This is a genomic window from Ktedonobacteraceae bacterium (genome assembly GCA_035653615.1).
In the GTDB taxonomy this organism is placed as follows: Bacteria; Chloroflexota; Ktedonobacteria; order Ktedonobacterales; family Ktedonobacteraceae; genus DASRBN01.
Genome location: DASRBN010000019.1, coordinates 57,672 through 173,014, shown reverse-complemented (window position 1 = coordinate 173,014; position 115,343 = coordinate 57,672). Strand labels below are relative to the sequence as shown.

Sequence of the window (115,343 nt, the reverse complement as noted above, 5' to 3'; positions counted from 1 at the left end):
CGCACCCTCACAGCGCAATTCACCAGTGCCTCCATACATAAAACAACAGCGCCCCTTTACAGGGACGCTGTTCGTATTTGCCGGTAGCGGTAGGAGCGGGCTTGAATTATTGACCCCCACCTGAAAGGACTTTCACAAGCACATTCGCGATAGGCGTGCCCAATCCTGTGACAGCATCCCATCCTGTATGCGTGTTATAGCCCTGGATGGTCACCTGCTGGCCATTGCTTCCAGCGCCGGTGAAAGTGTTGTCCCCAACGGTAATATCGTGGAAGCAGGCTGCATAGAGGGATGGATTCCTGGCAATAGAGTAGAGTTTGGGATTGATGAAACCCAAACGCCCGTGCGCCGCCTGGTCAGCGATGGTGGTGAGAGCGGCCCACTGCGGAGAACCGGCGCTGGTACCACCAAAGATGAAGAACAGGTTTTTGCCCTGGCCGGACTCGCTCCAGGCCCCTAGCACGCCGCCATTTACGTCGCCATTGTAGGCCACATCCGGCACGCCGCGCCCCTTATTGCTGAAGAAGCCGCCCTGATAACCGGGACGAGCATAAATGGTGCTGAAGCCGCCGCCGCTGGCACCAAATGAATCGTTCCAGGCCGCCTCACCCTGGTACTTCCCGCTCTGGGGGTTGGCGTTCAGGTAGGTACCGCCGACGCTCGTCACCAGCGGATCGCTGGCCGGAGTAGATGCGCTGAGGAAGTAGGTGCTGCCGTCGCACGTCAGTTGAGCCGCGCCCTGGTCGCCGGAAGAGGCGAAAACCGTAATACCTTTCTGCCTTGCTTCCTCGTAAAGCGCGTGCTCCTGCGCCAGCAGGTTAGGATCGGCGCAGGTCTCCGCCTCACCGAAGCTCTGAGAAAGCACATCGCCCAGATTGTGATCGACAGCATACTTCGTGACATTGAACAGGTCCTGGTCCTGGTTGCTCAGGGCGAGTACCAGGTCAATCGTGGCATCCGGAGCCACGGCATGCGACCATTCAACATCAAGAGTGATTTCAGCCGACCAACCGACCTGGTTAGGATCGTTAGGATTCCACGGCGTCAGTCCATAGGGAGCAATGATATTCAAGGTTGGGTTATGCAGACCGAAGACGCTGTCGAACAGGTGCAGGTCATGCACGATGGTTGGACTCTGGAAGGCATCGATTATCACGATGGTTCTTCCCTGACCGTTCAAACCTTTATCCAGCAGCGGCTGGATGGCGTATGCGTTGCGAATCTGGTTCGGTCCATAGCAGCGTACAGGCGCTCCGGGAGCCTGGCAATTGAATTTGACATCACCATTGCCTAGTTGAGCACCGGCGCTCAGATATTTCGGGCTGACATTGACCGCGTGAGGCCGAATCGTCCCAGGGTTAGCGGCGTGTGCGTCAGCGCTGCTGCCATGGAAATAGAGCGCACCGGCAAAAAGGCCGAGCAGCATGACAAGGGCAATTCCTGCGCCCGCCATGCGGTTTGAATATTTGAAGCTCTTCATTTCGAAATATTTCCCCATTTCTTGAGTTTGAAGATGCGCGTTCAATAGCCTTTGCCATCGAACGATACGAGGACACTGTATTCCGAGGACAATTTACTACAAAGGAACGACAGCATGGGAAAGGTTCCAGCTAAGGAGTGCCAATGCTTCAATCAATACTGAAGCAAAGAACCTGGCAATCTCCCATTTCTGTATGCCAGTACCGCAAATATCTCCTTTCTAGTCCGGTCACTTATTGTTACCATTATCCTCCGCGCCTTGCCCGGAAATGGCCACAGCCTGATTATGCAGGAGAACAGGCGAAATTACCATGGAAGAAAGGTTAAGAACAGATTAAGATTGGGAAATTTCCGTTACACTTTGAAGTAGCCGAAATGTCGCACGCGCCATTGATTGTCTTGACAGTGCATAGCCGACTGATGTATCATCCTGAAGTGAGGTTTTTGTCGCTTTCACGTGCAACTCCGGGCGGTTGCTGAAATTGGTAGACAGGACGGACTTAGGATCCGTTGGCGCAAGTCATGAGAGTTCGAGTCTCTCACCGCCCACCTGTGGAACTGTCATTTTCGGATTCGGCGTCTGTGTCGCGTGATCCTTAAGGAATAAGCAGTAGAAGGAATAAGCGGGAGTGGCTCAGCGGTAGAGCATCTCCTTGCCAAGGAGAAGGTCGCGGGTTCGATCCCCGTCTCCCGCTCCAGATGTTCGGGCTGAGGGCAGGGTGGTGTATAGTGCATTTGACGTTTTCAGGTTCGGTAGCTCTCCTGTGCCCACAGGAAACGGTAGGCGCCAGACCCATCCCGATCAGGCATCTCTCAGCATACTTCTGAGCGTACCGGCCTGTTGAGGATCGAAATGGAGATTGAGAAAACGGACACCTGCCCGGTTGAGGATTTGAAAATGACGGATGTGCGCTTAAGAACATTATCATCACATTTGTGTTGGAGGAAACGTGAAGGTCTCGGTTGAAAAATTGCCTTCCAGTGAGGCTCTCGTTGCAGTTGATTTTTCCTGGGAAGAGGTACAGAAGGCCTCAGACAAGGCATATCGTAAATTGGTACAAAAGGTTGATGTACCGGGCTTTCGCCGTGGCAAGGCCCCGCGTTCGATATTGGAGCGCAGGCTCGGCAAAGAATCTATCTATCAAGAAGGTCTCGACGATCTGATGACCGAGACGTACCGCAACGCGCTCAAAGAGTACGATCTCACTCCTCTCGCGCAGCCGGAGGTGGATGCCCCAGAGTTTGAAATCGGCGAACCATACCATTTCACCATCAAAGTCCCTATTCTCAGCCCCGTCGAACTGGGTGATTACCGTTCGCTGCACTTTGAACGCGAGGAAGCCATCGTGACATCGGAAGAGGTTGAGCAAGAACTGGAGTCGATGCGCGACCAGCAAGCGCAATGGATAGAAGTCCAGCGCCCGGCGCAAATTGGTGACCGCGTCACGGTAGACCTCAAGCTGACCGTCGAGGACGCGACGATTTCTGATTTGAAGGACAATCCTTTTGAACTCACCGGCGAGCGGCATGGCCTCTTCAGCGGCATGGATGAACATATTGTTGGCATGTCCGCGGGCGAGAGCAAGACCTTTACCACCACCATTCCCGCGGACTACGCCAATGAGAAAATCGCCGGAAAAGAAGCCAGTTTCGCGGTGACGGTGCATAAGGTAGAATTTAAAGAGGCACCTGAACTCGACGACGCGCTGGCCGCGAAGGTCAGCAACGGCAAGTACGAGACGTTGGAAGACTTGCGCAAAGCCATCAGCGACAGCCAGCTAGAAACCAAGAAGCGCCGTATTCGTGATGAGCTGCGCGAACGCGTCGTCGATGCAGTTATCGAGCAGGCCCAGGTAACGGTTCATCACGTCCTCGTACATGAAGAGGCCGAAGAGATGATGCACCAGCTCTCACACCTGCTGGAGCAGCAGCGCATGTCTATGGATCAGTACCTGATGCTGATGCGCAAATCGCGCCAGGAATACCTGGAGGAGCTTGAACCGGAGGCCGAAAAGCGTGTCAAGCGGCAACTGGTGCTCGAGGCCGTAGCGGAGAAGGAAGAGATCGAAGTCACTCCAGAAGAAGTGGAATCGCTCTTCCGCGCTTATGCTCAGATCGGGCAAAATCTGCCGCAGTCCGAGGAGCAGATTCGCGCCATTGCGAGCAGCCTGCGCCGCGAGAAAGCGATCACGAAACTCGTCGCATTGACGACCGACCCCGATCCCGACGAGGAAATAGAAGAACAGGCCGAAGAGGAGGCCAGCATAGCCAACGCCGAGGCAGCGGCCCTCACAGGCGAGAAGGATGTCGAAGATATCATTGACGAGGACGAGGCTCAAGCCAGTGAAGCAGCAATCACTCCAGAGCCGACCGAAACCGAAGCACAATAGCAAATCATCGTAGAGCAGGTTTTGACTGAGGGAGAGGAAACAGACGTGGCAAACTCGAAGAGTATGCGAACAACCTATCGTTGTTCATTTTGTGGCAAGAGCCAGGACCAGGTGCAGCGGCTCATCGCCGGCCCTGGCGGCGTCTATATTTGTGATGAGTGCATCGATCTCTGCCGTGAAATTATCGAGGAAGAGCAAGCCACTGTAGCCAAGCCCCGCCTGCAAAGCGGCAAAATACCCACACCGAAGAAGATTTACGAGCAATTGAGCCATTACGTGATTGGACAGGAGCGCGCGAAAAAGGCGCTGTCCGTGGCCGTCTATAATCACTATAAACGTATCGGCGTCGGGATGCAGGTGGACGATGTGGAACTGGGTAAGAGCAATATTCTCCTCATCGGCCCTACGGGATGCGGTAAGACCCTGCTGGCGCAGACGCTGGCAAAAATACTGGATGTGCCTTTCTGCATTGCCGACGCCACCGCGCTCACTGAGGCCGGTTATGTGGGCGAAGATGTCGAAAATATCTTGCTACGCCTCATCCAGGCCGCGGACTTCGATGTGGCACGCGCCGAACGCGGTATTGTCTATGTCGATGAGATCGACAAAATCGCGCGCAAGTCCGATAACCCATCCATCACACGCGATGTCTCCGGCGAAGGCGTACAGCAGGCTTTGCTCAAGATTATCGAGGGCACGGTCGCCAATGTGCCCCCGCAGGGAGGGCGCAAGCACCCGCACCAGGATTTTATTCAGATCAATACCTCTAATATCCTTTTTATTTGTGGCGGAGCCTTCGAAGGGTTGGAGAAAATCATCGAGCAGCGCCTGGGTAGCAATAAGAGCATGGGCTTCAGATCATCCGCGCCGGTTGAAAAGGGCGAGAAATCCGTATTGTCGCAGCTGATCCCCGACGATTTGCTCAAGTATGGCCTGATCCCGGAGTTTGTCGGGCGCCTGCCCGTCGCCGTCTCGCTGGACAGCCTCGATAAAGACGCGCTGATTCGCATTTTGACCGAACCCAAAAATGCTATCGTGAAACAATATCAAAAGTTTTTACAACTTGATCGTGTCGAACTTGTTTTCACCAGTGATGCCCTCGATGCCGCTGCCGAAGGCGCCTTGAAGCAGCGTACCGGAGCGCGCGGCCTGCGTAGTATCATTGAAGATGTGTTGCTAGACGTGATGTACGAAATCCCATCACGCGCTGATGTGAAAAAAGTCATTATCAACGGTGATGTGATAAACGCCCATCATAAACCATTGCTTATCACACGCACGGAAAGGGCCACTGCTTATGATGAGTCTGCATAATGCAGGCTCATTCGATTTTTTCGATCAGAATTTTTCAGGTGACTTGCATATCATAAAAATCGTCAGAAATTAGTGGGAAATCTCTCTATACTTAGGAAGTAGGCGGCAAGTCGTGAGCGAACAAGAACACCAGGATACACATGTAGATGACCAGGAGACGTATCCTCTGGTGGCGTTGAAAAATATGGTTGTTTTCCCCCGCACTCGTATGACGCTGTCAGTGGCGCGCGAAAAATCGGTATGCGCCGTTGAAGAGGCGATGATGCGCCCGGACCACCTGCTGATCGCCGCGGCACAGCGCAATCCCGATATCGATGATCCCCAACCCAAAGATATTTATCCCATGGGCACGTTGGTCGAGCTGACCGGCGTGCATCGCCAGCCGGACGGCAGCGTGCAGATACTCTTAAGCGGCATGCGCCGCGTCATCATTGATGAGTTTTTCGATCTGGAGCCTTTTTTTCAGGTCAGCATCAAAGTGCAGCAGGAGCCACACGTGCGCGGCCCGCAGGCCGATGCCCTGGTACGTTCCGCCACCAGCCTTTTTGAGCGCTACGCGCAGCTCAACCGCCGCTTCTCCGTCGAAGATATCAACTCTATTGTAGCCCTCAAGACCCCTGCCCGCCTCTCAGACATGCTCGCCGCGCACCTTGTCTCCGATCCTCTACAGAAGCAAGACCTGCTGGAAACCCTCGACCCCCTGGAACGGCTCGAGAAGATCTGTGTGATTATGGGCAATGAAATCGAGATTCTTGAGCTCGAATCGACCATCCGCAGCCGCGTGCGTTCGCAGGTGGATCGCACGCAGAAAGAATTTTACCTGCGCGAGCAGCTGCGGGCCATCCAGGAAGAGTTAGGCATCGAGACATCCAGCGAGGCGCATGACCTGCGCGCAAGGCTGCACGAAAAGAACCTGCCGCCCGATGTCGCGGTCAAGGTGCGCAAAGAGATTGATCGTCTCGAAAATACGCCCCCTCAGTCGGCAGAGATTGCCGTACTGCGCTCCTATATCGACTGGATACTGGCCCTGCCATGGACGGAGCGCACCGAGGACAGCTTCAGTATCGAGGCGACGCGCCGTATCCTGGACGAGGATCATTACGGGCTGGAGGGCATCAAAGAGCGCATCATCGATTTCCTGGCGGTACGCCAGCTGCGCCTGAAGCGCGCCAGCGCGGGCGGCCTCGCCAACAGCGAGAGCCAGGGCCAGATACTTTGTTTCATCGGCCCGCCGGGAGTCGGCAAAACATCCCTGGGACGCTCGATAGCGCGCGCGCTCGGTCGTAAATTCGCGCGTATCTCGCTGGGCGGCGTCCATGATGAAGCCGAAATACGCGGGCATCGCCGCACCTATGTCGGCGCTCTGCCGGGTCGCATCATTCAATCTATGAAGACGGTCGGTGTGCGCAATCCGGTTTTCCTGCTCGATGAGATAGACAAGCTCTCTTCTGAATACAAGGGAGACCCGGCGGCGGCTCTGCTGGAAGTTCTCGATCCTGAGCAGAACAGCATGTTTACCGATCATTACCTGGAAGTGCCTTTCGATCTTTCCGAGGTCTTCTTCATCTGCACCGGCAACGTGAAATACCAGATTCCCCGTCCGCTGGCCGACCGCATGGATATCATCGACCTGCCCGGCTACATGCTGGAGGAGAAAGTCAATATCGGCCAGCGCCACCTCTTGCCCAAGGTGCTGGCGGAACATGGTCTTGCTCCCGACCAGTTGAAGATTCCGCAGTCCGTGATGCAGCAAATCGTAACCGGATACACGCGCGAGGCAGGCGTGCGCAACCTCGAGCGGCAACTGGCAACCATCTGCCGCAAAACCGCGCGCCGCATCATCGAGAAACCCGACACACATGTACGCCTGACCGCCCACAGCCTGGAGCAATATCTGGGCATGCCGCGCTACAGCGATAGTCCGGTCAACTCCAATACGCAGGTAGGCGTGGCGATGGGCCTGGCCGTCACAGAATTGGGCGGCATCCTGTTGCCCGTGGAGGTGGCCACCATGGTTGGCAAAGGCGATCTGATTATCACCGGCCAGCTGGGGGACGTGATGCGCGAATCCGCCGTGGCCGCGCTTTCCTACATCCGCTCCCGCGCCGATGAACTGCAGATCGATCCAAATTTCCAGGACACGACCGACCTGCACATTCACATGCCGGAGAATGCTCTGCCCAAGGATGGCCCATCCGCCGGTATCACCATCGCCACGGCGCTCATCTCGGCCATGACCGGGCGTCCTATACGCGGCGGCATCGCCATGACCGGTGAAATTACGCTACGCGGGCGCGTGCTGGGTATCGGTGGTCTGAAAGAAAAAGTGCTGGCAGCCCACTCCGCCAATATCTACCACATCTTGATCCCGGGAGAAAATAAGAAAGACCTGGCCGATATTCCGGCCAAAGTGCGCCAGCGCATCAACTTCACGCTGGTCGATTCGATGGACCAGGTGATCGAAGCCGCCCTACTCGATGCCCCGCCCGGCATCGAGAATCACAGGCAGCATGAAGAGAAACTGGCGCCAGGCGCCATACCTCTTTACCTGGAAGATCGCAAGCCGACTCCGCGCGAACAACCGGTGCCGCGGCCCGCCACTCCCGACGAAGAGAACGACGAGGCAGACGACCACAAACGCGAGCCGTTTCTGCCGCCCCCTAACCACCACGACTCGTACCCTCAGATACAGGCGCACGATAAAAAGCAGGACAGGCAGAGATTTTCTTGAACACGAATCATCTTTCTCTCCATTATCCTGATGGAAGTGCCGCATAGCGGAAGGCTTGCTGGCGAGACAATAGAGCCACACCCCTGAATGGGCGTTAAAATTGCCTCCCGTGCTAAGCTATGTTATACTTTCCATCGGAAAAAAAGCGGAAAGGAAATCACAAATGTCACAAAATTCAGATACATCGAGCATGCAGAATCCCTTTATCATCGGCGAGCGCCTCTACCTGCGCCCCCTGGAACCGGCGCAGGATAACCACCTGTACTCGACCTGGATGAACGATGAAGAGATCAGGCAATATTTCTCCATTTATCCCACCAGCGATACACGCGGCAAAGAGCGCCTGGAACAACTCTACAAGGATGGCAAGCACATCATCTTCGGTGTCGCCCTCAAAAGCGATAACCGCCTGATAGGGCTGGTGGGCCTGAAAGATATCAATTATATCAACCAGACCGCTGAATTTTATGTGATTATCGGCGACCGCGGCATCCAGGGGAAAGGGTATGGAACCGAGGCCACACGGCTGATGTTCCGCTATGGCTTTATGGAACTGAATCTCAACCGCATCCAGACACAGGATATGGAGGGCAATATCGGCGGCTGGCGCGCCGACGAGAAGGCGGGCATGAAGTACGAGGGGACGCTGCGCCAGGCCATCCTGCGTTTCGGCAAATATCACGATGTGCGGGTCTACAGCATCCTGCGCAGCGAATACTTAGAGAGCATTGAATCTTAAATGACCACCAGCATTACAGAAATTACTGACCGCGAAGAATGGGACGATTTTTTAATTCGCCAGCCCCGCGGCCACCTGCTGCAATCGTTTGAATGGGGCGAGCTCAATCGCTACCTGGGTGGTCGCGTCTACCGCCTGGGAGCATTAGAAAACTGGCGCATGGTGGGCGCGATGCAATTAACCGTCTCGCCGGTTCCCATTCCCACGCCTGGCTTGCGCTTCAACTGGCTCTATTGCTCGCGCGGCCCCACCGTCGAAAGCCCGGATTCGCCCGCGTTGAAGGCGCTGATCGAATTCACGCAACAGATCGCGCGTAAAGAACGCGCCGTCGTGCTGCGCCTGGAACCCAACATCGCCGACGACGACCCCAATATGGAAACGTGGATCGCCGCCTATCGCGCACTGGGCTTTGTGACCACCCCATACGCGATACATGGCAGGCGCAGCTGGGTGCTGGATATTCGACCATCCGCCGAAGAACTGCTGGCCAATTTCAAAATGACCTGGCGGCAGAATGTGCGCAGCGCCGAGCGCAAGGGCGTGATTATCCGCGAAGCAACAAGCGACGCCGATTTCGATGCCTACTATGACCTGCTCAAAATGACCAGCGAGCGCGACGCTTTCTTTATTCACAGCAAAGACTATCACAAGGAAATTTATCGCCAGTTCGCATCCAAAGGCGATGTCGTCCTTTACCTGGCCGAACACGAGGGCGAGGCCATCGCCGCCAAGATGCTGATTCGCTTCGGTGACTGGTGCTGGGACATGTTTGGCGCTTCATCCAACAATAAGCGCAACCTCAAACCCACCTACCTGTTGCAGTATCGCTGCATCCAGTGGGCGAAAGAGAAAGGTTGCAGCTACTTCGATTTCCGCACCATCCCTGAAGTGCTGGAGCCGGGCGAAGAGATGTGGGGCGTCTACGAATACAAGAAGGGATTCGGTGGCTTCTCCCGCCTGAACATGCCCACGCAGGATTACGTCTACCGCCCGCTCATTTACAATGCCTGGCGCAAACTGGTTGAGGTGAGACGCGCCCGCCGCCATAAAGAACGCCAGAAAGTAGAGCTGGAGCGCGCTGCCAGAGGGAAGGGTCAGGGAACGTAGGGGCCGATTGATCGCGCCCGCCGCCGATGTTGAACTTTCACGATCAAAACCGGTCATCCCAGTGGTTCAGGCCGTGTCATGCTGAGCGCAGCGAAGAATCTCAGCGCGACGAGCCCAGATTCTTCCCCATTCGCTCCGCTCAGGGCTTGCGGCTTCTGCGCTCAGCATGACACGGCTGGGGTGCTTAGCGATTTTGATGGTAAAAATTCATCATCGGCCCCGTACAGCCCCACAAATATCATAAAATATGCACGTTGAGAGGAACTTTATGGAAGCACGAATCATCACCGATTGCCGGCAATGGAACGATTTCGTCGCGGCATCGGCCTGTTGTAATATCACCCAATCCTATGAATGGGGCGAACTGGCTCCCCACCTGGGGGCAGAGGCGCTGCGTGTTGGCGTCGTAGACGAAGATGGACAGATGTGTGCCGCCATGCTCATCCTGATTACGAAGGCTCCCATCCTGCGCCGCACCTATTTCTATTCACCGCGCGGACCCGTCATCGACGACCCCGATTCACCGGCCATGACTGTGCTGCTCAATTTTGTAAAGGCCGAGGCGCGGCGGCGCGGCGCGTTTATGCTCAAGATCGAACCCAGCGTTCTCGACGGCGATAAGCGCTGGCTCTCAGCGCTGAAGAAACGCGGCTTCCGTACCAATCCCTACGCGGTACACATTCGCAACGAATGGGTGCTGGACATCCGACCAGCTGAAAAGGATATCCTGGCGGGGATGAAGGAAAAATGGCGCTATAACGTGCGACTGGCCGGGCGCAAGGGCGTGACCGTGCGGCGCGGCCAGGGCAAGGACGACCTCGACACCTTCTATGCTCTGTACCAGACGACCAGCGAGCGCGACGCTTTCTTCATTCACAACAAAGACCACTATGAAGACGTGATGCGACTGTATAGCGAGGGCGACCGCGCCGCGCTCTTCCTGGCCGAATACGAGGGGAAGGCGATTGCCGGTACCATCGTGCTGCGCCTGGGACGCTGGAGCTGGTACATGTATGGCGCGTCCGCCAACGAGTATCGCAACCTGATGCCCAACCACCTGTTGCAATGGACCGGCATGCAGTGGGCCAAAGCGCATGGTTGCTGGTACTACAATTTCCGCGGCATCCCCGAAGTGCTGGAGGAAGGCCAGGAACTCTACGGCGTCTATGTCTTCAAGCGCGGCTTCGGCGGCTACGCCATGCGCTCGCTTGAAACGCACGACCTGGTTTACCAGCCCTTGATTTATGGCATTTATATGCGTATGCTGGAGGTGAAGCGCAGAAGGGATGCGAAACGGACACCCGCAAGACGCGATTTATCGTGAAAGGGAACCAGCATTATGGACAATTTTCGCTCTTATGACCCGCGAGAGCCACAGCAGCAGCAGGCTCAATGGCAGGCGCCGCCATCACAGCAATCGCAGCAAGAATGGCAGGCGCCGCTCTATTCCGCGCCCCCGCAATATGGTCAATACCCAGGACAGGTACCGCTGATGGCTATGGAGCCGCAGAAAAGCTGGCTTACCACTGTGCTGCTATGCCAATTTTTAGGCCACCTCGGCATACATCGCTTCTACACCGGGCGTATTGTTAGTGGCATCTTTCAACTGCTCACCCTGGGCGGCTTCGGCATCTGGACCTTGATCGATCTGATCATGATCGTCAGCGGCGATTTCAAAGATCAGTATAACCGCCCGCTCTATCATCCACCGGTGATGGGAGGAACCAGAAACTGGACCACTACGGCCTTTTTATGCCTGTTTCTTGGATGGCTTGGCATCCATCGCTTCTACACAGGACACGTCATCAGCGGCATCTTCCAGCTGCTCACCTTCGGCGGCTTCGGCATCTGGACGCTTATTGACCTGATCCTGATCTACACGGATAGCTTCAAAGATGATATGGGCCTGCCTCTAACCAGGATGCAGCGCGTAGGGGCAAATGTCTATATGTACCCTGGCCAGGTTAAGGGGTGAAAGAGAATTCACGCTCTCTTTCTCCGGCTCATAGATTGTATCCAGAATACCAGCCCCACTCCTAGCACGCTGACGGCCAGCGAGAGCAACGCGAGGGGCAGCGCGGCATCCACACCTGTCCCGCTCAATTGCACGTACAGGTAGACGGGCAGGGTGTAGGGATGATAGGCCAGCACAACCGTGGCCCCGAATTCGCCCAGCGCGCGCAGCCAGCCCAGGAGCAATCCCGCGATGATGCCGTTCCGCGCCACAGGCAAATTCACGCGCCAGAAGATCTCCCAGGAGCCTTTGCCTAATGTCGCCGCCACCTGCTCGAGGGCCGGGTCTACCGCCTCGAACGCCGAACGGGCCGCGATGATGACGAATGGCGAGGCAACAAAGATTTGCGCCAGCACAATACCCGCGAACGATGTATCAAGCTCCAATCCTGCGTTCGCAAATGGCCCGCCGATAGGTCCATAGGGGCCGTAAAGCAGCAGCAGCATGATACCGCTCACAACAGGGGGAAATACGAGCGGCAGGTAGACCAGCATCGTCAGTAAAGCCCTGCCTGGAAACGGCCTACGCGCCAGGATGTAGGCGAGCGGTACGCCAGACAGCGTAGTGATGCCTATCGCCAGGCTCGCGGAAAGCAGCGAGGTGATCAGCGATGAAATCGCCTGCGGGTCCGCAAGCTGCCCCGGCACATAAGACCAGGGCAGCGTGAATAAGAAGTAGACCAGCGGGCTGACCAGGTAGAGCAACAACAGCGCTCCCAGCAGCGCCAGAGAACCGGAGCCTGCGCCGCGTTTTCTCAGTAGATACTGCATGGCGACCTCACGAGTGCAATATCGATTGTAGCTGGCCGGGCACAGCTGATGCGTCGCCGGAGACGGTGGGCGTTACCAGCGTCAGGCCATCTCCCGTCAGAATCGACTCGCCTTGCTGCGAAAAGAGGAAGTTCACGAAGGCAATCGCGCCTGCCATGTTTTTGCTCGTATTGGGAATGGTGATGGTATACACAGTAGCAGAGCCTTTCGTCACGGTGCCGGTTTTCGGGTCGGTATAGCTGGCCTGGGCATAGTAACTGTTCTGGCCGGGATCGCCCAGATTGATCTGGTCCGGCAGCGTGATATAGGGAATGTTCGCTTCTTTGGCCTCGTTGAGGTAGAAGAAACCCGCGTCGAGCTGGCCTGAACCCAGGCGCGCCACCAGTTCCTCTTCGGGGAAGATCTGGCCGGTATTTTCGGCGGAACCCAGAATCTTCTGCACTAAGGTAGGCTGGTTGTAATACTTCTCGGCCAGTTCCATCACAATAATAGTGCGCACGCCCTTCGGATCGAGAGCGGGATCGGTTCGCCCCAGGCGAAAGCCGGGTTCTTCCAGCACCTGGTACCACGGCTTGCTGCCATTTGCTGCCGCCTGCAAGTCGCTTGCAAATTTGCTGCTGGGGTTATAGCCGATCACAATCGAAGTGCGCGCAAAAGGAGCATACCAGGAGACATAATTTCCATTCGTGGCCCCCATCAAACTTTTATCGACAGTGGCAGACGCGCTAATGAAGATATCCGGCGCGCGCAGTTTGCCCTTGATCTCGTTGGCCAGCGCTGTCGAGCCTTTGCCCTCGCCCTGGTAGGGATAGCCCGTGGCCTGCGTGAAGGCCGGGCCAACCTTTTTCTCCATCAGGTTGACCAGCGAACCGGCATAGAGTACGGATACCTTGCTTTTAGACGCTCCCGTAGGAGTTGCCGAACCGCTGCCGCTGGAACTGCCGCAGGCCGTTAAGAGTAGAGTAAGGAGAAATAAAAGCCCGCACAACCCGACCGCCAATCTGAAGGGATGTCTGGGTGTAAAAGCACGTTGTCCTGGAAACATAGAGGCCTCCTTGTAGTATTCGGAAGGATATGGGATACAAACGGGCCAATAACTGAGAACTCAATCTATGAGTATTCAATCATTGTTTATATTGTAAGGAAGGAATATGGCGCTGTCAAGGATATTGATGGCATACCCGTTGCTTCTCGCTCGCTCTTTTGTTACAATGTGTCCACTAAATATGAGATAATAGAGTGTATTCATGGGTATGGTCAGAGGAAAGGTACGGAAGCAACCGGTGTCAAAAGTATATGCAATCGCTAACCAGAAGGGAGGAGTGGGAAAAACTACTACCGCTATCAATCTCGCCACCTATTTAGCGGCCGCGGGCCGCCGTGTCTTGCTGGTAGATATGGACCCACAGGCCAATACAACCAGCGGTATCGGCGTGTCCAAGAACCTGCGCCCGCAAACAATCTATGACTTGCTGGTGCAGGAGGACGACGAGCTTACCATCTTCGATGTCCTGGTGCCCACTCAACGGCGCGAGCTGGTTGTCGCGCCCTGCACGGTAGACCTGGCCGCGGCGGAGCTTGAACTGGTGGGAGCCCTGGCGCGCGAGAGCCGCCTGCGGCAAATATTGGAACCTATCCGCGACCGCTGCGATTACATTCTGATCGATTGCCCGCCATCGCTCGGCCTGCTGACCGTGAACGCGCTGGTTGCCGCCGATGGCCTGATTATTCCTATTCAATGCGAATACCTGGCGCTGGAAGGCCTGACCCAACTGCTCAATACCATCCAGATCGTCAAGTCCAAACTCAACCCTGACCTCTTCATCGCGGGCGTGGTACTGACCATGTTTGACCCGCGCACGCGGCTGGCCGGGGAGATTGTACGCGAGGTGCGGAATCACTTCCCCAAGGAGGCGTTCCAGACGATTATCAGCCGCAACGTTCGTTTGAGCGAAGCGCCAAGTTTTGGGCAGTCTATTCTTGATTATGATCCCTCCTCTCCAGGAGCGGTCGCCTATCGTACATTGGCGGAGGAGGTAATAGCTCGTGGCTAAGCAGAAATTCGGCCTGGGACGGGGACTGGATGCCTTGATTTCGGGCGCTTCAGAGGTCATGGCGGCTCAGCAGCCCTCGCGCGTGAATGAACAGAATATCTTGCTGGTTCCCATCGATAGTGTTATGCCCAATCCACGCCAGCCGCGTAAGGTCTTTCGCGAGGATGATCCCAGGCTGCTCGAATTGAGCGCCTCGATTAAAGAACATGGACTGCTGCAGCCCCTGGTCGTGACGCGCCTGGATGGAAATGCGACTTCCAATACCGCGCCCGGAAATGCGGCGGAGCAAGCGGATAGCTGGTTCGGGGCCGCGCCGGTGGATAATCGCGCGCCTGCTCAAAAAGATAAAGCCGGCGTTGTGCAGTATCAGATCATTGCCGGTGAGAGGCGCTGGCGCGCTGCCCGGCTGGCAGGCCTGACAAAGATACCGGTCGTGGTCAAAGAGGTCACACCGCTGGAAATGCTCGAACTGGCCCTGATCGAGAATATCCAACGAGCCGACCTGAATCCGATTGAGGAAGCGCTGGCCTATTCTGCCTTGATTGCCGAATTTGGTCTGACGCAGGAAATGGTTGCGCGGCAGGTCGGCAAGGATCGCTCAACCATCACCAACGCGCTGCGCCTGCTGCAACTGGCGCCGAAAGTGCGGGAAGCGCTGGTCAACCAGCTCGAAAATTTCACGGAGGGACACGCGCGCGCGCTGATCGGCATTACACGCGAGGAAGACCAGGTTGCGGCCATGCAGAAAATCATCGCGCTGAAACTGAATGTACGGCAGGCCGAAGAACTGGCGGCCCGCATCAAGGCGGTGGAACGCGACGACGCAGCGCGGGAGGATATCGTCGTGCGTACTTCAAGACGCGCGCCTGATATAGAAGCATTGGAAGCAGAGTTTCGCAATGCGTTGATGGTCAAGGTCGATCTGAAGCGCAACACGAAGGGCAGGGGGACACTAGTCCTACACTTCAATAACGAGGAAGAGCTTGAGCGTTTATATAGCCAACTGGTGAAACACGAAGACTAAGTCATCTAGATAAAAGGATAACATATGGCAACGCTTGAGAACCCCTACGAAAAGGTACGCACCAAGATGGTGGCCGCCCGGCTGGAGTTCATGAAACAGCTGGCAAGATTCAGTAAAGATGAACTACCGAAGCAGCCGGCTCCAGATGAGTGGTCGCCCATCCAGCTGGCTCATCACCTCTATATCGCCGATGGCCTGGTACTGGAGCAGATGCAGCTCGTACAGACCGAGGATAATCCCATGATCGTAGCGACAGAAGACGAAACGCCGCGCCTGACACGTGCTTCGGAGCCTCCCGCCTCTCTGGATGCCGTGCTGGCGGGCATGGCAGCTCGGCGCGAGGAGATTTTCGAGTATCTTGCCGCTTTGCCCGCGGACGCGTGGGAGCGCCCATTCCGCCATCCCAAGTGGGGCGAGCGCAAGTTTTATCAACTGGTGAATGTCCTGCCGCTCCACGACCAGATGCACGCGCAACAACTGGCCGACATCAAAGGGGGAGCATAAAAAACAGAACGAATAAGACAAACGCGCGTGCGCGTTTGTCTTATTCGTTCTGTTTTTTATGCTCCCAATTCTCTCCTCAATTCTTCCAGGTAGGCATACATGAAAGCTGTGCGCTGCCGTGCCATGGCGCGGCCTGTCTCCGTTGACATGCTATCGGCGAGCTTGAGCAACTTGGTGAAAAAGTGGTCGAGCATGTAAAGCCGGTCGTCGGGCTGGCGCTGTTCCGCGAAGGGATCGTCCCACTGATAGGAGCGCGTTTGAGGAGTACGCCGCATGGTCGCGGTAATCGCCCAGCGCAGGATGCCGATGGCTCCCAGGGCATCCAGCCGGTCGGCATCGCGCACCACGCGCGCCTCTACTGTACGCGGCTCGATACCCTGGCTGTAACTGTGTGCCATGATTGCGTGCAGGATGGCGTCTTTCTGTTCGGATGTTATAGGATAGGCTGAGAGCAATTCAGAGGCCAGTGCTTCTGAAAGTTCAGCGTGATGGCGTGTTGTATCGCGCGCAAGGCGGCCAATATCGTGCAATAGCGCAGCTGTACCGGCAATGAAACGGTCCGCGTGTTCCTGTTCCGCGATGTGTGTGGCAAGTTGATACACCCTGCTTACATGTTCCCAGTTATGAGCGGGATCGTCAAACCCGGCAAAACGTCGCTGCACCTCGCTGTAAATTTCTGCTTCAATCTCTGCTTCTTTCATGAGTGTCTCCATAGGTACTAAATTGTCATCTCCTTTCGCCCGCCTGTGCCATGACTCCATTACCAGATAATACGATTACAGGCTGCGCTAGCCGGCAAAATCTTCCCTTTTTCTCATCATCCTTGAAAAATCACCCAGGTGGGTGATGTCTTATAGCGCCCGCTTGCTCATACTAGACAATAGAAATCATAGCACAAGATGCTATTAAAAGCACAACGTTACCAGTTCTGCCTTTCACTACGCTGGAAGGCCTGATGGGAGTCTTTCATGCAACATACTCAAAATGCTGATAGATCGTCTGCAACCGTGGCAACGAAGACGCCGCTCGCGAATACCGCGGTTATAGACACACATATTGAGACGCCAACACGCCCGGAAGTGGGTACGCTTCAGATAAATGAACGCCGCGACCGTTCAAAAGCGGAGTTGCGCACAGGTTTGATCAGCGTACTGGTGGTTGATGATCACGCCTTGATGCGCGAGGGGCTGCGTTCACTGCTGGCATTGGAACAGGACATGAAGATAGCAGGTGAGGCAGTCGATGGGTACGACGCGCTGCGAAAGATACGCAAGCTGCGCCCCGACGTGGTATTGATGGATATCAGCATGCCCGTTGTAGATGGCCTGGCCGTGACGCGGCAGATCACGCAGGAAATTCCCTCACTGGCCGTGATTATTCTGACCATGCATCGCCAGCAGCAGCAAATGTTGCAGGCGATGAAAAACGGCGCGCGCGGGTACTTGCTCAAGAGCGTCTCATCACAAGAACTCGCGGAAGCCATCCGCAAGGTACACTCGGGCAGCATATGTATCGAGCCGGAACTGGCGGGCGCTATTGTCCACGATTATCGCCGTCTATCCAACGCGCTGCCGGGCAGTTCATCGATCACGGCACTTACAGAGAAAGAGCTTGAAATCATCCGCTACGTGGCGGCAGGTATGAGCAACAGGGAGATCGCGGACCGGCTGGCCTATTCAGAGAAGACGGTGAAAAACTACCTCTCGGTTATCTTCCAGAAATTAGGCATACGCGATCGCACGCAAGCAGCCATTTTTGCGCTGCGACAGGGATTGATTCCTGAAGAAGAATAGCACCCGTGCATCCCGTCATTCTGAGCGCAGCGAAGAATCTGCATCCGTACATCCCGTCATTCTGCACTTCGCTCAGAATCTGCATCCGTGCATCCCGTCATTCTGAGCGCAACGAAGAATGACAGGGCCGATTGTCCTGCGTTTATATTCTCAATACTGTACTAATTTACTGATCTGTTGGAGCGACCAGGCTGCATTCTGGCAGGCATTCGCGCAATCCGTATCGCCCATGCGCTGGCATTCTTCGCTGCAGTGCTGCGTTACCTGGGCGCAGGCCGATGTGACATAGCCATAGAGGGGATTGTTATCCTGTAAGAAGTGGGCGGTTACCTGGCACAGCCGGGCGCAATCGCGCAGCATCGAAGTATGCCCGGATTGTCCATGTTCGCCACTGGCATGCCGCTCATCTTCCACCATCTGCATGCACATATCGTGGCAGGTCTGCAAGTCCTGCACGCACTGTTGAAATTCTACCCGCGCCATTATATTTCCCGTATTTTGTTGCATGATTCTGTATCCTTTCATCTTGTTGTTAGCATATTTATACTTGACCTTATGCCGCTACTCTGCCCGGAGCGCCTCGGAACCGGCGCCCGGTAGGATGGGCGTCGTCTCTATAGCCGCTCCTATTTTCGTGTCCGTTGTCTGCGAGGGATAGGTTTTACCTTCGAGCAGGTGTTGGATCGGCAGGTAAAGCGGCTGCGGCAATGCATCCCATGTGAACCAGCCAATCTCAGTCTCTTCATAAGGAGCTTGCAACTTCGGCTCGCCCGCGGCTATGTGGGCATCCATCCAGATTGTGATGTAATGCTTTTTTTCGGCCTCAAAGACGTCATTGGTGATGGTTCTGAATTTGAGATCGCTCAGGGTGACGCCCAATTCTTCCTGCACTTCGCGCATGGCCGTCTGTTCGGGCGTTTCCCCAAATTCCATATGGCCGCCGGGGGCTTTCCAGGCGCCTTTCATAGGGTCCTTGCTGCGCCTCTCCAGCAGTACGCGATCACCGTTGCTGATCAGGACCGAGACACCGACCATTGGCCTCGCTTGCTCATTTTGCTGCTCTGGCATTGCTGTTTCCTCCTCACTTGATCTCAATCGACTGTCATATTCCTACTACGCTATATCACGTTTTGAGAGGGGGAAACGACGCATGATGCCAGGGTATGGGCAGGCCGGCTAGTCCTGCCCTTTGTTCTCCCCGTGAGAGAGTTCGATGGTGATATAGGTGACAGTGTCCCAGGCATTGTGGATGCCGATGAACAGGAGCAGAACCGTCGCCCCACCGACGACGAACATTGCGGATACTGGATTGTATGGGAGTACAATCGCCGCGATAATGAACGCTGTATAGGCGATAAACGGGCCTATGAGGTGCCCCAACCAATCTTCCAGTACCGGTTTATAGTCTGTCTGCCGCAGCGTCCGCCGTAAAACAATCAGCACGTATGCCACTCCCCATAGACCCAGAAGGCCGAGCAAAAGGCTGGCATTCCAGAGCGCCGGCCATGGCGCGCTGAGAACAGCGGTAATGAAGAGCGCGGCACAAAAATGCAACACATTCGGCGTCCCAAACGCTGCGATTGCTCCATCTGACCTCCGCATGCGCGTTCCCGCGATCAATGTAATCACCACGAACATCAATCCCGTGAGCGCCGCGGCAGCGGAGCCAATGATGACGTAAAAGTTTTGCCAGGAATCCAGCGGGGCTATCAAAGCCTCTTGCACGATATATTCCTCCTTCAGAGCGAATCTCTACATTTTTCCCTATTCTATCATGCATTCTTCAATAGCCCTACCTCATCTCAGTTGCTGCTACCCCTCCATCCGCGCAATCCGGTGAGCAAGCACCAGAGACGATCAGCTCGCAAGTAACGGCGGAACATCCATCACATCGCCACATTTTGACGATGTGATGGGTCAAATGAACAGGTGCCGCGACGAGGAATATTGTGATGAGCGGAAACAGCAGATCAGCTATTGTCTGTCCGGTCGGTAGTACAGTCCAACAACACCCGAAGGAAATGCCTTTGTCTCTACAAGCTTCAGCCCGACCCTATCCTGAATGTTCTTAAACAAGGGTTTGCCGCCGCCCAGGACAACGGGATGAACCAGAACCTGGTATTCATCGATCAGGCCGTGATTGGTAAGGGCCTGCACAATGCTGGCGCTGCCGTAGATCACGATATTCTTGCCAGGTGCCTCTTTCAGTTGCGCGACCTCTTGCGGGTTTATTTCCCTAAACAGGGTCGAATTGTTCCACTCCGCCTTTTCCAGCGAGCGCGAAAACACAACTTTGCGCATGGCGTTCAATTTGCGGGCGTATATCTTCTCACCCTCAGAGGCCGAAGGATTATCAGGCACATACGGCCACGCCCCGGCAAAACTTTGATACGTCACGCGTCCCAGGAGCAGCGTGTCCGCCGAGCTTATCAGGTCGTCCTCATATTTTCCCATCTCTTCTTCAACCCTCACCCAATCCATTTCGCCGTTTGGCCCTGCTATAAAGCCATCAAGCGTGACCCACGTTGTCGTGATGATTTTTCGCATACATCCTCTTTTCATTTCGTTGATCCTGAAAGTCAGAACCCGGCCTACACTATCGGCTCGTAGTAAAGAAGAACGTTTCCTGACTGGAATTGCTGTGTCTTGAGCAGCTTCAGCTTCAATCCCTCATGCAGGCCCTTGAATAAGGATTTGCCACTACCCAGGACGACGGGATTCACCATAATACGCAGTTCATCGAGCAAGCCCATTTCTAGCAGGCTCACCGCGAGGTCGGAACTACCGAAGACAGCGATGTCTTTGCCGGGTTGCTGCTTCAATTCCGAAATTTCCTCGGCGACATGCTCTTTCACCAGGCGCGTATTCTGCCAGTCGGCCTTCTCAAGCGTCCTGGAAACCACAATTTTGGGGATCGTATTCATCTTTTCGGCAACGATTGGATCGTCCTCTCTCGCGAAATCGGTGGGCCAGAAACTTGCCATGAGTTCATACGTCGCGCGGCCAAACACCAGCATACCGATATCGTTAAGCTGGTTGATAGCGAAATCGTTGAACTCCTCATCCACATTATGCCAATCGATTGAGTGATCCGGCCCCTCATAGAAACCATCAAGCGTGACCATCATGAATAAAAAGACTTTTCTCATCGTGCTCTCCAATCTTCGGGAACAATTTTCTTTTCTTTGCGAACGATATGATGCTATTCTTTTTGCCCTGCTATTGAACGGTAAAGATAGTATATCCTAGAGGGCAACTGGCAAACGAGGAGATATACAGAGTGCTGAGATAAAAGTACAAGAGCTATGTACGAAACGGTATACCCACTGTAATATCAAGAAAATCAAGTGCAAGGGGGGGAGATCTATGAACGCAGAGCAGCATGAAAGGGAGCGAGCGGCTGCCTGGTAGGCCATTACCAGGCAGCCATTACCACCGGAGTACTGGGCGTGCTGATGGCTATCTGGTTCGCTGCACAGACACCGAGGGCTGGACGACTGCTTCCCCTCGCTCCCCAACCCCCTCCAACTGAGAACCGAGTCCTACCAACAATGTACCGAATTTGCCGACAACTGACCTTACAAAAGGAGACTTCTGCCCGGCATTAGCCTGCAGGCGGATCTGCTCGAAATCGTGACGAATCTGGCTGTGACGCTCCTCGATTGACTTCTCATAGAGGTATGGGTTGAATGACATTGCTCTTTCTCCTCTCTGATACTCGTTTGTTTTTCTCCACTGATTTAAGTATACTCTGATAAGAGGATAGAATCGGTCCTGATAAGCACGTATTTGCGAGCAAAGGGAAAAAGTGATGTACCATCCCACAACGCGTGTCCTGACCGTACTTGAACTGCTGCAGGCACACCGGCAGATGAGCGGGCCAAAGCTCGCTGAACGCCTCGAGGTCGATGTACGCAGCGTGCGCCGCTATATTATGATGCTACAAGACCTCGGCATCCCCATTGAGGCGGAACGCGGGCGCTACGGCAATTATCGCCTGATGCGCGGCTATAAAATGCCCCCCTTGATGTTCAGCGAGGACGAGGCGCTGGCGCTCACGCTAGGACTGCTGGCGGCGAAACGATTGGGCCTGGTTATGGCGGCCCCGGCGGTCGAAGGCGCGCTTGCCAAAATCGATCGCGTGCTGCCCGAGGCTTTGCGTGAGCGGGTGCAAGCCGTGCAGGAAACGCTTATACTCGAAAACGTTGCGCGCTACCGCTCATCGCCGGAAAGCGCAGTGGTACTCACTTTTAGTACGGCTACGCGGCAGCAGAGGCGCGTCTGGATGCGCTACCACTCTGGCCAGGACCAGGAGACCGAGCGCGCCGTCGATTCCTATGGCCTGATCTTCCACTCCGGCATCTGGTACACGGTCGGCTATTGCCACCTGCGGCAAGACCTGCGCGTATTTCGCCTGGACCGGGTGCTCAAGGCAGAACTGCTCGAAGAGAGCTTTACGCGCCCGCCTGATTTCGACAGCCTTGCCCATCTCAGGCGCTCCATGGCCAGTATGCCAGGAACCTGGAGGGTAGAGGTTTTGCTCGAGATGCCGTGGGAGGAGGCTGAACGCGAAGTATCACCAACAATGGCGATGCTGGAACAAGAACCGGATGGCGTGGTCATGAGCTGCTATACGCAAGACCTGGATTGGATGGCCTATTACCTGGTTACACTGCGCTGCCGCTTTAACGTGCGCGAGCCACCCGAACTTCGTGCCGCGCTGCGCAACCTGGCAGCGGAAATTGCGCAACTGGCGGATCGCGACGAGGGCAACTGAAAGCTCTTACTTGACCACCCGGAACCACAGATCGGTTCTTGCCGGCGACTCGAATATCCTGGTTCTCTCCAGCTTCACCTGTTCATCGACGGGCGGCTCGAAAAAGCGCAGACCCTCACCAAAGAGGACGGGCGGCGAATATCGCCATGACGGTCAGCCATGAAGCCATCCAGGGATAGGGTTGCGCCGGTGATTACGTTTGACATAGGGCCTCTATGATGACTTTTTAGCTTTTCTATCGAGCACCCACTGCACCGACGGGCTTATTTCCTTGTCCGTGCGGTGAACGCAGCCTATCCAACAACAAGGCCTGCGCATGCCCTCTTTGAGTTCCGAGCGCACCCGTTCAACGTGCTGCCTTCTGGTTTCTGGTTTTTTCACAGAGATCGTCCAGCATATCCATTCATTGCGCGCAAGAGGCGTCAGATCCTCCCATAGTGCTAGCGCCTCCGCGTCAGAAGCGAGGGCCTGCTGTAAGTCCTCTGGCAATTCGTGAACCACACCACCGGAGATGTCATTGTTGTTCATACTCATATGTTTATCCTACTACAAAATGGCCCTCTCTCGCAAGAATTGAAGACTTCGCGGGCATTTACCACATATATTTCTAATTCTAAAAAGGCCTGCGCTACCCGGAAATAGCTATAGGGAGTATTCTTCATCCCCACGAGCGAGAGGCTCGGAGTCTACCTCTCGCCCATTCAACGAGCGCCTGCTGCTGTCGCCAGCGACAGATGTCGTTATAGACGAGGATGACGCGGGGCGAGGTGGCAACCAGCGTCACTAGCCGGTGGAGAATCGAGGATGAGTTGGAGATGCTGCAACATGTCTGCTCTTTGATGACAGCATCATGAACAACCCTGCTCAATTGGATTTTTTCTCACATCCATAGGGTAGCAGATGGGTATTAAATAAGCATTATGTGAAGTTTAAAAAGTGCTTATATCCGCGGCTCATCGCACTTAGATTCTTCGCTGCGCTCAGAATGACAGGACCTGGCTACTTTTTTTCTTCGCATGGTGCAGATTCTTCGCTGCGCTCAGAATGACAGGACCTGGACTCTTTTTCTTAGCATATTAGTACTGATTTATCCGGTTTATGCATTGACATGTGGGAACATATTTCTTACAATCTATAGCAAAGCTCATACATTTAGCGAGCAGGCAATCCTCACAGTTACCTGTGCCCATTGTCTTTTTCCAGCATACCAATTGCGACGTTCAACAGTAGCGCGTTTTCTATAAGATAGTGCCATATTTACAAGCAGAACACGAAAAAGGGGTGTCAATGATCGAACGTGATGTGCGGAAAGATGCCAATATTCAATACCAGCTCGGACTCACCTATAGCACTTCTCTCGATGGGGATCGACAGGCTAATCTGAAAAAGGCCATTGCCTGCTTCCGGCAAGCGTTAGAAGTTTTTACACGCGAGGCATTTCCCCAGGAATGGGCGGCTATACAGCTAGGGCTGGGGAATGCACATCGTAAGCTGCTCAACACGGAACGGCAGGCGAACCTGTCGCAGGCCATTGATTGCTATGAGGCGGCTCTGCAGGTCTTCACGCGCGAGGCGTTTCCCAGGCAATGGGCGGAGACGCAGCATAACCTCGGCAATGCGTATGCCTCGCTGCATGGCGCGGAACAGCAGGCGACGCTCAGGTATGCTATTGCTTGTTTTCAGGCCGCGCTCGAGGTCTATAGCTACGAAAGGTTTCCGGTGGAGTGGGCCAGGACGCAGCATAACCTCGGCAACGCCTATTATAATTTGCTGGGCGAGGACGAGCAGCAGAATCTCGAAAAGGCTATTGCCTGCTTCGACGCGGCTTTGAGGGTGTATAACCGCGAGAATTTCCCCATCGATTGGGCCAGGACGCAGCACAATCTGGGCAATGCCTACAGCATCGTCTCTCATGAGAGGCTGCAAGAAAACCTGCTCAAAGCTATTGCCAGCTACGAGGCGGCATTGAAGGTGTTCACGCGCGATACGTTGCCCATCGATTGGGCGGTGACGCAGTACAATCGCGGCAACGCTTACCGCGACCTGCTGGCGGGAGACCGCGAGGCGAACCTGCGCAATGCGGCGCTCTGCTACCAGGCCGCGCTGTACATTTTCCGCTCGCAATACATGGAGCCGCAGATCCAGCGCGTGATGAACGACCTCAACAAGGTGCAGAACGTGTTACGGAGTTTAGGATAGAGGGTGTTCGCGAAATAAAGCGGCACGCGCATTGCTCGCGTGCCGCTTTATTTCGCGAACACGTGGATCGCTTCCGGGCCAATTTCCAGCAAAAGCATTTCGCCGGGCATTACTTCGACCTCGCGCCATTGAGTCCTGCTCAGGTAGATTTTCAAGATGGCGCTTTCTGCGATGTCCTGGGCTGATGGCCGGGGCATGCATTGCGGTCGCACAAGCAGGCGCATCGAGGGTCCCTGTACCTGCGCTTCCAGCAGTTCCGCAGGCCATTGTGCGGAGCCGCGCTCTGTCCAGGCAGGCGGCATAGTGGAACCGGGCCAGCGTTGCACCTGAACTTCGTCGTTGAGAATGCAGCCGGTGATTGGGGATGTGGATGTTGGCAATGAAGCTATAGTGGAGGGGAGTGGGAGCCAGGGGGCCGGGGCGATTGAAATGGGATCGGCAAGTTTTGCGGGGGTGGTAGAGGTGCGCAAAGGGGCCGAAGGATTGAAACGCGCTTTGCTGTGCTGCACCGAGGCGATAGAAGCAGGGGCCGATAAATCGGCGCTGGGCGCGATCAATCGGCCCCTACGTGGCTGCACCTCGGGGGCCGATAAATCGGCGCTGGGCGCGATCAATCGGCCCCTACGCGGCTGCGCTGTGGGGGCCGATGAATCGGCGGGCGATGGGTTCAGGAGGAGCGCTTTGGCGGGGGCGTGGGGTTGATCGGGTGGTGGTGCGGCGAGATGGGCGCTGAAGAGGTTGTCCTGGCCGGCGAGACGGGCTACGGTGGATGTGGCGGGTGAGAGAAAGATCTGCTGGACGCTGCCTACCTGGGCGACCTGACCCCGTTGCAGCACTACTACCTGGTCGGCGAGTTGCTGTACTTCGGTGTGGTCGTGGGTGACAAGCACGATGGGTATGGCGAAATGGCGCTGGAATTGTCTCAAGGTGTCGCGAAGGCGCTCGCGTACCGATACGTCGAGGGCGTTGAATGGCTCATCGAGTAATAGCAGGCGGGGTTCGGCCATCAGTGCGCGCGCCAGGGCGATTCGCTGCTGCTGGCCGCCGGAGAGGGTGGCCGGGTAGCGGCGCTCCAATCCCTCTAATTCGAGGGCCGCGAGCAGTTCGTCCAGCCGCGCTTTGTGGGCCGCATCTATCCGGCGGCTGCCGGGCCAGTAGGAGCGGCGGGGCAGCGCGAAGAGGATATTTTCGACGACGTTGAGATGCGGGAAGAGGGCGTAATGCTGCGGCACATACCCTATACGGCGCTCCTGGGGCGGCAGGTCAATGCCCGAAGCGCTGTCGAAAAGCACCTCTCCATCGATGGAGATAGAGCCGCGTTCGGGATGCAGCAGGCCGGCCAGAGCGCGCAAGGTCAGGCTTTTGCCGGCTCCTGAGAAGCCGAAAAGCACGGTGAGATTCAGCGGCACCTGAAAATCGACGGACAGGTGAAAATTGCCCAGGCGATGCTGGAGATTGACTGTTAGCATGTATAAGCCTCTAGGGCGACCGCGAGGGTACATCCCTACCCTGCACGAGCATATCGCGTGCAGGGTAGGGATGTACCCTCGCGGTCGCCCTGGTTCCTATTCTTCCTCAACGACCTCTGATCCTGGTGTCTGGTAGAGTTGCTCCAGGGTTTGCTCGCGCGCGCGTTCAATCCTGGTGAAGCGCTTGCTGAACTGGCCGGTTGCGTAGTTGACGTATTCTTCCATGCTCAACCCGAAAGGCAGTTCAGTGGTATCCTCGTAGCCCTCGTAGAGTTCCGTCACCACACCAAGCGCGGGAACCAGCAGCATGTTCATTTGCTGTTCTACGAATGGCCAGAGCGATTTGTCCTGGGCGACGAGGCGAGAGATGAGAAACACGCCATAGGCCAGGTGCCGCGATTCGTCGCGCTTGATCAAACCCACGCCCTGTTTGAGTCCGGGCATGATGTTGTTGCGATCCAGCATGTTGAAGTACGCGTGATAGCCGGTCTCCGCCAGCACTCCCTCGACAATCATATTATAGGTGATTGAGGCACGCAATTGCGCTGCCGGTGAGGTGTCGGTGAGCAGGGCGTGCATGGCCTGCGGGAGTTCTTCATAGAAGATGCGGCGGTAACTGGGCGTGTGAAACTGGTGCAGATCTCCATGTTCCTGCGCTACCTCGTCCAGGAAACGGCGGAAGAATTCGGTGTGCTTGGCCTCTTCCCACAAAAATGTGGTGAGAAACATTTCCTCTTCCAGGCGTCCCTCTTGCGCTACCACCATTAGCAATGGCAGCAAATCGAGGGTCACGCTCTCCTCACCGGCTTGAAAGAGCGAAGCGAGCTGTAGCAGCGTTTGCTTCTCTTCGTCGGTGCAGCGCTGCCAATCAAGGATGTCTTGCGTAAAATCGATACTGCGCGGGTCCCATATACCTAACTTTTTGGCCTTGTGATACAGGCGCATGGGGAGGATGTCATGGCGCAGGCCGCGTTCGCTGGTTGTCGCGAATGCCTCGTGAACCGTGTAAAACATGAATGTGGCTACCTTCTTTCGGCGTAAGCGTAAAGAGCATGGCGATCACAACAGTACGTGATCATTGTACCCGAAAGAAAGGTAGAGTGCCAGTTCGTCAAAAGCTCTTTGCCCGCAATTCTTGCAGCGAGGCGAGGCGTTCGCGGGCAATAGCGCTATCCGGATTCACTTTGGCAAGATTTTTATAGACGCGGCTGGCCTGCTCGTATTCGCCCACGGATTGGTAGGTTTGCCCAAGCATGTCGTAGGCCTCGTAGTTGTGACGATCAAGCGCGATCAACTGCTGCAGGGCGGCGACGGCTTCCTTCACCTGCTGCGTCTCAAAGTAGTGGCGGGCGATGATTTCCTGGTATTCGGCGGCCTCTTTTGGGCGTCCGATCTGCCAGGCATAGGCAACCACTTCGCGCAGCAGGCCCATGTCGTCGGGCTTCAGTTCAACGGCGCGCCGCAGGTTCATAAAGGCCTCTTCGGTGTTGCCCATCTCGGAATTGATGTTGCCGATACGCTGGAGTGTTTCACCGGCCTCGTCAAACTGGTCATTGCGCAGGTAGATATCGGCCAGCAAGCGCAGTTCAGCGATGCCTTCGTCAAGCAGGCCACGGTTAATATAGATGTCGGCAAGTTCGGCGTGCGCGCGCGGATCCTGCGGGGCGAGCTGCGCCATCTCCTTCAGGACGGTGAGCGCGTTATCCACCTGGCGCTTGCTGCGATACTGGCGGGCCAGCTCAGCATATTCTTGTAGGGCTGCGTTGAGGTCGCTCTGGCGCGCGGAAATCTCGGCCAGCGTCGAGGCAACTTCATCCTGGTAAGAGGTTTTTTGCTTCACGCGGCGCAGGATGGCTTCCATTTTCTCCTGCTTGCCGGCGCGCCCATAGGCTTTCGCCAGCGCCAGGGAGATTTCGACTTCCGGCGCCTGATGTTCTTCACCCTCTTCGCGGGGACGAGCTGCCCACGCGGCAGGATCGATGGAACCTTTCGCCCCGGTGCGCACGACTTGCAGCGCCTGTTCGAGTTGCTGGATAGCAGCTTCGAGCTTGCCCTGTGCGAGCAGGCACCGCGCCGAACTGACACGCGCCATCACTTCAAACGAGCTATCGCGCATCGCCAGCTGATAGGCATCGATTGCCCGGTCGAAATTGCCGGACTGCTGGTGAACCTGTCCAAGCGCGAAACGCACATCGGCATTATTGGGATAAATTTCTGCCGCCGCGTTATACTCGCGCACTACCATATCGTAGTTTTTCAGGCCCTCGCCGCGCAATTGCCAGCGAATGCGGCTCAACACTTCCAGCGTGGTGGCACGCGGCGTGCCAATGCCGGTAATCATGGCGATATGCCAGCGCACCAGGGCGGTGATGTTGCGCGGGTCTACCTGCAAGACGCGCTGGTATTCCGCGACTGCCTGCTGGGAACGCCCCAACTTCTGCAGGGCCAGCGCGTAGTTCAGGCGCGTGGGCACGTTGGTCGGGTTTTCCTGCAAGGCCTGCTCAAGTTCGGTCAGCGCGCGGTCCATATAACCCAGGCGCAAGTAGGACTCCGCGGCCAGCGTGCGCTCGCGCAGTAAATCTTCCCTGTTGCCCTGCGATGCCAGCAGGCTGATCAGGCGCATGCGGTACGTCAGGTTATCCGGCTCCAGTTGCAGGATGCGGCGGTAGGTGGCGATGGCATCATCGATACGCCCGCTGACGATGTAGGTATCAATCAGAATGGCATACTTCGTAATCGCCTGTTCGATCTTGCCCTGGCGCACGTAGATTTCGCACAGGACCTGGTGAATATCCAGGTATTGCGGGGCCATATCGATGACGCGCAGGCACTCTTCGGCGGCAGGAATGAGCAGGCCATGATCGATGTAGCGCTGGATATCCTGCATGGACTGCACCACCTGCAGGCGAGTCTTCTCTGGCAGGTTGGCGGTGCTGGCCAGGACGGAATCGGCAACCTGCTCATCTTTCCCGGCGGTTCCCGCTATCTGGCTCAACAGGTCTTCCGCGGTACTCTTCGAACTTTTCGCGCCTGGAACTTGCAGTACCGGGCTGGCCTGTTCGATTACCGGCTCAAGCTTCGGAGTGGCCGGTATCCCCGGCACCTCTGGCGCCGCGGGCACTTCTGGAGGAGCTGCCGGTGACATGGGCTTATCCACAACAGGAGCACTCGCCGCGGATGCACTGGCAGCAGCAGGCTCCGGTTGTGAGGCCGCGGGCTGCATGACCTGGGTTGGTTGGGCAGCGGGCGCAGGTGGAGACGCCGCCGGTGAAGATTCCAGGGGAGGAGGCGCTACAAAGACATCCTGCGCCGCGGGTACTGCTGGAGCCTGGTCCTGCGGCAAGGCGCGTGTCGTGTTAGCGGGCTTTCCACCATCTGTCAACCACGAGGTCGAGGCCTCTGCCGCCGGCTCTTCCGCCCGTTTCGTCACTTCAGCAGCTGCGGGTTGCGCAGGCGCATTCGCGGGCAGGACCTGCTGAATGGTTGGCTGCTCAATGACGGGAGGTTGTGCCTGGGGCGGCGCAGGAGCAGGTGGCGCAGGCTGTTTATTAGCAGGCGTCGTCTTATCCGCGTCGTTCAGGATTCCGGTCAACCAGTCCGGCAGTTCTCCGAGCGTACCGGCTGCCGCGGGCGGTATGGAAACGGTGGGAGGCACGCCATTGGCCTGATTAGGGGCCGGAGGCGCTGGGGGCATCGGCGGCATACCGTTCGCGTTAAATGCCATCGTCGCGGCATCGGTCACATTTTGATTTGGCGCTTGAGGCACGAACGGCTGTTGCATTGTTGGCATCTGCTCTGCGGGCATCATAGGCGCTCTGCTGCCATGAGGCGGTGTTTCCGGCTGCATCGGCTGCGCCGGCGATTGCATATTGGAGACCGCCTGCGGGAAAGGCGTGGAAGTTTGCGGCCTCGCCTGAGCAGGGGGTGAAGCGGGCATGTTCTGCAACTGCTTCAGCATGAACTCGACCTGGACAACTTTCTCGTTCCACCCGCGGCTGCGCAAGAAACCCAGCAGCGCGTTATAGACCGTAAAGGCCTGTTCCATCTCGCCTAGCTGCCGGTGGGCCTCTGCTGCCTCCTGGCAAAGCTGCACCAGTTGCTCGGATTCTTCTTCGGTCAAGACATCCAGGTTGACTCTATCAACGGCCTCGTCGAAGTGCATGGTAGCGGTGCGTAAATCGCCGCGCGCGCGGTAGCACTGTCCTAACGCGTAATAGCAGGACAGGGCATAGTCAGGATCGTTCAGCAGGGTCTGGAACTGGCGGATGGCGTCATCCCAGCGCCTCTGTTCCTGATAGAGCCAGCCCAGGAAATAGCGCGCGTCGGGCCGGTCGAAGCCGCTCTCAAGAATCTGTTCGCAGAGGTCGATAGCATCGTTAAAACGCCCCTGGGTCTGAAAAGTCTGAGCCTGCTGGAGCACGCCCGTGACCTGGCTTGCTGTGATTCGTTTACGAGGGCCAGGACCCATTCCGGCGCCGGCCGTCATAGCCGGACCAGGATTAGCTCCCCCATTAAAATTACCCGCGCTGCCCATATTACCCATGATGCCAGTATTACCTCCGCTTATATTGCTCATTGTAACGATTTCAGTCGCAGAATTGCCTGCCGCCGCTAGCGGGCCAGAAGCTCTACTCTGCGGCTCCGCTGTAGACGGTAAGGCCGCATCGGCTCCCTGTGCGAGAGAACCTGAGGTTTGCTTTTGCCCTCTTATGCGAGCGAGAAGCTGTTGCGCCTGCGTATTGGTTGCGTCCAGGCGCAGTATTTCTTCACATTGAGCCTTTGCTGCCGCGCTCTCATTACGTGCCAGGTAGCCCTGCGCGGCAGCCAGGCGCTCCTGAATCATCATACTTAGATCTTTTTTTCCACTATAATAGGTGGCGAGGCGCTCATGCGGCTCTGGATTGCCGGGAGATAACTGAACGGCCCTCTGCCAGGCAGCTTCCGCGCGCGCTCCCTGCCCCGCCTGCGAATATAACTCTGCCAGGTGGAGATACGCTTTATAGGCATCGCCACGCCGGTTAAGAATAACGTAGAGTTCGGCGGTCTTGCTCAAGGCAATCACATTGCTGGGGTCGCGCTTGAGAATGTGTTCGTACTCATTCAGGGCCTGCTGCCACTGCTTGGTCTGCATGTAACAGAACCCCAATCCACTTCGTGCCGCCGCGTCGTCTGGGAACTCCCCTAGCGCTCGCTGGTATTCTGCCGCCGCCTCAGGCCACTGGCTATCCCAACGATAGCGATCCGCCGCATTCATTGCTGTACTGAAAACTTGTCTGTTCCCAGGCATGAAAGGTTCACTTTCTGGTCTATGAGTCGCCTATGGCATCCGGTGGGATGTCATGCCGTCTTTGCTGTATAGTGCAGCTTTGGAGACGCGATAGAAGCCCTCGCGGGCCACGCCATCTTTACCATGCCTCGCACTGCATACGCTAGAAGGTCCAGTGCATTTGCCCTTGACATGTTCGGGTTTGGCCACTATACTCTCCCCATGGAGAAGCGGCAGGCACTGGACCTTTTCCCAACTTCCCGCTGAGGATTGAAACTAACTAAGTCTAGGTTACTACAAATTTGGGTTTTGTGAGCTACCGGACTCCCTTTTTGGTACTAAAGTACCTTATGGTTCGGCTATGCCTATTGCCTTTCCGCTTGACTCTTTCGGGTTTAAGCGTATACCCTCGCTATGAGAAGCGGCAGGAACCGGGCCTTTTCCCGACTTCCCGGTAGGAATTGAAACTAACTACCCTCTATAATTAATGAACTGTAGGGCTACAGGATAATCCTTTTGCTTGAGCAGCTGGATGACGGCCTGTAGCTCATCGCGGCTCTTTGCCATGACGCGAACCGCGTCCCCCTGTACCTGCGTGCGCACCTTGGGATACTTATCGCGAATATATTTACTCATCTCTTTTGCCAGTTCCTGCGAGATGCCCTGCTGCAAGGCGATGACCTGCCTCACGCGCCCACCAGCGGCAGGCTCCTCTTTGCCCGGCTTAAAGATTTTCAGTGAAAGATTGCGGCGCACTGCTTTGGTCTCAAGAATATCGCGCACGCTGCGCAGTGTAAACTCGCTATCGGTAACGATGGTGATCGCATCCTTCGCCAGTGTTATCTCTGTTTTCGTGTCTTTGAGATCATAGCGGGTCGCGACTTCGCGCCGCGTCTGATCGACGGCGTTGAGCAATTCCTGTTCATCGAACTGCGATACTATATCAAATGAACTTTCTACGGCCATGAAATCCTCCTATATACACAGAAAAATGGTACTGAATGGCTATCACGCGGATAAATACTTCCAGGCGTTCCATCAGGTATCATATCGTCCTATCTTCTGGGGAATTGTACCGTAATTTGGGGGAGTTTGCCAATTTTCATGGTAAGGATGGGACAGAATCCAGGACTGGCTGGGACATTTGGGACATTTGGGACGGTGTTTCAATTGCATGGATGCGCTTTCTGCGGGGTGATTAGTGGGCCGGGACTCGAGATGAGTTGATGGCGGGATAGCCGGTTAGAGGTGATACTGTCGATGGAGGGCCGGGTGACCTCGTTGAGAGTATAACATATTGGTGGCGAGCAAGCAAGGGGTGATTAGTGATGATTCTCCATTAGAAAATGCTGCCCGCGTAGGCAAGAAGGCTGCTCCTGATCCATTCTGCGCCAGGTGTGGATGGATAGCGAGGCTACCGGCAACGTAGGTTTGCGAGATTTGAAAAGGATGGTGGCTGGGCGGCGGAGCCGGTGGTTTGATAGAGGTAGCGATTGCCGCATTCGTGAACCAGGTAACTCCTACGATCCTAAGAGCAAGCAAGATGGCGGCAGCGCACACTATTTTGAAGCGTGACATAGCTCTGGCCTCCTTTCCGGTAGCATTTTCTACAAAAGAAGACGAAGATTATCTTGTAGAAGCTCCCGTTGGCGGTAGTACAGGTGGGAGATTCTTCGCTGCGCTCAGAATGACATGCCCCGGAGCATGTTCCGGGCGAGGGATTATGCCGTGTGTTGCATTTAATCTTGTATAATAGTGATCTCGTGATCTTTAAAGAAAGAGCGCCAGGGACCGCAACCCAACATAAACGGTTGTATGAGCGCGCGTTCGGCCTGGATGGTGTGGTTCAAATCGTGCGCGGCCCAGGTGTGCAGCAACTGTGTCAGGGTGACGGTGCCCAACTTCGGATGGAGCGCGGTGCGTTCCAGGTCCTCGTCCTTCACCTGCGCGAGCAGCGCAAGGCTTTCTTGACGGTAACGTGCGAAGTCGGCGGCAAGCTGCTCAGGAGTTTGTGAAGTATAGTCGGCATGCGGCTCGTTCGGGTCGAAATCGACGAAAGCCTGCGCGGCAAGGATAGCGCGGAAGCGGACGGGAAAGACCAGGAGTTCCGCGTCCACTAAATGTTGCAAGCACTCGAGGGCCGACCATTCGCCCGCGGCAGGCCGGCGTGTCAGTAGAGCATTGGGAAGCGTAGCGACCAGGCGCTGCCAGCGTTCCGGGGTGGTGGAGAGGATGGCATGTACATCATCTAAAAAGGTATGCAATGAGAGCCTCCTTTTGCAAATCAAATCCAGAGTTCATATTTTAACAGGATATATGATACCTTAAATTGTAGCTCATGTTATGGGCCATTTATGTTCAAGCCTGAGAGTCAATCATACCAATAGTGAGAAAGAAAAGAGCTTATTCATTTCTTTCCGCCAGCGGCCCGCGCCTTTCCTTGACAAACGGCCTGTTTTCATGTACACTGTTTAACTACTAGCAGTCCAGCGCTAGGAGATATCCTGTAATTCCTTCTTACCTTAGAGCAAGGAAAGCTCGTCGTTTGCTCAGCAAGGAGGTGCCTCACCAGACCATCTTTTACGGTGGCAAGCTCGCACTCTCCATTTCATCACGCCAGGCATTTGAGCCAGCTCAATACCTCGGCATGGATGTTATGAACGGGGATATTCGAGCCATCCGCAAATCCTTTATAATGTGTCCCCTGTAGTTTCTCATCCTGCGCAGTCCCGTCTGTACTATGACAAGCAGCATAGGGAGGTCCTGTACAGACGATACAACGAGTGTTGTGCATATGCACGACGAAGTGTGTTTAGAGAAGAGGAGACTTTTCATGCCCCGCAGAATGATCCCATCTTTGATTTCCCGTCTAGCTATTGGCGTTGCAGTCTTGACCCTGGCTTTGACTCTGGCCGGCGGGCCAGCTTCCGCTGCTGCCGCCAGCCTTTCTCAGGTGAATAATGCCCATAGTATGGGCATCTACCATGGTACGAAGCTCAAACCTCATGCCACGAACCTGGTCTACCAGGGTGGAGCTGTCGAAACGGTTCCGCTGGTGTACATCAGCTGGTGGGGGAAGCAATGGAATACCGGTTTCTCGACAGGCGGCTATACAAGCGCCCAGGCCCAGACGTACATCGAAGGCTTCTTCAGCAATGTTGGGGGCAGTTCCTGGGATAACATTAACACGCAGTATTGTGAAGGTGTTCAGATCGGTGCGACGAACTGTAATGGTGGTGGCACGCATATTACCAACCCCCCAGGCCAGCTGGCAGGAACGTGGGTAGATACGACCAGGGTCCCAACTCAACCGACGCAGTCTCAGATTCAGAACGCGGCCACGCGGCTCATGAACCACTTCGGCGGCTATAATGCCAACGCGACCTATTTCGTCTTCACTCCTCATGGTCACTCGATGAGTGGCTTTGGCACGAGCTGGTGTGCCTGGCATGATGAGCCTCTTTCTGGGACACAAATGGCCTATGCCTATATCCCCTATATGCCCGATGCCGGGGCGAATTGCGGCATGAACTTCGTCAACTCGAGCAACAACAGCTATGGCAACGGCTACTTCGATGGCTTCTCCATTGTCGCGGGCCACGAATATGCCGAGGCGATGACCGATCCTCATCCTGAGAGATCCTTGAACAACTACGGCTGGATTACCAATTCTGGCGAGGAAATCGGCGACCTGTGCGCCTGGGCCAGCAACTCCACCGATATTACACTTGGCCCACACTACTACGCGGTGCAACCGCTCTGGAGCAACGCGAGCAGTAGCTGTGTAACCTCCTACTAAAGACCTGCCCGCAAAGGGCTTGAATCTTCGTCAGGCGATGGCCGGAGACCCGAGGGGTGTCCGGCCATTGTTTTTGCGCTGCCATACTGCCTGGTTCAACTTCCAGGACTTTCCCTTGCGTCACACAAGCAAGTAATGATAGTGTATTGATACCGGCTCATGGGCTATTACTCTAGAACAGTTCTGAGAATGAATATTTTTGTCTTGCTTCGGCTATTTTCAGCTCCCTTGGCCTCACTCCATCGGTATCTATACCAAGGATGAGAACCGGTATATCAATATCCGATACGCCTCGATGCTCTAAATCCCAGACAAACTGCTCAAAATAAGACACACCGGTAGACATTTCTTCGGCAAATGCCTTTACAGGGACAATCTCTACACCACAATCAATCACATCAAGTTTGGCAAAAATCGTCATTTTTGCGCATACATTGTAAACCATAAATGAGTACTTACCGAATTGTACTTCCACTCCCAACTTATTTTTAACAAAATCCATGTCTCTGAACGGCGCTGGTTCTCTACCACTTCTGGCTCGAGGGGTATAGCCTGGAACATAGTATTCCTTTGAATATTCAGCGATAACTTTGTGATTTATCCAATTTCTGGCAGCAAATTGCTTTTTGAACACACGATTTAGTTCAGGAGGGCTATACAACACTTTATCCCTCATTGTTTTTTCTTTGCTGACCTTCGTCTTACAACTTTCTGCATCTACAGCTTCTATCACCTGTAATACTTCTTCTAACTCATTTCGATGCTGCTGGGTAATAACCTCCTTACCCTTATTAAATGAATATATTCCGGCAATGCGCATTACTATTCTTCTCCATTAAGACGACGTTTCCATTCGAGGGGAACCTGTGAGACTTTCTCACGTCCTGAAGGCACATGAACGGGTCGTCCTAGAGGGCGCGTTTTTAGTGTTCCATTGTAGAGTTGATAGATTCGGTTAGTGCTGATAGCCAGATATTCCTTCTCCTTGTCAACGCCTATAGCTCTTCTAGCATGCATAAGTGCCCCTATAATTGTTGAACCGACACCGCAATAGGGATCCAGGACTCGATCATTTTCATTAGTAAGAGCCAGAACACAGCGTTCGACCAGTTCTACAGGAAATTGACAGGGATGAATCGTTTTTTCTATATGATTAGCCTTTACATTTGGAATTTCCCATAGGCAGCTTTCCCATTCCTCGGCGAGAAACTCCCATATGTCAGAGGGATTCTTTCCTAGCGGATTTCCAGAGGGTTGCCCTTTATTAGGTCCCTTGAAATGGCGTTTCCCTGGATACTTAGCCGGGATACGAACTGGATCAAGGTTAAATGTATAGTCATCACTCTTCGTAAACCATAGGATGGTTTCGTAGCGGCCAGAAAATCTTTTCGATGCGTGCAAACCATGTTCGAAGTGCCAGATAATTCTATTTCTTAGCTTTAGCCCATGCTTTTTGAAAATCTGATAATAAAAGATATCTAAAGGAAAAACCTCACCGTCTTCGACGTAATTGCCGGTTTGCCAGCAAATACTGCCTCGTTCATCAAGGATACGTACTAACTCAGAGATTACTCCTTCTTGTTCGGCAAGATACGAACTGATATCCTGTCTCCGCTCATAAACCTTGCCAATATTGTAAGGTGGGGAAGTGACAACCAGAGAAATACTCTCATCCGGTATGGTTTTCAAAAAAGCACTTGAGTCCCCGTGATGAAGAGTCACAAGATTTGCGTCATTATAGCTATCCATAATGACAAGAGGCTGGAAATTTGACACTGTTTGAAATAAAGGAGTATTCATCATAGTATTACAAACCTCTTTGATAAACTTAGTCCCTATGAGGCACAGTATACATGACCAGAGAAAGCCAGGCAAGGTAGCTAGAGAAATTTCCCAGGTCAAATTTGACATTCTCCCTCCCCCAGGGCTATCATGCTATAAAGAAAACAAAACCCTTACTTCTATAGAAGGAGTACTCCATGACTGAATCCACAGGCAACGGGACTGTGTTTCATACGCATCGCCTGGCCAATGGCCTGCAAATCCTGGCGCAACCGATGCCCGATTTTGAATCGGTGGCCGTCTCTTATTATGTCCAGACCGGCTCGCGCGATGAACCTGATCCTGCTATCGCGGGCGTCTCACATTTCCTGGAGCATATGGTATTTAAAGGAACGGAACACCTGGACTGGCAGCAGATCACGCTAGAATTCAATAAGATCGGCGCGGAAATCAATGCCTTTACTTCGCACGAATCCACCGTCTTTTACGCTCGCGTGCTGGGCGAGTACCTGGACCGCGCCTTTGAACTACTCAGCGATATGATGTACCCGCGCCTGAACGAGAGCGATTTCGAGACGGAGAAAGAGGTGATCGTCAACGAGATTGCACGTTCGGAAGACCAGCCCTATAACCTGGCCGTGCGCCGGCTGGTGCAAACGTATTTTGGCGAGCATCCACTGGGGCACGATGTGCTGGGCACGCGCGAGAGCATCCGCGGTATGCGTATCGAGCAGATGCGCGATTACTGGAAGCAGCGTTACGCCGCCAACAACTTGATCCTGGCCGTGGCCGGTAATGTGGATTGGAACCATTTCGTGCAGTTGGCCGAGCAGCAGTGCAGCGGCTGGCGCACAGGAGAAGCCGGGCGAAGCATTGAGCCATATGAGCCTGCCCACTCCATTAACGATATCATTGTTGATAAGAAGTTCAAGCAGCAGATCATGCTGATCGCTATGCCCTCCGTGGGCGTGACAGACCCCGATTACTACGCTGCCATGCTGGGCAGCAGCATCCTGGGCGATAGCGACGGCTCGCGCCTGTACTGGAATATCTACCAGAAAGGCCTGGCGGAGTCGGCCAGCGCGGGTATCTGGTCTATGGAGGGTACGGGCATGTTGCTGCTGGAGGCCAATTCGACGCCCGAAGAGGCTCCCCGTGTTCTCAAATTGCTGCGCGCCGAGCTTGATAGCTTTCTGAATGATGGCGTGTACGAGGACGAGCTGCGCCGCGCCAAGGATAAATGGATCAGCCACCTGGTGCTGAGCAGCGAGTCCACGTTCAGCCGCATGCGCTCGCTCTCGAACGACTGGGTCACGGAGGGGCGCCTGCTGACGGTGGAAGAGGAGATGGAACGCATCGAGAAGGTTACGACGGATGAAGTGGTGCAATCGTTCCGTCGCTTTCCCTTGCGGGAAAAGCAGGTGCTTACCACGCTTGGGCCTCTGAATGAGCAAGAATTGTTGTCTTAGGCCAGGCCAATGAACCCTGTAGGGGCCGATCAATCGGCCCCTACGACATTTCAGGCCTTTTCATCAGCGATTTACCTCTGGGGAAGCGTTCATTCAAGCAGACGGAGCAAACTAAACCTTACTTCTCAGGAGGTTATCGTGCGCCAAAAAATCTTCGTAGCGCTTGTTCTCGTAGTCCTTTTACTTGGTAGCAGTCTTCTTTTCAGCAGTCGTTTCTCGCACTCAGCCCGGGCGGAGCAACAACTGCAGCCGATGAGCGTCGGCAGTCAACCCCCACTCGTTAAGGTCAGCCGGCAACTGGGCGCGGACCGGTCAAACCGGACGTTGCAGATGAGTATTGGTCTTTCGCTCCGTAATTCAGACCAGCTTCATTCTTTCCTGCAAAACCTGTATGATCCTTCCTCGGCCAGCTATCACCAGTTCCTCAGCGTGGAGCAGTTCGCAAGCGAATTTGCCCCAACGGTCGCCCAAGAGCAGGCGGTCATCAACTATTTGACCTCGCAGGGATTCACCATCACGCAGACGTATCCCAACCGCATGCTGATCGATTTCAGCGGGCCGCAATCGCTGACGGAACGAGTCTTTGGCGTGTCCATCAACGACTACCGGAGTCCCGATGGGCGAGAGTTCTTCGCCAATTCCTCGCGACCTACACTGCCGGCCTACCTCGCGTCCTACGTCACAAATATCAGTGGCCTGGATAACGCGAACCAGTTCTATCATCCACCGGTGATCAGCAAAGCGGCTCCCAGGGTTACTTCGCAGGCCGGAAGCAACTGCCCGGCTCCCGGGACGAGCGGCAGCGGCGGTGGAGGCGGTCTCTTCGGCGGCAGTGGCACCGCCTACATTCCCAGCCAGTTCTCGAAGGCCTATAACTATGATGGGCTGCATAGTGCAGGGCTGCAGGGCGAGGGCCAGACGGTCGGCGTCTTCGAACTCGATGGTTACTCGCAGAGCGATATCACTGCTTATACGCAGTGCTTCGGCGGCGGCAGCGTGCCCATCCAGAATGTGGTACTGGATGGATTCAACGGCCAGCCGGGCGCGGGTGCAATCGAGGTCGAACTCGACGTCGAGATGATCCTGAGCCAGGCTCCTCATCTCGCGAAGCTCATCGTCTATGAAGCCCCCAATACCACGCAGGGCTACAATGATGAATTCGCGCGCATCGTCAGCGACAAAACGCCCGTTATCAGCGTCAGTTGGGGCGATTGCGAAAGCAACATGGGCCAGCAGGAGGCGAACCAGGAAAACCAGTATTTCCAGGAGGCGGCAGCACAGGGGCAGACGATCCTGGTCGCGGCGGGCGACAGCGGCAGCGAAAGTTGCTTCCAGCTCACAGGTGGCGGCTTCAACACCGCTCTCAACGCGGATGACCCGGCGGCGCAACCCTATGTCACCGGTGTGGGTGGAACCAACCTGACCATCAATAGCGATAACAGCTATGCCTCTGAAACCGTGTGGAACGGCGGTTTTCTCGGTGGCGCGGGTGGTGGTGGCATCAGCCAGTTCTGGAAGCAGCCGTCCTGGCAGACCGGACCCGGCGTGCAAAATTCGTACTCCAACGGTATGCGAGAGACGCCGGATGTCTCGCTTGACGCCGATCCTTCTACCGGCTACCCGGTTTACTGCACGGCCGGCTCATCGTGCAGCAGTAGCGGAGGACTCGGTGGCGCCAGCGGCTGGATCACGGTTGGCGGCACATCGGCGGCGGCTCCTATGTGGGCAGCTATGGTCGCGCTTGCCAACGAGAAGGCTGCGCATCAGGGCAAAGGAGTGCTTGGTTTCCTGAATCCGGCGCTGTATAAAATTGCCTCTGGATCTCGCTACGGCAGCGATTTCCACGACATTACGCCTCCCAGCGATCCCAGCCTGCCCTCCAATAATGACGAGCTGGGTATCAATGGCGGCGCCTATCCCGTGACCAACGGTTACGATATGGCTACGGGCTGGGGCACTTTCAATGCAGCTAATCTTGCTACGGACCTGGTAGCGACGGCGAAATAGGGCATTGGGAGTCAAGCCCAAAAAACAAGCGGGCCGAGAATCTATGGGTTCTTGGCCCGCTTGTTTTTTGGGCCTGTCACCCATCTTTCTTTGTCGCCAGGTCGCTTGCCATTTCTTCTTTGATGTGATAAACTTTTTAATGGAGTAATAGGGTTAATTTACCCATCTGATATTTCTTTTTTTGGCTTTTACTTCTGCAGGCGAAGGCAGAAGTGGAGATAGATAGATACACAACAATAGAACATTTTAGTAACGCTACATTGAACACTAACTCGTCCTGCTTACGCGGGTGTGACGATCAAGATCGGTAGGTAGAGGCTGATCGTGTCATTCTGAGCGAAGCGAAGAATCTCGGTGATCACCGATGCAGATTCTTCGCTTCGCTCAGAATGACATGGCGAGAGGATGCTTCCCGATTGACAGGACCAGAGGGCGCTTCCCGATAGTGGTGATAACAGTTCATCACCGGCTCTCGATTGTGATGAACTGTTATCATTACTGGCTCCCGATTGTGATGAGAACAGTTCATCACTGGAGGAGGCGCGAAGGATTGATAGGCGGGCCGATCAATCGGCGGTGGGCGCGGTATGCCTGTCCCCCAGACAGGACTGCCCGGCCCCTACGGGCGGTTGGGACGGAGCAGGCAGGACGCGAGGAGAAAGAGGTGTAGTGAGGAGGATTTTTATACCTTGACAACAGAAAATATTCGACTGATCCCATTAGGAGGCCTGGGAGAGGTCGGAAAGAATATGATGGTCGTAGAGTATGGTGACGACATCATCATTATCGATGCCGGCGTGATGTTTCCAGATGAGGAGATGTTCGGCGTCGATCTTGTTATTCCCGATACGAGCTATCTGAGCGATAAAAAGCAGAACATACGGGGCATCTTCATTACTCACGGTCACGAGGACCATATCGGCGGTCTGCCCTATGTTTTGCCCATGATCGGTTTCCCTCCCATCTATGCGACCCGTTTGACCCAGGGCCTCGCCAGCGTCAAACTCAAAGAGCATAGACTACTCGATAAAGTCACGATCAATGTTATTACCCCCGGTGACCAGGTAGAAGTGGGGAAATGCCTCGTTGAGGTTGTGCGTATCAATCATAGCGTACCAGACGCCGTTTCGCTCGCCATTCATACGCCTATCGGCACCGTCTTCCATACCGGCGATTATAAATTCGATTATACGCCGGTCGACGGGCGACCAGCCGATTTTGGAACGCTGGCGCGCCTGGGCAACGAGGGCGTACTGGTGATGATGGGCGACAGCACGCGTGTGGAATCGCCCGGCTATACACCATCGGAGCGCGTACTCAACGAATCGTTCGACAAAATCTTTGCCAATGCGCCGGGGCGCATCATCATCGCCACGTTTGCTTCCCTGCTTTCAAGGGTGCAGCAAATCGTGGATAATGCGGCGCGCTACGACCGCCACGTCGCGCTGGTAGGGCGCAGCATGGTCAATAACGTACAGATGGCTATCGAGCTTGGCTATCTGAGCGTTCCCAAGGGGATGCTGATCCGCGCCGAAGATATCAACAAGTTCCAACCGGAACAGGTGGTGATTATCTGCACGGGCAGCCAGGGTGAGCCGACCTCGGCGCTCACGCGCATCGCCAACCAGGACCACCGGTTAGTACGCATCCAGCCGGGCGATACCGTCATTCTTTCGGCCACGCCCGTACCCGGCAATGAGAAAATGGTCAGCCGCACCATCAACAATCTTTTCCGCCAGGGCGCGGAAGTCTTCTATTCGGGCAACGCGCATGTGCATGTTTCGGGGCACGCGGCCCAGGAAGAACTGAAGCTGATGCTCAACCTGATCCGGCCCCATTTCTTCATACCCGTCCACGGCGAATACCGGCAACTCTTCCTGCACGCGAAGCTGGCCGACTCGCTCGGTATTCCGGCAGATCATATTATCCTGGGCGAGGATGGAGACATCATTGAAGTCACTCCGGAGTCCATCAAGATCGCGGGCCACGTGCCTTGCGGCAATGTCTTCGTCGATGGGCTGGGGGTTGGCGATGTTGGACAGGTTGTGCTGCGCGACCGGCAGGTGCTTGCTCAGGATGGTATCCTGATGGTTGTGCTGACCGTCGATAGGGAGACGGGGCAGCCGCTGGCAGGTCCCGATATCATCTCGCGCGGATTCGTCTACATGCGCGATTCCGAAGAACTGCTGGAGAACGCGCGCGAGCGGGTGCTGGAGTCATTCATCGGTTTGAACGGACACGGCTCCGACTGGGCGTTTGTCAAAGACAAGATCAAGCATACGCTCAGTGAGTTCCTGTACGAGAAGACGCATCGCCGCCCGATGATCTTGCCAATCGTGATGGAAGTATAACATCTCCACAAATCGACAGAAAGCCAGAAGAGACCAATCCCCGCGGGGGTCGGTCTCTTCTGGCTTTCTGTCGATTTGTGGAGATGTTCACCGGGTGATAAGACATTCTGGCTAATTTCCGCGAAATCACAGCAGAGCATGAAATAGCCTGATATACAATGAGTAGGTGTAAATATCTGAATAGAGCGCTGGATTGACTTTACAGGCCGATGAAGTCGGGTACGGAAAAGGAGCGCGTTTTTGTTATCGATCTTTCCCCGTTTTACAGCTGCGCTGTTTGTATTTCTGTTAATCGGCAGCATATCACTGGCATGCATTGGCGGGATAGCGGTGCTGGGGCCGGTGTTTCAACATGGAGACAATGTGGAACACGCCAACGGCAAGATTGTCGCTATCGGCCCGGGCATGGATTTCACGCTGCAAATGGCGACGGGGAAACGCCTCTTTTTTCAATGCAGCCAGACATGCCATGCTTCTCTGAGCCATTTGCAACGGCATATGCGAGAACACGCTTCTACGGATGTGTATTACGTCCAGCAGGATTGCGCGGGGAAGCCGTGTGGTCTTCTGCTGGCGGTGGATGTTGATTAGCATTTATTAGGTGTTCATTATAGAACCGAGTTTGTATTATGAGCAGGCAAAACGCACCGGGTATTGCGAAATATGTAGATCGTGCCGGTATCGTGATTATCGGCAATGGCATAGCCGGGCTGACGGCGGCAGTAGAGGCGCGCCGCCTGGCTCCCAATGAGCGTATTGCTATTATCACAGATCAAAGCCATCCAACGATCAATACGCCCGCGCTCAAGCAGTTTGCGATTGGGAAGCTGGCGCGCGAACAATTGCTGGCCTATCCTGCCGGAACCGAACGCGCGCAGATGATCCATGTCGTCAATGCGCGCGTTGAGAGCATCTGCGCTCAGAACAAATATGTTTGTCTCGCGGGCGGGCGCTGTTTTGGCTACGATAACCTGCTCATCGCCACCGGCAGCGCTGCCACAGGTCTGCCTCTTGATCTGCCCGGGCGCGATTTCGACGGTGTCCTCACGCTGCATCGTTTACAGGATTACCTTGATTTGCGGCGACGGCTGCCGGAGGTGGAAGACGCGGTGGTGATCGGCGGGGGCCCGCACGCTATTGAGACCGTTATGTCCTTGCTCTATTGGGGCATATCCGTCCACTGGCTGATTCGCAGCGATACTTTCCTGCCGCGCATGCTGGATCGTCCGGCCTCAGAAATGGTGCTGGACTATACGCGGCGCGCGGGCGCAAAAATTTACACACAGACAGAAGTGATAGGAATTGTGGGCAGGGTCGGCGCGGTGGCAGGCGTGGTGACAAACCAGCGCCAGATGTTGCCCTGCCAGCTTGTCTTAGTATGCACCGGAACTACGCCCGTCACCACGCTGGCCGGGAACTGCGATCTTCCCCTACAGCAAAAGCATGGCATCCTGGTTGATGATAGCCTGCGCACCAGCACGCGGGACATCTATGCTGCCGGTGACGTGGCCGCGCTGCGAGACCCACAAACAGGCAGGCACTCTACGCGCGCGCAGTGGTACGCGGCGGTCTTACAGGGACGTGTCGCGGCGGCGGCCATGACGGGAACCCCGCATGAAGAGGGTTTTGGCGTTCCCTGGCACGCGACGCGCCTGGGCGAGCTTTCCATGCTGACGGTGGGAAATCCGCTGCTCTGGCGCGAAAATGCGGCAATTTTAACCGACAGCAGCAGGGGCAGCTACCGGCGCCTGACAATTATGGACGACCGGCTGATCGGCTACCTCTCGCTCGGACCGGCGCAGCCCGATTCGCTTGCCATCAAACGCATCATTGACGAGGGCCTCTCGATTCGCGATATCAAAAAGGATTTGCTCAAGGGCAAATTCGATGCTCGCACCTACTTTTCGCGCAAACGCAGCAGCGCCGCGGAACGTATGGTTACGACGGGCCAATTGCCGACGCCATTGCCGCGTACCACGCGCGATCTCTCCCTGGACAGCGAGGCGCCGGCGGCAGGCTATCTACACAATGAATCGCCATCATTGAAGCATACGGAAAGAGCTTCATCCACTACTTCGGGTCGTCTCGTGCGCGTCTTGCCGGATACCGGCCCCCTGGCAGCTCGCCAGCAAAGTTGTGAAGCGGGGCGTCGTATTGTCGAATCAACACTTGTAGCACTGCCGTCGCGCTCATCACAGCAGGCGTCGCGCAACCTGTGGTCCTACAGCAACAAAATGCAGGTGGTTCCGGGTAACCAGGCATACACTCGTTTTCGTCCGAAACAGGGAAAACAGTTCATCACGCCAATGGAAAGGTCTGGTGGAGATTGAGGAATGGGATGGTTTGGGATGGCAGGTGCCAGAAGTATCGCGCTCCCAGGTAGGGAGGTGGCGGGGCTGTCCTTCCCCCCCGATCAGCCTTGCCTGCCCTACCGCGGGGGCGCGATACTTCTGGCACCGAGGGTTGCTGGTCGATAGTGGGAGGTGACAAAGTAATATGGTCATCTCGGAGGGCCGATCAATCGGCGGTGTGTACGATAAATCGGCCCCTACGGTAAGGCCGATTACGCCGCGGGCAGGCCCGTAGGCCCCGATTCATCGCGGGCACCGCCGATTTATCGGCCATTATGGACTAGCGGAAGGAGCTGATAGATGTTAAAAGCTGGAGTGAGGCAGAGATCGAATAGTGGGGTGCTATTGCACAAAACAGGGCCACAGGTGGTGCAAGAACTGCATGCCTGCATCGGCTGCAACGAGTGCCTGCTCGCCTGTCCCGCGCTGGCCGAGCCGATTACCATTGACGTACTCAACCGTGAAACGCTGGGTGGAACGATCTCTGCCCCGGTGGCGCGCTTCGCCCGCTCGTGCTTCCAGTGCGGCGCGTGTGTGGCGCCCTGTCCCGTAGGTCTGCACCGTGACGCGATGATGATGTGGCTCAAAGTACGCCTGCTGCGCTCTGGGCGGGAGGAATAATGGGATTCACCTATCGACGTGAAGCTCCTCTTGAAAATGGCGAAAAGGGTTATTCCTGGCTATCCTTCACAGGCGGCGCTACGCAGATAAAACGTCTTCTGGTCACTATACTGCTCATGCTCGCCGCCGCCGGTTTCTTCGCCTGGTACATACACAACAGCAACGATGCTTCACCGGACAGTTATGCCGGGTATGGCTTCGCGATTCTGGGCACGACCTGCCTGGTCCTGGCGGCCATTCTCTATACCTGGCGGCGGCGCTCTGCTAAAAAGGGGGCGGTGGGCAAGCTGAACACATCCCTGCAATGGCATATCTGCTTCGGCGTGCTGGGCCTGTTCCTGCTCTTTTTGCATTCGTTCGGCAACTTCAATCCGCGCACGGGCACATACGCGCTTTATGGCATGATTGCCCTTGTCATCAGCGGCCTTATCGGACGCGTGCTTGATCGTATCATGCCGTACCTGATTACAAACGAGGTGCAAAAGGCTCTGACCGAGCAGGGCGATGATCGTATCGAGGTCATCTCGCAGAAATTACAGTCCATCGTCGTCCATAACAACCAGTCGCTGCGCAGTTTTTCTCCTGCTGATAAGCCGGCGGAACGGGATAGGAGCGCGAATGTAAGTCCTGCCCCCACATCACTGGTTCCGTTATCCGGCCCCATATCGAACGCTCTCCCTTTCACATCTAAGGAGCAGCGCCTGCATACGCCCTGGGACTTAGCCTACATCTCGCTGGACGCGACCCCACAGGAGATCAACCGCCAGTCAGGTCACTATCGCTTCGTGCCGGACAAGAAAAGCGAGCTGACACGACCGGGTGCGCTGATGCCCGGCGCGCAGGAGCAGATCGCCGAACTGCGCGTGGTCGAGCGAGCGATGAAACGCGAACAATTTTACCGGTACGTCATTCGCTACTGGCGCAAGTTTCACATAGCGCTTGCCCTGCTGACAATCGGCCTGATGATCTGGCATATTGTCTATGCGCTCCAATTACTCCTGCCGGCACTGATACATAAATAAATGCAACCTGACCGCGATGCGTTGCGTAATAGGTTATGTAGAGTAGAGGAGGAAAAAACATGAAATCGTCCAGTTCATTTCAGCAGCATAGTACCGGGTACACTTATCCCGCGGATAGCGTGAGGGGCAGATCATTCCAGACAATGCCGCCAACACCGCCTACAGGCCGCACTCGCCCCAGGCGTATCGATGTCTTTTTACACGCCATCAAAACCTTCAAACTGATCGGGTCGTTACTGGTCGACCGCCGCATTGCTTTATGGCGCAAGGTCTTCTTTTTTGGTTCTATTATCGGCCTGCTGGTTATCCTGCTTTTCCCCGATTTGATCAACGAGTTTGTGCTGACGACGGTCTTGCCGCTGGTAGGAACCGCTTTTGGTGTGCCACTCGACGCCGGAATCGACTGGGTCGGATTCGCGCTGGTGGTCGTGAGTCTGCTGCGATTCTTCCCGGCTGAGCTGGTTGCGGAGCATTACAGGCAGATATTCGCGCATTAACTTTATGACAAAAACGAAGCTTGCATTAAATAGTCCATTCCTCACGATGGAGGAGTGTGTTGCCGTCACCGCTTACGCGTATCGCTTTGAACTGTTTAATATCCAGATGAGCGAGCAGCGCAAATACATTGAGGGCGGCCTGCCGGTTTGAATACTATTCCTTCATAAAACAAAATGCGTTTTAACAGATTATTACGGCTATGCCGGGGCCGATCATGAATTTTCACCAACCCGCCAGGCAACGGGCGCGGGCCGATAAATCGGCAGTGGGCGCGATGAATCGGCCCCTACGGCTTCGGCGGCGGGCCGATTCATCGTCCTGTTGTCAGAGTTTTTTGTTAAAAGGCAGTATATGAAGCCTGGTTGGCTTCATAAATGTATCTTATCGTTGGCGTTGGCGGGCCGGAATTTCGTGCCGTCATTGACAAAGACGAATACTTTGTCCTGGATATGAACCAGCATATCAGGCTTGCCGTCGCCCGTGACATCACGAAACTCCAATGTTACGGGTATGCGGTCTCCGCCGGATTCGAAAAGGTCAGGGCCTGTGTAGTTGATTGATTTCGCCGGGTTGCCGGCCATTAGCTCGATGATGATGACCTGGCCGTGCAGGTTCATAGCGACGAAGTGGCTGGGCTGGGCTGCGCTGTCTCCGCCATGTCCAACAACAGCGTCCGTCTGGAAGGTACGTGGATAGCCATAGACGATGTCATCGTATTTCGCGGTTCCCCAGGCAAGCAGCGATGAACCAAGTACCCACAATGCCAGGGCTGCGATCATGCCAACACCTACATACAGCATCCAGTGCATAGTTCTGCCATCATGCGACTCTTTGTTAGCGTAGACGGGAGCCTGCTGAATGGTAGTGCTGCGCACGTTGCGTGCGCGCTGTGAGCCAGGGGCTTGCGCATATGGCGAGGCGGTGCGACGAGGTGGAACCGGATAGTGTTGCCCGGTCATTTCCGTATCCATCTCACGGGTAGCACGCCTGGCGGGAACCTGACCACTCCAGCGTATGGTACTGGTGGTAGGGCGAGGAGGATTGGAGGGAATGGAGTCCTCTTCGTGAAATAAGTCATCCTCATCTTCCCATTGTGTATCTTTTCCACGCCGCACCATACCCGTGGTATAGGGAGATGGGTTGATCTGAGTTCTTCTTGTTGGTCCCGTGGGCTGCTTCTGCTGAGACTGCCTGTTATCGCTTCTTTCGCCCGGCATTAGCTCTGCCTTTCTGCTGTGGTCACTAAATAAACTGAACGATGAGAACAGCGAAATTAGTATAATCCGCGCTCGCTATGTCGCTTGAAATTAATTATGTCCGATGTCTCAGGGCGTGTCAATACGTTCACCATTAAGTTTTTTATGCAAAATAGTCTGGAGGCCAATTTTATCTAATGAGCTTTGACAAATTACCTATGGCGACGGACGGGCGATGAATCGGCGATGGGCGCGATCAATCGGCCCCTACGGCTTCGCCGGGGAACCGATTGATCGCCTTATTGCCAGACTATTTTGTGGAAACTCATTCTATATGGCCCTCACGCCTTCATCATCTTCTCCACGGCTTTGACAATTTCGTCGAGGTCAAAAGGTTTTCCCACCAGTTCAATGCTCACGGTTTTGCCTACGAGTTCCTCAAGGACCTTTCTGTTGGTCGTGGTGAGAACGAACTGGCGGCCTTTTGTGGCCTCAGAATTTTTCAACAACTGGAAAAAATTCCAGTTTTCTTCGTAGGGAGGCGCAATATCGATTACAAGGACCCTGGGGTTATGCTCGCGCAAAAAGGCTACGAAATCCTGCCTGCCTTTCTTAAAGTCGACGAGGTGGGCGCCAACTGTTACGAAGCCGGCATCACCTAAGATGAGCCGAATGGCCTCGACGATATCTTCGTTGGAGTTGATGATGGCGACGACATTTGGATCTGGTGCGCTGCTCATTGATTTCCTTTCCTTCCCACTCCGCCATTTGTTCTGGGCACAAGTATATCACAGTATATCAAGCTTGTCTTGTGAGGGATGAGGGGTGATGATGAGTTTTGACAAAATAGTTTAGAGATGGATGGGGGCCGATTCATCGCGCGGTTGCTGGGCATAATCGGTTTTTATCCTCGAATGGGCCGGCGTGTATCAGCTTCGAATGATAGCGGGGAATTCTGCGGCATGCCATTGTAGCCCGATGAGCTGTTCAGGGACTGTTCTACCTGGGGCACAGGCGCAGCCTTACACACGCTGGCAGGCTGCTGGTTGGTAGCCTGGCAGATGGCGGCAGTGAAATAATTGGCTGTGCCCAGTATGCTCTGCGCGATGGGCGACTGCGGGTTCGAGAGCGCCGCGGCGATAGCCTGGTGGCTCTGGCCGCTTAAGACCTGTGGGTCGTAGCTCGCGCCTGTCAGCGTGTATTTATTGGCGATATCAATAAAAGGAATGGAGCCGCCAGAGTTATAGGTATTGAGCAATTGCTGCTGGGCGGCGGTGGGCTGTTGTAGGGTGACGCCCTGGTAACTTTGCCCTTCGACGGGGACAAAATCGATATACTGGCTGGTGTACGAACTGCCGTAGAAGCTGAACGTGGGTGTGTTTGGATACACGTCGGTTGACGAGGATGAAGTCTGTTTCAGGTTTGAGAATGTGCCGAAGCGGCTGAGGGCTACGACCAGGCCCCAGCGTTGCGCGGCGCAGAATGGGCAGTATTCGCCGCCATAATAGAATATCTCGGGCTTGCCATCGGAGCCGGTGAGAGGCGGGGGGGAGCCGCTGATTGGCTTAGGAAGATTGGCGACTTTACCTGAGCCTGTACCTACTGCTGCCAGTGTGGATTGACTGACGGATGTGACTTCCTGCACAACTGCCGGGTCGGCAGGCGTTGTGGGGTACGTGTTGCCGGTAGAGGATTGTGACGAGATATAGACGAAAACGCCAATGATGACCGCGATGGCGACGACCGCAGTTCCCAGCACAATCCACAATGTACGATTCGAACCCGATTGGGCTTTGCGTCGATTGCGCTGTTGTTGCTGGGTGCGTTGCAAGTTTTCCTGGCGTTGCTGGCGGATATTCTCGCGCCTCTGTGCAGCGGATGCTTGCCCCTGTTTATTCTGCTTCCCCGATGATTTCTTTGCCATGGCTCTATTTTCTAGCCAAAAGGCAGTTTTGTCAACGGTTTTATTTTTCTGTTTCCAACCCATATTCTTGCAGCAGGCACTTCATCTTTTGCAGGCCCAGGCGCATGCGGCCTTTGACCGTGCCAAGCGGAATATTCCACTGCTCGGCGATCTCGGCATGGGTATAGCCGCCGAAGTAGGCGAGTTCGATCACCTGGCGCTGTTCAGGTGGAATCTGATCCAGTACGGTGCGAATTATGCGATGTTGTTCATCTTGCCAGGCCTCTTCCCACACATCCGGTTGCTCGCCTGGAGGGTCCTGCTCGTTTTCGGTTTGCAGCGGCACCCACTGCTGGCTGCGGTGACGAGCCTCGCGAACTTTATCGATGGCGCGGTGATGCACGATGGCCTGCAGCCAGCTGCGCACATTGCCTTGCTGGGCCTCATAGGAGCCGGCTTTGCGCCAGATGGCAAGGAAGGCCTCCTGCACGATATCTTCGGCGATGTTCGCATCCTGGACGACACGATAGGCCAGGGAGTAGGCATAGCGATGATAGCGATCGTAAAGTAGCTCTAAGGCCCATTCTTCGCGATTGCACATCGCTGAAATAAGGGCCTGGTCGGCGAGTTGTGCCGGGGCCTGCACCGTCGTCTCCGGCCTGGTGGCTCTGATTCTGGCCGGTACCGGAGTTTTCGCTACGATTGGGAGGAAAACAAGCTGATTGATGCTGGCTGTGGTTGTTGGCGCTTCCAGTGCTACTGTGGTCATGGCTCACCTCATTTACTTTTCCAGGGGCACAATTCCGTGCGCCCATCCTGCCGGTGCTTTTGAATTTTCACCTTATCTATTCATTGGAAGTAAGTGTACCGGCGGGGTATTACCCACCCTTTGCCAGCGGATTACCCGGGGATTACCGCAATTATGCTTAGGCTATTGACTTGATTACCCACACCGATGATAATAAGGTTCAACCTGCAAAAATCTTTGATGAAAGCAGTTGAGCTCTATTTTTTTAGTGGATATTACTTCTTTTAGTAGATATTGCTTCTTTCAGCGTAGCTTGCGAAGCAGGTTATAATTTCTGGGCAACCCGAACTGCTCTATCGTGGTTGCCTTGTCGATAAGTTTTGACGACAACGTGTGATCCTCAGCGCCCGCGAGGCTATGAACACCTTCCGCCTGACCATTGATGCTTTGATGGGCAGGGCGATGGGAAGAAGGAGGTAGAGAGATGATAGGAGTTACCACTTCTCTTTCAGTCTCAACCCTTGGCCGATTTGAGATACGCCGCAATGGCGAGCAACTGGCGGGTGGGAATTGGAATCGTCGTAAAGTCGTCGAGCTTTTCAAATTGTTGCTTGCGGCAGAGCAACACCGCCTGCATCGCGAGCAGGTGCAGGAGATTCTATGGCCAAATTCTCCGGCTGAACAGGCCACGAACTCTTTCGGCAAGACGCTTTATTTATTGCGCCGCGCGCTCGAGCCAGACCTGGCTGCTGGCAAGGGCAGTTCTTCTATTTATGTTCTCCTCGATCACGATACGCTCATGCTTGTTCCCAATAGCATGGAGATCGACGCCGATATTTTTGAATCTTCCGCTAAACAATTGCAGTCCCGAATACGTAGCTTCGCCCTTTCTGATGCAAGCTCGCGGCATTTAGAGGATTTTGACAGCGTACTGGGCCTCTATCAAGGTGATTTCTTGCCGGAGGACCTGTACGAAGATTGGACGCAGCGGCGACGCGATCGACTGCGCCGCATTCATAGTTCGCTGCTGGAGCGCGCGGCAGAAGTGGCGCTGGCGAGCGGAAAAGGCTTGCGTGCCTCTGAATACCTGCTGGAACTCCTCGAAAGAAATTCTGCGGACGAGCAGACTCATCGTCAATTGATGCTCGTCTATGCCCGTATGGGAAGGCGCAGTGAGGCGCTTAACCAGTACCTGCTCTTGCGCCGGACCTTGAAGGAAGAATTACGCGCCGCGCCCTTGCCTGAAACCAACGAACTCTTCCGGCATATCCAGATGGGCCAGGTTCCTGTTGATCTCCACGAGTCATGGCTCGATGATAAACCAACGCCAGATACCACGACAACAGCCGCCACACCCCCCGATTCCGTCATCACTCCTGCAGAGGCAGGGGAGGCCGGGAAGGTCGAGAGCGGGCCCTTGTCGCCGCCCGCCGTCGATTCCCACATTATATCGGGCGCGAATCCCATCACGACACCCTTAGAGGTGGGAGCGGAAGCGGAGGTGGAGAGCGCGCGTCAACTCGACCCGGAGCGCATTTTGAAGGCTGAACTGGTTGGGCGCGAAGAGGAACTGGGTCGCATGCAGCGCGCATTTCAACAGGCACGCAATGGGCAGTGCAAGGTCATCTTCGTCTCCGGCGAGCCGGGGATAGGCAAATCACGCCTGGCACGCGATTTTACTGCATGGAGCGAACAGGCGCAACAGGCCACCGTATTGTGGGGCTACTGCTACGAAATGAGTGGGGCGCTCCCTTATCAACCCATTGCGGATGCTATCACTTCACATGTCCGCACCTGCAACCCGGAAAAGCTGCGCGCTATGCTGGGCAACAGCGCTGCCGACCTGGCGAAGATCGCGCCGGAAATTGGCTACAAGCTGCCGGACCTGCCACAACCGGAGCCAATGGGTGCCGAGGCTGACCGGCGCAATCTCTACAACGCCGTCGCTCGCTACTTCAATGCGCTTGCCGCCGAAGGCCCCTTTATTTTGATCCTGGATGATTTGCAGTGGGCCGATGCCGCGACCCTACACCTGCTCAACTTCTTAACCTTACAGCATCTTGAGCGCGGGCAGCAGGAGAGTACGAGCAGTCCAGGAAAGGCTCCTGGCCTTCCGCTTTATGCGTTGCTTTACCGGCCAGACGAGGTGCATGAGGCGCACCCGCTGCGCGCTTTGATCGCCACACTCCTGCGCGCAGGCATAGGCGAAGAATTGCGCCTGCAGCGTCTCTCAGAAGAGGAGGTGCATCAACTCCTGGTCAATATGGCAGGGCATCCTGTTGGCCTGAGCTTTGCGAGCGAGGTGTTTCGCCAGACCGAGGGCAATCCTTTCTTTGTTGGAGAGGCGATTCGCTCGCTGGTGCTTGAAGGCAAGATTAAATGGGTAGGAGACCGCTGGCAAAGTACCGTGGAGGTCAGCGAACTGGAGATACCGCATAGTGTTCGCATGCTGATTGAACGCCGCCTGGTGCATCTCCCGGCTGATTGCCGCACAACGCTCACCGTTGCCGCTGTTATAGGCCGGCAGTTCAGTTCGGCATTGCTGTGCCAGGCGCGCAACTTAGCTGAGGATGTTGTCGCAGAGCATATTGATACTGCCATCCAGCTACAGATAATCGCATCGTTGGCCGACTTTTACAATGAGCGCAAGGGCGGTTCTCCAAACGGGCAAGAAGCCGACCTTACCTTTACGCATGATAAAATTCGCGAGGTGCTTTACCAGTGGCTCAATCCCTTGCGTCGGCGCTCGCTGCACCGGCAGGTGGCGCAGGCTATCGAATCCGGCCACGCGGCGCACTTGCAGCCCTATTACAGCACGCTCGCTTACCATTATTCGATGGCGGAGGACGCTACGCGAGCGGTGGATTACCTGCTGAAAGCCAGCTACCAGGCAGTAAGTGTGTATGCCTTCGCGGACGCGGCGTCGGCTATGGAGAAGGCGCTTGATTTGCTGGTAGGCGAGGAAGAACGCGTGCGCCGCGCAGGTGTGCTGCACCAGTTAGCCAATATCTACCTGTACCTGGGCCGCACCGATGATGCTATTTCGGCAGGGCTGGCCTCAAGCGCGCTATGGCGCGACCTTGGCAACCCGGCGCGACAGGCCGCGGCCTACCTGGACGTGGCATTCTTCAGTCATTGGCAGGGACGCGAACTGGAAGCGCTCAAGCATATTTCAACCGCGCTGGAATGCCTGGCAAGCAGGCCGGAAGAGACGACCCTGCTCGTTAAAGCCTATACCCAGTGGGGGCTGGCGGCTACGGTGATGGGCGATGTTCCCCAGGCGTTGAAGATGCTGCGGCAGGCAGATGAACTGCTGGCAAAGATCGATGATGCGCCGGAGAACGTAGCTAATACCTCTACTTTCAGCGCGGCAGAACGTAGGGAACACTTTGCATTTATTGCCGTGGTGTCGTTGTGGTCAAAGGCATGGTGCGCGTACCTTGCAGAAACACCGCGGCAGATGCTGAGTTATGCTATGCAGGGCGCGGAAATGTGCCACAAGTACAACAAACCGGACTGGGAGCCAATGATGACCTATTCAGCGGCATGGGCTTATATGCAGCTGGGGCAAATTCCCGCGGGCGAACAAACGGCTCGCGATGCCCTTGAGAAGGCACAGCGGCATGGTGTCTATGGCGCGGCGGGCTGGGCCGACCTCGTGCTGGATTTCCTCGCCATCCAGGCCGGAGCCTGGGGTGATGCGCGGCAAATGGGAGAGAAAGCCAGCGCTATAGCCACGATGATCCACGACGCCGATCTGCAATCGCGCGTGCTATGGAGCTATAGCGTGTGCGCGGGCTGGCAGGGCGATTGGGAACAGGCCATCGCCGACGCGTTGAAAGCCCTGGAGGTCGCAAAAGAGGAGGGTGAAACCTCGATGGTGTATCCACACCTGCTGGTGCAGGCCGCCAAAGCATATCTCTACGCAAATAAGCCCGAACAGGCGCAGGCCTACCTGGATGAGGGCATGCAACTGGCGGCGCAGCGCGATTACCGGCAGCTTATCAGTATCGGCCAGCGCCTGCAGGGCCGCATTTTGCAGGCACAGGGCCGATTCGAGGAGGCGCAGCCATATTTCGAGCAATCGCTGACCGGTCTGCTGGCAATCGATGACGTGGTGGAGCACGCGCGCACGGAGGAGGCCTACGGGCTGTTTTATCTGGAGCGCAATCTGGAGGGAGATATGGAGCGCGGACAGGAGCTTATACAGAGGGCAAGGGAGACATTTGGGAGGTTGGGGGTGAATGGATGAAGTGTTGTCACCTTTTCAGTGAGTCGAACGTGTGACAATTGCTGGCTACGTTCGTAGCATGTTTTGCTGAGTACATAGTTCGACAAGGAGGCAACACTATGTTATGGTACTGCGCTTTCTCGTGGTATCCTGATACGACTCGCCAGGAGGTTGCCAAGCGGATTCTGCAACAGCACGAGGCTGGTTTGCATCGTAGCGAGCAGATTCGGGGCTGGTATAACCTGGCAGGTGGGGGTTCCGGCTTTTTACTGGTCGAGACTGATGATCCCCAATCCTTGACGGCGATGCTGCAACCGTATATGGATCTGATGAGTTGGGATGTGCGGGCAATTTATCCCCTTGACTACAACCAGCAGATCGAGCAGATGCGGCAAGTAGCGATGCAGACCACCTGAAAGTTGGACTCGTAGCAGCGGTGTATCACATGGCAATGCCCAGTTTGTCTAAGATAAACTGGGCATTGCCATGTGATACTACTCACCTCGCCGCTTTTCCAACCACTTCTTAATGCTGGCCTCTTTTCCCTGATGGCCCGGCTCGTAGTAGCGTTTCCCTTTCAGGCTCTCCGGCAGGTATTCTTGCACTCTGGTGGCCGGTGGGCGCTCAGGGTCCTCGATCTGCATATCCTTGTAATAGTCATGGGCGTATTTGTAGTCTTTGCCGTAATCGAGGTCTTTCATCAGCTGCGTGGGGGCGTTGCGTATCTGTAGGGGTACGGGGTCGTTGCGGGTTTTTTGCACGTCTTCCTGCACGCGACTGTAGGCTTCGTATAAGGCATTGCTTTTGGGCGCGGTCGCGAGGTGAACGACGGCCTGGGCGAGGGCCAGATTTGCTTCGGGCAGGCCGACGAAATGCACGGCCTGCTGCGCGGCGACGCATACAAGCAACGCCTGGGGGTCGGCCATACCCACGTCTTCCGAGGCGAAGCGGATGAGGCGGCGCACAATATAAAGAGGGTCTTCTCCGGCTTCGAGCATGCGCGCGAGCCAGTAGAGCGCGGCGTCGGGGTCGGAGCCGCGCAGGGATTTGTGCAGGGCGGAGATGGTGTCGTAGTGCTGGTCTCCGGCTTTGTCGTAGAGGAGCGCGCGGTGCTGCATGATGTCTTCGACGATGGCGAGCGTGATATGGATGCGCTCGCTATCCTGATCTGCATTGCTACTCGTGCGACCGGGCGGTGGAGGCAGCTCCGCCCCTCTTCCACCACCGCTGCCCGCGCCCCTACTGGATGCGGCCAGTTCGAGGACGTTGAGGGCGGTGCGAGCGTCCCCGTTGGCGAAGATGGCGATCTGCTGGAAGGCGTCTTCGTCGATGGTGATGTGAAGCTGGCCGAGGCCGAGCTCTTTATCTTGCAGGGCACGTTCCAGGATGATGAGAATTTGTTCTTCGGTCAGGGCTTTGAGCGTGAAGACGCGGCAGCGCGATAAAAGGGCGGCGTTGACCTCGAAGCTGGGATTTTCGGTGGTGGCGCCGATGAGTGTGACAACGCCGCGCTCGACATGCGGTAAAACGGCGTCCTGCTGCGCTTTGTTGAAGCGGTGAATTTCGTCGATGAACAGGATGGTGCGCTGCTTTGAGAACTGGCGCAGCTTGCGAGCATCCTCTACTACCTTGCGCAGGTCGGCGACACCTGCTGAGACGGCGCTGAGGGAGACAAAGTGAGCATGTGTCTGGCGGGCAATTACTTCGGCGAGGGTGGTTTTTCCGCTGCCCGGCGGTCCCCACAGGATCATGGAGGGGATACGGTCCTCTTCGATGCTGCGGCGCAGCGCGCGCCCGGGCGCCAGCAGGTGTTCCTGGCCAATGATCTCGTCGAGCGTGCGGGGGCGCATACGCGAGGCCAGAGGTTCCGCAGCTGCCGAGGTAGCGGTTGCTGGAGATGCTGTTCGTAGCTGCCTCTGTGAGGTTGAATTATCGTCTGACCCAAAAAGTGATGTTTGATCTGGCATGATTTCGGACTCTTTTGCTTACTTTGTTGCCGCGCCTGGTAGCATTATAGCATGGATGACGAGCCTTATAAGTAATCACCGTTATGACTCTTTTCTCCGGTAATTACCGATCGACTCAAGCCGTCAACGAAAAGTTGGATAAGCCAGTAAAAACTTGCCTCCGTATCTACCGGTATGCCGAAACCGCCCGCCATCTCCAACGTGATAAATCCCTGTACAATGCTGCGCAGGCCGCGAATAGCATGGATAGCGTCTTCGTCTCGGAGTTTGTAGGCTGCGAGAACGGCCAGCACAACTTCCACAACCTGTTGTGCTGCCGCCTGCGCTTCCTGGTCGCCGGGAGGGGGCGCTTGCAATGTAAGCGCATAGCGCCCTGGTGTCTGCTTCGCATAGGTACGATAGGCACCGGCAAGCGCAATAATAGCTTCTGCGCCTGATTTTCCGATGGTTGCCAGGCGAACACGGTCAAGCAAATCTCGCATACAATAGAGCATCAGATCATGTTTAAGGCCGGATAGCCCCGCGACATGATTGTAGAGGGAAGGTGTGCGAATGCCCAGGCGCTCAGCCAGATGGCCTAGCGTGAGCCGTTCAATGCCCTCCTCGTCTACTAGCCTGGCAGCTGCCTCTACGACGCTTTCGTGATCCAGTCCTATTCTATGCGACACGCGACTGTTTCCTTTCCGCTTTCACCAGGGATTGCTCCATGACGCGAATCGCACGCTCCATCTCCGCCTGAGGCTGCTTGAGCATCCGCCCGTGTCCGACAGCCAGCACGGAAGGTGAGAGCGCCAGCAATTTGCGTGCGCTTTCCAGGGCCAGCCCTTTATGCCAGGTAGCCATCGCTGGCAAGGGGAAGAGCAGTTCTACGGTACCGGAAACCGCTACGCCGCCCTGGGTCTGAAAGGCATCGCCAGCGATCAGCGCCCGGTCTCGACTATCGAGAAAGGCAATATGGCCAGGAGTATGTCCTGGCGTTGCAATCACCTCGAGCGAGCCAACACGGTCTCCTTCATGTAAAAGGCGTGTCGGCTTCGTCGAGACCACAGGATAGCCACCTTTCAAGGGTACCTGGGGCTCGGAAGCATCCAGGCTCTTATCGCCGGTCAGAAAACGTGCATCACGCTCGCTTATCATTACCGGGATATCGGGTAGTGCATTATGTAAGGCGTCGAGCGAACCAACATGATCGATGTGAGCATGAGTCAGCAGAATGCGTGTAATGGGGAGACCCAACTTCGCCGCCTCCCTTATAATGGCCTGCGCCTGGCCACTCATATTCGTATCAATCAACGTGAAGCCGTCATCCTCGCGCACGAGGTAGCAATTGAAGGCAACTAAACGGGTTAATTGGAAAAGATTGTTGCTAAAAGCCAGTACTTTCATGGTTTGATATGTCCTTTCTACTAATATATTTAGCAAGCAAACTAAATATATTAGCATAATATACTAATGCCTTTAGTTTGTCAAGACCTTCATGTAGGGGCGCTAGACCACCCATTATGAAAACGACGTTTTCAGAGGAGAGTGGAGAGGAACAGGTGATTCCCATAAGTGTGTGAGATTCTTCGCTGCGCGAACCAGACTTTATGTAGTCTTGAGTTTACCGGTAATTACTAGAGTTGCAGGGTCGCACATTTTGCAACCCATGATAGAATATACTCGTTTTAGCGATAGGTGAGATTACTCTTGCCGGAAATGTATGGAGTTGAGGGTTAAATGATGCCGGCTAGGACGCCGAAATTATGAATAACGGTTGATGACGATACGAGTCTGTGCATCTTAGAGGAGAGGCGCGGAGAAACTTTTCGAACTGGTCGATGGCAACCGGGCGCATTTACGAGCCTTGCTGCCATGGGTAGATAGGGAGTTTTACACGATGGGGAATGGCTGTACGATTACTATGTTGACCTGGCAGTCTATGGGATGCTGGCGAGGGATTGGCACGGGTAGGGCAAAAAACTGGTAGTTACATCGTCTACTCTTCTTAGACCATATGATGTATAATGCAGTGATTAGAGGGTTGCTATTCTGTAGCAGGATAGGAAAAGATAGATGATTAGAGCTAGAGCCACATCAAAGAGCAAATTTTATACATCCTGGTTATTCCGGCTTGTGTTCGTGGCAGGGATTCTCTCTCTCATGTTCATGGGTGCGCTGGGAGCCGCGCCCGTTGCACGTGCCGATGCGCCAGGGGGTGATGTAACCGATCCTTTTGTAAGGCTCGTCGATATTGCGAAACCGGCTGTTGTACGCATCATTACTGTTATAAACGGTCATCTCACCGTTGATTTTCCGAATGGCAAGGCGGTGACGTTCCCACAAAATGATCCCAATGGTTATCAATTAGGTTTATCGGGCACCGGTACATTCATTTCGGCGCATGGCGATATCTTGACGGCGGATCATGTCGTGAATCCACCACATGATGCCAGCCTGGATCAATACCTGCAGCAGACAGCAGCCCCGGATGTAGCAAACTACTACGATACAAGCGTCAATCCTGGCGCACCTCTTTCGCCTGACCAGGTCGCTACGGACCTGGCCGATGGCCAGCTGCAATCCACAACAAGTTATGGCACGCCCAGCAGCCAGGTCTTCCTGAGTACTGATTATACGGGTCCATTGAATGCTACCAGCGCGCAGGACCTGCCAGCTTATGCTCACGCGCCGGTGGATCGTATCGAGGCGCAAAGCAACTTCAATGATAGGGATACGGCGATCATTCATGTCAGCAACATGAACGATATGCCGCTGGTTGCGATTGGCGATTCAACGACGGTTCAGGAACAGGATCAACTGCGCATCATTGGTTTCCCCGGCAATGGCGACGTGAATATGAACAACATTTCGCAGTTGCTCACCTCGTCGATCAATCAGATTTTTGTCAGTTCAATCAAGACGACGGATACCGGAGCGCCGGTTATTCAGGTCAGTGGTAATGTGGAGCATGGCGATAGCGGCGGCCCGGCTTTGAACAGCAGCGGCCAGATTGTCGGCATTGTTAGTTTTGGTACGGGCACTGATGGCAGCACCAGTTTCTTGCAGGCCAGCGCCAGCGCGTTGATGCTGGTGCAACAGGCAGGCGTGAATACAACGCCCGGGCCGTTTGAAAAAGCCTGGGTACAGGCCTTCAACGATTACGCATCCACTGCGGCAGGTCACTGGCACAAGTCGCAGCAAGAATTCCAGCAGATTGCTAACCGGTACCCCAATTTCAAGGCTATCGCGCCCTACCTGGCATATGCCACGCAGCAGGCAAAGAATGAAAAAACTTCTTCGACACCTACTACTACAACGGGCTCCAGGCAGGGTACAACATCGCTGACGAGGTGGATAATCATTGGCGGTATAGTTGTTGTACTGCTCGTGGTGATACTGATCGTAGTGGTAGTTATGCAGCGCCGCCGTGGAAGCTCTGCTCCATCACAAGCGACAATTCCCGGAAGTTGGGGAAACACGGCCAATGGGTCTTTGCCCGCGGGCGGTACAGGTTTGCCGGCGCAAGGTGGGGCAAATATATTCACTCCCTATAGCTCAACTCCGGCGCAGGGCGGGGCAAGTATACCTTCCCCCTATACTCCGGCGCAGGGCGGGGCAAGCACCCCCTCCCTCTACAACCCAACTCCCGCCCCTACTGCGAGACCTGTTAATCCACAGGCTCCTGCACAGGGAGGATATGTAGCTCCGCCGCCGGGTACTCTATCGCCCTTTGGAGCGCCATCAGGGCCATCGTGGCAGAATCCGGCGCCGCCCTCGCCTGCTCCCGCGTCACCTCCGGTGTCTCAAGGTTTGCCGGGCAATCAGTCCTGGATGTCGCCACAAGCGGCCAGCCAGCCAAACCTGCCGGGTAACTCATTTGCTCCCAGTAATGCGGCTAACGGCAATGTCTCCGGCCCGCTGGTTGCATGGCCTTGCGGCCACATGAATCGTCCCATTGCGCGCTTCTGTAGCGTCTGCGGTGAACCGGCTCCCGCACGTCCGATCATGCGCCAGTACGAGCAGTAAATTTCTTTACGCTCCCATAATGTTGTAGCCGGCGTCGACGAAGAGGATTTCGCCGGTGATGGAGCGGGCGTGTGGGCTGCAAAGGAACAGGGCTGCGTCGCCGACGTCGCTTTGTTCGATATTGCGGCGCAGGGGTGCCGCGACTCCCATATGTTCGCGGAAACTGGTAAAGCCGGAGATGCCGCGCGCGGCCAGCGTGTTGAGCGGCCCGGCAGAAATAGCGTTGACGCGAATATTCCATTCTCCAAGTTCGAAGGCCAGGTAGCGCACGCTGCACTCCAGGGCGGCTTTGGCGACGGCCATCACATTATATTTGGGCATCACACGTTCGCTGGCCATATATGTCATGGTGAGGATTGAGCCGCCTCCTCGCGCCTGCATGAGCGGCCTGGCGCGATTTGCCATGGCGATTAACGAGTAGGCGCTGATATCAAGGGCGGTCTTGAAGCCTTCGCGGGTCGTCTCGTAAAATGGATTTTCCAATTCGCGTGGGGGAGCGAACGCAACCGAATGGATGAGTATGTCAAGCTCGCCGCCGAAGATTTCGCTCGCCTGCGCAAAAGCGGTATCAAGCTGCTCATCGCTCTGTACGTCGCATGGAATGACGGGGGTATCTGGAATTTTCGCCGCCAGGTCGCGTACGTATTTTTCCATGCGATCCTGGTAGGTAAATGCCAGTTTTGCGCCTTCATTGGAAAGGGCCTGGGCAATCGCCCAGCCAATAGAACGATGGTTGGCAATGCCAAAAATAAGGGCCTTTTTTCCTTCTAATAGAGCCATATCTGTACTCCTCTCTGCCTGGGTTCACAAATTTGATTTCTTCTCATCTCAACGTTCGACCGGATAACGGCGGCCAACCCAGCCGTTCATGCCGTTTGCCAGGTTATAGACCTTTTTGAAACCGGCGACCATGGCGATTTCAGAGGCGGACGCGCTGCGCTGTCCCATGGCGCAGGTGAAGATGATCTCCTGATCTTCCGGCAGGTTTAAATCTTTCAATGCCTTCGCGAATGAATAAATGCCGTTCAGGGGAACCAGAACGGCCTGGGGAATGTGGCCGCGATCCCATTCATCCTGCTGGCGGACATCGATTACGGTAACGCCGGCATCGATCATACGTTTGGCTTCATCGGTGCCAATGGTCGTGTATGGAAATGCCTCTTCCTGGTCGTCATATGCCATATTTATCGCTCCTTCTTTTCTGCGTCGTATTGCTCCAGCCAGAGCCGGCCCACTAATGTCGGCGTGATGACGTACTCATCGCCGACAAACGTCATGGTGAGATAACCCTGGTCCTCCATCTCGCGAAAGTCATCTGTAATCAAGAAGAAGTCGTGTACCAGGCGTGACAGATCACTCTCCGGCAACTGCTTCCAGATCAGGAGGGTACGCAAAACAGCAGCATATTTGGGACTGCTGTCATCAATTGCTCGCATCTGTATCCTTCCTCTTCACTTCTCGACATGGGGCAACGAAAGAAATATTGTGTTGTACCGCATTCTACCACGAATCCCGGCGATGTGCAGCCCGTAGTCTATAACAATGGTACAAATCTGGTACTCGACGATAGGGCTTTCCTGTGCTATAAAGTGGGTGATGAAACCTTTTGTTGAAGGAGAACTTTTGTTATGATGCCGGACCCATCTCTATCTCAAGTCAAAGCCAGTACCGTTATTCGCAATATAGGGCAACTTGTGACCGTTGCCCAGCAACCCATAGCCGGGGCATCCGGCCCATTGCAGGTCATCCCGGATGCGGCGCTTGCCGTTTATAAGGGAATGATCAGCTGGGTAGGCCCTGATCATGGAGCAGAACCTTTGTTCCAACAGAGTACGGGCGCCTACAAGGATGGCATCACTATTATAGATGCGCAAGGAGCCGTTATTACCCCTGGCCTTGTTGATTCGCACACCCATCTTGTATTTGCCGGAGATCGCGCCGAAGAATTTCATTTGCGCCATGCCGGAACCAGTTATGGCGAATTACTGGCGCAGGGTCGCGGTATCCTCTCCACGATGAAGGCTACGCGAGGAGCGGACGCGGAAACATTGACACAACTGGCGCAGGCGCGTTTGAATACCATGCGAGCATACGGCACCACTACGGTCGAGGTAAAGACGGGCTACGGATTGGATAAAATCACTGAGGAGACCTGCCTGCGCATCATCAATAATCTCAACGCGTTTGAGACCAACCCGGCTCACCAGCACGACCGTGTACGGGTTGTGCCAACATTTCTGGGCGCGCACAGCATTCCACCCGAATATAGAGATAAGAGAGATGCTTACGTGAACCTGATTATTGAAGAGATGCTGCCGTCATTTGTCGGCCTTGCCCGCTTCTGTGATGTATTTTGCGAGCGCGATGCCTTCACGTTAGAAGAGAGCCGTCGCATCCTCACACGCGCTAAAGAACTGGGCTACGGACTGAAAATCCATGCCGATCAACTGAGCCCATCCGGCGGCGCGCAACTGGCGGCGGAATTAGGGGCCACTTCCGCCGATCATCTTGACTTCGCCGACGATGCAGCCCTGGATGCGATGCGTGAAGCCGGTGTGGTGGCAACGCTCTTGCCCGGTTGTTCCTATACTTTGAGAAGCCCCTATCCTGAGGCGCGCCGTTTCATTGATCGAGGATTGCATGTAGCGCTGGCAACCGATTTTAATCCGGGTACATCGTACTGTGAGAATATGCAGATGATGCTGGGGCTGGCTATGTCGGCCATGGGCATGTCACTGGAAGAGGCGCTGATGGCCGCGACCATCAATGGGGCGCGCGCGCTGGCATTGCAAGATGCGATTGGTAGCATCGAACCGGGCAAGCGCTGCGAACTGGCTTTCTGGTCGATTCGCGACTATCATGAAATCGGCTATCACTTCGGCGTCAACCTGGTACAATCTGTGCTCGTATCGGCGTGATCATTCATGAGCATGTTTCACGTGAAACATCCGTCGTTTTACAGAAGCGATGTTTCACGTGAAACATTTCATTTTCTACTGCAATTTGCCTGGCTAAAACAGCGTCGAAGAAATTGACCTGATCTTACAGAAATGAATCTCCGAAAGAGGAAGAGATGGCTCGTATTGTAATCACTACTTTTGGCTCAAGCGGTGATCTCAATCCTTGTTTCTTGGTGGGATAGTCCTGCGCCGCATCGTCGACAAACCGGTGAACCAGGTCCGGCGCAAGTTCCACGTGCAACCAGGCGCCAATCTGATGTGGACCGGCAATCTATCACCCACATTCACGGCCCTGGCGGTTTCTCCCGCGTTTATGCCTCGCCAGGACGACTGGCCGGAGTATATTCGAGTGACAGGCTTTTGCTTCTGGGATGGGTCGGTAGACTGGCAGTTTCCTGCAAAGCTCAAAGCATTTCTGAATGGGAGAAAGCCTGTGGTGACGGTTACTTCCGGTACCGTTGCACCTGGCGAGCGCACACTATTCGCTCCTTACTACCGTACCAGTGCAGAAAGCATTCTCGCGTGTGGCGCACGGGCGTTATTGCTCAATGAACCCGAAATGCCCGGTTCCATTGAGGATAATGACGATGTTCTCAATATCTCCTTCGCGCCCTTTTCTCAGATTTTTCCATCGTGCGCGGCAGTGATTCATCATGGGGGTATTGGAACAATTGGGCAATGTTTGCGAGCCGGGGTTCCATCCCTGGTAGTGCCAGGAGGCATGGATCAACCTTTCAATGCGGCGCAGGTTGCGCTGCGCAAAGCCGGGATATGGATATCGCGCAAGCACTATACAGCCAGGCGCGCCAGGCAAGCCTTGAATGCACTTCTATATACCCCGACCTATCAAGAGCAAGCCCGTAAGGTACAGGCCAGAATCATGCAGGAAGATGGAGTGGCAACATTGCGCGTGGCGATTGAGCAAATCTTGCGAGATAAAAGACAAGAATAAATTCGTGTTATGCTGGTGAAATTTCATTATCGGCGGTGGGCACAATCAATCGACCTGTTGCCGGGTATTTTTGAAAACTTATTATTGGGTCTCAGATGCTTTTACATGACGCTCGTCTATCTGTTACAATGCATATACAGGCATCGTAGCCAGAAAGGACGACTTCTCCGATGAAGATAGACACACACGTTACATTACCTGCCGGCGTGACTCTTAATGGGCAGACCTTGACGGTTCCAGAAGTGCTGGCCGTCGCCCGCCACTACGCGCCGGTTGTTTTAGGCGCAGAATCTCTCGATAGCATTCTTGCAGCCAGGGCGGTAATCGATAAACTGGCGGACGAGGATCAAAAAGTATATGGCGTAACCACCGGATTTGGTCACTTGAGCCGGGTGCGCATTCCCCATGAGCAACTGGTAGATCTGCAGCACAATCTTTTGCGCAGTCACGCGTCAGGGGTTGGAGAGCCTCTGAGCGAGGAGGTCGCGCGAGCCATCATGCTGCTGCTGGCGGCAAGCCTGGCACGCGGCAATTCCGGCGTCCGCCCGGAAGTTGTGCAGCTGCTCATAAGCATGCTCAATACCAGAATTTATCCTCGCATTCCCTCGCGTGGATCGGTAGGTGCGAGCGGTGATCTTGCCCCGCTTGCGCATCTTGGCTTGATCATTATAGGAGAAGGTGAGGCATTTTATGACGGCCACATTGTTACGGGAATGGAAGCTTTGCGGCATGCTGATCTCGAACCGCTGCAACTGCATGCTAAAGAAGGTCTCGCGCTGATCAATGGAACGCACCTGATGGAGGCGATTGCCGTGCTGGCGCTTGCCGATGCGCAGGTGCTGCTGCGAGCGGCGGAAGTTGCAGCTGCCATGAGCATCGAGGGTTTGATGGGCAGCCACGTGCCTTTTGATGCCCGCATCTCAAAGCGCCGTGGTCAACTGGGACAGCAGGAGAGCGCCGCACGTTTGCGCCATTTGTTGCGCGAAAGCGAAATCAATCTTAGCCATCGCGATTGCCCGCGCGTGCAAGACCCTTACACGATGCGCTGCGCGCCGCAAGTCTTCGGAGCGATACGCGACGCTATAGAGTATTGCTCCAACATTTTTGAGCGCGAACTGGACGCCGTGACCGATAATCCGCTCGTTTTCCCAGAGGATGGCGTTGTGTTGAGTGGGGGCAATTTTCACGGGCAACCACTGGCGATGGCGCTCGACGTACTGGCTATCTCGCTCGCCCAACTGGCAAGTTTTTCCGAGCGCCGCATCTTCAATCTATTAGGCCCACACGATTGGGACGAGGGTGGCGCGCCGCTCTTTTTGACGCCGAATCCCGGTCTGAACTCCGGCTTCATGATCGCGCAATATGTCGCGGCGGCGCTGGTCAATGAGATCAAAATACTGGCGCATCCTGCCAGCATTGATTCGATACCGACCTCTGCCGGTATGGAGGACTTCAATAGCATGGGAGCAACGGCAGCGCATAAGGTTCAGCGCCTCATTGAACAGGCGCGCCAGGTTGTCGCCATCGAATTGATGTGCGCCGCCCAGATGCTGGAATTTCGCAAACCGCTCAAACCCGGCCAGGGCGTACAGCAGGCATTTGAGATTGTGCGCTCATACGTGCCAAAACTGGAACATGATCGCACGCTGGCGCCAGATATTGCTGTCTTAGTCGAAGCAGTTAAGGTGGGAGCATTTGAGAGTATAGGGTAAGAATTGGTTCCACAAATATGTTTCACGTGAAACATGGTATTACCTCAGCTTGTTTTACCCTTCCCAATATGCTACACTCTGTAGTAGTCGCCGGTCAATGGAGACCGGCATCTAGCAAGCTACGCCGGTGTTGCGTAACCGAAGGGAGTAAAACTGGTGATTACCCACGATCAACCACCTGTGGATTCGCCCGACTCACTTGATGTATCGTCACCCTCGTTTCAAGAACAAGCTGCTATCATCCGGCAGCTCCGCCAGCAGGCAGTTCCTCACTATCGCCCCCTTGTCCAGGAAGGCTCGAGTCCCATCCGCGTAATGGCTCGCATGGTGCATGAATTGGAACAGCATTGTCGCGAACTTCACCTCTCGGAGGAAGTTATCCAGTCTGAAATTGTCAACCGCACGATAGGCGACGTGAACCTGCGCAACATTACGGAATACGAAGGAGAGCCAGGAGGCCCGCGCGATTATCGACTCCTCGCCGACGAGCTGGGAGTCGCTCTGCCGGGCGAACCACTGCATGGCTACGTGGCCAGCGGCGAAACCTACCTCTGGCTGCGCGAACAGATGCAGGTATGTGAAAGAGAACTGCTACAACAAGGCATCGATCTGCGGATTTACGATATATATGGCAACGGCAATATCGTCCTGCGTGGCTGGCTCGCCGGGGAAACGCGAAAATGGGGCATTGCTGCTACAGCAGAACAGCTATACCTGGGGTTAGGCGCGATGGACATCATCGACAAAGTTTTGCGCGGGCTGGCCGTACTCTTCAAAGATCAACGGCATAGCGATATCGCCGTGCTGTTCCCTACTCCAGGCTTTAATGTACCGGAGTGGCAGGCACAATCGTATGGCTATCGCCTGCACAAATTTCATACAGATGCCGCCAATTACTTCAAACTTACGGCGCAGCAACTCGATGACATACTCGCGCAGACGCCGGATATTCGCGCATTTTACCTTACCGTTACAAACAATCCGACCACCTTTGCCTATACACCGGATGAACTCAACCGGATCTTCGCTGTGCTGAGAAAGTACTGGGAATCAGGCCGTGAAATTTATATCCTGGCGGACCTCGCCTATATCGGCACCGGCATACAGGAAGAGGACCAGGCCCGCATGGCTACCTTCAACGTTCCCGATGTCTATGCGCATACCTTTTTTATCAGCAGTTTTTCCAAATCGTATACGCTGACAGGCGAGCGTTTCGGCTGGGTTACGATTGGCAGTCCGCAGGTCGCATCGAAAGTGATTGTTTGTTGGGCGAATAGCATGGCATCGCTACCCGCCGAATGGCAACTACGCTACATGGCATATACTCGTTTGATACAGGCGCGTCCCTGGTTGCTTGAAAAGTTGCGAGCTTTCTATCGCCTGCGACGCAACCGGCTGATTGCACAGCTGCAGCGCCTGGACGAAGAATTTCAGATTTTCAACCAGATACATGTTGGCGACGATGCGACCGTTTATAATTGGAGCCAGTTGCGGCCAGGAGAGGATGCATTCTCCGCTTTCGAAAAAACGGGTATCGCAGGAGTTCCCGGCAGCGGGTTTGGCTATACCGATGACTACGTACGTTTCTCAATTGGCGTCATACCTGTTCCGGTTATCGATAATCGACCTTGACCGTCCCACAACTGCGGTGATACTCTTTCTTTGTAAACCCATTGTGATCTTCCTTCTCATTTCTGTGATCGTTTTGTGACTTCACAATGCTACCCTGGGAGGGAAGAAAAAGGTTGGAAGCAAGTGAAAGGCGGGCGACCAGGACAGCGACGAGCCGCTGTCCCTACAGATGGATGACAGAGTCCTATATATGTTTCACGTGAAACATATATATTTTTCGCCTCATACGGTCAATTTCATCTTAGCAAAAAAGGAGACTACGAACTATGACTACTCGCGTAGGCATCAATGGTTTTGGACGTATCGGTCGGCAATCTATGAAGGCCATGCTTGAGCGCTATCCTCGCGACCTCGAAGTTGTCGCCATCAATGACCTGACCGACACAAAAACCAATGCCCATCTATTAAAATACGACTCTACCTACGGACGTTTCCCAGGCGAAATAGAGACGACACCTGACTCGCTGATCGTCAACGGACACAGTATCAAAGTGCTGGCCCAGCGCGATCCTGCGCAAATTCCGTGGGGCGACCTGGGAGTGCAGATCGTCATCGAATCAACCGGATTTTTTACCGATGCGGATAAAGCCGCTGCGCATCTCAAGGGCGGTGCAAAAAAGGTGATCATCTCCGCGCCTGCTAAGGGCGAAGACCTCACCATGGTGCTGGGCGTCAATGATAATATGTATGACCCGGCCAGGCATAATATCATCTCCAACGCTTCCTGCACCACTAACTGCCTGGCGCCCGCGGCCAAGGTCATCAACGATACCTTCGGCATTGAATATGGCTTGATGAACACCATCCACTCGTATACGAATGATCAGCGCATCCTCGACCAGGTTCACAAGGACCTGCGCCGCGCCCGCAGCGCCGGAGTCAATATCATTCCTACCACCACGGGAGCAGCTCGCGCCCTGGCGCTCGTCATTCCCGAACTGAAGGGACGCTTCGATGGCATCTCCTTGCGTGTTCCCACCATTACTGTCTCGGTCGTCGATTTTGTAGCCACCGTGCGCCAGCAAACGACGAAAGAGGCGGTCAACGACGCCTTCAAACAGGCGGCAGTCGGTTCGCTCAAGGGCATTCTTGATATTACCGAGGAACCGCTGGTTTCGATGGACTTTCGTGGTGACTCGCACTCGTCAATCGTCGATGGGCTTTCAACTATGGTGGAGGGCGGCAATATGATCAAGATACTTGCATGGTACGACAACGAGTGGGGCTATTCCTGCCGCGTCGCCGACCTCACCCATTTCATCGCCGAAAAAGGGGTGTAATGAAGGAATAGCCATGAATAAGAAGACTATTCGTGACATCGATGTTAAGGGCAAGCGCGTACTGATGCGCGTCGATTTCAATGTGCCGTTGGACGCCGAGCAACACATCACGGATGATACGCGCATTCGCGCAGCCCTACCCAGTATTCAATACCTGCTCGACCTTGGCGCGGCTGTCATCCTCATGTCGCACCTGGGCAGGCCGGATGGCAAAGTCGTTCCCAAAATGAGCCTCAAACCGGCGGGCTATCGCTTGAGCCAGTTATTGGGCAAACCAGTATTGCTGGCAACCGACTGCACCGGGCCTGAGATCGAGGCGCAGGCCAGAACTTTGCGGCCCGGCCAGGTACTGCTGCTCGAAAACCTGCGCTTCCATAAAGAAGAGGAAAAGAACGATCCAGAATTCGCGCGCCAGCTTGCGTCGTTAGGCGAAGTCTACGTCAACGATGCCTTTGGTACAGCACACCGCGCGCATGCCTCAACCGAGGGTGTTACTCATTACTTGCCCGGCGTGGCAGGCTTCCTGATGGAGAAGGAGATCAACTTCCTTGGATCAGCGCTCGAACATCCAAAGCGACCTTTCGCCGCCATTATCGGTGGCGCCAAAGTCTCCGACAAAATCGCCGTTTTGGAGCGCCTCATCAGCATGGTCGATACGCTGCTCATCGGCGGGGGTATGGCGAATACCTTCCTCAAAGCCGAGGGGTATGAAATCGGCGACTCGCTCTTTGAAGAGGGTAAGCTCGACGTGGCACGCGATTTGATGGCTAAGGCTCGCCAGCGCGACCTGAAATTTATGCTGCCTGTAGACGTGGTGATAGCGGACCGCTTTGCCGCCGATGCCAATTCCAGGGTGGTTTCTATCAAGGATGTTCCCACCGGCTGGCGCATCCTCGACATCGGCCCCGAAACCATTTCGGCTTTCGACCAGGCCCTGGCGGACGCGCAAACTATCGTGTGGAACGGGACGCTTGGTGTAGCGGAAATGTCGGCCTTCGCCAAAGGTACTGATGCCATCATCGACATGCTCGCGCAGCGAACGGCAGCGGGGGCTACCACCATTATCGGCGGCGGTGACTCAGCCGCGGCGGTTGAACAGGCACACGCAGCGGAAAAAATGACCCACGTCTCGACCGGTGGAGGCGCGTCACTTGAATTTCTTGAGGGCCGCGTCCTTCCCGGAGTTGCAGCCTTACAGGATAAAACGCCATGACTACTCCAACGCGTACCGCAATCATTGCCGGAAACTGGAAAATGCACTACGGCCCGCGGCAGGCTTCCAGTTTCGCGTCCGAGATTGTGCCGCAATTGGGGATGCTGCTACGGCAGTACCCCAACATCCTTTCTATTCTCTGCCCGCCCACCATCTCGCTCATTTCAGTGCGAGAGGTGCTGGATGCTCATCTCTTCGAACGCCTGGAACTGGGCGCTCAGAATATGTATTATGAGGAGAAAGGAGCATTCACCGGCGAAACCTCTCCAAGCATGGTACGCCAACTATGCAGCACCGTCATCCTCGGTCACTCGGAGCGCCGTACCTACTTCTGCGAAACCGACGAGTCCGTGAATAAGAAGGCCCTCGCGGCTTTCGATCATCGCCTGCGTCCCATCATTTGTATCGGCGAGCGCGAAGATGAACACGATGCCGGAAAAACAGAAGAGGTTATTCACTACCAGGTGCAGCATAGCCTGGCGAATTTTCCGCAGCAGCACACGAAAGAGGTCGTGATTGCCTACGAACCAATCTGGGCCATCGGCACCGGCAAAGCAGCCACTCCCGAAGGCGCGGGAAAAGTAATCCAACTTATTCGACAGCTCTACGGTAACATGTATGGTGTAGAGGTTGCCTCCGCCATACGCATCCTCTACGGTGGTAGCGTTACTTCGGAAAACATCGCAGAGTTTATGGCTCACCCCGATATCGATGGAGCGCTCGTTGGGGGGGCGAGCATCAAACCTGATTTCGTGGAGATTGTGCGTAAGACAATTGAGGTGATGCAACAGTAAAAGTGTAACACTAGCTATGTTACGTTTTTACCGTAACATAATTGCGTTTTTTTGTAGAAGCATCTTTCTTTATTGGGGAAGAGGGTTTGCGACGCTCCAGGGACGTGTCATTCTGAGCGCAGCGAAGAATCTCTGCCGGGGCACCGATTCTTCGCTGCGCTCAGAATGACAGGCCTGAGCGACAATGACAGGCTCCTTTTGCCAGTTCGCCAGCCATCCTTGACAGGTTCATCTTTCTCCCCGTATAGTAGTAAAGTATTCACTCGTTTTTTGAGGAGGTTTTGAGATCTATGCCGGTGTGCTGCTAACTCCATCCTGGTTCCTGTTCAAACAGTGAAACAGATATAACCATTCTTGCTTCCATCTCTCGCGTGTCTCTCATCAGGCATGGGCGCTGAGTTGTTTTGTGCCGGGAATGCTGTAGGGCCTGCTTCTTGCTCGACAACCTTTCTGACAAAGCCTGCGCGAGACGGTGGATAGTAATAGCGCAAGCAACAGGATGGTGCGAAAGTGGCATGGCATATCCGATCATGATGCAAGCGATGAGCCTTTTCTCTCCGCTCCCTCTTTGTGCCCCATCGTGTCCTTGCGCTTGTCGATACGATTGTGTTGTTTTTTCTCTCAGAAGAAAGCAAGGAATACCTATCATGACAGAAGAACATCAGCTTTCACTTTTCCCTTTCTACAGCGGATGGGGTATCTACCAACAGCGTCTCGTCGCGGCCATCGCGCCTCTTACCGGAGAGCAGCTCGCCTTGCGCCTCACGCCACAACACTGGTCGATTGGTATGTATGTGACGCATATTGTCGCCAATCGCGCATGGTGGTTCCACGCGCGGATGGGCGAGGGGGGCGACGATCTGACTTCCCTTGAATTATGGGCTTTGGGAGTCTGTGAGGCGGACGTAGATCCATGCCACCCGGCGGCAGAACTGGTTGCCGGACTGGAGAAGACCTGGCAGATGATCCAGCAGGCACTTGCCCGTTTGATCCCTGCTGATCTTGAGCAGGTCTACCCGCCTCTAGATGAGGCGGAGCGGGTGCGTCACGCGAAACAGGTCGAGCCTGCGCTCCAGCCATACGCCCGGATGTGGTTGGAGAGGGAGCGGCTAGCAGGAGAAGTGAAACCGACACGTTCGCGCCAGTGGATCATCTGGCATGTACTCGAACATGACATCCATCACGGTAGCGAAATCTCCACCACTCTCGGTGTCTACGGCCTGCCAGTAGTCGAGTTGGATTAAGAACAGGAACATCTTCAGTTTGCCTGTCTCATGAGTGGACATGTTGAAATGATGCGGTCGCTGAAGCTTCAAGGTCGCTTCTGGAGCTTCAGCAGCAGCATGAGTACGAGCAGCGGTATACGCAAGAGGGCGGTGGCCAGCATCAGTCCGCGACTATACGAGGCGCGCGAGGATAACAGCGTACCACTTGTAGGAAAGAGAAAGTCCATTATCAATCGCACCAGCGTCGATTTGCCGGCACCGTTCTCGCCCAGCAGGCCAAAGCTCATGCCGCGCTCAATCGTCAGCGTCAAGTCCTGAAGCGCAGCTGCGCCCGTTTCATAGACTTTAGTCAGATCAAGGCATGCAATTGCCGCCGTTGTATCAATTTTTTCGGTCATACATTCGCCTCTTTCATGCCGCAATCAATCCTCCGGCAATTCGGGCTGCAACAGGTCCGAGGGAGACATTTCTTCTACCAGGAAGCGGCGGAATATGGCTTCGCGATCCTCCTTTTGCAGCCATGATCGCACCAGTTGCCTGCCATAGTAGTAGGTAAAAACATAGCACTCGTGCCAGGAATCATCTAAAAGTCCTAGATTGGTCCCCTGCAAATACTTTGCCATGTAATCCATGATCTCATCTTCTGGCCGTCCCTCGCGCATCATAAACAGGGCATTGCAGCGCACGCCCTCCAGTAAGTCTCGTGCCCTGTTCAGCTTGATTGTATCGACTTGCGTGATTTTATTCACCTCGATGCCCACTGCCGGGTAAATGTATTCGGCAAGCCACTGGTCCATCTCGCCGGGCGCAAAAATCATCTCGCCGGCGTTGTTCGCAATCCCCTCGCTGATCATTGCTTGAGGACTGATAATCATCCCAATTGCCTGCTCCATATATCCACGCTGCCGGTACAGGTGCCGCTCTTTCAATACATACTCTGTGTGATGCCCCGGATATCCTTCGTGACACAACAGGTCCGGCAACGAACGCAAATTGCTGAAGGCATTGCTAATCTCGATCTCTGAGCGATAGCCGCCCTTGTACCAGCACGCCGCACCCATATCCGTCTCCACATTCACCCGGACTTCTATTGTCTCTTCGGGCGGAAGCTCCACCAGGCGCTTCGTGCGATTGCGCACCCCGGCAAATACGCGCTCTACCAGTTGCGGCAGCATGTCCAATTTTTGCCAGGGAAGTTGATACTGCCTGCGCCATTCGAATAAGCGCCGCGCTAGCGTACCCTTGCCGGGAAGCGCCTCATTATACAGCGCCAGCGCCTCCTCAAACTGCTCTTCCAGTATCCAGGATGGCCGAATATCGAAACAGCGCTCCACCTCATCTTCCAGGGAGAAGCGTTCTCCATTCAGCTTGCGGCTCATCGTCTCCATCGCTCTTATGTGTTTATGAAGATACCGGCTTCGTCGAGCCTCAAATCCCTGTTCAGGCAATGCAGCGGCCAGAGCAAGAGCGTTCTCCACAAGCTCACCGGCAGGAACTTCCGTCTCTGCCTCAACCCTCTGTTTCAATCCGGCAGGACCGTAATAGTAATCGATATAGGGCATATCGCTCAACCCACGCAGCAGCTTATCGATGCGCAGGGCGAGCAGCATATAATCTTCAAGCCAGGAGTTGTACATTAAGAAGCTTCTTCTTCAATACTATTTACGTGAGCCATAGGGGTAGTATAACACCATCTATGGTTATCATCAAAAATCGGGACCAGGGTGATTGCCCTGGTCCCGATTTTTGATGGCACTCCCTCTACCTTGCCGATGCCGCTACCGTGAAGCAGGCGGGGTGAACGCCTTGCGGCTCAAAGCTGCCCCGGAGCTTGCCCGTCTTTTCATCAATTCCCATATCAACATAGTGATAGATGCTCTGGAGCTTCACCCTGTCTCCATCATCTCCCTGTACGGCCACAATTTCAAGCACTTTACGCGATCTGTCGCTGGCAAATCCTGTGTGGATGATCAGGTTCAGGCACCGGGCAACCTGTTTTCGTATCGTCGCGAATGGCAGGTGCGACTCCTCCATGAGCCATAGCATTTCTAGCCTGCCGGCGCAATCCTGTGCGTGCCTGGCGAAGATGGTTGTCATAGAACCATCGTAGCCGGAATGCATGGCAGAAAGCAGCACCGCTGTTTCAGCGCCGCGGCACTCGCCAACTATTATTCGCCCCGGCTGCATGCGCAAGGCATTCGCTACCAGGTCTCGCATCGCGGACTTGCGAGAGTTCTCTTCCTCAATTGAATGGGCCTCCAATGTCACGACGTGTTTCTGGTTCAGGCGCAGTTCCGCCAGTTCCTCAACCGTCACAATACGTTCGTTTGCCGGGATGCACGTCGCCAGGGCATTCAATAGCGTCGTCCGCCCGGAACGTCTTTCGCCACAAATGATAATGTTCAGCCGCGCTCTTACGCAAGTGGCAAGAAAGTCCGCCATCTCCTGAGACATCGAGCCGAGCTGCGCCAGTTCGTTCAGCCCATGCCGCACACGGGATGGTTTGCGCATCGTGATCGCGGGTCCTTTGATAGCGGGTGGTGGCATCACGATGTTCACCAGCGTACCACCGGGCAGGCGCACATCCAGCGCAGGGCGACCAGGTTCCATAGAACGGCCCGCGTGTCGCAACATGTTTCCAATAATGCGCATCATATGCTGTTCATCTTCAAAATGGCAATGTACCTCTCGAATCTGCCCTGAACGCTCAACAAATGCCAGGCGAGGTCCCACAACCATAATCTCTGTTACCTCGTCATCGCGCAGCAATCCCTCCAGCGGCCCATATCCCAGCACCTCGTCCACTATGCCACGTAAAACCTGTTCTACCTCATCGAGATTGTGCATGTGGCCGGCCAGAGGTGGTTCATTACGCAAAAGCGCGAGCGCGCGCCTGCGCACAAAATCTACCATACCGCGCCTCTGGCCCGGCACCTTGCCCTGCACGTGCATGATTTCCTCCCAGATACGCGTGCTGAGTTGCAGCACTACGGGCCAGAGGCGGTGCCCGGGGCAAATACCGGTTCCTGGTTCGGGACTATCTTCAGGCTCGCGCACTTGCGGAGATTGCTGGTGAGAGATTGAGGTATCCGGGGGCATCTCAGGTTCTGCCGGTTCTGCTTCATGCTGGGGGCGCTTCAATGCGGAGAGCGGTGGCATTACATCGTTAAGCCACGCATCTTCCTCACCAGGCTCTGAGCGCCGTGACTCCTGTATCAAGGTGGGAAGGGTATCTATATCCTCAGGTGAAGCCTTCTCCTCTTCTCTCTGCTGAAGAAGAATGCTCTTATCTTCTGCATTGCGAGCAAGAGGCGGCATGGTACTCCGGTTATCGATACGTAGAGCAGTGCGCATACCTGTTCGCGCGCGCGGTGTATTGAATGGTATGGAAGAAGCTGAAACTTCAGCATTCAGTTGATCAACTTGCATAGACATCTCGCTTTATGGACTATGAATGTTCGAATAATTTCCTATGTCCAGTATAGCGAGTAGGCAATGAGGGCCAAAAATAAGGGACGCGATATCGACTATCGCGTCCCTCTCTTTACTACGTTAACGCTTAATCCAGGTAATCTTTCAGCTTGCGGCTGCGGCTGGGGTGGCGCAGCTTGCGCAGGGCCTTGGCCTCGATTTGCCGGATACGCTCGCGCGTGACGTGGAACTCCTTGCCGACTTCCTCAAGCGTGCGGCTGCGTCCATCGTCCAGGCCGAAGCGCAGTTGCAATACCTTACGCTCGCGCTCCGTCAGGCTGTCGAGGACATCCTCCACCTGCTCCTTGAGGAGCTGGTGGCTGGCTGCATCGGCAGGCGCCAGGGCGGTGTGATCCTCGATGAAGTCACCCAGGTGGCTGTCTTCCTCTTCGCCAATCGGCGTCTCCAGGCTGACCGGTTCCTGGCTGACCTTGATGATCTCACGCACCTTCTCCGGGCTGATCTCCATCTGAGCGGCGATTTCCTCGGATGTAGGCTCGCGCCCCAGGTCTTGCAGCAGGCGGCGGCTGATACGAATCAGGCGGTTGATGGTTTCCACCATATGCACCGGAATGCGAATCGTGCGCGCCTGGTCCGCGATGGCGCGCGTGATTGCCTGGCGAATCCACCACGTCGCATACGTGCTGAATTTATAGCCTTTTGTATAGTCGAACTTCTCCACGGCCCGGATAAGGCCGATATTACCCTCCTGGATCAGGTCCAGCAGGCTCATGCCGCGCCCGATATACTTTTTGGCAACGCTCACCACGAGGCGCAAATTCGCTTCTGTCAGGCGCCGCTGCGCCTCCTCGCCGTCATCGATCAGGCGATAGTTCCGGCTCGTCACCGGCTTCAGCAGCTCAGCGCGCCCGCGCTCCATCCGTTGCGCCAGGCGAACCTCCTCCTCCGCAGAAAGCAGGGGAACGCGCCCGATCTCACGCAGGTACATGCGGACGGGATCGTCCAGGCTGCTCTCCAGGTCGGCAACAATAATACCCATACCATCGTGCAAGTCATCCCACCGTGAGTGCCCCATTTGCTCCACATCGACCTCATCTTCTGGGCCGGGCTCCCAGTCAGCCGGTGGCTCCTTGCTTGGATCCAGCGCATCCATACCTTCATCATCCTGTAGCTTCGCAAACAGGTCAAATGACTCAGGCGTATCGACAGGCGTCACCAGACTCCCGCCCGTTGTCGCGTGAACATCATGACCCAGATCGCCTAAATTGCCTGTCTCCCGCATATCACCCATATCCCCGATGTCGCCAATGCCGATAAAGCTATCATCCTTGCCTAATAGAGATTCCTCGAATGGCGCTTCAAACTCGTTCTGTCGCACACTGCGCGCTGCATAGGCGTCAACCTCATTTGCATACATATTTCTCAAAGGCTCCGTTTGTGGACGCTGCACATTCTCAATCAGATCTTGCATTTCTGAGATTTTGTTGTGGCGCCGGGTACGCAGCGTCGCCGCACCGGCGCCGTTCTTATTGGCTTCCATATTCACCATTCTGGCATCCCCCTTCAGAAAACAGGCGATAATAATAACGATAATTCCAGTAATTTCCTCTCGTCCAGATCATCCAGACGAGCAAAGTGTGACTACTTCCTCCTCACTTGGAAGAACGCCAGACACCCTGACGATATTTCCAAATAAACGTAATGGCTCGCCCGCTCCTGATCATTTCATTAACAGAAAAAATGATACCGCTCACTATTCTCTTCGACCGACCCATCCCAGGTCGCAAAGCCTCGCATCCCCACTATTAGCTACCATGTAGAGCGCGGATTCATCCAGCACCGCTGCGATTATCTGCTTCCCTACTCGTCCTCATCCCTGTAAATGTGTTGCCGAGTCAATCGTGCGCAACTGCCGGTAGCATTCCTGCAATTGCTCTTGATACTGCCGAGTCGTAGCAATATCGCGCGCGCTTTCCGCCTCTCTTAGAATGTTCCCAAGTTCTGTAATCTTTTTTCTCAGAGATGCGCGTTTGAGGCGAAAAGCGCATTGTTCCGCATCTCTAATCAACCCCTCACCATCTAAAGGCGATCCTGCTTCAATGTTCTTCCGTGCTCGCGCCAGCGTTCCCAGCAACACAGAAGGCACATATTCTTCAAAGGGTTGATATAAGGGGGAAGAACCACGTTGATACACCGTGTTGATTATGCGGTACAACTCTCGCGTGTCTGTCCCGGCAAAGTCACCATCTGTTATTATACCACAAATATGTTTACTTAGCCCAGGATTCTTCAAGAGTAGCCCAATCAGGTAGTCCTCCCATTGTAACCTATTACGACTATACCTGTCAAGTCCAAATGTTCTTGTTTTTTCTCGCTCTCGCTCCTCTCCCCTTGCTTGCCCCTTCGCCTGGCCTCCCTGCTCCTTTTGCCCCGCCGCCAACTCGTCTTCATCGCCCGCTCCATGCTCTGCCGGCTGCGCTCGTCCGTTCTCACTTCCCAGGTGCTGACCACCGCGCTCTTTAAACTCCGCCCGCACCCCGGGTGATCTCTGCCTGCTCAGGAGACGCTGCAACTCATCGTTGAGGCTGCGCTCGTCGATACTGATCATTCCCGCCAGTTTTCTCAGATATGCGTCTCGCTTGATGCGGTCAGAAATCATACCTATTACTGGTAATAGACGTTTCGCGGCCTCACTTTTGCCAGCCGGTTCGCGTAAATTCAGGTCCGCCGTCTTCACTACAAAGTAGTAATCGACCAATGGCAGTGGATGCGCTACCGCGTAGGACCAGGCCACGAAGTCACGCTGGATCACCTCATCCGGGTCTTCTCCCGCCGGCAGTTGCAGCACATTGATCTCCGCGTCTACCTGCTCTTCCAGCCGAATCATCCCACGCGGCTCAGCGCGCCGGCGCCATCGTGGCGCCCCGGAACCCTCCTCCGCCAGCGGCACAGGCACAACCTTGCGATCAAAGCCTTTCAAAGCCTCCTGTATGCCATGCTCGGTAGCTGCTGCTCCGGCGGCATCCGGGTCGAGCGCCAGCGTTACCTGCTTCGTCAGCTTCTTCAACTGCTGGATATGCTTCTCAGTTATAGCGCTGCCGATACAGGCTACTGTCTGTTTCGTGCCATACTGGTGGGCGATTATCGCGTCGACATAGCCCTCGACGATAATCACCTGCTTCTCAAGCTTGATGGCCTCCCTTGCCAGATCCAGGGCATACAACACCGTATTTTTTTCAAAGAGCGCCGTCTGGGGCGAATTGAGATACTTCGGCGGCTCGTCACCCAGGGCACGGCCACCAAAGCCAATCACTCTTCCCCGTATATCACGGATTGGAAAGATGATACGATTGCGAAAGTAATCATAGACCCCACCACTTTTCCTACTGCCGCCCTGCTCCGCTTCATTTTCTTCAGTCTCACCGGCTCTCTCGTTATGCCCATCCATCGGCTCCCACACACTCGTATTGCCGCGCACCCGCGCCAACCCACCATTCACCAGCTCCCGTTCGCTGTAGCCAAGGCCCAGCAGATAGTTGCATAAGCCATCCCAGCGGTCGGGCGCGTAACCGAGGCCGAAGGCGATCACCGATTCGGTCGAAATGCCGCGCTTCCTTATATAAGCGCGTGCCTCCGCTGCCTCCTTTGAACGCAATAGCAACTGGTGAAACCACAACTGCGCATCCTCATTGAGCTTGCGCAATCGCTCCTTCGCGGCGTGTGTCTCGCGTTCCTGCTCCGGGTCCCTGTCACCTTCATATCCCTCGACCGCGATACCGGCTTTTTCCGCGAGGTAGAGCAAGGCATCGCGGAACTCCAGCCCCTGCTGCTTCTCGACGAACGAAAAGATATCGCCGCCTTCGTTACATCCAAAACAATGCCAGGTCTGTGATTCTGGGAACACATAAAATGACGGTGTGCGCTCGTTGTGAAAGGGACACAGCCCTTTCAAGGATTTCCCTGATTTCTGCAGGCCTACAACCAGCCCTACCTCGTCCACCACATCTACTTTCGCTTTGATCTCCTCGATTAAAGATGCCATTACTGTTTCAATCCTCCAATCGGGGAATCGGCCATAGAGCCGACAACACGACCGGCGCCGAATGGTAAAATGTGGTGCTACAGGGTTGCTCTGTTTATCTTACAACACATATAACGAACCATATCTCAGAAAGTCGCGCTATTCTACATAATTCTACATGGTTACAAGTAATATTACGCCAAATGTACTACTCGTTACTAAATACGAACGATAAGCCCCAATAGTATTGCCATAGGCCATCTGGAAAAATCTCCTATAAGGCACTTATCCACATATCCACTTCCCCTAATTACTATGATTCTTTTTTCTTTTTATTACAAAATATAATCTCGTAGCAGTAGTAGGGAGCGTGGAAAAGTGGATAAGTGCCTCGTAACGCCGTTTTACTCTGATCTGGATTGCCTGCGCAGGAGCCTGGAGAGCCACTCGAACACACGTGGATAACTTATCCACCGGGAATAGCGCGGTGTATTCTATGGGGATAAATGCAGTTGGCGGGTGGATAAAAACCTGTTCATTGGGGATAACCGGTACCTGTTTATCCACCTGCGCCATGCTATGGGGATAAGTTATCCCCAACTGCTGTGGATAGTAATTTGTGGTTATCCACCGCTGCCCCGGCCTGGGGATAACTTGTCCACAAAAATTGTGGACAATAACTCATCCCTTTGGACAGGTAGAACAAGCAAAAGGTAAAGCAGGCACTTTTACACAATTTCGTGAAGTTGTCCACAATTTCGGCCCACTTATCCACTTTTTCCGTACTCCGGCGTGATTAACCCTAGAATATAAATGAGTTCCATAGTATCTATCTCTTCTATGTGTGTGGAAAACTCGCCCGCAAGAAATGGGAAAGTGGCGCGCCTGGATGTTTGCTGTGTGGATAGTGTGGAAAACTCGTCCACAATTTTTGTGGAAAACCGCTTACCTGGCCGCCTGGTGTGTGGATAGTGTGGAAAACTTATCCACCACAAATGTGGAAAACCAGAAGCACCTGTGATTACGATGTGGATAGTGTGGAAAACTTATCCACCACAAATGTGGAAAACCAGTATGGCAGGGCTATGATGTGGATAGTGTGGAAAACTCGTCCACAATTTTTGTGGAAAACTGCTTATCTAGTCGCTTGCTGTGTGGATAGTGTGGAAAACTTATCCACCACAAATGTGGAAAACTCGTTTACGGGGTAGCGCTCATAAATTGCGGGATTCATCAATATATGCTCGCTTTCATTCCCCTCTTCATGTGAAGAGAAGCGTGATTGCGTTCATCTTTTCAGGGGGTTCCGGCAGCCAAAAATAGCGAGTTATCCACAATGAATGTGGATAACTCGGTGGAAAATTGTGCAGAAGTACCTCTTCGAGGTACCACAAAGGCTCAAACCGAGAAAGCGGTATCGAGATGGCGCATTCCTGTTTGCGCTAACAACTTATAGACACGCAGGAGTTCGCCAGTACTCAAGGCCGAAGCCACAAGTTGTGTCCCATGAGTTTCAGAGTTCTCTTTCGCATCACCATCATAGATATTTCCAATCATGCCTAACATTCCGTGGTCAAGTTGCCTGCGGAAAGACTGGAGCGCGTGCAGCCCTTTATGCCAGGTCTGCTCCTTACGGGAGCCCGTGTCCTCACTCGATTGTTCGAGATGAAGCATTGCGTCCACATATGGCCCGACCAGCCAGGGCCAGACACTTCCCTGGTGCAGCGCTTGCTGTTGCTCGCGCGCGTTCGCCGGAATCTGAGCTGCATACCCGGCTTCATCCGGGGCCAGGGTGCGCAGGCCGAAAGGCGTTAGCAGTCGCTCCGTCACCAGTCCCATCACCAGGCGCGCAAACGATGTATCCAGCACCGGATAGCGCAGCGAGAGCGCCAGCAGTTGATTTGGCCGGAAGCGCGTATCATCACCTTCCGGTCCGTCGATTACATCATACAGGTAACCACCAAGCGCGTACTGGAAACGCCGGTTAAAGCTGTGCTTACAGCGCGTACTTTCCTCTATATAGAAGTCAGTAGTATGGCTAAGGCGGCCCAGCGAGAAAAGCCAGTGTGTCCACTCATCCATCAGGCGTAGCGCGTTGTACCACAAAGCATTTACTTCGACGGGTTTGCCGTAGCGTGGCGTTACCGGTTCGCCATTGTCCATGGCATTCATCCATGTCAGGGCTTTTCCGGTCGAGTGTGCCTGCAACAGGCCGTCCCCGCTATCGACGCGGATACCATTGGAAGTACCGCGCGTGTATGCCGAGATACAATCGGCGAGCCGGGTATAGAGATCATCCAGCAATTGATGGTCCCGCGTCAGCCGCAGGTAGGAGTCAAGAGCGTAGAAGTACCACAGCGCGGTATCTACGCTGCCATAATCCTGCTCTGTTAGTGGCGCGGCGCGTGTTGGCAGGTGGTCCGGCAACAATCCATACCGGAAATGGCGGGCCAGGCTGCGCAAGATACGCCGGGCATCGCTATAACGCCTGGTAGCCAGGGTCAATCCTGGAAGCGCAATCAATGCCTCTCGCGTTGAAGCGTGCAAGTCATAATAGCCGGGTACAATAACCGGAACGTGCTCTGTATTACTAAAGAACGCGGAATTGTTGCCAAATTCGTTGTCGCGGGGCAACGCGCGCTGCGCGATAAAACGATCTCCGGCCTGGAGCAGCAGCCGTAAGAACTCTTCGCCATCAATCTGCGCTTCGCGGGAAGCGGCGAACGGCAGCACCGGGAGAGTTTGCGCCGTTTCACCGCCCTCGCCAAAGTAGCGCTGCGGTTGTAAAAAACTGCGTGCCCGCTCAACGGCGGAAGTGCGGGAGCGTGCAATCTGGCCTGTATCGAACGTCAAAGACGACAATTCTTCGGTAGTCGCAATAATCGTCAGTGTGGCATCCTCGCCGGGCCAGAGTTTAGTCTTGATGACTCCCGGAAGGTAGAGGTCGTCTATCGCGGTCAGGCCTGCCGCCTGTTCCTGCCTGCGCAGGAAGTGCCAGTACCAGACTCCAGTTGGTAGAAAGGTCGTTTCGCTTTCCGGGTGGCCAACGACAAAAATCGAGAAAGGTACAGCTCCTTCCCAGGCGCGAATAGTACAGCCGATCACGCCACGGGGAAGCTGTAGGGGCCGATTGATCGCGCCCACCGCCGATTCACCGGCCCTTTGCGATAAACCGCTGCTATCCACTTCGTCGCCTGCTTCCGGCGCGTGCATTTGAAGCGAAAATTGCCAATCGAGGTTGCCATATTGCGGCTTATCATAAGGGCGGTAGGAGGTGAATGGCAGCAACGTCAGCGTCAGGGCAGACGGCTCCGTGGCGGCGAACTCTTGCGGGCGCCCGTTATTGCGCCCATATCCATACGACGACGTATCTTGTAAGAAGCTATTTCCCTGCATCCGCCCATTGCCGGGCGTTCTATGATTGTAGGCGCGCTCTTGTGGCATTGCGCGCAGGACGCGATACTGGATATAGGTCGTATGCAAACCTTGTGGCATCCAGATACGTTTCTCCAGCGTAATGCCATGAATCCCGCCCACGCGGTAGGTGAAAACAGGGAAGCCTTCTTCAAGATGGAATGTTTCAAGATGGACAAAACCCGCGGGGTTGAGCGTTCCATCCTGGTACTCGTTAGTGCCAAGATAGTAGGTGCGCTGATCGAAGACGACCTCTTCGTCGATCTTCGCGAGCAACACATGAGGTATGGCTTCGTCATGGAGAGGCGCTACCAGGAGGCCGTGTTGCATGCGTGCCAGCGTGCCGGCGACCGTGCCTGCAGCGTAACCTCCCAGGCCGTTGGTGATCAGCCATTCCCGTGAAATTGTTTCGTTGAAATCGCAACAAATACTGCGATCTAAAATAATGGGCATAGCTCCTCGCCCTCTTGTTCATTATCAATGGAGGGGACACGATGAATCCCGGACCCCTTTTTTAAGCGTGCTACGCGGACGAATTTCGCTCTTTATTACAAGACTGTCACAGGGTCTTGCCCTTGCCAGGCAACCTGATTTATCAAAGGTCATTTTCTCTCCCCCACAAGTTTATCATAATGCAAATGGAAAAATATAGTTCTTTCTATGGATTTTTATACACCGGTGCGTAATTGCGATAAATTGTCAGGAAGTGTGACCAGATTGTGATAGATCGTTCAAAATAATAAAGAGATCAAATTCGGCCAGCGGACGTGATATAATAGGGGGCAAATTTTTTTATCTGGCGAGAGAGGAAACGCAATTATGGCAATGTTTGAAAGCTTATCAAATCGTCTCGAAGGGGTCTTCACAAATCTTAGTGGCAAGGGCAAGCTGACCGAAGCAGACGTTGATGAGGCAATGCGCGAAGTGCGACTGGCGCTGCTAGAAGCGGATGTCAGCCTGAAGCTTGTGCGTCAATTTGTTGAACGGGTGAAGGCGAAAGCCGTTGGCACGGATGTCCTGGGCAGTTTCTCGCCGGCGCAACAGGTGCTTCAAATCGTCAATGACGAACTGATAGAGATGCTGGGTGGAACCGAGGGCAAGAATAAGCTGGACCTTGGTGGAACGCCCCCGAACGTGATTATGCTGGTCGGCCTGCAAGGGTCTGGTAAAACTACGACGGCAGCCAAGCTCGCGAACTACCTGCGCAAGCAGCAGGGGCAGCGCCCGCTGATGGTCGCGGCCGATATGTACCGTCCCGCTGCTGTTCACCAGCTGCAAACGCTAGGCAAGCAGCTCTCGATACCGGTTTATTCCGAGCCGACGGGCGCCAACCCGGTCGATATCTGCGTACACGCGATTGACTATGCGCGCGAGCAGGCCGCGACGGTGGTGATCCTGGACACGGCTGGTCGCCTGAACATCGACGAGCGCATGATGCAGGAGGTCATCAATATTCGCAACCGCGTGCGCCCACGCGAGGTGCTGCTGGTGGCGGACGCCATGACCGGCCAGGAAGCAGTGCGCGTGGCCGATGACTTCAATAAGGCCGTCTCATTGACGGGCATGATCCTGACCAAGATGGATGGCGATGCTCGCGGCGGCGCGGCGCTTTCTATTCGCTCGGTGACGGGCGTGCCAATCAAATTCATGGGTGTGGGCGAAAAAACGGATGCCCTGGAGCCGTTTTATCCTGATCGCCTGGCCTCGCGTATATTGGGAATGGGCGATGTGCTTTCGCTGATCGAGCGCGCCCAGGAGACCATCGACCAGGAAGAGGCGCTCAAGGCCCAGGCCAGGATGCAGCAGGGCAAGTTCGACCTGGAAGATTTTCTCACCGCCATGCGCCAGTTGAAACGCATGGGTCCGTTGCGGTCGGTGATGGAGATGCTGCCGGGTTTCAACAAGCTGACCAGTATGCCTGAGATGGAGGAGGCGCTGGAAGGCGATCACCTGAAGCATATCGAGGCAATTATCCTCTCGATGACGAAAGAGGAACGGCGTAATCCCGATATTATCAATGGCAGTCGCCGGAAGCGTATCGCTCGTGGCAGTGGCATGACGCCGCAGGATGTCAACCAGCTGCTTTCTCAATTCAATGAGATGCGCACGATGATGCGCCAGGTTAGCACCGGCAAGGGCCCGTGGGCGAGAATGGCGCGGCAATTCGCCGGAAGTGGAGCTCTACCCGGAGGCTTACCGGGGATGGAGGATATGCCCGACATGCGGGTACCGGCTTTGCCGAGGCCAAATGGGTCAGGTGGGAAGAAGACGGGCAAGGCCGCACGTAAAGAGAAACGCAGGCAAAAACAGAAATCACGCGGTGGCCGGAGGTAATCGTTGACATTGCCGGCAACGGCGTTGACCTGACAAAAACAGAAATCACGAGTTGGACGGAGGTGACCCTCTATGCGCGCAAAGCGTTCTATTCACCTGGCTCACTCCCTACTGGCGGCGATGCTGGTTGGCTTTATGCTGGTGACGAGCGGCTGTGGAGGCTCCAGCCAATCGCAGCAGCAGGCCAGCCAGAACAAATCGCAGCTGGATACCGCGCTGCAACATGCTGAGGCGAGCGGTGTTCCTGCTTCACAACTCGCACCTATTGTGAAGCAGGAACAGCAGCTGAGTTCCACGAGCGCGCCCTTTACCCTCTTCAATGACCAACCAGATACGGACTATTATCTAAGTCAAGCCAGGCAATATCACCAGCTCTATATTCAATTGCAAGGTATCATCAGTTCCGTGACCGATCAGTATGCGACACAGGCGCAGATGGATATGCAGGATTTCCAGCAGACGCTGGCGGTCCAGGCTACGAAAAAGGCCGGCAATATTCAGGCTTTTTTCGAGCAATATAACAAGGATAACGCGCTCTTGGCCGCTGCTGTGACGCCAAAGGATTACATCGCCATCAGTCGCGACGCCGGAAGCGCGATCCAGGCTCTGCACTTGCTGGCAACGACATATACGCAGCTTACGACGTTCAAGGACACTATCAATCAGATGCAGAAGGCGCGTCTCGATGTGTCCGCCATGCAGGTTCAATACCAGGGCGACCTTGTCACTTTCAACAACGCGGTGAGGCCGGCAGATTTCCAGAATCTCAGCAGCCTGGTTGACGCGCAGTATTCGATGGCGGTGGCAAACTCGATGCTGGCCCTGCCTTATGCAGGCGCTGCCAAGCTCAGCGAGTTCAAGACGCAGCTCGGCCTGTTGAAGACCTATGGCATGGATGCGAGCGCTTATCAAAAGCTGTATGCGGCTGACCAGGCAGCGATGAAGAAGGTGACCAACATCGCGGAATACCTGTCTGTGTCCGCGAAGATCGACGCGGATATTGCCACTATGCATGATGACCTGGTGCAGGGCGCGGCCAACTACCTGGTCGGCGAACTGGACCGCGAGGCGCGAGCATGGGGCAAAGCGCACCTGTATCACGATACGTTCGATGGCAATAACTACATTCTCGATGCCGGCTACACCTCGGATGGCATTGGCTACTGGATCAGCCGCGACCTGAGCTGGGCTTATGCTCCATCAGACTTCCAGGCCGTAGTCGATGAGGAGAACAACGAGTTCTTCAACCTGCAGATGCTGGAGCAGGATTATTACGATCACACCCCCTACAACAAGGTGCATCAGACCGACCTGGAAATGTTCCAGCATTATCCGAGTTTGAAGCAGGGTATGGTGTTGATGGTCTCATTCGTCGAGCAGGCGATGCGCGTCTACGATAACGGCAAGCTGATCAATGCTTTCCTGGTGACGACAGGCCGTGTCGAGCGTCCGGCGCTGCCCGGTGTCTGGACGGTACAGGATCGCAAGTCGCCGACGGAATTCAAGTCCGATGATCCGCCGGGTTCGCCTTTCTGGTACCCGCCGACGCACATTAATTATGCCATTCTCTATCACTGGGGTGGTTTCTTCGTGCATGACGCGTGGTGGCGCGTGAACTTCGGTCCCGGCACGCAGTTCCCGCACTATGATGTTGGCGGCGATGAGGCTTTTGCCGGCAACGGCAGCCACGGCTGCATCAATATGCAGGAAGACCAGGCGGCATGGGTATACGCCCATACAGATTGGAACACGCAGATCGCGGTGTATTAGGGGCCGCGTAGTTCAGGATTTTACGCAATGAAAAGCCCATCCATGGATGGGCTTTTCATTGCGTAAAATCCTGAACTACGCGATATTCTCTTCTTCTTCAGCCTCTTCCGTTGGCGGCAAGGATAATGGCGGCAGCAGGTCGGGGCGCACGATGGGCAATTGCCGGTAGATGTCCGCGCCTGTAAGCGAGCTGCGCCAGCTTCTGGCCGCGCTCAGGTCGTTGACGAAATCCGGCTGCAGATCGATGCCCAGCGCCTGCCAGGTGAGGCTGATGGCGCGGCGGGCAAAAGCGATGTTGTTGCGCGGCTCGATGCGGTCCAGGTCTTCAAAGAAGAAGCCGCAGCTGGTGAAGCTACACTGTGTGTAGTATTGCGCCTCGAGCAAGAGCAGGGTGCGCTGTTCCATCAAGGGATCGGCCGGCGGGCCGGAATGCCTGCCCTGGTTCGCCCAGAAGCTCTCCGGCGTTTCCCAGCCGTTGCGAACGGGCAGGTAAGCGTTGCGAGCGGCCCAGGGGTTGGCGAGCGTTTTAGAGGCGTATTGCTCGAAGAGCTGGTCAATATGTCCGGCCAGGCGATTCAAGGCCGAGCGCAGTTTCGCTTTCCAGCTGCTGTCGCCCTCGGTACATTCGCAGCCAGTATCCCAGCGCGCTACGCCATGGCTGCAGCTCCAGGCGCTTGGTACGCGCAGCTCAACCTCTTTTGTCGCCGGGTACATACGCATGTAGCGTTCCAGCGTGCAGACCTCGAAGCCGTAGGATGGCGCGCCGGTATGCACGAGATGCTCCAGAAATTTATCGCGCCAGGGTTTGTGATGTCCATAGAGCTCGCCATCCGTGGCGATCAGGATCAACTGCGCCTCTCCGTTCTGGCGTTTGCTCTGTACCAGATTTTCGGGCAGGTAGCTGGCCGCGAAGAGGTCGGCATTGCTGGTGGTGTCCCAGTCGAAAGAGACGCCGCCGGACAGGGGCGCATTGTAGAAGAAGACGGTGATGCTGCGCCCATCCTTCAGGCGCACGATATAAGGCTCGCTGGGATCGATAGGCGCGGCCGCCTGCCAGGGAGCCAGCACGGTATAGCGGACGCCGTATTGCGCCAGCAGGTCGAGCGTTTCGATGTCTACGGCCGTTTCCGCCAGCCACATGCCGGTGGCGTCGCGCCCGTAGCGATGGCGAAAGTCGCTTAAGCCCCATTCAATTTGGGTGCGTTTATCACGCGTATTGGCCAGCGGTAATATGGTGTGGTTGTAGGCCTGCGCCATGGCATTGCCTACGCCATAGCGGGCCATGTGATGCCGGTCGGCATCGATGATGCGGCGGTACACGTCGGGATGGGCGTCTTCCAGCCACGCGGCCAGCGTCGGACCAAGATCATAGTTGATTTCATCAAAATTGCCGGCCTCGGCATTGGGACGATAACATTCGGCGGTAATCTTCTCATTGAAGTTGGTATAAGGCGTGGCTCCGGGTTCAATGGGGAGCAATTCGGTAAATGGGTCCTCGCGCGGAGGCTGATAAAAATGCCCATGCAGACACAGGTATGCAGGGCCGAGTTTTGATCCCTCGCCAGGATCGGCAGTGTTCTTTTGATCAAGCATAGAATCTAATCACCTTTACTGGTAAAGCAAACAGCAAAATCAGCACTGTCACTACCAGAACGACACACAAATTCCTCTCTACTTACTGTAACGGTCTAAGCATAGTATTCCGTTCCAACGCAAGCTAATATAAATCACGACAATGACATACAGTTATTATACCTCATCAGAGTGGAACTTGCTAAAAGCGCCTATTGCTGGTGATTACCTATAAGGGGCGAGAGATGCTTCGTTCCACTCAGCATGACAGGCCCTATTGGCCGTCTAAGGGGCGAGAGATGCTTCGTGGCCCTCAGCATGACAGGCCCTATTGGTCGTCGTCTAAGGGGGCGAGAGATGCTTCGTTCCACTCAGCATAACAGGCCTTATTGGCCGTCGTTACTGCACCGGTTCCACTCAACTGGCGAGAGATGCTTCGTTCCACTCAGCATGACATGGTGGAACATGTCATGCTGAGTGGAACGAAGCATCTCTCGCCCCTTTTATTCACAGGAGCAATCAAGATGGAGACCTGAGCAAGTTGCAACGGGTCGCGACCTTTCGGGAGTTCAGCGCTGGAAACAGCCTGTTGAAAGGTACTCGAACCTATTACGCGCTCAATTCCTGCCTTGTGCCTGTGCCGACCTGGGCACTGAGCAGGAATTCCTCGTAGGCTTCGCGCAGCTTGGGGTAGCGCAGCAGGAAGAAGCCGGCATATTCCTGCGTGAGCGGGCGAGGTTGACGCAGGAGGCGCATATTCACTTCTTTGAGCAGGCGGTTGCCCTTTTTTCCGTTGCAGGCTTTGCAGCAGGCTACCAGGTTCTCCCAACTCGTTGTGCCGCCGCGCGAGCGCGGAATGATGTGATCGAGCGTCAGATCGCGGCTGCGCTTGCCACAGTACTGGCAGGTCTCGTCATCGCGCAGCAGGATATTTGAGCGTGTAGGCTGCAGCGCCACGCGGGGCACGCGCACATTGGCGAGCAACTGCACAATGACGGGTCGTTCCAGCTCGAGGCGCCGGGCTTGAATGCTCTCCTCGATCAACTGGCGCACGCTATCATCGACGAACGTGACCTTCTGCTTGGACAGCAGCACGATCAAACGGCGCTCAGGAATGACCGATAGAGGTTGGAGTGAGGAATTCAATACAAGAACTGCCATGAAATGGTTTCCCTTCCTCTCTGTCAGAGCCGATAGCGAGAGCAGACAGCGAGGAAGAAGCGTGAGGTGCGGACAGGGGGAAGGGAGCAACTCCCAATCCCTCAGCTTCTACCGCCGCCTGCGACGACGACTGGACGGATAGGGACGGAGGCGACTTGCACGTCCAGGTAGATTTGGCCCGGCGGGTTGTCCTCTGCCTGCCCATTGGTCGGGTTGTTCCCATTGGGAATCTGGACAGGGAGTGGTCAGACTGCGGCACCCGTTTAAGCCGGATGCCTGTAGCTGAAGTGCCCGCATCAATGTCTCCTCTAATTACCTGTGAATACTGTATGTGCGTGTGCCATCCTGGTCGGGGTGAGAGGACTTGAACCTCCGACCTCAGCGTCCCGAACGCTGCGCGCTAGCCGACTGCGCTACACCCCGGTTTTTACGATCCGTACAAATGGACTCTATCGCCCTATCCTACAATGAACCGCATTACAAACATGTGTCAAGTGTCCAGTTTTGCTCAGTTCGCCTATGAGCGTAGTTGTCAGGCGTTTCTAAGCGCATCCGCGACACCTCCCCTGTTTCATCCCTAGTATAGCATACGCAAGCAAGATTTGACAATAGGAATTTTTTAGGGATCAGCATGCTTAGAGGGATGGGATCGGCTGATCCAGAACTGACGCTGGTATGGCTTCGCGACTACCCACAATCCCACCCTCTTTTCCCATCCTTTGATGGGTCATAACCCACCCAGGTGCCGGGTATAGTTGTCTCAACAAGACAAGCAGCCTCTCTTCGCTCGCGTTTGTCTGTCTAAAACGGCTCGATTACATCAGACCAAGGATTCACCTACAAATGAGAAAGGAAAATCGTATGCATCACCTCCGCCTGCGTGCTGTTGTCCTGCTGAGTGCGTGCTTGCTCATGCTGCTGCTCGCCTCTGCTCCCAGCGCGCTCGCCAGCAGCTTTCAAAGCGACCGTGCGGCAAGTTGCCCTTCGATTACCAGCTTCAGCCCCACCAGTGGAGCGCCCGGAACCAGCGTCGTGCTGACCGGTTGTGGCTTGACCGGCACGACCAGCGTTACCTTTCACGGCGTTGTGGCCAGTTTCGTCGTCAATTCGGACACCCAGATCACGGCCATGGTGCCCGTTGGGGCCACCAGCGGCGTGATCGCCGTTTACACCCCAACGAAGACCGTCAAGAGTCCTGGCAAGTTCATCGTGCTCAAGACCTCGGCCTCGATCACGCTTTCGCCGACCGCCGGGCCGCCGACCAGTTCGATCACCGTGACCGGTAGTGGCTTCAGCAAGAATAAGGCGGTCGATGTCTACTTCGACACCTCTGACGAAGCGCTAGCGGGGACCGACGGCCAGGGGGCGTTCTCCATCACCATCACCGTGCCGGCTGATGCCGTACCCGGCACGCACACGGTGAGCGCGGTGCAGCGCTACACGGGACTCACGGCCCAGGCCTCGTTCCTGGTGCAGACCAACTGGGACGAGTTCGGCTACAACCTCCAGCACAGCGGCACCAATCCTTACGAGAACGTCCTCAACCCCTCCAACGTCTCCAGCATGCTGCTCGATTGGACTGCCCCGACCACCTATGAGATATTCTCCTCACCGGCGGTGGCCAATGGGATGCTGTATGACGCTTCCGAGGACGGCAAGCTGTATGCCTATACCTTACCGCTCCAGGATCGGGTGCAGCCGCCGGCGCGGCCCAATCCGTCCCGGTTGTATCCCAACCTCAACCTGCCGCTCTCGCATTGAGTTGGCAGGTTGGAGAGCGGTGCGAGTGGGGAAAGACGGCGGGCAGACGGCCTCTCACATTTTGACGAGTGGCCTTTCTGAAAGGCGACAAGCAGGGGACGCACTACCTTGCAGGCCTTAGCGGGGGCGCGCTCGCACAGTCTCCCTGAGAGGGATGAATTAACGCTGCATCTTCTACAAGGCTCATAGCCGTTGCGCCTACGCCTTGTGGTCGCCCTGAAAGGGATGATGAATTACCCTCCCAGTTCCCGCACGAGCCTGTCCGCCAGCGCGAAGGAATAGTTCTGGCCGCGATCATGTGGGTAGACCTGAAACATATTGGCGACCCACAGGCCCTGCAAAGGCGTGCGCAGCGGGGGGATGTGCTCGCGGTAATCAGTCGTCACAATCGGCTGGGCGAATGGGGCCTGGAAGAGCCAGCTTTCCGAAACCCATTCGTTGCTACAAGCCGGGTTGAGGCGTTTGAGGTAGGGCAAGAACTCGTCGATGATCTGCTCCTTGCTCATGCTGAAGAGTGGGTCGTCCATGGGGCGGTAGTTGCCCAGGTAGATGAGGTGGCGCCCTCCATATTCGGAGGGCGGGCGGTAGTTCGTATGCTCGACCAGGCTGGTGAAAGGAGAGCCGGGATCGCAGGGATTGATCCAGTAGCTATCCGTCAGCTGGTGAGTGAGCGCGAGGATGAGGCATTGCGCGCCATAGGCCTGGCCCCAGTCATAACGCTGGCGATAATCATCTGGCAGGGCCGGGATGAGGCGGCAGGTCAGGCGCGTTGGCAGCGTGGAGATGACGCGATCAACCGTCCAGCTTCCCTTGCCGGTTGTGATCTCCCAGCGCCCGTCGTCGCGCGGCGCGGCCTTTTCCACGCGCGTGCCGAGCAACACTTTTCCTCCGGCCTCGCCGATACGCTCTACGAGTCGTTCGTAAAGCAACTGGAAGCCGCCGCGCAGGTAGCCCAGGTAGGTTGTGCGGTCGTGGAAACGCGCCCAGAACCAGGGGAGCGCAACCTGGTCATGCATGGCGCCGAACTTGGCCTGAAAGAGGGGCTGAAAGACCATTTCATAGGGGCGTTTGCCCATCCAGCGTGCGAGCCATGGCTCCGCCGTTTTGCCCTCGAATATACCTGAGCCACTCAATTTGAGAAAGGCGGCTACGGCGGCCACGCGGACGCGCTCATCGATTCTGAGAGGGGAAAATTTGAGCAGCGTCATTGGCGAATCCAGTTGTTGGAATTTGCCATCGATGAGGCAGACGGTGCGTGGGTGAGACCATTCGAGGCGGTCGCCGAGGCCGAGTTCCTGGATCAGTTTGATGATGGTGGTATCGGTGCGAAACAGGTGATGATAAAATTTCTCCAGCCAGGTGTCGCCGACGCGAAAGCCCGCGGCCAGGCCACCCGCGATGGGTTCCTGTTCAAAGACCATGACCGAATGGCCGGCCTGAGTCAAGCGATACGCTGCCCCTAAGCCCAACGCGCCTCCTCCAAGGATGGCATATTCCATGTGATTGCTCCTGAGTTCGTTTGTCAAATTCATAAAGTCTTCAGTAAATCGAGTACTTGCTCAGATTGAAGCAAAACAGTCATTGTAAGACCGGCTAAATTGGGGACAGTATCGTCATAATCTGCTTTGTTTCGCGCCGATCGTAGATCGCGCAGAAATTGCGCTATCATTTGACGATCTAAATCACTGCTTCTATTGAAGTGATTAATGACATTCTGATGTGTATTTCCCTGCAAGAGAACATTAAGAGGCAAGCCATCTTTATCACGTAAGTGGTTCCGCGCCATGCGAAAAGCAGCATAGTAAGCCCGACTAATTGCGCACCGTAATTTTGCCTCATCAAGAGAACGTTTACGTACTTTTTTGAAAGAAATGTTGTATATTCGCTCAATAACTTTGATTAATACCAAGTTGATTTGTCTTTGTGCTTTTGAGGAGGCAGTTGTCTGGCTTACAAGTTCTTGTGCTACTAACAGGTATTCTGACCAATCAAAACTCATACACACTCCAAATTAAAGCTGAAAATTTCTTTAAGTTTCGGAAGAACTGGAGTTGTAAGCCACCAATCTTTATAAAATTGTTTCAGCCTCTCGAGAGCTTCACGAGGTCGCGAATGTGTCACAATAGATATAACCAGGCTTTTACTCTCACTGTTTCCTTCCAGGTAATCATCAATGTCGGGATCAGTAATAGCTGCCAGAACAAACTGAGCATTGGGAAAGTAGGGTACAATTTGTTTATGTATATCTAACAATAATGTGCCAAGCGTGGTATATTTCTCGAGCAACCGTACAATTTCATCTCGTCCTCGCAGGTTATATCTTTGCTCTATTAGCTGCAATTGCAGAGTGAATAGAAAGAATTTTTTCGCTTTATTTTCCTGCCATGGGTATGTGCTTGTAGAAATTCGTGGCAATTCTATGCTGGAGGCTATCTCCATGCTATCCTGTACAGCTTCTTGTAGGTGTGATGAATATTTGCGCACGTTTCCTACAGAGGCTGCCAGGTCTAAAACAACTCTCGGTGTTTTATCTGTATCCCTGGGTCTATCTTCATTAAGAGAATGGGTCGATGGGCCTTGAGAAGCCGAGAGAGTTGTGTGATCTAGCATTTCTTTACCTCCTCGAACAGGTTCCTCAGTTGGTCACTAATACAGGCTTCAAAAGCGTTTTCAATATGATTATGCGCGGTAGCCAACCATTCAATGAAGCTATCAACTTTAGTATCTTCTAACTTTGTCCAGGTGTAGGTGAGATCGAGCATCATAGCAACGCTATTTGGAGACCCACTATCAATACTTGCCAATTGGATACTCAAAATATCTCTTGCCTCTTCACGTGGTAACTGAATATTTAGGGTAAATGCGGAAAGATCCTGGAGTATTTTTTGCCCTGTAAAGGGCCGAAATTCAAAATAATCTTCTAAGCGAATGCGATTGCTGGCGAATTCAATGCGGTTAATATAACGTAAGGCAATACGATGAATGGCCTTCGGCTTTGCAACTTCTTGATATGCATTAAAACTCATTTCAATTAATGAAGAGAACTCTTCCCATGAAGTATATGGCCTTAATTGGTTGATAGTTAACAGATTTTGACCTATTTGAACGAGCGATTGTTCGGTAGCGCTTTCAAAGCGCACTAAGGGAAGTAGCTGCTCGATAATCTGGGGAGTGCCCGCATTATCAACGTTGATCTGGGAGGCCTGAAGTTGTAACCGGTATTTTTTAGGGAAGTTAGCCTGTATTTTCTCATAGAAAAGATTTACCAGGCTATCAAAATCTTCGGCCACCGGAGCAAAATAAAACTCGCACAGAGCTTCAATGAGTGGAGGATTCTTATATTTTTTTCCCATTAATAATTTCCTTCTCCTCAACCTTCTAATCTGGGCTTAACAATATCATATAGTAATTAAAGTTACAAGGTTTCTCTGCCGCAAGGCCTGGACTTGTTTTAAGTTTATACTTAAGAAGACGATAAGCCAAAACCTATCTTGTCTCCCACCTGACCTTTCATTCGTACACCAAATAGAACCACCTGGCAATTTCAGAAAGCTGCCTGTACCAATATATAGCCAGCATAAGGGGCTGTGTTGAAGAGGAGGGGAAATTCTCTTCTGGCTCAATGCGATACTTTTGACAGCAATGAAACTACCCGCGCAAACCACAGATCGCAAAACATCCTGGAAAGTTTTTTTAGCATGCCTGAAGAAGAGTATCAAGACAGGACAAGAGCGCAAGAAATAGATGTAAACGAAATCAAGCCCGGCATGGAAGTGATAGATACAAAAAACTTGCTGGGCCAGAGCGACCTTACTAAACCGCGTGTGGAAAAGGTTATCCACCATAGGACAGGCCCCATTAAAAGCCTGCTCGTTCGTAAGGGGCTGATTTTCAAGAAAAAGGTCGAGTTACCGGCTGACCTTATCGAGATTGAGAAGGTTGAAGAGAAATTGGAGCAGGGGAGAGAGCCGGGGGAAGTCGTGATTGAAATGACTCCACAGGCTGAAGAGGTACTCGCGGAGCAGGGCCTGGATATTCCTGCTAATGAACCGGAGCCATCCCAACCTGCTGAAACCGGAACCGGAGCAGTGGAAGAGCCGGAAAAGATTACGGTTCGCCCGCGCTTTTTGCAGATGCTGCGCGCAATCGGCCCTGGTTTTCTGATGGGTATGTCGGGCAACGATGCTACCGCCATCACCACTTACGCCATCGATGGAGCGACAACTGGCTTTGGCCATCTCTGGCTCATGGTGCTGACCACCCCTATGTACCAGGCGGTCGAATATACCTGCGCTAAAATTGGCCGCGTGACAAAAATGGGGCTGGACGATGTCCTGCGGACGCATTATAGCCATTGGGCGGCTATCTTTGCAGCGGTTGTCCTCATTATCGCCAATGTCGCGCTGATCGCCGGAAACCTGGTGGCTATCGGCAGCGGCCTGCAACTGATTACCGGTGTCAACTGGGCCTGGTTTGTGATTCCGGTAGCCGTGATCCTGTGGTACATTACGGTCTTTAGCAATTTCAATATGATCAAGAAAATCTTTATCGTTATGAGTGCGGCCTTTATGACGTACATCATTACGGCTTTCATTTCGGGAGCCGACTGGAGAGCGGCGCTCATCAACTCGTTTGTGCCGCATTTGAGTTTTGACTTCAACGGTATCAGCGCAGCGCTGGCCCTGCTGGGCGCGACGATTTCTCCCTATAGCATGTACTGGCAGACGAGTTCAGAGGCAGAGGAGAAACGCACAGGGACGATTACACAACAATTGCGTAGCGCGACGACTGACGTTGCCAGCGGCACTATCGGCGGCAACCTGGTCTCGTATTTCGTCATTATCACCACCGCCTCAACCCTTTTCGTTCACCGCCAGTCCATTCAGACAGCGGCGGATGCAGCCAACGCCCTGGGTCCGCTGGTCGGTCCTTTCGCCAGGTATCTCTTTGCCATTGGACTAATCGGCTCTGGCCTGATCGCTATTCCGGTCATAGCTGCCAGCACCGCCGATGCCGTGGCCGATACCTTTGGCTGGCCCGCCGGACTGACCGACCAGCCCTGGCAGGCCGAAGGCTTTTACCTGGTGCTGAGTTTTTCACTGCTGGCCAGCCTGGTGCTGGCGCTGCTGCGTATCGACCCCATCAAGCTCATCTTCTACGCCAATATCCTTGTAGCCGTCCTCGCGCCAATCCTGGTCATCTACCTCATGATCATCGCCAATACGCGCAAGATTATGGGTATGCACAGGGTTGGCTGGCTCACCAACTTCTTCCTGGGTCTGACCGCGCTGGTGCTGATTGCCGGTTCTCTTCTCTTCTTCATCGCGCTGTTTAGCGGCCAGGGAGGAAGTTGATGGGTGAGACAGGTTGAGCAGGAACGTACTTTAGCTGGTATAATAAAGCCGGAGGAGCCATCTACATGCAACAATGCAATGAAAGCTCAAACGGGCAGGAATTAGACCTGCAAACCGGCCAGAAATTTGAAGTTCGCCTGCCTGAAAATCCTACCAGCGGTTTTCGTTGGAAATTGGTTTCCAGCGGTGAGCCGGCCTGCGAAGCGCTAGAAGATGTATATGAGCCGCCTGATCCTGGTATACATGGGCAGGAGGGTATGCATTACTGGCGCTTCGAGGCGGTGCAGGCTGGTTACGGGCAGATTGAACTTGCGTACCGGCGATCATGGGAACCCGCGGAAAATGCGGCGCGGCGATTTACGCTGGAGATCAGAGTTAAGGAATGAGTGGGCGCCCAGGAGTGCTTTACCCCGTAGAGGGAGACCACAAGAGCTTGCACGGGTAGGGTTTTTGAAAATGGCAGCACGCGCTTGCCTGCACCCGCTCCTACTGAACCCTACCCATGTTTTTTACTGTACGAGGTTGACTACCCAGAAGTCGCTGGCCAGATTGCTATTCGTCACGTAGTCATAAGGGAGCGTGAAGTAGCCGGCCATGCCCCAGCTTGTTCCCCAGGAATTGCGCACAATGAACCAGCTATTGGCGTCGTCATAACCAACCGCCATGACCGCGTGCCCGCCAAGTACCGTCTCATCAGGCCCAGGCATGGGCGCGTGACCGGTCTGGGCTACCGCCGGGCTTTCGAAACTCTGGTAGACGGTGAAACCAAAGACGAACGGAAGGCCCGAGGCCAGGCAGCCTTTCATCTGGTCAATATCCTGCACAACTCGCTTGTAAACAATGGCACGATGCTGGAGAGCCTGCTGGTAGCAGGTATCGGGCGGCTTCTCCTCGAATCTGGTGATATCGTAGGGCCAGCAGTCTTCGGAACAGGCCCCTAGATTTCCTACGCTTTTCATGCCATCGCGAATCTGCGCGCCGCTGTCCGAGTTGACGGTTCCTTCGATCACACGCTCATTGTAATAAATGAAGAGGCGCGATGGAACGAAAATCGGATTCTCGTTTTCTTTGATCTGGTCAAATTCGAGGGCAGCGGCGATGGCGTTGGCTGTACAACTTCCCAGCTGGCCCTGGTCATAAATCGGGGGGCAATACGGACGCAGGTCGACGCCTGGGGGAAGGGGCTGCCCCACCTCAAAAGGCGCGGCGTAGAGTAAGTCACGCCTGTCGGGTAGGTCCGGTATCCAACCGTAATGTTTAATCTGGTAAGGCATCTGCCAATCTCCTTCTACTTGAAAGAATTTTTTCTCTGTTTCTCAATCTGTGTCTAATCGCTAAGACAGTGTAACAGGTTAACCCTACAATTTTCAATATAATAAGAAGCGCTACGATACATTTTTCATTGTTATCTTTCAGGTTTTTGGACGCGCAATGATCTGTTTTTTGGTAGGTGAGTTTTGGAAGAACTAATATTGAGAAGGCAGGAGATCGCCAGGCACAACGAGAGCGCAGCCCGGGCTGCGCTCTCGTTGTGCCTGGCGATCTCCTGCCTTAGTGCGTTACCTCCTGCCCCGGCGTCCAGCGGAGGTTTGGCTTGCGGGCCGCGAGGGCCTGGTCGAGCCTGCCAACCGGGGTGGTATGGGGAGCGGTTTTAACGATTTCGGGGTTGGTGCGCGCCTCCTCCGCGATTTGGTGCATGACGCTCACGAAGTAGTCCAGCGTCTCCCGCGTCTCCGTTTCGGTTGGTTCGATCATCAGCGCCTCGTGAACGATGAGCGGGAAGTAGACGGTTGGCGCGTACATGCCAAAGTCGAGGATGCGCTTGGCAACATCGAGCGCGGTAACGCCCGATTCCTCTTTCTGCCGCCGGGCAGTGGCGACGAATTCGTGCTGGCATATCTGTGGGAAAGCAATCTCATAGTCGGCTGCCAGTTGCTGCTTCAGGTAGTTGGCATTGAGGATGGCGCTCTGCGAGACATGCAGCAATCCATCCGGGCCATAGGTGCGAATGTAGGTATACGCTCGCACCAGCACGCCGAAGTTGCCCTTGTTAGCGCGCACCTTGCCGATGGACTGCGGCCCGGCATCTTCCCAGTAGTAGCCGTTTTCGCCTTTTGCCGGCAGCGGCCCCGGCAGGAACGGTACGAGATGCTCTTTGACGCCGATGGGACCGGCTCCCGGGCCGCCGCCGCCATGCGGGGTGCTGCACGTTTTGTGCAGGTTGAAATGCACCACGTCGAAGCCCATATCGCCGGGGCGGGTAATGCCGAGCACGGCGTTGGCGTTAGCGCCGTCATAGTAGAGCTGCCCGCCTACCTCGTGTACCAGCGTCGCGATCTCGACGATCTTGCTGTCGAAGAGTCCCAATGTATTGGGGTTGGTCATCATGATGGCGGCGATATTGGCAGCATTCGCGTCCAGCAAGGCTTTCAGGTGCTCCATCTCGATGCCGCCCGTCCTGGGGTCGGTCTTGACCTCGACGGCTTTATAATCGGCAAGCGTGGCGCTGGCGGGGTTGGTGCCGTGCGCGTTATCGGGAATCAGCACCAGGTTGCGATGTCCCTGCCCGTTGCTTTCGTGAAAGGCCTTGATCAGCATCAGGCCGGTCAGCTCTCCATGCGCGCCCGCGGAGGGCTGCAAGGTGACGCGGGTCATGCCTGAAATCTCGGCAAGATATTGCTCAAGCTCGTAGACGAGCTGGATCGCGCCCTGCACGGTGCTGTCCGGCTGCAAGGGATGGATGTGGGCGAAACCGGGCAGCGCGGCCATGTCCTCGTTGATCTTGGGATTGTATTTCATAGTGCAGGAGCCGAGCGGGTAGAAGCCGGTATCGACGCCGAAGTTGCGCTGCGACAGGTGCGTGTAATGGCGCACGATCTCTATTTCGCTGACCTCCGGCAGTGGCGCAGGCTCTTCGCGGATCATGCCTGCGGGTATCATGCTCTCCAGCGATTCCGCCGGCACATCCATGGTTGTCATGGTGGCGGCCCTGCGACCAGGCGCGCCCTTCTCAAAAATCAATTTCTCGACGCTCATGCCTGCACCTCCCTTAAAACTTCTACCAATCGATCAATGTCTTCTTTCGCGCGCGTCTCCGTGACGCAGAACAGCATGTCGTTCTCCATACCGGCGTAATGCTCGCCCAGCGGATAGCCGCCGATAATGTCTGCCTGCTCTAAATGCCGCGAGAGCCGCTGTGCGGAAACGGGGGCTGTGATGACGAATTCATCGAAGAACGGACTGCTGAATTTCGCGCTGAAGCCCGGAATGGCCGCGATCTGGCGGAATGCGTAATGGGCTTTTTGCAGGCAGAGCTCGCCGAGTTCGCGGAAGCCCTGCTTGCCGAGCGCCGCCAGGTAAATCGTCGCGCCCACGGCCAGCAGCGATTGGTTGGTGCAGATATTGGAGGTGGCACGCTCGCGGCGGATGTGCTGCTCGCGGGTTTGCAGCGTCAGTACGTAGCCGGTCTGCTTCTCGCCGCCCTCTTCGACCGTCTGCCCGACGAGCCTGCCCGGCAGCAGGCGCATATATTTGCTGCGCGAGGCCATGAAGCCCAGCGCGGGACCGCCATAGCTCATGGGATTACCGAAACTCATCAGCTCGCCCACGGCAATGTCCGCTCCATACCCGGCAGGAGGGGTCAGGATGCCGAGCGAGGCCGGTTCGGTGATGGTGGCGACGAAGACGGCTTTGCCTTTGTGCGCGATTGGTTCGATTGCCTTCACGTCTTCGATGCAGCCGAAGAAGTTCGGTTGCTGAATCACGACGGCGGAGGTGGTTGGTGTTACGGCTTCGTTCAGCGCCTCGATGGAGGTGACGCCGTTCTGAGTCGGTACTTCCTTGACGCTGAAGCCGCGCGCGTGCGCGTAGGTGCGCAGGACGGTGCGATACTGTGGATCAACACCTTCTGAGATGACTACCTCGCCGCGCCCGCCGGGACCGACGGCCAGCAGCACGGCTTCAACCATAGCTGTGGCGCCATCATAAAGCGAGGCGTTCGCGATGTCCAGTCCCGTGATCTGGCAGACCATGGTTTGAAATTCGTAGATAGCCTGCAACATGCCCTGGCTGACTTCGGGCTGGTAAGGCGTGTAGGAGGTGACAAACTCCGAACGTCGCTGCAAATGAGGCACGACACTTGGGATAGCATGGTCATAGGTGCCGGCGCCTAGAAAAGATATGACGGTATCCAGATTTTTATTTTTAGCGGCCATACCGCTGATAAGACGTTTGAGATCGGGTTCAGGAAGGGCAGGCGGCAGATCGAGGGGACGCCTCAGGCGCACATTCTCGGGAACCGGTGCCAGCAGCGCTTCCCATGAAGAAAGCCCCAGCGTCTCCAGCATCGCCTGCTGGTCTTCAGGTGTATTTGGAATATAGCTCATATAAAACTCTCCCTTGAGTTTACGTGCGGGACAGTAAACGGTAGATAGACATAGGGGCGCAATGAAATGTCGATTCATCGCGTCCCTACATTTTAGCACCTCTGTGCGCGGTATTGCCAATGAGAAATAGGATGCAGGTGGCTCTTTATCTCCCCTGTAAATATGCCTTGTACTCGTCAGCGCTCATCAGGCTATCCAGCTCGGCGGGGTTGGCCATCTTGATGACGACCATCCAGCCATCGTCGTAGGGTTTGTCGTTGATCAGCTCCGGCGTGTCCTTCAGGGCTTCATTGACCTTGATGACTTCGCCGCTGATCGGTGAAATAAGTTCTGAGGTGGCCTTGACCGATTCGATGTCGCCGAACTTTCCTTCATGGAGGATGTTCTGAGATCCGTCCCAGGGTAATTCGACGTAGACGATGTCGCCCAGCTGATCCTGGGCATAGTCTGTGATGCCAATGGTGGCCTGGTCGCCTTCGACGCGCACCCATTCGTCGGTCTTGCTGTACTTGAGGTCGGAAGGGTAGTTCAGGTTTGCCATAAATACGAAAGTCCTTTCCTTGTTTGTAGAGACGTTATGAGGGGAAGGGTACATAAATGGCAGGCCGATACATCGGCGGTGGGCGTGATCAATCGGCCCCTACGGCAGAGCCGTGGCGATGGCATGCTCATACCTCATTCATGTGTTCATCCCCCCTGCTCCTTATTTTTTGCGTTTATAAAATGGCAGCGCGACGATCTGCGCCGCGGTGCGTTTTCCGCGGATGTCGATCTGGACGGGTTTGCCAATGACGGCGTCTGCCGCGTCGACGTAGCCCATGCCGATATTTTTGTTCAGGGTCGGGCTGGGCGCGCCGCTGGTCAGCGTGCCGATCTGGCGGTCATTGTCGTAAATCGCGTAGCCGCCGCGGGGGATGCCACGTTCGATCATCTCGATGCCGATGAGCTTGCGTTTGAGGCCTTCTTCTTTGACTTTCAGCAGCGCGTCGTGGCCGATGAAATCGCCCTTGTTGAGTTTGACCGTCCAGCCCAGGCCGGCCTCGAGCGGATTGGTCTGCTCGTTCAGTTCGTGGTCGTACAGGCAGTAGCCGGCTTCCAGTCGCAGCGTATCGCGCGCTCCCAGGCCGGCGGGCAGCAGGCCCTTGTCTTTGCCGGCCGCCAGCAAATCTCGCCACAATTTGACGACATCTATGGGAGCGCAGTAGAGTTCGAAGCCATCTTCGCCTGTATAGCCGGTGCGCGAGATGATGCAGTCGACGCCGTCGACGACGCCCGGCTCGAAATGGTAGTAGCGAATGCCGGCAAGGTCTACTTTGGTCAGTGGCTGCAAGATGGATTGGGCGTCGGGACCTTGCAGGGCGAGCAGGGCGGTGGTGTCCGATTGATTGATGACCTGGACATTGAAATTTTTCGTCTGCTCCTGCACCCAGGCGAAGTCTTTGTCGATGTTGCCGGCGTTGACGACCAGCATGTAGTGGTTTTCGGCAAGGTGATAAATAATCAGGTCGTCGACAGTGCCGCCATTCGGAAGACAGAGCTGCGTGTAGAGCGCCTGGTGAATGGCGAGGCGGGAAACATCGTTGGGGACGAGGTGCTGCAAGAACGCAAGCGCATCCGGGCCTTCGACTTTGAATTCGCCCATGTGACTGACATCGAAAAGGCCAGCATGCGTGCGTACCGCGCGGTGTTCTTCGATGATGCTGGTATATTGAACGGGCATCTCGAAGCCGCTGAACTCTACGATGCGCGCGCCTAGCGCGCGGTGTTCATCATAGAGCGGGGTGCGTTTCAAGGTGGTCGAGGCCGCTGCTGTGTCGTGTGCTGTCATAGTTGTTCACTCCGGTGTGATGGTAGGTAGGTAGGTACGTTTATGCCTTTTTACTATATCAGATTTTAGGGTGAACGACAATGAGAGCAAAGCCTGCTGACACGTTTTCTCCTGTTGAACGTACCATTTATTAGGTGCAGGTAAATCAGATTGAATACTACCATGAATTCTGGCAAGGACTGTGAAATACATAAAAGGAGGGAAACTGTGCCCAAAAGACATCAACAACGACCCGCTGAAGAACGCCGTGGCCGCAATAATCCAGATAAAAGCACGCCGATTACGACCGGCACCTATAAGAAACAAGAGACTTACGAAGAACAGGCGCGAGAACACAAAAACCCGGGTAAGTTGCCGCAGAAATCTAAAGTTCCGCCTGAGCGCGTGATGCACCCGGAGGCGACAACGAATAGAGAGCAATCCGAGGTCATGATGGAAAAGGGTGAGCGCCGCTCGGGAAGCGATTCGAACGCTTCCGGTGGTCGCAAGAATTCTCGCATGCATGAGAAGGCACAGCGCCAGCCAGAAGGCCATTCCACCCAGACCAATGATTTCGAAGAGGACTTGAGGCCGGACGATTTCGCGGGCGCGAACTACGGCCTGCGCTCCGAGCCGGTCGATATCGGGCTGCGCGCCAGCGATATCAAAGAACTGTACGGCAAGCTGGGCGACCTGACCGACGACGAACTGCGCAACATCGAGATCATTCCGCTGGGAGATCGCCTGGAGCAGGGCGCGAAATATATCGATCTAATGCACCTGGAGCAGGGCGAGTTCGTCGCCACGGGTGGTATGGTTGCTGACGAGGGCCATTACTACGTGCCCAAGAAGCATACCGATTACGTCCTCTGGAATCGCCTGAATCAGGTGGATAATCCGGCGCGGCTCGATGAGTCGGGAACCGGGGGCGAATAAGTTCATCATCACCTACAAATTGGCCTGAAAAGTGTCGATTTCGCCTCTAAAATACAGATCACAGATGCGATGTGCAAATCCGATCCACATGGCCTGGGTCGCCTGTTCGCTAAAGTTGTCGCTCGCTGCCGGGTTGATGACGATTGAATTGCCAGCAGGCTTGACAATTCTCCCCTCTTCGCTGTTATACTTAAGAGGAGAAGTACAATACTTCCAGTTTGTCATAGACAAGGATAGATTCACGATGGTTAGTCTCGTATTTTCCGGTTCACCTCTTCATTGTTCTCCTCCTCCCGTTGCTCTTCGCTAGGGCAGGGAGAATGATTTTATCCTCTTTCTAACACACTCTAGAATAGTTTGTGTGTTGTTTGTGTGTGTGCTTATCCTGCCCTCTTTGCATTGTTTCAACGTTTCTCTATGTGCATCTGAGGAAAGGATACGTTCATGTTCTCTCAAGATACATCTCGTCGTGACTTCTTGCTCATTGTTTGCGCCTCGATTTCCTGGGGCACGGTCGGCATTGCGAACCAGGCGCTGTATACCTCTGGTGTCACCAATGCCCTATCGTTGAGTTTTTTACGCCTGGCTATCGCAACGCCCCTGTTTTTTCTCGCGTGTTGGACGCGCCTTGGTCGCCGCCTCTTTCGCATGAAGCGCCGTGATCTGGGGGTGATGATGCTCATGGGCAGTATGATAGCATTCTCCCAGGCCTGTTATATTGCGGCTCTTGCTTCCGATGGTGTAGGTGTCTCAACACTGATTGCCATCTGTGTGGCTCCCGTGATTATCACTGTCTTCACTACCTGCATCGCACGGGAGCGCCTGACATTGATAACCCTCATTGTCCTCGTCGCCGCTCTGAGTGGAACAGTGCTCCTTGTTGGGACGCGATCTCACACGGGTGAAGGAATGGCCTCACTCGTTGGGACGGGACTCGCGTTTCTCTCAGCCTGCGGCTATGCGGGATTCATCCTATGCGGACGATTACTCACCGGTAGGTGTCATCCGTTGCAGATAAGCGCTGTCGCGTTCGGAACTGGAACGCTGGTGTTGCTTGTCTGTGCTGCATCAACCAGGTTGGTACTTGTGTATTCAGCATGGGGATGGTTGATATTGCTGTACCTGGGATGCGTTCCCACCGCTCTTGCCTATGTCCTCTTTGACACCGACTCATATGATGGGTGACACATATTGAAAGTATCCATTGCGATAAAATTGTGACTTCGGACAAATTTTCCTTGTCTGTACAACAGAAACCGTGTAATATACTCTTCAGGGGGAGTTCATCATATCTCTGCAACCTGAGAGGGATCTTCCATGCCCAGACGCCGATATGAGCGCCGCGAACCCACCCATGACTGGCAGCAGATCCAGCCACTACTCAAGGAACCTGGCAGGTGAAACAGTCCAGGTCGATATCTTTCAAGATGTGCTTACTCTTGACTACCACCAGGAGCGGCTCTCACGGTACTCTGTGGAATGGCAACCGGACGACCGCCACTTTAGCCGTGTTGGTTCCCCTCGTCTCTATGATCACCGCTATCAGTCTGTACAATTAGAGCTGTGGCAACCCGGCGAAGTCGAGTGGTTTGTGATCATTCGCGAGTCGGCCCCTGTGCACCAACGGAAACGCAGAAGTCGCATTGTGGTTGTGCAGATCCCGCTGTTTCACGACGGCATACAAGGATACCCCCCACTTTCTCCAGGTTTGACCCGGCCCAGGCAATCTTGTATACTGAATAAGAAGAACTTCCACACAAGAAAGTGAGAGAGACAGATGGCTTGGCTCCAACACCCTCATTAACTGCTTCTAAGGCTGCCAAGAATATCTCTGCTTCTCCGTCTCATCACAAGAAGTGATGAGCTATCTATTTGTACCAGTTTTGCTCCTCTCCACGCTTGCAAGAGTGCAAGTGCTCGTTTTCCTCGTGCCCCTCCATACGTTGTCATTCCCTGAAAAAAGCGTTGTTGACAAGAATCGCAAATTATCCATGATTTCTGATGCAGAATAGATTGGAACTGCCATGAATGTAGAACGACTCTCCTTTGCAACTCGTCAGGAGTACGCTCGCTGTTTCACGAACCCTTCCTATTGGCAGGCGTATGTGGCTGCCATTTGCACACGTCACGAATTGGGGGAGTGTACCACTGTACGCGCAGGGTTTCCAGGTACGAATCCTGTCTTTATCGTTAATGAAACCTATGTTATCAAACTCTATTCCGATCTCTTCGATGGAGAACGGAGTTTCCTCGTTGAGCACGAAGTCTATCGCCTCATCGCCACTCAGCCAGACCTTCCAGCGCCATCTCTGGTCGCCTCTGGGGAGCTCTTTGATGCACACGATGGCTGGTCCTGGCCCTACATTGTCACACAGATTATCCCCGGTCTGAGTATGAGTGAGTCGGAACTCAGTGATACAGATCGTTTAGCAATCGCTACATGGCTGGGACCGGTGGTACGTCGTCTTCACGCTCTTCCACTGGTGGAGGCTGGACCATTACTGCCAAGATGGGAGCCGTTTCTGCAGTTTCTCGCGGAACAACGGGCAGAGGTGGTCAACAACCATGTTCGTTGGGGCGTGCTACCCGCTCATCTCGTCGCACAGATCGAGAGGTATCTGCCAGATCTGACAGAATTGATTGACACAGATGAAACGCCTGCTTTGATTCACTGTGATCTCACTAGTGATCATGTGCTAGGAGAGAGCATTACTGGGCACTGGCAACCATCTGGCATTATTGATTTTGGTGATGCCAAAGTTGGTGATCGCATGTATGAGCTGGTGGCGCTCCATCTGGGTTTGTTTGACTCGAACAGGCAATTACTTTGGACATTTTTGGATGCCTATGGGTTTGATACGGCCTTACAACGCGACTTTGTCCGGAAGGCCATGAGCATGACGTTACTGTTTGAGTTCAACGTGTGCTCACACATTTTCAAGAACATTCCTGCTGCGGCCTCGGCTAGCACACTTGAAGAACTGGCTGAGTTACTATGGGGGCGTGCTCTCACGTCCTGCGGGTGCTCTGAAGTTTTCACTGTATGAGAGGGATACTGGCTCTTGAGAATGAAAGGACCGCATTGTATCCCGGTCCTTTCATTCTCACAAGCCAACTTGCGGATGAACTTCTATTTTTATCGCAATGGATACTTTCAATATGTGTCACCCATCATATGAGTCGGTGTCTGCTCGCCCCAAATAAGCCTCTCGCGAAAGGAACATGAAATATTCCTTCCTCTTGACAAACAGTTGTCGAACGACTATACTCATATCAAACGAAAAACTTCGTTTGATATGAGTATAGTCGTTCGATATGGAGAAATGGTATGCCCGGACAGAGCAGAACTGATCAGCAAGCTCCCCTGGTCGCCGAAATCGAGGTCAGCGCGGCCCATGAATGCCTGATGACGCTGTATGTGCTGAGCGATGAGGCGAGACGGGCCAGCTATGAAGCAGGGCCCGGCTGGTTCGACAGCGTGCGCCAGCTGGCTTCGCCCGACCTGCTGGCAACCATCGAGCAGTTCAATTTTCGTACCAACCAGGTGTGGGAACATCTACTCAGTCTCGTATACGATTGCCCGGAGCCGCGAGACGTTCCTACCTTTCTTGGCTTCCTTGAGCAGACCGATGCCCTCGAAATACGCCTGCACCTGCTGGGGTATTATGTACGCGAGCATCGCCGCGTCACGCCGCCTGATATCATCTTCCAGGCGGCGCAGGGAGATGCTGGCGCGCAAAAGCAATTGCTCAAAACGTCGTTCCCCAACGATGCCGACTGGCAAAGAACGCTGCGCTGGCTGCTCGCGCTCGACATTGAGGCCACGAAGCGCCTGCTGATAGACATCCTGCGGCGCTGGTACGACGAGGTCTTTCAGAAGCAGGAGCCGCAAATCTTGCCTATCCTGGCGCGAGATGCCGAGGCCAAACGTGCTTTGCAGGCGAGTATGGCGGCGGAACAATTGATCGAGGCGGCTACCGGGTGGGAATACGTCCCGGAGCCGGGCATCCGGCGCGTCGTACTCATTCCTTCCTATATCCTGCGTCCCTGGAGCACTTCCGGTGAGCGAGCTGGCACGCGCATCTTCTGTTATCCCGTCGCCGATGAGAGTATTACTGCCGATAGTGAGACGCCCCCGGCGCGGCTGGTGCGTCTTGTCAAGGCGCTGGCCGACGAACGACGCCTGCGCGTGGTAAAGCGGCTGGCGACGGGCAGTTATACGTTGCAAGAAATCGCCGATGAGTTTGGTGTCCCGAAAACGACTATGCAGCATCACCTGACAGCCCTACGCCAGGCCGGCCTTGTTCGCATGCGTATGAGCGATCACCGCTACAGCCTGCGCAACGAGGTGCTGGAGAGCGTAGGTGGGTTGTTGAGCGAGTATGTCAAAAAAGTATGATTGATCGGCCCCTGGCACATAACATCACGAAAAGGAGGTCATTCATGAGCAAGTTACTTTCCGCGCAACAGGAGCGTGTCCGCTCGCCGTTGTATCGTCCCGCGTTCCTGCGTTTATGGCTGGGGCTGATGTTTTCGCGCGTGGGGGATCAACTGACCGTGGTGGCGCTGATCTGGTTCGTCTTGCAGTTGACGGGTTCAGGTATCGCTATCGGCCTGATCGTGCTTTGCTTCCAGCTTCCCGCGGTCGTCGCCAGCCCGTTGATGGGCAGCCTGCTGGATCGCTACCAGCCGCGCACCATTATGGCGGTGGATAATTTTGGCCGCGCCTGCATTATTGCCGCCATTCCTTTGCTCTACCTGACCGGTGCTTTACACCTCTGGATGGTCTATGTACTGGCCCTATGTTCCGGCGTGCTTTCACCTGCCTCAAGCGTAGGTCTGAACATCATCGTTCCTAAAATCGTACCTGATGGCGAGCTTGAGCGCGCCAATTCGCTTGCCGCGATCAGCTGGGACTTCTCGGCGCTCATCGGCCCGGCCATCGCGGGCTTCCTGATCATTTTCATGGGAGCGCCGCTCGTTCTGCTTGTTGATGCTCTGTCCTTCCTCTTAATGGGCGCGATGGTGCTGGCGCTTCCTCGTATTCAGCGTTCCCATACTCAGGATGAAGGGGTAGGGGCGGGTAAACGAGCTGGAAATCTCTTCGGCTTCGGCACGCTTTTCCGCATGCAAACTGTCTTCTTGCTCTCTACATTGACGCTGCTCTTCCTCTTCATGCAAGGACTGACCGAGGTTGCCATTCCGGTGTATAGCCAGAAGACGCTCGGTGCGGGTTCAGCGGCCTATGGCCTGCTGATGACCGCGTTCAGCGCTGGCTCATTGCTCTCGCTGGCCTTGATCAGCCAGCGCTGGACGAAGAGTCGCCGCCAGGGCATCACGCTGGCCGCGATTCTGCTGCTCAGCGGCCTGACACTTGCTCCGCTGGTCGTTATACATACACTTCCTCTTGCCCTGATTGTAATGGGCCTGGCGGGACTGGCAGCCGCGCCCTATTACGTGATGGAACAATCGATCACGCAGCGCCTGGTTCCCGAACGGGTGCGCGGGCAGATCTTCGGCGCTCGTGGGGCATTGAATGTCGCGGGCTATCCGCTCGGAGGGATGGTTGGCGGTGTATTACTGGGAACGCTGGGTGTGCCGTTCGCATTTGCGACGGCTGTGCTGCTCTGCCTGTTGATGGGAGTGATTTGCCTTATAGCGCCTGTGATTCGAGGGCTACGACAGCTGTAGCAGCTGATTGGTTGTACCCACCCCTGACAATGAATTTTCACAAGGGGGATGGCCTCCCATTACCAATGGCTCAGTAAAACTATCTTGTTCCGGTTACATGATAAAGATAAAGAGAGGAAGTACAGTGCATGAGAGTTCTCAGGCCTGATTTTTATCAGGTTGATCTGGAGGTAGCACTTTATTGAGCCTCGGAATTATACTCCACCCATAGCGGTCCTCTATCGCTTTCAGCTCTTTAGACGTGATCTCGCCACGCATATAGCGACGCGCCGCCGTCCATAAAATGGCTTCGCGCTCGGCATACGACAGCTCTGATGGTGGTAGTTCATTCAATGGCTGCATTTGCATTGCATATCCCTCCTCATTTGTAACTTAAGTATAACAGCACAATGACGTAAAAATCAATGCACCCTCCTACCAATCTCATCACAGCTATTTGATGGCGTTAAGTTGCTGGTAGATCAACAGTATCGAGGCGATGCGGGCGCCTAATTTTAGCAGCATGGCCTGGACCTCTGGTGAATCAAAGGCTCCAGTATTCTCACTATCGAAGCACATGACTCCCAGGCAATCGGCAGGATTCTCCCCAATAATAAGCGGCACACTTACCAGAGCGCGATAGGGTGGGAAAGGCCGTTTTTTGTCAAAGTCTATGTAGCTGTCATTATCAGCGCGCCAGGCATGACTTTCCTTAATGATATGACCAACCAGAATCTGGTGTTGAATGAAAGCTTCGCCCGCCAGTCCTCGTTTCCTATCTACTTCCTTTGTTCCCACATAGAATCGTGTTCGGAGGATGCTCTCCGGCGGCATCTGGTAGCCCTCCCAAAAAGTCAGGTATTCGTTGCCCAATTTCGGGTCGGGGAGGTAGAGAGAAGCGCGATCCACATCGCCGGCGAACGTTCCACAGGTGTCTTCCAGGAGCTTCTTGAGCAGCCTGCGCATCTCGTTCTCGCGGTCTTTCGCTGAGACCAGGTTGGGCAGTAACCGGAGTATGGAATCATCGAGCTTCACCACTTTGTCGAGGGTATCGAGCGTATCCCGTTCTTTGCTGAGGGCTTGAATCTTTGCATCTTTCGTTGCCACTGCGCTGCTGAGGCTTTCGCGCTGCTTACTCAGAGCGGCAAGCTGGCTGTTCATGAGCGTGGCGTTCTGTCGCCAGAGGTAAATGCAGGCAGCCAGCGCCAGGGCCAGAACGATGACGATGATCCAGGGCCAGGAGTTTGCCGTGAAAGATGCGCTGACTATCATCCATAGTGCGACGAAGAGCGCATCAGCGCGTCCCCCGATGATGCCCCCAACTATCATTGTTAGAATAGTACCGCCGAGAGCAATGAGCGCGCCGGTACGAATTTTTATGCCCCGCGACCGGCCCTTAACCATAGTGATCTCCGTACAAAGCAATGCTAGTTTTGTTGTTCTTGCCGGTAACCGGATAGATAAGCGCCAAACGTATAAAACGTGACAGGTTAGCAAAAAAGAGGTAACTGGCCTCAACAATAATAACAGAAGCGAATAGCTGTGGCAAGCTATTGAAAGCTTGCTGCTAATAGTACTAACGCAATGATTACGAGGAAATACAAGCTTTCATCAAAATTCGTCAAGGATTTGCCTGATTCAGGCTATTGTGTTGGCCGAAACCTGGCCCTTAATCATCCGTATTAATTAAAGAAAGACAGGTTATTATCTGAGGAGTTATGGCTTAGAGAACGCGCTATAGTGCGACAAAAGGAGGAAATATATGCCTGTAGGCCCGCTTGAATATATCGTGATCGGAACGCCGGGCAATCAGTTCATGAGCGAGATTTTGCCTGAACTCAGCGCCATTCAGGAAAACGGGCTTATCCGTGTCGTTGACCTGGTTTTTGTCAGGAAGAATCCTGATGGCACGATCTCGGCACTGGAGGTACACGATTTGAACGATGACGAAGTATCAAATCTCGGCTCCGTTAAGGAAAATCTGATGGGGTTGATTACGCCGGAAGATATCGTGACGCTCAGCAATGCAATTCCCACGGACACAGCGGCAGTGATTGTACTGCTGGAGCATCCATGGATCAATCGCTTGCAAGCAGCTGTAGATCGCGCCAACGCGCAGGTCTTTATTGGAGGAATGGTGCCGCGTGGTTCTATAGAGCAACTCGAACAGGAACTGGCGGCGGCCCGGCAGCAAGCGCAGCAACAGTAGGATCAAATTGACAAAAAATAAATAAATCGGAAGGAGGAAAAAGCATGTATCATCACAGGCATGGAGGGTTCATGGGAGGCCCATTTATGGGAGGGCCGTTCATGATGCGCAGGAGAGGTTATCCATTGTTGCCTATTGGTGGTTTAGGGGGTTACGGCCTGGGCGGCGGTATGGGTGGAGGATTGGGTACCTTGCTGGATAGTGTGATGGCGGGCGGCCTGGGCTACCTGGTGGGTAGAAACACGGGAAGCTCCGCGCAGCAGCAATACCAGCAGCAGTATCCGCAGTACCAGCAGCCATATCCTCCGCAATACCAGCAGCAACCCTACCAACCCCAGTACCAGCAGCAACCGGCCCAGCAATATCAACCATACCAGGCGCCCGCAAACAGCCCGGCAGACAATAGAATCGCGCAGCTCAGGCAACTCGGCCAGCTACGCGAATCCGGCGTCCTGACCGACGAGGAATTCCAGGCCGAAAAGCAGCGCATTCTCAATGGGATGTAGGTCGAAGTGGTGATCTTATGAAAGGAGGACAGCAGCCAGAACTTGCTGCCCTCTTGAAAGGTAATGGTTGTGAGTTTATAGAGAGCCAGCCAGCCGCTGCTTACTCAGAGGCGGGCCAGGTGACGGAAATCGGGACGCATGGACGACCTGGGACGAGAGATGCTTCGCTGCGCTCAGCATGACATGGTTGGGATATGTCATGCTGAGCGCAGCGAAGCATCCCCCGGCCTGTACGCCTTGCACGCCCGGCCTTGTCTACTTCTGGGGAATCAGCGGCCAGCTACCTCTTGACACATGTGATATTATATCTATGCATGGCGGTGTAGCTCAGTCGGTAGAGCATCGGACTCATAAGCCGAGCGTCACAGGTTCGAATCCTGTCACCGCTACTCTTCCAGTTCGTAGTCTGAAGCTAAATGTACTCCCTTTTTCTGATTGTTCTTCGAGGGGAGCATCTGTCCCCGTATGGAAGCAGGATATTGTAGCCTTTCTCAAGGAGCCTGGCTATTACATGCGCCTGACTCAGCTCTCCCAACTTCTTCTTATCAGAGCTAAGCTGTTCCATTGATATCCCACCTTACTGTTGCCCGCCGCTTAACAGATGTATTGGGGATGAAAGATATCCTCCAGATAACTACACAAAGCAAAAGTTGTGTTGCTATCAGCAAGGTATAAATCCCCTCTGGAAAGGAATACAGGGTAGCTTAAGGACAGGCGGGTCGCTTTTGCTCTGTAAGCAGAGCCAGGCAAAAAAAGTAGCGGGAACAGGATTCGAACCTGCGACCTCCGGGTTATGAGCCCGACGAGCTAACCACTGCTCTATCCCGCGTCATTAATTACCGGTCTTACCATCTTTTAGGGGTCTATAGTAGCGGGGGGAGGATTCGAACCTCCGACCTTTGGGTTATGAGCCCAACGAGCTAACCACTGCTCCACCCCGCGCCGGTTCTCATATCATACAACAACATTTGCGACTTGTCAACTCGATGGCACCTGGTGCAGGGCGATTGAAAAGTCCTGCGTGCAGCCTATCAGGGCCGGCGCGCCTTCCTGCGGACGTGGTATACTGTATTGATACGATTCATATACATTTTTCCAGTTCGCTACGTCCTATAATTAGAAGCATACGACATTGCAGGCTGAAAACGATAGGCGAATTAGCAGTCTCGCCCGGAAATTGCCAGAAGGGGTAACTTCTGGTAATCTGAAACGTATCTTTAACGTACCTATAGTATACATGCGGGATTTTCCCACTGCATAACAACTGTTGAGGTGCTCTGGCACATGCGATACAATAGAACATTACTATGGTTTATCCCCGGTGGTCTTCGATCACAAAGAAAGCAGGTCTGAATCTATGGATGCTCAGGCTCTCTATATGTACCAACGGAACCCCAATAATGGGGGGCCGAATCCTATGCCTCCCAATAATGGGGGCAATAGCAATGGAAATGGCAATAATAATCCGCGCAAATCAAGCATGTCGCTTATTGTGCGTTCGCTGATTATCATTGGCGTATTACTGGTAGGCTGGTATCTGTTTCAATACTTCTTTAACTCAGGCCCCAGCACGAGCAATCCCAACGCGATTGAAATTCCCTACAGTACCTTCTACCAGGAGGTGCAGGCGGGGAATGTCAGGGACGTGACTTTCCAGGG

General features: G+C 54.7%; 102 protein-coding genes and 6 tRNA genes (1 of these 108 only partly in view). 53 read left to right on the top strand and 55 right to left on the bottom strand.

Annotation, left to right across the window (positions count from 1 at the left end):
- Positions 1–106 precede the first annotated feature (106 nt).
- Positions 107–1,480: a S53 family peptidase gene (locus VFA09_10560; protein ID HZU67706.1), complete on the bottom strand. Its 1,374-nt coding sequence runs from the start codon at positions 1,478–1,480 to the stop codon at positions 107–109.
- Between the two features lie 466 nt (positions 1,481–1,946).
- Between VFA09_10560 and VFA09_10555 the strand changes: the two genes are divergently transcribed.
- From VFA09_10555 to VFA09_10515, 9 genes are all read left to right on the top strand, one after another.
- Positions 1,947–2,028 (top strand) — tRNA-Leu (locus VFA09_10555).
- A gap of 74 nt (positions 2,029–2,102) precedes the next feature.
- Positions 2,103–2,177 (top strand) — tRNA-Gly (locus tag VFA09_10550).
- A 252-nt stretch (positions 2,178–2,429) separates the two neighbouring features.
- A complete protein-coding gene (gene tig, locus VFA09_10545; GenBank protein ID HZU67705.1) occupies positions 2,430–3,869 on the top strand; it encodes a trigger factor in 1,440 nt (479 codons plus the stop codon).
- 45 nt (positions 3,870–3,914) lie between these two features.
- A complete protein-coding gene (clpX, locus tag VFA09_10540) occupies positions 3,915–5,183 on the top strand; it encodes an ATP-dependent Clp protease ATP-binding subunit ClpX (protein HZU67704.1) in 1,269 nt (422 codons plus the stop codon).
- Positions 5,184–5,295: 112 nt separating this feature from the next.
- The gene (lon, locus tag VFA09_10535; protein HZU67703.1) at positions 5,296–7,914 is read left to right on the top strand and encodes an endopeptidase La; all 2,619 of its coding nucleotides are present in this window, start codon (positions 5,296–5,298) and stop codon (positions 7,912–7,914) included.
- A 163-nt stretch (positions 7,915–8,077) separates the two neighbouring features.
- Complete coding sequence (locus VFA09_10530) at positions 8,078–8,653, top strand: GNAT family protein (protein HZU67702.1); 576 nt, start codon at positions 8,078–8,080, stop codon at positions 8,651–8,653.
- Positions 8,654–9,760 carry a peptidoglycan bridge formation glycyltransferase FemA/FemB family protein gene (locus VFA09_10525; protein ID HZU67701.1) on the top strand — a complete coding sequence of 369 codons (1,107 nt, stop codon included), beginning with the start codon at positions 8,654–8,656 and terminating at the stop codon, positions 9,758–9,760.
- Between the two features lie 268 nt (positions 9,761–10,028).
- Positions 10,029–11,084: a peptidoglycan bridge formation glycyltransferase FemA/FemB family protein gene (locus VFA09_10520; protein ID HZU67700.1), complete on the top strand. Its 1,056-nt coding sequence runs from the start codon at positions 10,029–10,031 to the stop codon at positions 11,082–11,084.
- Positions 11,085–11,099: 15 nt separating this feature from the next.
- Positions 11,100–11,735: a TM2 domain-containing protein gene (locus VFA09_10515; protein ID HZU67699.1), complete on the top strand. Its 636-nt coding sequence runs from the start codon at positions 11,100–11,102 to the stop codon at positions 11,733–11,735.
- Positions 11,736–11,743: 8 nt separating this feature from the next.
- Here VFA09_10515 and VFA09_10510 read toward each other — a convergent pair whose 3' ends face one another.
- Positions 11,744–12,544: an ABC transporter permease subunit gene (locus tag VFA09_10510; GenBank protein ID HZU67698.1), complete on the bottom strand. Its 801-nt coding sequence runs from the start codon at positions 12,542–12,544 to the stop codon at positions 11,744–11,746.
- A gap of 7 nt (positions 12,545–12,551) precedes the next feature.
- Entirely contained in the window at positions 12,552–13,589 is a 1,038-nt protein-coding gene (locus VFA09_10505; GenBank protein HZU67697.1) for an extracellular solute-binding protein, read from the bottom strand.
- Positions 13,590–13,827: 238 nt separating this feature from the next.
- Between VFA09_10505 and VFA09_10500 the strand changes: the two genes are divergently transcribed.
- Genes VFA09_10500 through VFA09_10490 form a run of 3 tightly spaced genes read left to right on the top strand, consistent with a single transcriptional unit; the run spans position 13,828 to position 16,126 of the window.
- Positions 13,828–14,598 (top strand): ParA family protein, encoded by a 771-nt coding sequence (locus VFA09_10500; protein HZU67696.1) that lies wholly within the window; start codon positions 13,828–13,830, stop codon positions 14,596–14,598.
- Positions 14,591–15,622, top strand: a complete 1,032-nt coding sequence (locus tag VFA09_10495) for a ParB/RepB/Spo0J family partition protein (GenBank protein ID HZU67695.1) — start codon at positions 14,591–14,593, stop codon at positions 15,620–15,622. Before VFA09_10500 ends, VFA09_10495 begins: the two co-directional genes overlap by 8 nt.
- A 24-nt stretch (positions 15,623–15,646) precedes the next feature.
- Positions 15,647–16,126, top strand: a complete 480-nt coding sequence (locus tag VFA09_10490; protein ID HZU67694.1) for a DinB family protein — start codon at positions 15,647–15,649, stop codon at positions 16,124–16,126.
- A gap of 56 nt (positions 16,127–16,182) precedes the next feature.
- Here the strand turns inward: VFA09_10490 and VFA09_10485 are convergent, their stop codons facing one another.
- Entirely contained in the window at positions 16,183–16,827 is a 645-nt protein-coding gene (locus tag VFA09_10485; GenBank protein HZU67693.1) for an HD domain-containing protein, read from the bottom strand.
- A 267-nt stretch (positions 16,828–17,094) separates the two neighbouring features.
- Here VFA09_10485 and VFA09_10480 point away from each other — a divergent pair, with 267 nt between their 5' ends.
- The gene (locus VFA09_10480; protein ID HZU67692.1) at positions 17,095–17,919 is read left to right on the top strand and encodes a response regulator transcription factor; all 825 of its coding nucleotides are present in this window, start codon (positions 17,095–17,097) and stop codon (positions 17,917–17,919) included.
- A gap of 150 nt (positions 17,920–18,069) precedes the next feature.
- Here the strand turns inward: VFA09_10480 and VFA09_10475 are convergent, their stop codons facing one another.
- The 6 genes from VFA09_10475 to VFA09_10450 all read right to left on the bottom strand — a co-directional run bounded on the left by VFA09_10475 (position 18,070) and on the right by VFA09_10450 (position 21,615).
- The gene (locus VFA09_10475; GenBank protein ID HZU67691.1) at positions 18,070–18,426 is read right to left on the bottom strand and encodes a hypothetical protein; all 357 of its coding nucleotides are present in this window, start codon (positions 18,424–18,426) and stop codon (positions 18,070–18,072) included.
- 54 nt (positions 18,427–18,480) lie between these two features.
- Positions 18,481–18,987 carry an NUDIX domain-containing protein gene (locus VFA09_10470; GenBank protein HZU67690.1) on the bottom strand — a complete coding sequence of 169 codons (507 nt, stop codon included), beginning with the start codon at positions 18,985–18,987 and terminating at the stop codon, positions 18,481–18,483.
- 108 nt (positions 18,988–19,095) lie between these two features.
- Positions 19,096–19,644: a hypothetical protein gene (locus VFA09_10465; protein HZU67689.1), complete on the bottom strand. Its 549-nt coding sequence runs from the start codon at positions 19,642–19,644 to the stop codon at positions 19,096–19,098.
- A 249-nt stretch (positions 19,645–19,893) separates the two neighbouring features.
- Positions 19,894–20,466 carry a dihydrofolate reductase family protein gene (locus VFA09_10460; protein HZU67688.1) on the bottom strand — a complete coding sequence of 191 codons (573 nt, stop codon included), beginning with the start codon at positions 20,464–20,466 and terminating at the stop codon, positions 19,894–19,896.
- A gap of 44 nt (positions 20,467–20,510) precedes the next feature.
- Positions 20,511–21,068: a dihydrofolate reductase family protein gene (locus tag VFA09_10455; GenBank protein HZU67687.1), complete on the bottom strand. Its 558-nt coding sequence runs from the start codon at positions 21,066–21,068 to the stop codon at positions 20,511–20,513.
- 310 nt (positions 21,069–21,378) lie between these two features.
- Positions 21,379–21,615: a hypothetical protein gene (locus VFA09_10450; GenBank protein HZU67686.1), complete on the bottom strand. Its 237-nt coding sequence runs from the start codon at positions 21,613–21,615 to the stop codon at positions 21,379–21,381.
- 115 nt (positions 21,616–21,730) lie between these two features.
- Between VFA09_10450 and VFA09_10445 the strand changes: the two genes are divergently transcribed.
- The gene (locus VFA09_10445) at positions 21,731–22,696 is read left to right on the top strand and encodes a YafY family protein (protein ID HZU67685.1); all 966 of its coding nucleotides are present in this window, start codon (positions 21,731–21,733) and stop codon (positions 22,694–22,696) included.
- Positions 22,697–22,770: 74 nt separating this feature from the next.
- On the opposite strand, the gene VFA09_10440 is transcribed toward VFA09_10445, so the two are convergent.
- The 3 genes from VFA09_10440 to VFA09_10430 all read right to left on the bottom strand — a co-directional run bounded on the left by VFA09_10440 (position 22,771) and on the right by VFA09_10430 (position 23,564).
- Positions 22,771–22,902 carry a hypothetical protein gene (locus VFA09_10440; protein ID HZU67684.1) on the bottom strand — a complete coding sequence of 44 codons (132 nt, stop codon included), beginning with the start codon at positions 22,900–22,902 and terminating at the stop codon, positions 22,771–22,773.
- A gap of 7 nt (positions 22,903–22,909) precedes the next feature.
- Positions 22,910–23,230 carry a YdeI/OmpD-associated family protein gene (locus VFA09_10435; GenBank protein ID HZU67683.1) on the bottom strand — a complete coding sequence of 107 codons (321 nt, stop codon included), beginning with the start codon at positions 23,228–23,230 and terminating at the stop codon, positions 22,910–22,912.
- A gap of 124 nt (positions 23,231–23,354) precedes the next feature.
- On the bottom strand, positions 23,355–23,564 hold the full coding sequence (locus VFA09_10430) for a hypothetical protein (GenBank protein HZU67682.1): 210 nt from the start codon (positions 23,562–23,564) through the stop codon (positions 23,355–23,357).
- 419 nt (positions 23,565–23,983) lie between these two features.
- Between VFA09_10430 and VFA09_10425 the strand changes: the two genes are divergently transcribed.
- Positions 23,984–24,895: a hypothetical protein gene (locus tag VFA09_10425; protein ID HZU67681.1), complete on the top strand. Its 912-nt coding sequence runs from the start codon at positions 23,984–23,986 to the stop codon at positions 24,893–24,895.
- Between the two features lie 47 nt (positions 24,896–24,942).
- Here VFA09_10425 and VFA09_10420 read toward each other — a convergent pair whose 3' ends face one another.
- From VFA09_10420 to VFA09_10395, 6 genes are all read right to left on the bottom strand, one after another.
- Positions 24,943–26,364 carry an ATP-binding cassette domain-containing protein gene (locus VFA09_10420; protein HZU67680.1) on the bottom strand — a complete coding sequence of 474 codons (1,422 nt, stop codon included), beginning with the start codon at positions 26,362–26,364 and terminating at the stop codon, positions 24,943–24,945.
- A 96-nt stretch (positions 26,365–26,460) separates the two neighbouring features.
- Complete coding sequence (locus tag VFA09_10415; GenBank protein HZU67679.1) at positions 26,461–27,378, bottom strand: R2-like ligand-binding oxidase; 918 nt, start codon at positions 27,376–27,378, stop codon at positions 26,461–26,463.
- Between the two features lie 97 nt (positions 27,379–27,475).
- Positions 27,476–31,651 (bottom strand): tetratricopeptide repeat protein, encoded by a 4,176-nt coding sequence (locus VFA09_10410; protein HZU67678.1) that lies wholly within the window; start codon positions 31,649–31,651, stop codon positions 27,476–27,478.
- 450 nt (positions 31,652–32,101) lie between these two features.
- A complete protein-coding gene (locus tag VFA09_10405) occupies positions 32,102–32,596 on the bottom strand; it encodes a YajQ family cyclic di-GMP-binding protein (GenBank protein HZU67677.1) in 495 nt (164 codons plus the stop codon).
- A 276-nt stretch (positions 32,597–32,872) separates the two neighbouring features.
- On the bottom strand, positions 32,873–33,208 hold the full coding sequence (locus tag VFA09_10400) for a hypothetical protein (GenBank protein ID HZU67676.1): 336 nt from the start codon (positions 33,206–33,208) through the stop codon (positions 32,873–32,875).
- A 161-nt stretch (positions 33,209–33,369) separates the two neighbouring features.
- The gene (locus tag VFA09_10395; GenBank protein HZU67675.1) at positions 33,370–33,894 is read right to left on the bottom strand and encodes a DinB family protein; all 525 of its coding nucleotides are present in this window, start codon (positions 33,892–33,894) and stop codon (positions 33,370–33,372) included.
- Between the two features lie 281 nt (positions 33,895–34,175).
- Between VFA09_10395 and VFA09_10390 the strand changes: the two genes are divergently transcribed.
- On the top strand, positions 34,176–34,340 hold the full coding sequence (locus tag VFA09_10390; protein HZU67674.1) for a hypothetical protein: 165 nt from the start codon (positions 34,176–34,178) through the stop codon (positions 34,338–34,340).
- 123 nt (positions 34,341–34,463) lie between these two features.
- Positions 34,464–35,429, top strand: a complete 966-nt coding sequence (locus tag VFA09_10385) for a hypothetical protein (protein HZU67673.1) — start codon at positions 34,464–34,466, stop codon at positions 35,427–35,429.
- 172 nt (positions 35,430–35,601) lie between these two features.
- Here VFA09_10385 and VFA09_10380 read toward each other — a convergent pair whose 3' ends face one another.
- Positions 35,602–36,249: a BglII/BstYI family type II restriction endonuclease gene (locus VFA09_10380; GenBank protein HZU67672.1), complete on the bottom strand. Its 648-nt coding sequence runs from the start codon at positions 36,247–36,249 to the stop codon at positions 35,602–35,604.
- A gap of 2 nt (positions 36,250–36,251) precedes the next feature.
- Complete coding sequence (locus VFA09_10375) at positions 36,252–37,232, bottom strand: site-specific DNA-methyltransferase (protein ID HZU67671.1); 981 nt, start codon at positions 37,230–37,232, stop codon at positions 36,252–36,254.
- Positions 37,233–37,408: 176 nt separating this feature from the next.
- Between VFA09_10375 and VFA09_10370 the strand changes: the two genes are divergently transcribed.
- From VFA09_10370 to VFA09_10325, 10 genes are all read left to right on the top strand, one after another.
- Positions 37,409–38,680: a pitrilysin family protein gene (locus tag VFA09_10370; protein HZU67670.1), complete on the top strand. Its 1,272-nt coding sequence runs from the start codon at positions 37,409–37,411 to the stop codon at positions 38,678–38,680.
- 138 nt (positions 38,681–38,818) lie between these two features.
- Positions 38,819–40,687 (top strand): S53 family peptidase, encoded by a 1,869-nt coding sequence (locus VFA09_10365; protein HZU67669.1) that lies wholly within the window; start codon positions 38,819–38,821, stop codon positions 40,685–40,687.
- A gap of 445 nt (positions 40,688–41,132) precedes the next feature.
- Positions 41,133–41,357 (top strand): hypothetical protein, encoded by a 225-nt coding sequence (locus VFA09_10360; GenBank protein HZU67668.1) that lies wholly within the window; start codon positions 41,133–41,135, stop codon positions 41,355–41,357.
- A 19-nt stretch (positions 41,358–41,376) separates the two neighbouring features.
- The gene (locus VFA09_10355; protein HZU67667.1) at positions 41,377–43,038 is read left to right on the top strand and encodes a ribonuclease J; all 1,662 of its coding nucleotides are present in this window, start codon (positions 41,377–41,379) and stop codon (positions 43,036–43,038) included.
- Positions 43,039–43,278: 240 nt separating this feature from the next.
- The gene (locus VFA09_10350) at positions 43,279–43,629 is read left to right on the top strand and encodes a hypothetical protein (protein ID HZU67666.1); all 351 of its coding nucleotides are present in this window, start codon (positions 43,279–43,281) and stop codon (positions 43,627–43,629) included.
- 38 nt (positions 43,630–43,667) lie between these two features.
- A complete protein-coding gene (locus VFA09_10345; protein HZU67665.1) occupies positions 43,668–45,368 on the top strand; it encodes an FAD/NAD(P)-binding oxidoreductase in 1,701 nt (566 codons plus the stop codon).
- A gap of 321 nt (positions 45,369–45,689) precedes the next feature.
- On the top strand, positions 45,690–46,010 hold the full coding sequence (locus VFA09_10340; protein ID HZU67664.1) for a 4Fe-4S dicluster domain-containing protein: 321 nt from the start codon (positions 45,690–45,692) through the stop codon (positions 46,008–46,010).
- Positions 46,010–47,032, top strand: a complete 1,023-nt coding sequence (locus VFA09_10335; GenBank protein ID HZU67663.1) for a hypothetical protein — start codon at positions 46,010–46,012, stop codon at positions 47,030–47,032. The genes VFA09_10340 and VFA09_10335 overlap by 1 nt, the downstream gene beginning before the upstream one ends.
- A 59-nt stretch (positions 47,033–47,091) precedes the next feature.
- On the top strand, positions 47,092–47,529 hold the full coding sequence (locus VFA09_10330) for a hypothetical protein (protein HZU67662.1): 438 nt from the start codon (positions 47,092–47,094) through the stop codon (positions 47,527–47,529).
- A 4-nt stretch (positions 47,530–47,533) separates the two neighbouring features.
- Positions 47,534–47,680 carry a hypothetical protein gene (locus VFA09_10325; GenBank protein ID HZU67661.1) on the top strand — a complete coding sequence of 49 codons (147 nt, stop codon included), beginning with the start codon at positions 47,534–47,536 and terminating at the stop codon, positions 47,678–47,680.
- A gap of 218 nt (positions 47,681–47,898) precedes the next feature.
- Here the strand turns inward: VFA09_10325 and VFA09_10320 are convergent, their stop codons facing one another.
- The 4 genes from VFA09_10320 to VFA09_10305 form a co-directional block, all read right to left on the bottom strand.
- Positions 47,899–48,747 (bottom strand): hypothetical protein, encoded by an 849-nt coding sequence (locus VFA09_10320; protein ID HZU67660.1) that lies wholly within the window; start codon positions 48,745–48,747, stop codon positions 47,899–47,901.
- 320 nt (positions 48,748–49,067) lie between these two features.
- On the bottom strand, positions 49,068–49,466 hold the full coding sequence (locus VFA09_10315) for a hypothetical protein (protein ID HZU67659.1): 399 nt from the start codon (positions 49,464–49,466) through the stop codon (positions 49,068–49,070).
- Positions 49,467–49,630: 164 nt separating this feature from the next.
- Entirely contained in the window at positions 49,631–50,650 is a 1,020-nt protein-coding gene (locus VFA09_10310) for a DUF929 family protein (GenBank protein ID HZU67658.1), read from the bottom strand.
- Between the two features lie 40 nt (positions 50,651–50,690).
- Positions 50,691–51,398: a sigma-70 family RNA polymerase sigma factor gene (locus VFA09_10305; GenBank protein HZU67657.1), complete on the bottom strand. Its 708-nt coding sequence runs from the start codon at positions 51,396–51,398 to the stop codon at positions 50,691–50,693.
- 463 nt (positions 51,399–51,861) lie between these two features.
- On the opposite strand from VFA09_10305, the gene VFA09_10300 reads away from it, so the two are divergent.
- Positions 51,862–55,629 carry an AAA family ATPase gene (locus VFA09_10300; GenBank protein ID HZU67656.1) on the top strand — a complete coding sequence of 1,256 codons (3,768 nt, stop codon included), beginning with the start codon at positions 51,862–51,864 and terminating at the stop codon, positions 55,627–55,629.
- Between the two features lie 98 nt (positions 55,630–55,727).
- On the top strand, positions 55,728–56,024 hold the full coding sequence (locus VFA09_10295) for a DUF3303 family protein (protein HZU67655.1): 297 nt from the start codon (positions 55,728–55,730) through the stop codon (positions 56,022–56,024).
- Positions 56,025–56,102: 78 nt separating this feature from the next.
- On the opposite strand, the gene VFA09_10290 is transcribed toward VFA09_10295, so the two are convergent.
- The 3 genes from VFA09_10290 to VFA09_10280 all read right to left on the bottom strand — a co-directional run bounded on the left by VFA09_10290 (position 56,103) and on the right by VFA09_10280 (position 58,961).
- Positions 56,103–57,575, bottom strand: a complete 1,473-nt coding sequence (locus VFA09_10290) for a replication-associated recombination protein A (protein HZU67654.1) — start codon at positions 57,573–57,575, stop codon at positions 56,103–56,105.
- A 65-nt stretch (positions 57,576–57,640) separates the two neighbouring features.
- Positions 57,641–58,243: a WHG domain-containing protein gene (locus tag VFA09_10285; protein ID HZU67653.1), complete on the bottom strand. Its 603-nt coding sequence runs from the start codon at positions 58,241–58,243 to the stop codon at positions 57,641–57,643.
- Positions 58,233–58,961, bottom strand: a complete 729-nt coding sequence (locus VFA09_10280) for an MBL fold metallo-hydrolase (protein HZU67652.1) — start codon at positions 58,959–58,961, stop codon at positions 58,233–58,235. Before VFA09_10280 ends, VFA09_10285 begins: the two co-directional genes overlap by 11 nt.
- Before the next feature lie 669 nt (positions 58,962–59,630).
- On the opposite strand from VFA09_10280, the gene VFA09_10275 reads away from it, so the two are divergent.
- Entirely contained in the window at positions 59,631–61,583 is a 1,953-nt protein-coding gene (locus VFA09_10275) for a trypsin-like peptidase domain-containing protein (GenBank protein ID HZU67651.1), read from the top strand.
- A 6-nt stretch (positions 61,584–61,589) separates the two neighbouring features.
- Here VFA09_10275 and VFA09_10270 read toward each other — a convergent pair whose 3' ends face one another.
- From VFA09_10270 to VFA09_10260, 3 genes are read right to left on the bottom strand one after another with little or no spacing between them, the layout of a single operon-like run.
- Positions 61,590–62,363 (bottom strand): enoyl-ACP reductase, encoded by a 774-nt coding sequence (locus VFA09_10270; protein HZU67650.1) that lies wholly within the window; start codon positions 62,361–62,363, stop codon positions 61,590–61,592.
- 48 nt (positions 62,364–62,411) lie between these two features.
- Complete coding sequence (locus tag VFA09_10265) at positions 62,412–62,765, bottom strand: rhodanese-like domain-containing protein (GenBank protein ID HZU67649.1); 354 nt, start codon at positions 62,763–62,765, stop codon at positions 62,412–62,414.
- Positions 62,766–62,767: 2 nt separating this feature from the next.
- Positions 62,768–63,019, bottom strand: a complete 252-nt coding sequence (locus VFA09_10260; GenBank protein ID HZU67648.1) for a hypothetical protein — start codon at positions 63,017–63,019, stop codon at positions 62,768–62,770.
- 192 nt (positions 63,020–63,211) lie between these two features.
- On the opposite strand from VFA09_10260, the gene hutI reads away from it, so the two are divergent.
- The 8 genes from hutI to VFA09_10220 all read left to right on the top strand — a co-directional run bounded on the left by hutI (position 63,212) and on the right by VFA09_10220 (position 73,370).
- Positions 63,212–64,501, top strand: coding sequence for an imidazolonepropionase (gene hutI, locus VFA09_10255; protein HZU67647.1), 1,290 nt, complete (start codon positions 63,212–63,214; stop codon positions 64,499–64,501).
- A 205-nt stretch (positions 64,502–64,706) separates the two neighbouring features.
- Positions 64,707–65,495 (top strand): nucleotide disphospho-sugar-binding domain-containing protein, encoded by a 789-nt coding sequence (locus VFA09_10250; GenBank protein ID HZU67646.1) that lies wholly within the window; start codon positions 64,707–64,709, stop codon positions 65,493–65,495.
- Between the two features lie 170 nt (positions 65,496–65,665).
- Entirely contained in the window at positions 65,666–67,207 is a 1,542-nt protein-coding gene (hutH, locus tag VFA09_10245) for a histidine ammonia-lyase (protein HZU67645.1), read from the top strand.
- A gap of 156 nt (positions 67,208–67,363) precedes the next feature.
- Complete coding sequence (locus tag VFA09_10240; protein HZU67644.1) at positions 67,364–68,839, top strand: pyridoxal phosphate-dependent aminotransferase; 1,476 nt, start codon at positions 67,364–67,366, stop codon at positions 68,837–68,839.
- Positions 68,840–69,105: 266 nt separating this feature from the next.
- On the top strand, positions 69,106–70,119 hold the full coding sequence (gene gap / locus VFA09_10235) for a type I glyceraldehyde-3-phosphate dehydrogenase (GenBank protein ID HZU67643.1): 1,014 nt from the start codon (positions 69,106–69,108) through the stop codon (positions 70,117–70,119).
- 13 nt (positions 70,120–70,132) lie between these two features.
- Complete coding sequence (locus tag VFA09_10230; GenBank protein HZU67642.1) at positions 70,133–71,332, top strand: phosphoglycerate kinase; 1,200 nt, start codon at positions 70,133–70,135, stop codon at positions 71,330–71,332.
- Positions 71,329–72,126, top strand: coding sequence for a triose-phosphate isomerase (tpiA, locus tag VFA09_10225; GenBank protein ID HZU67641.1), 798 nt, complete (start codon positions 71,329–71,331; stop codon positions 72,124–72,126). The genes VFA09_10230 and tpiA overlap by 4 nt, the downstream gene beginning before the upstream one ends.
- Before the next feature lie 647 nt (positions 72,127–72,773).
- A complete protein-coding gene (locus VFA09_10220) occupies positions 72,774–73,370 on the top strand; it encodes a DinB family protein (GenBank protein ID HZU67640.1) in 597 nt (198 codons plus the stop codon).
- Positions 73,371–73,438: 68 nt separating this feature from the next.
- On the opposite strand, the gene VFA09_10215 is transcribed toward VFA09_10220, so the two are convergent.
- The 6 genes from VFA09_10215 to VFA09_10190 all read right to left on the bottom strand — a co-directional run bounded on the left by VFA09_10215 (position 73,439) and on the right by VFA09_10190 (position 84,672).
- The gene (locus VFA09_10215) at positions 73,439–73,750 is read right to left on the bottom strand and encodes an ATP-binding cassette domain-containing protein (protein ID HZU67639.1); all 312 of its coding nucleotides are present in this window, start codon (positions 73,748–73,750) and stop codon (positions 73,439–73,441) included.
- Positions 73,751–73,774: 24 nt separating this feature from the next.
- Positions 73,775–74,989, bottom strand: coding sequence for a hypothetical protein (locus tag VFA09_10210; GenBank protein ID HZU67638.1), 1,215 nt, complete (start codon positions 74,987–74,989; stop codon positions 73,775–73,777).
- A 124-nt stretch (positions 74,990–75,113) separates the two neighbouring features.
- Positions 75,114–76,781, bottom strand: coding sequence for an ATPase, T2SS/T4P/T4SS family (locus tag VFA09_10205; protein HZU67637.1), 1,668 nt, complete (start codon positions 76,779–76,781; stop codon positions 75,114–75,116).
- Between the two features lie 130 nt (positions 76,782–76,911).
- Positions 76,912–78,333, bottom strand: coding sequence for an RNA polymerase sigma factor RpoD (rpoD, locus tag VFA09_10200; GenBank protein HZU67636.1), 1,422 nt, complete (start codon positions 78,331–78,333; stop codon positions 76,912–76,914).
- Between the two features lie 321 nt (positions 78,334–78,654).
- Complete coding sequence (gene dnaG / locus VFA09_10195) at positions 78,655–80,826, bottom strand: DNA primase (GenBank protein ID HZU67635.1); 2,172 nt, start codon at positions 80,824–80,826, stop codon at positions 78,655–78,657.
- A gap of 1,377 nt (positions 80,827–82,203) precedes the next feature.
- Positions 82,204–84,672, bottom strand: coding sequence for an amylo-alpha-1,6-glucosidase (locus VFA09_10190; GenBank protein HZU67634.1), 2,469 nt, complete (start codon positions 84,670–84,672; stop codon positions 82,204–82,206).
- A 366-nt stretch (positions 84,673–85,038) separates the two neighbouring features.
- On the opposite strand from VFA09_10190, the gene ffh reads away from it, so the two are divergent.
- Positions 85,039–86,553 (top strand): signal recognition particle protein, encoded by a 1,515-nt coding sequence (ffh, locus tag VFA09_10185; protein HZU67633.1) that lies wholly within the window; start codon positions 85,039–85,041, stop codon positions 86,551–86,553.
- Between the two features lie 72 nt (positions 86,554–86,625).
- On the top strand, positions 86,626–88,323 hold the full coding sequence (locus tag VFA09_10180) for a L,D-transpeptidase (protein HZU67632.1): 1,698 nt from the start codon (positions 86,626–86,628) through the stop codon (positions 88,321–88,323).
- Between the two features lie 75 nt (positions 88,324–88,398).
- Here the strand turns inward: VFA09_10180 and VFA09_10175 are convergent, their stop codons facing one another.
- The 4 genes from VFA09_10175 to VFA09_10160 all read right to left on the bottom strand — a co-directional run bounded on the left by VFA09_10175 (position 88,399) and on the right by VFA09_10160 (position 91,479).
- A complete protein-coding gene (locus tag VFA09_10175; GenBank protein ID HZU67631.1) occupies positions 88,399–89,916 on the bottom strand; it encodes a DUF3536 domain-containing protein in 1,518 nt (505 codons plus the stop codon).
- A gap of 588 nt (positions 89,917–90,504) precedes the next feature.
- Positions 90,505–91,056 carry an HNH endonuclease gene (locus VFA09_10170; GenBank protein ID HZU67630.1) on the bottom strand — a complete coding sequence of 184 codons (552 nt, stop codon included), beginning with the start codon at positions 91,054–91,056 and terminating at the stop codon, positions 90,505–90,507.
- 108 nt (positions 91,057–91,164) lie between these two features.
- Entirely contained in the window at positions 91,165–91,353 is a 189-nt protein-coding gene (locus tag VFA09_10165; GenBank protein HZU67629.1) for a hypothetical protein, read from the bottom strand.
- Between the two features lie 49 nt (positions 91,354–91,402).
- A tRNA-Pro gene (locus VFA09_10160) sits at positions 91,403–91,479 on the bottom strand.
- Between the two features lie 438 nt (positions 91,480–91,917).
- Between VFA09_10160 and VFA09_10155 the strand changes: the two genes are divergently transcribed.
- Positions 91,918–92,817, top strand: a complete 900-nt coding sequence (locus tag VFA09_10155) for an IPT/TIG domain-containing protein (GenBank protein ID HZU67628.1) — start codon at positions 91,918–91,920, stop codon at positions 92,815–92,817.
- A 233-nt stretch (positions 92,818–93,050) separates the two neighbouring features.
- On the opposite strand, the gene VFA09_10150 is transcribed toward VFA09_10155, so the two are convergent.
- Genes VFA09_10150 through VFA09_10135 form a run of 4 tightly spaced genes read right to left on the bottom strand, consistent with a single transcriptional unit; the run spans position 93,051 to position 96,170 of the window.
- Positions 93,051–94,316 (bottom strand): NAD(P)/FAD-dependent oxidoreductase, encoded by a 1,266-nt coding sequence (locus tag VFA09_10150; protein HZU67627.1) that lies wholly within the window; start codon positions 94,314–94,316, stop codon positions 93,051–93,053.
- A gap of 29 nt (positions 94,317–94,345) precedes the next feature.
- Entirely contained in the window at positions 94,346–94,816 is a 471-nt protein-coding gene (locus tag VFA09_10145; protein HZU67626.1) for a hypothetical protein, read from the bottom strand.
- A complete protein-coding gene (locus VFA09_10140; GenBank protein HZU67625.1) occupies positions 94,813–95,427 on the bottom strand; it encodes a hypothetical protein in 615 nt (204 codons plus the stop codon). Before VFA09_10140 ends, VFA09_10145 begins: the two co-directional genes overlap by 4 nt.
- A complete protein-coding gene (locus VFA09_10135) occupies positions 95,421–96,170 on the bottom strand; it encodes a TIGR04255 family protein (GenBank protein ID HZU67624.1) in 750 nt (249 codons plus the stop codon). Before VFA09_10135 ends, VFA09_10140 begins: the two co-directional genes overlap by 7 nt.
- 345 nt (positions 96,171–96,515) lie before the next feature.
- Here VFA09_10135 and VFA09_10130 point away from each other — a divergent pair, with 345 nt between their 5' ends.
- A complete protein-coding gene (locus VFA09_10130) occupies positions 96,516–98,171 on the top strand; it encodes a divalent metal cation transporter (protein ID HZU67623.1) in 1,656 nt (551 codons plus the stop codon).
- A gap of 65 nt (positions 98,172–98,236) precedes the next feature.
- Complete coding sequence (locus tag VFA09_10125; protein HZU67622.1) at positions 98,237–98,557, top strand: protease inhibitor I42 family protein; 321 nt, start codon at positions 98,237–98,239, stop codon at positions 98,555–98,557.
- Positions 98,558–98,680: 123 nt separating this feature from the next.
- Here VFA09_10125 and VFA09_10120 read toward each other — a convergent pair whose 3' ends face one another.
- The 5 genes from VFA09_10120 to gcvT all read right to left on the bottom strand — a co-directional run bounded on the left by VFA09_10120 (position 98,681) and on the right by gcvT (position 104,384).
- Complete coding sequence (locus tag VFA09_10120; GenBank protein HZU67621.1) at positions 98,681–99,445, bottom strand: C1 family peptidase; 765 nt, start codon at positions 99,443–99,445, stop codon at positions 98,681–98,683.
- Positions 99,446–99,722: 277 nt separating this feature from the next.
- Positions 99,723–101,207: an aminomethyl-transferring glycine dehydrogenase subunit GcvPB gene (gene gcvPB / locus VFA09_10115; GenBank protein HZU67620.1), complete on the bottom strand. Its 1,485-nt coding sequence runs from the start codon at positions 101,205–101,207 to the stop codon at positions 99,723–99,725.
- Positions 101,204–102,556, bottom strand: coding sequence for an aminomethyl-transferring glycine dehydrogenase subunit GcvPA (gene gcvPA, locus VFA09_10110; GenBank protein HZU67619.1), 1,353 nt, complete (start codon positions 102,554–102,556; stop codon positions 101,204–101,206). The genes gcvPB and gcvPA overlap by 4 nt, the downstream gene beginning before the upstream one ends.
- Before the next feature lie 145 nt (positions 102,557–102,701).
- Positions 102,702–103,097 (bottom strand): glycine cleavage system protein GcvH, encoded by a 396-nt coding sequence (gene gcvH, locus VFA09_10105; protein HZU67618.1) that lies wholly within the window; start codon positions 103,095–103,097, stop codon positions 102,702–102,704.
- Between the two features lie 162 nt (positions 103,098–103,259).
- On the bottom strand, positions 103,260–104,384 hold the full coding sequence (gcvT, locus tag VFA09_10100) for a glycine cleavage system aminomethyltransferase GcvT (GenBank protein ID HZU67617.1): 1,125 nt from the start codon (positions 104,382–104,384) through the stop codon (positions 103,260–103,262).
- Positions 104,385–104,591: 207 nt separating this feature from the next.
- Here gcvT and VFA09_10095 point away from each other — a divergent pair, with 207 nt between their 5' ends.
- The gene (locus VFA09_10095; GenBank protein HZU67616.1) at positions 104,592–105,299 is read left to right on the top strand and encodes a hypothetical protein; all 708 of its coding nucleotides are present in this window, start codon (positions 104,592–104,594) and stop codon (positions 105,297–105,299) included.
- Positions 105,300–105,311: 12 nt separating this feature from the next.
- Here the strand turns inward: VFA09_10095 and VFA09_10090 are convergent, their stop codons facing one another.
- Entirely contained in the window at positions 105,312–105,524 is a 213-nt protein-coding gene (locus VFA09_10090) for a hypothetical protein (protein ID HZU67615.1), read from the bottom strand.
- 219 nt (positions 105,525–105,743) lie between these two features.
- Here VFA09_10090 and VFA09_10085 point away from each other — a divergent pair, with 219 nt between their 5' ends.
- The 4 genes from VFA09_10085 to VFA09_10070 all read left to right on the top strand — a co-directional run bounded on the left by VFA09_10085 (position 105,744) and on the right by VFA09_10070 (position 110,990).
- Positions 105,744–106,484 carry an EamA family transporter gene (locus VFA09_10085; protein ID HZU67614.1) on the top strand — a complete coding sequence of 247 codons (741 nt, stop codon included), beginning with the start codon at positions 105,744–105,746 and terminating at the stop codon, positions 106,482–106,484.
- Between the two features lie 839 nt (positions 106,485–107,323).
- Positions 107,324–108,346: an aminoglycoside phosphotransferase family protein gene (locus tag VFA09_10080; protein HZU67613.1), complete on the top strand. Its 1,023-nt coding sequence runs from the start codon at positions 107,324–107,326 to the stop codon at positions 108,344–108,346.
- Positions 108,347–108,627: 281 nt separating this feature from the next.
- Complete coding sequence (locus VFA09_10075; protein ID HZU67612.1) at positions 108,628–109,698, top strand: metalloregulator ArsR/SmtB family transcription factor; 1,071 nt, start codon at positions 108,628–108,630, stop codon at positions 109,696–109,698.
- Between the two features lie 44 nt (positions 109,699–109,742).
- Complete coding sequence (locus tag VFA09_10070) at positions 109,743–110,990, top strand: MFS transporter (GenBank protein ID HZU67611.1); 1,248 nt, start codon at positions 109,743–109,745, stop codon at positions 110,988–110,990.
- 138 nt (positions 110,991–111,128) lie between these two features.
- Here VFA09_10070 and VFA09_10065 read toward each other — a convergent pair whose 3' ends face one another.
- Together VFA09_10065 and VFA09_10060 are read right to left on the bottom strand one after the other, a co-directional pair.
- Complete coding sequence (locus VFA09_10065) at positions 111,129–111,338, bottom strand: hypothetical protein (GenBank protein ID HZU67610.1); 210 nt, start codon at positions 111,336–111,338, stop codon at positions 111,129–111,131.
- 84 nt (positions 111,339–111,422) lie between these two features.
- Positions 111,423–112,373, bottom strand: coding sequence for a hypothetical protein (locus tag VFA09_10060; GenBank protein ID HZU67609.1), 951 nt, complete (start codon positions 112,371–112,373; stop codon positions 111,423–111,425).
- Positions 112,374–112,731: 358 nt separating this feature from the next.
- On the opposite strand from VFA09_10060, the gene VFA09_10055 reads away from it, so the two are divergent.
- From VFA09_10055 to VFA09_10040, 4 genes are all read left to right on the top strand, one after another.
- The gene (locus VFA09_10055; protein ID HZU67608.1) at positions 112,732–113,178 is read left to right on the top strand and encodes a DUF6325 family protein; all 447 of its coding nucleotides are present in this window, start codon (positions 112,732–112,734) and stop codon (positions 113,176–113,178) included.
- 44 nt (positions 113,179–113,222) lie between these two features.
- Positions 113,223–113,684: an SHOCT domain-containing protein gene (locus tag VFA09_10050; GenBank protein ID HZU67607.1), complete on the top strand. Its 462-nt coding sequence runs from the start codon at positions 113,223–113,225 to the stop codon at positions 113,682–113,684.
- A gap of 17 nt (positions 113,685–113,701) precedes the next feature.
- Positions 113,702–113,866 (top strand): hypothetical protein, encoded by a 165-nt coding sequence (locus VFA09_10045; GenBank protein HZU67606.1) that lies wholly within the window; start codon positions 113,702–113,704, stop codon positions 113,864–113,866.
- A 134-nt stretch (positions 113,867–114,000) separates the two neighbouring features.
- A tRNA-Met gene (locus VFA09_10040) sits at positions 114,001–114,073 on the top strand.
- A gap of 367 nt (positions 114,074–114,440) precedes the next feature.
- On the opposite strand, the gene VFA09_10035 is transcribed toward VFA09_10040, so the two are convergent.
- Positions 114,441–114,513: transfer RNA gene (locus tag VFA09_10035), tRNA-Met, on the bottom strand.
- 40 nt (positions 114,514–114,553) lie between these two features.
- Positions 114,554–114,626, bottom strand: a tRNA-Met gene (locus VFA09_10030).
- 415 nt (positions 114,627–115,041) lie between these two features.
- Here VFA09_10030 and ftsH point away from each other — a divergent pair.
- Positions 115,042–115,343, top strand: partial view of an ATP-dependent zinc metalloprotease FtsH gene (gene ftsH / locus VFA09_10025; protein ID HZU67605.1) — the beginning only. Its footprint extends 1,693 nt past the window's final position; only the first 302 of its 1,995 coding nucleotides appear in the window; it begins with the start codon at positions 115,042–115,044; its stop codon lies beyond the right edge, outside the window.

Coding starts and splice junctions, on each gene's coding strand:
- gcvH (HZU67618.1), bottom strand. CDS start 103,097: ATGGCAAACCTGAACTACCCTTCCGACCTCAAGTACAGCAAGACCGAC.
- VFA09_10420 (HZU67680.1), bottom strand. CDS start 26,364: ATGCTAACAGTCAATCTCCAGCATCGCCTGGGCAATTTTCACCTGTCC.
- VFA09_10165 (HZU67629.1), bottom strand. CDS start 91,353: ATGCGGGCACTTCAGCTACAGGCATCCGGCTTAAACGGGTGCCGCAGT.
- VFA09_10315 (HZU67659.1), bottom strand. CDS start 49,466: ATGAGCAGCGCACCAGATCCAAATGTCGTCGCCATCATCAACTCCAAC.
- VFA09_10340 (HZU67664.1), top strand. CDS start 45,690: ATGTTAAAAGCTGGAGTGAGGCAGAGATCGAATAGTGGGGTGCTATTG.
- VFA09_10330 (HZU67662.1), top strand. CDS start 47,092: ATGAAATCGTCCAGTTCATTTCAGCAGCATAGTACCGGGTACACTTAT.
- VFA09_10050 (HZU67607.1), top strand. CDS start 113,223: ATGTATCATCACAGGCATGGAGGGTTCATGGGAGGCCCATTTATGGGA.
- VFA09_10055 (HZU67608.1), top strand. CDS start 112,732: ATGCCTGTAGGCCCGCTTGAATATATCGTGATCGGAACGCCGGGCAAT.
- hutH (HZU67645.1), top strand. CDS start 65,666: ATGAAGATAGACACACACGTTACATTACCTGCCGGCGTGACTCTTAAT.
- VFA09_10300 (HZU67656.1), top strand. CDS start 51,862: ATGATAGGAGTTACCACTTCTCTTTCAGTCTCAACCCTTGGCCGATTT.
- VFA09_10135 (HZU67624.1), bottom strand. CDS start 96,170: ATGGGAAAAAAATATAAGAATCCTCCACTCATTGAAGCTCTGTGCGAG.
- VFA09_10205 (HZU67637.1), bottom strand. CDS start 76,781: ATGCAAGTTGATCAACTGAATGCTGAAGTTTCAGCTTCTTCCATACCA.
- hutI (HZU67647.1), top strand. CDS start 63,212: ATGATGCCGGACCCATCTCTATCTCAAGTCAAAGCCAGTACCGTTATT.
- VFA09_10145 (HZU67626.1), bottom strand. CDS start 94,816: ATGAGTTTTGATTGGTCAGAATACCTGTTAGTAGCACAAGAACTTGTA.
- VFA09_10265 (HZU67649.1), bottom strand. CDS start 62,765: ATGGCATATGACGACCAGGAAGAGGCATTTCCATACACGACCATTGGC.
- VFA09_10385 (HZU67673.1), top strand. CDS start 34,464: ATGCCCCGCAGAATGATCCCATCTTTGATTTCCCGTCTAGCTATTGGC.
- gcvPB (HZU67620.1), bottom strand. CDS start 101,207: ATGAGCGTCGAGAAATTGATTTTTGAGAAGGGCGCGCCTGGTCGCAGG.
- VFA09_10325 (HZU67661.1), top strand. CDS start 47,534: ATGACAAAAACGAAGCTTGCATTAAATAGTCCATTCCTCACGATGGAG.
- VFA09_10455 (HZU67687.1), bottom strand. CDS start 21,068: ATGAGAAAAGTCTTTTTATTCATGATGGTCACGCTTGATGGTTTCTAT.
- VFA09_10290 (HZU67654.1), bottom strand. CDS start 57,575: ATGCCAGATCAAACATCACTTTTTGGGTCAGACGATAATTCAACCTCA.
- VFA09_10440 (HZU67684.1), bottom strand. CDS start 22,902: ATGTCAAACGTAATCACCGGCGCAACCCTATCCCTGGATGGCTTCATG.
- VFA09_10270 (HZU67650.1), bottom strand. CDS start 62,363: ATGGCTCTATTAGAAGGAAAAAAGGCCCTTATTTTTGGCATTGCCAAC.
- VFA09_10410 (HZU67678.1), bottom strand. CDS start 31,651: ATGCCTGGGAACAGACAAGTTTTCAGTACAGCAATGAATGCGGCGGAT.
- VFA09_10405 (HZU67677.1), bottom strand. CDS start 32,596: ATGGCCGTAGAAAGTTCATTTGATATAGTATCGCAGTTCGATGAACAG.
- VFA09_10375 (HZU67671.1), bottom strand. CDS start 37,232: ATGATGAATACTCCTTTATTTCAAACAGTGTCAAATTTCCAGCCTCTT.
- VFA09_10530 (HZU67702.1), top strand. CDS start 8,078: ATGTCACAAAATTCAGATACATCGAGCATGCAGAATCCCTTTATCATC.
- VFA09_10475 (HZU67691.1), bottom strand. CDS start 18,426: ATGCAACAAAATACGGGAAATATAATGGCGCGGGTAGAATTTCAACAG.
- ffh (HZU67633.1), top strand. CDS start 85,039: ATGGCAATGTTTGAAAGCTTATCAAATCGTCTCGAAGGGGTCTTCACA.
- VFA09_10435 (HZU67683.1), bottom strand. CDS start 23,230: ATGAGTATGAACAACAATGACATCTCCGGTGGTGTGGTTCACGAATTG.
- VFA09_10275 (HZU67651.1), top strand. CDS start 59,631: ATGATTAGAGCTAGAGCCACATCAAAGAGCAAATTTTATACATCCTGG.
- VFA09_10370 (HZU67670.1), top strand. CDS start 37,409: ATGACTGAATCCACAGGCAACGGGACTGTGTTTCATACGCATCGCCTG.
- VFA09_10560 (HZU67706.1), bottom strand. CDS start 1,480: ATGAAGAGCTTCAAATATTCAAACCGCATGGCGGGCGCAGGAATTGCC.
- VFA09_10060 (HZU67609.1), bottom strand. CDS start 112,373: ATGGTTAAGGGCCGGTCGCGGGGCATAAAAATTCGTACCGGCGCGCTC.
- VFA09_10445 (HZU67685.1), top strand. CDS start 21,731: ATGTACCATCCCACAACGCGTGTCCTGACCGTACTTGAACTGCTGCAG.
- VFA09_10120 (HZU67621.1), bottom strand. CDS start 99,445: ATGCCTTACCAGATTAAACATTACGGTTGGATACCGGACCTACCCGAC.
- rpoD (HZU67636.1), bottom strand. CDS start 78,333: ATGGTGAATATGGAAGCCAATAAGAACGGCGCCGGTGCGGCGACGCTG.
- VFA09_10090 (HZU67615.1), bottom strand. CDS start 105,524: ATGACAAACTGGAAGTATTGTACTTCTCCTCTTAAGTATAACAGCGAA.
- VFA09_10085 (HZU67614.1), top strand. CDS start 105,744: ATGTTCTCTCAAGATACATCTCGTCGTGACTTCTTGCTCATTGTTTGC.
- VFA09_10485 (HZU67693.1), bottom strand. CDS start 16,827: ATGAAAGAAGCAGAGATTGAAGCAGAAATTTACAGCGAGGTGCAGCGA.
- VFA09_10175 (HZU67631.1), bottom strand. CDS start 89,916: ATGCTTGATCAAAAGAACACTGCCGATCCTGGCGAGGGATCAAAACTC.
- gcvPA (HZU67619.1), bottom strand. CDS start 102,556: ATGAGCTATATTCCAAATACACCTGAAGACCAGCAGGCGATGCTGGAG.
- VFA09_10505 (HZU67697.1), bottom strand. CDS start 13,589: ATGTTTCCAGGACAACGTGCTTTTACACCCAGACATCCCTTCAGATTG.
- VFA09_10150 (HZU67627.1), bottom strand. CDS start 94,316: ATGGAATATGCCATCCTTGGAGGAGGCGCGTTGGGCTTAGGGGCAGCG.
- VFA09_10450 (HZU67686.1), bottom strand. CDS start 21,615: ATGTCATTCAACCCATACCTCTATGAGAAGTCAATCGAGGAGCGTCAC.
- VFA09_10295 (HZU67655.1), top strand. CDS start 55,728: ATGTTATGGTACTGCGCTTTCTCGTGGTATCCTGATACGACTCGCCAG.
- VFA09_10400 (HZU67676.1), bottom strand. CDS start 33,208: ATGTCACGCTTCAAAATAGTGTGCGCTGCCGCCATCTTGCTTGCTCTT.
- VFA09_10220 (HZU67640.1), top strand. CDS start 72,774: ATGACAGAAGAACATCAGCTTTCACTTTTCCCTTTCTACAGCGGATGG.
- VFA09_10230 (HZU67642.1), top strand. CDS start 70,133: ATGAATAAGAAGACTATTCGTGACATCGATGTTAAGGGCAAGCGCGTA.
- gcvT (HZU67617.1), bottom strand. CDS start 104,384: ATGACAGCACACGACACAGCAGCGGCCTCGACCACCTTGAAACGCACC.
- VFA09_10140 (HZU67625.1), bottom strand. CDS start 95,427: ATGCTAGATCACACAACTCTCTCGGCTTCTCAAGGCCCATCGACCCAT.
- VFA09_10310 (HZU67658.1), bottom strand. CDS start 50,650: ATGGCAAAGAAATCATCGGGGAAGCAGAATAAACAGGGGCAAGCATCC.
- VFA09_10280 (HZU67652.1), bottom strand. CDS start 58,961: ATGAAAGTACTGGCTTTTAGCAACAATCTTTTCCAATTAACCCGTTTA.
- VFA09_10460 (HZU67688.1), bottom strand. CDS start 20,466: ATGCGAAAAATCATCACGACAACGTGGGTCACGCTTGATGGCTTTATA.
- VFA09_10345 (HZU67665.1), top strand. CDS start 43,668: ATGAGCAGGCAAAACGCACCGGGTATTGCGAAATATGTAGATCGTGCC.
- VFA09_10510 (HZU67698.1), bottom strand. CDS start 12,544: ATGCAGTATCTACTGAGAAAACGCGGCGCAGGCTCCGGTTCTCTGGCG.
- VFA09_10320 (HZU67660.1), bottom strand. CDS start 48,747: ATGCCGGGCGAAAGAAGCGATAACAGGCAGTCTCAGCAGAAGCAGCCC.
- VFA09_10525 (HZU67701.1), top strand. CDS start 8,654: ATGACCACCAGCATTACAGAAATTACTGACCGCGAAGAATGGGACGAT.
- VFA09_10335 (HZU67663.1), top strand. CDS start 46,010: ATGGGATTCACCTATCGACGTGAAGCTCCTCTTGAAAATGGCGAAAAG.
- VFA09_10130 (HZU67623.1), top strand. CDS start 96,516: ATGCCTGAAGAAGAGTATCAAGACAGGACAAGAGCGCAAGAAATAGAT.
- VFA09_10180 (HZU67632.1), top strand. CDS start 86,626: ATGCGCGCAAAGCGTTCTATTCACCTGGCTCACTCCCTACTGGCGGCG.
- VFA09_10125 (HZU67622.1), top strand. CDS start 98,237: ATGCAACAATGCAATGAAAGCTCAAACGGGCAGGAATTAGACCTGCAA.
- VFA09_10425 (HZU67681.1), top strand. CDS start 23,984: ATGATCGAACGTGATGTGCGGAAAGATGCCAATATTCAATACCAGCTC.
- VFA09_10305 (HZU67657.1), bottom strand. CDS start 51,398: ATGACCACAGTAGCACTGGAAGCGCCAACAACCACAGCCAGCATCAAT.
- VFA09_10155 (HZU67628.1), top strand. CDS start 91,918: ATGCATCACCTCCGCCTGCGTGCTGTTGTCCTGCTGAGTGCGTGCTTG.
- VFA09_10210 (HZU67638.1), bottom strand. CDS start 74,989: ATGTACAACTCCTGGCTTGAAGATTATATGCTGCTCGCCCTGCGCATC.
- VFA09_10380 (HZU67672.1), bottom strand. CDS start 36,249: ATGCGCATTGCCGGAATATATTCATTTAATAAGGGTAAGGAGGTTATT.
- VFA09_10045 (HZU67606.1), top strand. CDS start 113,702: ATGAAAGGAGGACAGCAGCCAGAACTTGCTGCCCTCTTGAAAGGTAAT.
- VFA09_10470 (HZU67690.1), bottom strand. CDS start 18,987: ATGCCAGAGCAGCAAAATGAGCAAGCGAGGCCAATGGTCGGTGTCTCG.
- VFA09_10075 (HZU67612.1), top strand. CDS start 108,628: ATGCCCGGACAGAGCAGAACTGATCAGCAAGCTCCCCTGGTCGCCGAA.
- VFA09_10490 (HZU67694.1), top strand. CDS start 15,647: ATGGCAACGCTTGAGAACCCCTACGAAAAGGTACGCACCAAGATGGTG.
- VFA09_10190 (HZU67634.1), bottom strand. CDS start 84,672: ATGCCCATTATTTTAGATCGCAGTATTTGTTGCGATTTCAACGAAACA.
- VFA09_10520 (HZU67700.1), top strand. CDS start 10,029: ATGGAAGCACGAATCATCACCGATTGCCGGCAATGGAACGATTTCGTC.
- VFA09_10480 (HZU67692.1), top strand. CDS start 17,095: ATGCAACATACTCAAAATGCTGATAGATCGTCTGCAACCGTGGCAACG.
- VFA09_10415 (HZU67679.1), bottom strand. CDS start 27,378: ATGTTTTACACGGTTCACGAGGCATTCGCGACAACCAGCGAACGCGGC.
- gap (HZU67643.1), top strand. CDS start 69,106: ATGACTACTCGCGTAGGCATCAATGGTTTTGGACGTATCGGTCGGCAA.
- VFA09_10215 (HZU67639.1), bottom strand. CDS start 73,750: ATGACCGAAAAAATTGATACAACGGCGGCAATTGCATGCCTTGATCTG.
- tpiA (HZU67641.1), top strand. CDS start 71,329: ATGACTACTCCAACGCGTACCGCAATCATTGCCGGAAACTGGAAAATG.
- dnaG (HZU67635.1), bottom strand. CDS start 80,826: ATGGCATCTTTAATCGAGGAGATCAAAGCGAAAGTAGATGTGGTGGAC.
- VFA09_10080 (HZU67613.1), top strand. CDS start 107,324: ATGAATGTAGAACGACTCTCCTTTGCAACTCGTCAGGAGTACGCTCGC.
- VFA09_10260 (HZU67648.1), bottom strand. CDS start 63,019: ATGCGAGCAATTGATGACAGCAGTCCCAAATATGCTGCTGTTTTGCGT.
- VFA09_10170 (HZU67630.1), bottom strand. CDS start 91,056: ATGGCAGTTCTTGTATTGAATTCCTCACTCCAACCTCTATCGGTCATT.
- VFA09_10515 (HZU67699.1), top strand. CDS start 11,100: ATGGACAATTTTCGCTCTTATGACCCGCGAGAGCCACAGCAGCAGCAG.
- VFA09_10070 (HZU67611.1), top strand. CDS start 109,743: ATGAGCAAGTTACTTTCCGCGCAACAGGAGCGTGTCCGCTCGCCGTTG.
- VFA09_10065 (HZU67610.1), bottom strand. CDS start 111,338: ATGCAAATGCAGCCATTGAATGAACTACCACCATCAGAGCTGTCGTAT.